This is a genomic window from Paenalcaligenes suwonensis (genome assembly GCF_011290505.1).
In the GTDB taxonomy this organism is placed as follows: Bacteria; Pseudomonadota; Gammaproteobacteria; order Burkholderiales; family Burkholderiaceae_B; genus Paenalcaligenes; species Paenalcaligenes suwonensis.
The window spans coordinates 115344-230686 of the sequence record NZ_JAANPV010000006.1; the positions used below are offsets into that span (position 1 = coordinate 115344).

Below are 115343 nucleotides of genomic sequence, written 5' to 3' on the forward strand. Positions count from 1 at the left end.
GTGTGGATAACGCTCTGCACTATTAGCCGGTAAGCCTGTCTGATCCAACAGCATAGTAATGCGCCTCTGACGTTGTGCTTTACTGGTATGCGGATGCAATGCACGTATGCCTTCATCAAGAATATCACCCACCAACATACGTGGGTTTAGCGAGGCAAAAGGGTCTTGGAACACAATTTGTATTTGGCTGCGCAACGCCTTTAACTGCTGGCGTTGTGCGGTGAGCAAGTTCTGCCCTCCTAACAAGGCTTCGCCGTGCACATCGGCTTGCCCATCCAGTAATCGCAACAGCGCTTTCGCCAACGTGGTTTTGCCGCAGCCCGACGCCCCCAGCAACGCCAACGTTTCCCCCTGATGCAAGCATAGATCCACATCCATCACCACAGGGATACTACGGCGCTTACGCAACCACCCACTGCCAGCCCTATAGGCAACGTTCACCTTTTTCAGCTCTAACACCGGCGTGCGATCAGCCACATCGGGCACGGATGATGCACTTGCTGGCTGTGGTGCCCCCTGCCCTAAAAATTGCCCTCGTTTCTCGTAGGTAGGAATGGCCGCCAGAAGCTCTTGCGCATAAGGATGATCTGGGTGAGCAAAAAACTGCTCTGCCGGTGAAATTTCTACAATACTGCCTGCTTTCATTAAGGCTACCGTGTGTGCAATACGTTTCACCACCGCCAGATCATGGGTAATCAACAAAATACCTAACCCCATTTCTTGCTGTATTTCTGCCAACAGATCCAAAATTTGTGCTTGTACGGTGACATCTAACGCCGTAGTAGGCTCGTCAGCAATTAACAGTTTAGGCTCTGCTGCCAACGCCATCGCAATCATAATGCGTTGACGTTGCCCACCCGAGAACTGGAAGGGGTACTCATGTAAGCGTTCGCGCGCCTGAGGAATACCTACACGCTCCAACCACCAAATGACTTTTTCCCACACAGCATCACCACGCAACGTACTGTGCAACCGTATGGTTTCGGCGATTTGCTCACCAATGCTCATGATGGGGTTTAAGCAGGTAGAGGGCTCTTGGAAAATCATCCCTGCCCTACCACCGCGCAGTTGCTGCATGCGCTGCTCAGGCACATCAAAAACGGCCTCGCCACCCAAACCCACTTCGCCGGAACTAATCCATGCTGCGTCAGGTAGCAGGCGCACGATAGCTTGAGCCGTTAAGCTTTTACCAGAGCCAGACTCCCCCACCAACGCAAAGGTGCGACCTTGTTGCACCACAAACTCAACCTCGCGCACCACTTCCTTGGCTTGCTCGTCGCTGACCACACTCACGCTTAATTGCGACACATCCAGCAAAACAGGATCATGTTGAACAGTTTGGCTCATTGTGCGGACTCCTTCACAGCACTGGCTTTGCGTCTAAAGCGTTGCAAACTTTGTAGTCGTGGTACGTGCAAGCGTCTGGTTCTAGGATCAAACGCACGTTGCACCGCATCGGAGAAAATATTGGCCGACAACACTAATGCCAACAAGAACACAAAGGCGGCGAGCAAATTCCACCAAATCATGGGGTCCCTAGACATTTCCACCCTAGAGGCATCAATCATGGTGCCAAACGACGGCATGCTAGGGTCTACGCCTATGCCTAAGTACGACAGTACAGCCTCGTACAACACCAAGCCCGAGAACTCTAACACCATGGTGATAAGCACAATATGCATAAGGTTAGGCAAAATGTGCTTCACCATAATGCGCACATGGCTAACACCAAAGGCTCTGGCTGCCTGCACATACTCCATCTCGCGCAGTTTTAAGGTTTCTGCGCGCAATAATCGGCATAAGCCAGCCCAGCCCGTAAAGCCCAAGATCAGGCACAGTAAGAACAACCGCAAATCAGCCCGTGCGGCAATGGTGTCGAACAATTCTGGATGCGACTCTATATACACCTGCATCATCAGCACACACGCCGCAATAAGCAGCACCCCAGGCACGGAGGTCAGGGTGGTGTAGAGATACTGAATCAGGTCATCCACCCAGCCTTTAAAGTACCCTGCTGCAATGCCAAAAAACAAAGCTGGGGGCAACATAGCACACGTAGTCAGCGTACCTATCACCAAGGCCGTACGCACGCTTTTTAACGCTAACGCAATCACGTCATTGCCTGACCTATCGGTGCCCAGTACATAATAATTACCCGCGAGCATGATCAGAGCCAACACCATGATCACCAAGATAGACAAGGCTATCCATGCAGCACGCCATGCCACGCGCTCACTACGGTTACGCCACCACATGCTACGTGCTGCCCACCACCCCGCTGCCTGCTGGCGGCGACGCTGAATATTCCACGCCAATGTATTCACCACGCTCCACGACAGCACCAACCATAGCAACGCATACCCACCCGCCATTTTTAAGCGCTGACGTACATCTTCATTACGCTCTTCCAACGTGCCAATACCCACGGCGGCTTGCTCTAAAGCGGGATAGTCACGTACCGCTAGCCCATCTACGATTTGCGACTCTTTAAAAAACAACGTGAGCGAAAAAGGAGCTGAATAGGTGCGTTCTACTTTGCTCAAGCCCGTAGCATCCAACACATCATCTAAGACAGACCTAGCTATAGGCGCATAGCGTTGCGGTGTATCCGGAGCACTATTTAACGCGGGCAAGGCTTGTCGATAATGAATGGAATCCAACATGCCAATGGTCACAAAGCTTAGCAACACCACAGCCGCCGCCGCGGCCGATGGTGTACGCCATACACTCGCCCAAGCCGCACGCAACGCTGTAGTACGACGCACATGCCACGTATACCCTAGCGCTGCCAGCAACGCTAACCAAAGAAAAATATCTGTCCAGAGCAAAGCAAGTTTAGGCATGATCGTGACCCAGTGCAGTATGGCTGCTCAACATTTATTCAAACCGGACACGAGGGTCCACCACGGTGTAAGAGATATCCGCCAAAATCAGCCCGACAATGTACAAAGCCGAACCTAAGAACACCATAGCTCGCACAATAGAGAGATCTTGCGCGTTAATTGCATCAATGGTGTAGCTACCTAAACCGGGAATGCCGAAGAAAGACTCAGCAATTAGACTACCCATAAACAAGAGCGGTATAGCCGATACCGTACCCGTCAAAATAGGTAGCATGGCATTGCGCAGTAGGTGCTTAAACAATACCGCTTGCTCGGACAAACCTTTAGCTCGTGCGGTACGTATGTAATCTTTATAGGCTTCTTCTAAGAACAGACTGCGATAAAAACGCGATTCTGCGCCTAACCTAGAAATGATGCCCACCAACACGGGAAGTATCAAAAACTTGATGTTTTGCATGCCATCTAACCAACCAGAATACGGCACCCAACGCAGCACCTTCGCAAACATCCACTGCCCTGCGATGATGTAAAACAGCCCCGAAATAGACAACAACACTACACACACCACTACCCCAGTAAAGTCCACTGCTGTTGCTCTAAAAAACACCAACAACAAGGCAAACATAATAGATGCCCACAACCCAAGGATAAAGGTAGGTATAGCCAACGCTAAGCTCGGCCCCATGCGCTGTTTGATTTCACGCGTGATGTCTGCACCGTTGTCGGAGAAACCAAAATCAAACCGCAGCAACGGTACCGAGCGTTCGTAAAAGATCGTTTTAGTCAGCGCTTCGCTACCCGTGGCCTGATCGTTATAAAACAAAGGTTTGTCGTACCCATGCACTTGCTTCCACTGTTCTACCGCTTCGGCACTCACACGCTGCCCACCAATGGCTAAGCGCGCCATATCATCTGGTGTATTCACGGCAAAAAACAGCACAAAGGTAAGTAGATTCACCCCAAATAAGATCAACACGCCATATAACAAGCGTCGTAGTACATAGCGAATCATGGCTGATCCCCCTTGGAGTGATGCGGCACAGCGCGCACCGTTTGTTGTTCACGCTTTTTCACCTGACGCCACAAATAGGCCGCTACGCCCCCTGCCAACAACAGGGCTAACCATAACGGCCACCAGTAAGGCTGATTCCAACGCTGCTGAAACACGACACGTCGCTCGGGATCAAGGCGCAAATACTGCAAGGTGTTGCGCACCATTTGCGAGGGTTTAAGGTTATGCACCCACGCATGGGCTGCGCCACCCGACTTCGGAAAATAGCCAAACATCCATACTGCGTCTTCTTGCAAAATGGCCACCATCTTGCGGATCACCGCCTCTTTTTCTGGGCCATCATCCAAATAACGCATGGTTTTAAAGAGCTTGTCGTACTCTGGGTTTTCGTAATTCGCTGCATTTTCCCCGCCATGAGCCACTTTGGCTTGCGGTCCATATAACTGGAACAGGAAGTTTTCAGCGTCAGGGTAATCGGCAATCCACCCCCACAAGAATAACTGTGCCGAACCCTTGCTCATTTTTTCTTGGAATCGGTTGTAGTCGCTGGCGCGTACCTCAAACTGCACACCTATGGCTTGTAGCTGCCTGCGCATCCAATCTAATGAAGCACTCGCCCCCATGCCCGTCATAGAGTCGTAATACAGGATTAGCGGTGCGCCCGTTTCGCTATTACGACCATCGGGGTACCCGGCTTTGGCGAGCAAAGCCCGCGCCTCGTCCAGCGAACGGCGGCGTATTTGGCCTTGCTCTTTTTGGTACACCGTAGGGTTCATGCCTTCAGGTAAGGGCTCGTAGCCCACCACTCCAGGAGGCAATGGGCTATGAGCCACTTCGGCTTGGTCATTTTGAAAAATGCTAACGAACTCTTCCCAATCAAAAGCAATACTGATGGCTTGTCGTAGATAGCGATTACGCTCAGCTTGCTCTGGTGTGTCGCCTTTACCCACAATAGGGTCTAACCAGTTAAACCCCATATAAAACAAACTGGCCTCGGTATCACTACTTAACTGCAACGCCCGCTCCTGATACAGCAAGGCTTTATCGGGTGAGTCTTCGGCTGCCACCAACATAGCTACCCCGTATTCCCCTCGTTCTAGTTGGGGAATATCGTAATAGCCTTGTAAGAATTTACCCATCAGCGGCACGCTTTCTTTTTCGATACTGAAGATCGCTTTATCGATAAACGGCATAGGCTTGCCACAATCGGCCAACAAGCCAGCAGCTTTATCTGCCGCACTGCCTTCGCATGGGTAAGGCTCGCCACGGAAATTAGGGTTACGGCTAAGCTCGTGACGTCGGTTAGGAATGTATTCCGTCAACATATAGGGGCCAGTACCCACTGGCCAACGCGCAAAAGACAAACCATGTTCGGCCATGCCCGGCTGGTGATAAAACCTATCTGCCTCCCACGCAACCGGCGCCACAAAGGTCATGCCCAACCAGTATTTGAACTGTGGGTACTTGCCTAACACCCGTATGCGCAAGGTATGTTCATCTAAGGCCTGTACACCCGGTAAATCATAATCACGCAAATCCAGCCATTGGTCAGCAGGCAGATTTTGATTCACCGTTTTGAGTTGCTCACCATAGTCACGCATCCCTTCTACGTGTGCAGCCATGGTAGAAAAAATCGGTGACACCACACGTGGGCTCGCCAATCGCTTAAACGCATACACCACATCGTCGGCCACCAAGGGGCGCGTACCACTTTGCGAGAAATCAGGAATAGCGTACTTGCCTTCTAGCTCGGCTTGCGTAATAGGCCAATACCGATAACCACCAGATTCTGTCCGCGCAAAAGCGGGGTGTGGCTGATACAAAATATCGGATCGCAAGGTGATGTCATACACACTAATAGCGACCTGCTCACCGTCGGCATCCGCCGGTAAACGCTCCCCTTGCGCATCCAGATAATAGGGTTCCACTACCTCTACCGCTGCCCTAGGGATGAGCTTATAAGGGCGCTCAAGATAGTGATAGCCGTATAACGGCTCGTACACCGAATAGGTGATAGGCGTTTCGTCACCAGAATAACTGGTAGCAGAATCTAAAGTACGAGGCGAACGCTGTGTAAACGCGGTATAAAACACGTTTTCGGCCACTTGCTCTGACGGGTAGGGGTTATTCACCACCTCGTCGCCGCAGCCCACTAGCCCTCCCACCAGCCCTACTACGACACCCAGCCAGAGTTTTCGCATTAGTCACACTTCCTCTGTTGCCAGCACTGATAGCGCCATACCCAAGGTTCTACGGGTGCGGACGCTTGCCATATGCCTAGTTTATTTTGTCGTGCTTGCTCTTCTAAGACCGGCATCTGCTGATCACGCAAGAAGCGGCCCCGTTTTTCTTGATTCGCCCACGCAAAACCTGCTGCCACCAACTGACGGTTTAGACTCGTGGCTTGCCCCGGTAAATTGACATCGCAAATTTTCCGGCCATAGTTATCTTCTTCATAACAGCTTAACTGCACGTTTTTGCCCCCTACCCGCTGATAGAGAAAATCTCTGGATGCTTGGGCATAGGGTTGACCCGGTTGTTCATTATTTTTATGGGTCTCGGGCGCATCAATACTCGCCAGCCTAATACGATACTGTTCTTTCCCTACTTGCACCGTTAAGGTATCGCCATCCGCCACCCGCACCACTCGCCCTTCTAGGCTTTGCGTTTGGCCTGTGGGGACGGCGGTGGGCGTAGGCTCAGGCCCTACCGATGAGTCAGGTAGCCACTGCTCCCACAACCATGACAGCACAATAAGCGCTACAACCAGTGCTGCACTTAACCCCGTTTTTTTAGCTTTAGTTCTTCGCTGTTTCATCTGACCCATCACGTTGATTTCAGTTCCGGTAGTGCTTGATGATTATAAGTTCAACCACCCCTAAGTCCAGCCCTGTTCCCTGCTTTTTTCACCTGACAGAAAAGCCGTAATACCTGTTAAAGTAAGGCCTCATGTTGGCTTTCAATAGATGACCCCCTATGCAATCTAGAACTCTTTGCGGCGCAGGCGCCCTTTTACTGACTATTGGTGTAGCCGCTGGCGCATTTGGCGCACACGCGCTGAAATCCATACACGTAGACCTGCTTGCCGTGTGGCATACCGCTGTACTCTATCAACTGATTCACGGTTTAGGCTTAATCGCATTGGCCGCTGCCCAGCCCTTCCTGCAACCCCGCACTGCTGCCTTGGCAGGCCCTATCTTACTGGCTGGCTCGGTACTATTTAGCTTTAGTCTATATGCATTGGTGATGTTCCAAATTCCCTTTTTGGCCTATTTAACCCCTATAGGTGGTCTGCTGATGGTCGCAGGCTGGGCACTAGTGGTAGTCGCTGCCTGGACTCGCCCTCGTTCCTAATCTGTCTTACAGGAGATTTTTTATGTTTCAACCAGCTACGGCCCTGCAAACTTTTTTACGCGGTTTGCCCAAAGCAGAGTTACACCTACATATTGAAGGCACTCTGGAGCCCGAACTGATTTTCGAACTGGCTGAACGTAACCAAATCCCGCTGGACTACCCCTCGGTTGAAGCGCTACGCGCCGCCTACCAATTCCAAAACCTACAATCGTTTTTGGATTTGTATTATGCCGGCGCTAGCGTACTGATTCATGAGGCCGATTTTTACGCCATGACCATGGCGTATTTTGAGCGTATCCATGCCAACGGTGTGACCCACACCGAGATCATGTTTGACCCCCAAACGCACACTGCCCGTGGCATTGCCATAGAAACGGTGTTTGCAGGCATTGCTTCCGCCTGTAGAGACGCACAGGAAAAATACGGCATCAGCAGCTATTTGATCCTCAGTTTCTTGCGCCATCTTAGCGAAGATGATGCCTTCAAAACACTGGATGCTGCTCTGCCTTTGCGCGAGCAATACAGCGACCTGTGGATAGCCATTGGTTTGGACTCAGCCGAGCAAGGCAACCCACCCGAAAAATTTGCAAAGGTATACCAGCGCTGCAAAGAACTGGGCTTTAGACTCGTCGCCCATGCTGGTGAAGAAGGCCCAGCCGATTACATTGTGACAGCGCTAGATCTACTTAAGGTAGAACGTATAGACCATGGTGTACGCAGCGAGGACGATCCCGCACTGATGCAGCGCCTGATCAACGAGCAAATTGCGTTAACGGTTTGCCCCTTGTCTAACCTAAAGCTACAAGTGTTTGATGCCATGCATGAACACAACCTAGCCTCGCTGCTGCGCCAAGGCGTAAAAATCACCATTAACTCAGACGACCCGTCGTATTTTGGTGGCTACTTACTAGACAACTACCTGGCCTGTGCACACGCACTAGACCTGCATCGCGACGAGCTCGTCGCCATTGCCATCAATGGCTTTACCGCCTCGTTCCTACCTGAAGAGAAAAAACGTGAATGGGTAGCCCACATTCAACGTTATGCTGCAGAACATTAAGCATGCCTATTCGCCAGTCAGCCCTACCACGCGACTTTTACCTACAAGACACCATCAGCGTGGCCCAGCAACTGCTTGGTCACTACTTGGTATTTGAGCACGAAGGACAAACGCGTTATGGACGCATTGTAGAAACCGAAGCCTACTTAGGTGCTCATGATTTGGCCGCACATAGCTGCCGTGGCGTAACGCCTAGAACCCAGATCATGTTTGGCCCCGGCGGTTTTGCCTATGTGTACCTTATTTATGGCATGCACCATTGCTTTAATATAGTCACGGGCCCTGAAGGCCAAGGCAGTGCCGTACTACTGCGTGCCTTAGAACCTTTAGGCGACTTAGGCACCAATACCGCCGGCCCTGGTAGACTCTGCAAAGCCATGGGTATCACGCGTGAACACAACGGCTACGATATGTGTGATTCGGCTCTGTATGTATGCCATCCTGACGGCCCCTTACTACGTCCCGACGAACGTATGGTTTCCGCACCCCGTATAGGAGTGGACTATGCCGGAGAATGGGCACTAAAACCGTTGCGATTTTTGCTAGATGGTAATCGCTATATCTCTAAACCCGCCCCTAAAACTGTTTGACCTGCACTGACTACCGCCTATGACCTCCACATCCCCCATAGACCCTTTGTTGCAGATTGCCCTAGCCCCTTGGGTACAACTAGAACAGCTGCAACAACTAGAGCGCTCACCCCAACACATACACTTAGCGTTAAGCCTTGCCCCTTTGCTGCTGCAACACCCCGAACACTATGCTCATAGCCTTCACGCTTTAGCGGGCAGTGCCATGAGCTGTTTAGTAGAAGGTGCGCTGCAACCAGGCTTTACCCAACGCAATGTGGCTCTACATGCGAGTTTGATTCACCCCGAGCCCAGTCAACGTGTAGTGCTACACGCTCGCTTATCCCGACAAGGACGTAGCGTGTCGTTTGCCGAGGCTAGCCTTTATAACGAAGACAATATAGTGATTGCACACTATCAAGGCACTTACGCGTTACTGAACGCTGCACAGGCCTAAATAACCTCTTACCATACAAAAGTTAGCGATAAATACAGTCGTTATCCAGAATCAGTAGTGAGGGTAAAAAGCCCACCGATCAATCACTGTCTGCTGTAGCCTAAGGCTGCGAAAGTATTTTTTTATTTGAGACACCAAATAAAAAAATACTTCCATCCGCCTTTCCTTCATTGCATGCATAGGATTTAAGGCAGGTGATTTTTGTAGGTATGCACACTTCTGTATAGAAAGGGCTGTAAACCCAGCAATAGCGAAATACTCCGGGGAAGCGGAGGAAAACTTTTTTGATTTGGTGTCTCAAATCACAAAAAGTTGTTCCGCAGTCCCCCAGCGCATGCAATGAATCTGAACCTTAACGATCAAATCGCGAAGGGTCTAACAAGATACGTCGGTCCACATCCTGTATATCGCGCACCCCACATAACCCCATAGAAACACTTAGCTCATTCGCTAAAATCTCTAAGGCTCGCGTAACACCGGCTTGGCCTGCTGCCCCCAACGCATAGAGAAACGCTCTACCAATCATGGTGGCATTAGCACCCAGTGCCACAGAGCGTAAGACATCCTGCCCTGAACGTACCCCGCTATCCAACCAAATCTCGGTTTGATTACCCACAGCATCCACAATAGATGGCAAACATGCGATGGTAGACGGTGCGCCATCCAATTGGCGGCCGCCGTGGTTAGACACCACAATGGCATCTGCCCCTGCATCAACCGCATGACGTGCATCTTCGGCTTCCATAATGCCTTTAAGCACTAACTTGCCACCCCAGCACTTTTTAATCCACTCTACGTCATCCCAACACAAGGTGGGATCGAACTGCTGCTGTGTCCACGACGCCAACGTGCCCAAGTCATCCACACCAGCCGCATGACCAATAATATTGCCAAAGGTGCGACGCTTGGTTTTTAGCATGCCTTGGCACCAACGCAAGCGCGTTGCCAAATTCAGCATGTTCATCAAGGTAGGACGTGGCGGAACAGATAAACCGTTACGGATGTCTTTATGACGTTGGCCCAATACCTGTAAATCTAAGGTCAGTACCAAGGCAGAGCAATTAGCCGCTTTGGCACGGTTAATTAATGCTTCGATAAATTGTCTATCGCGCATCACATACAGTTGGAACCAAAATGGTGCTTGCGTATGCTCGGCTACATCCTCTAATGAGCAAATACTCATTGTGGATAAGGTAAAAGGCACACCAAAATCACGCGCCGCACGAGCCGCTAAGATTTCACCGTCTGCATGCTGCATGCCTGTCAGGCCGGTAGGAGCCAGCGCCACAGGTATACTCACAGGCTGCCCCAACATAGTGGTCGCTAAACTGCGCCCTTCTATATTGACCGCCACGCGCTGCTTGAACTTCAACTGCTGCATGTCGGACTCGTTATCCCTGTAGGTGGACTCTGTCCATGAACCCGAATCTACATAGTCATAAAACATTTTGGGCACGCGGCGACGCGCCAACTGCTGAAAATCAGAAATACACGTAATCTTGGACAGATTATCCACTTCGGCTCTCCAAAGGGCTCATAAATAAAGCAATACTACACACCAACCACCACGCCAGTGTGCGAAAACATCAAGCGTAACGCTTGTACGCGCTACTAGGCCAGTGCAATCACTAGAATTTTGCCTAGCGGCACTCAAAATGCCGCACTTTTCGCCCTTCAAACAGCTCAAGAACTGACCAAAACAGAAAATTTCTCTATAAATTGGCTTTGCATATCAAAAAACGTTGACACATTAAGAAATACAGTGCTATAGTTTCTTTCTCACAGCGGCTGTAGCTCAGTTGGATAGAGTACTTGGCTACGAACCAAGGGGTCGTGAGTTCGAATCTTGCCAGCCGCGCCATATTTAGTAAAAAAGCCATTTCTTCGGAAATGGCTTTTTTATTTTCTGCTTGTATAGAGATCACCTGCTAGGGTGACTCTATACAGCAGCTATCGCTCAGATAGTTCTACACCACAACCATCCCCAAAACCATCGTGCACCCATACCATCACAGGTACGGGGTAACTCCATCCTCCTGCCTTCCACCAGCATTCTGCAAACCACGCTTTAGTCGTGTTGGCAGCAATACTTAGACCATCAAAATCTTCGTCTACGAAGTAATCTTCATGAAACGCGTCCATCTTATCTAAGCCCATAGAAAGCTCCATCGCTCTGCCTGGGAAAATCGTAGGATCGCTGTTATCTACTTTGTTATTTTCACCGCTGTAGTAAATCCACGCTGACGGGATTTCTAGGCCATCTTCGCCAAAGAAAATTTGCACTTCAGCGCTACGAACAGTATCAGGCACGGGTTGCGTAAACAGCTCGCGAAACTTGTTAATCACGTGCGTAGAGGCTTTGTCTAGGCAACGTCTATAACGCGCTTGAAACTGTGCGGCACTTAACCCAAATGGAACCATGCGTAGAAACTCCCTGTGCAAAAACGGCATGTAGCCTAATGACTAAGCCGCATCATAACACTCCACTTTGACACAACTACCAAGACGATTACATGGTTATATTCCCCAACTAGCAAATAATGCTTGCGTCTGTATTATTGTTAATGCTATAGTTTACTTCTCACAGCGGCTGTAGCTCAGTTGGATAGAGTACTTGGCTACGAACCAAGGGGTCGTGAGTTCGAATCTTGCCAGCCGCGCCATATTTAGTAAAAAAGCCATTTCTTCGGAAATGGCTTTTTTTATTTGTCTTTCTCTACGCTACATCGCTTGACTCGTTATTCATAGCGACGTTGAGTAGATACCAACCTACCCGTCTTTACTGAAAAGAAACCGGCAACAATCCTTGTGCCTGTAAATTCGGCTTTTCATACACTGAATCTTCCGCCGGATAGCGCAAGCCCTCTACCCCCTTTGCTTTAGCAGCAGCCCAAATGCTACTTTCCCCCGCGGGTAAGGTATTCGCTTGCTGCTCGTACGACGGGTCATCAAACGCCAGCAATGGCGAAACAAAACGCCAACCGCGCTGCTCAAAAGCCTGAATAACCTCGGCAATAGTATCCGCATTGATTTGATTGGTATGCAGTAACAGCACATGAGCAGGGCTTTGCTCTAACACTTGTGAAGCCAAGTCTTCATAGTACTGAGATCCTTAGCACTAAAGTGTCCCCCGTCCTCTATACGTATCTCAGCAGCATCTGCACCGTTACCTAGAGATCCTACCACCCTTACCTGATCTGTAACCCGTATCGATGAGTTTGCTCCCGATACTCACACCGTAGAACCTGCACCGGATTCATTGATATACATTCTATTTGCGGTAAGAGAACCGCCATTGGTGACCTCTACCAACCCTTTACCCTTAGGTGAGCTGGTATCTGGCGCCGTACCTATAGATAGAAGATCCTCTGTAATAAAGCTGGACCCAGCCCCATCTACTAACAACTCCCCCGTACTCGACACGCCCACATCGACAGTATCGGTAGCCTTAACGGTTGCTCCACCTTTGACCTCTAAACGGCCATGTGTCGAACTACCTATGGTCAAAGGATTAGACAGATTCCATGTATCCGAGCCAGCTGTTACTTGAGCTTTTTTCACTACGAGCAGCAATTGTTAGGCTACGTTAAGTTTTCTGCTTACATAGCGACTAGTAGCCCGACTCGTCATTGACAGCGCATTGCGCACCTCCGTCACTTCCACATAAAAACATAGCGTTAACGCTATTAACATTATCGCGATATTCTCAATATTCAGTTTCAAAAGATACAGTCACCTCTCAATCTATTCACTTCTCTGTTGCATAACCTTGCTAATAACGCCACACTTTTTTAGTGCAGTAAGTGGCGACATTAGCTGTCAAAACAGCTACAAACTCTCGCTAAACAGGGGGGTAATGAGGGCTCAGTTTTGTAACTGATCCAACACACCATCTACCGCAAAATGCGTGGCTTGTATGTCTGCCCACGAACCCAGCACATCGGTAGGATTAACAAGCCTAAGTGCGGGAAAAACCCCTGCCTGCTTCGCCACCACATCAGGGTCCCGTACCCGGTAGTTGAGCTCGCTCAACACAACTTGAATATCTGGTGTATATAAAAACCGTAAAAAGGCCGTCGCCAGATCTCGGCTACCACGTTCGTCTGCTACGTTATCAACCACCGCCACAGGGAATTCAGCTAACACACTGCTAGGCGGCACAACAATTTCAAAACCTTGATCTCTAAACTCTGGGCTGTTGATGATGTTGCGCTCTTCGAACTCAAAAGTTAGCAATACATCGGCTTGGCCATTTTGAGCAAAAGCGACAGTGGCCCCTCTGCTACCAGTAGGAAAATTCTCTACATTAGCCAGCAACTTACCTACGAAATCTCGTATTTGTGTCTCATCCCCGTTAAAGGCATGATGCGCATATAACCAGGCGCCCAAATAACTGTACCGTGCATTGCCTGAGGTCTTGGGGTTTGAAAAAACGAGGCTCACATCCTCGCGTACGAGATCATCCCAGTCTTGAATTTTTTTAGGATTACCTTTACGCACCAAAAATGTGATGGTGCTGTAGTAAGGCGAACTGTTATACGGCAGGCGTTCTGCCCAGTCTTCAGCCACAATGCCCCGCTCTACCAGAGCAGCGATATCAGTGACCTGATTTAAGGTCACCACATCGACTTTTTTACCTTGAATAATGTCTTGGGCTTGACGCGAGCTACCCGCGAAAGACTGATCTATCTTGATGCTTTGCCCAGTTTTTTGCTGCCAATGCTCTACAAATTTGGGATTTACTGCCGCAAAGGTTTCACGCGCCACGTCAAACGATGCATTTAATAAGCTACTGGCCTGCGCCATAACACTAGAACTACTGATCACAGCAAACAGCGCCAATACCCCTGTCATTATTTTCATCGTCATCTGCTACTCCACATAAGACTGGCCTTGCAGCCAAACTATTTATCCATGCAAAGCATTATGAGTAGCAATTATAAAAACACGAACAACATTATCCTTATTCTCTTATAACCACCATTTTATTTTAATAAATTCAACTTATTTTTTATTTAAATTAACACAAACAAATCAAACAAAAAAATAAAATATCATTATTTAAAAAACACCCATACCAATAAAAACCATTCAAAAATAATTCAATAAATACACAACCACATATTACTTAACAAACAAAAATAAATAAAAATTTGAATCCATATATTAATTCGGTTAGCATTAAAAAATCCTCAACAACTCTCAATGCCATACGTTGAGGTTTTATCACTACCCAAAACACCCTCGTTGTGCGGTAATAGTAAACACGCAGTACCACGAACCTCGACCAAGAGCTGCCATGCCTACTCAAACTTTCGCAGGCCTAAAGCCTACCCCCCGCCGCTCGTCACACACTAGGCGCTCTACGTCCACAACCTCTCCTGCTCATCGCTACCGCGTGGTTGCTACCTGCATACTGGGCTGCAGTCTGCTCGCTGCTACCGCACCACCCGCCTTGGCCGCTAGCAGCAAAGATGAGTCCGCACTATACAAGTTGTACGATGTACTGGCCGAACGGCTGTTAAGCGATAGACCACTAGAAGAAACCTTGGTGAATGCTTTCCCCATCAAACGTCCCATCAGTTACTTCGAGCAGCAATTTGACGAAGAACAAGACAGCAAACAACTCTCTACCCCAGACCCAAGCATTAGCCCTGACGAGTGGGAAGCCATACAAAATTCTGATATTGATGCTTACTCTGAGTCCGGCAATATCTCGTATGCCTTAATGGATTTAGATAATGATGGGCAGCGCGACCTAATTATTGAAAGCTATATAGGCGGTACGGGGCTTTTTAGTTATACCGGCGTACTTAAGCGCTCAGGTGCACAGTTTGTGCCTCACACCGTTGCCGCACTCGAGGATGACTCTCTCATGCCAGGAGAGCTGTTTACCGAAAATGGTAGGGGCGCGAATCAGTGGAGCACATGGGTAGACATCAACGGGCAAATTTATGCCGTGTTTTTCAATGGTACCTTTGGGCAAGAAAAATTTTACTTATTGCGTCCGTTTCATCATGAAGCCGAAGTGCCCGTCATTACCGTCACCTATAAAACTGAGTTCACAGGGCTAACACCGCCTGACAAGAGCGCACGCAATAACCTTGCCACCTACATTGATCAGAAAAAACTCTTTCACGACTTGAACACCATGCAAGATACCCAGGTGGTGAACAACGACGGCCCTACCGCCGTATGCCCCGTGCCTGCAGATACCCCTCCCGAAGAAATTGACGCTTACTCCATGGGCAGCGCACTGCATTACAGCGTAGATGGCATAGGCAACGTACCTGTGTGGGCAGACACTTCGTGCTATGTGGGTTCTGTCTATAGTTACTTTGGTTTGGCTCCTGGTGCCAGACGCGCCGAAGCACAAATACTGCTACGCGACCCCTATACCCCCGACAGCGAAGAACTATCTGAAATCACTGTATGGGGTGCCAGAAAACTGCATACTATCTCCGTAGGCTGGGAAAAATTCTAAGCTGTTTTCCTAACGCTGCGCATGTTGGGTCAGTAACTCGCCCAATAACGCCTTCTGTGGCTCTACTGCTTGTTTATGTACTTTACGCAATGCGGCCTCTGAGCCCCAGATGAAATACACCAGAGTTTGAACAGCGTAACGATCCAACTTACGGCTTTGCTCTAGCAATAACTGCAGCGCCTGCTCACCCTCAAAAACGCTGGCGACTTTCGCTTTAAAGTCACCATTCACGCGGCCTATTCCATCCACTACGATAGCGCTATTAGCGGTGGTCATACCCTGTGTTTCTAGCAAGGTTTTCAAAAACTGCTGGTGCACCATTTGGTGTTCGTCATCAACCTGTTGTAAGTAGCGCTGTAGCAAGGGTAAATAACGCTCATTGGCTAAGGCCAAAATAAACACGGCATAGCTGCCTGGCATGGCACAGTATTCATTTTCTTGATCGGAATACCATTCATACTCTTGCATCGCTACCTCTGCATAGCGTTCTAGCTCGGCATGTAGCTCAGCATACTGTGCCGCATTCGCAAAAAATTGTAGCGTTTTTCCCTTGCCCAGCTTCGGCACTGGAAACACCGCCTTGGCTTTACTGCTTAAGCGAATTTGATAGCTGTGGGGAAAGCCTTGCTCCAAGACATTACTTAAAAAACGTAGTGCCGCCGCATAAGCGCTTGCTGTTTCTTGACGTATTTTGATGTGCACCTGAGCTTGCACATCATTGGCAAGGCACTCTACCTCATCGGTAGTTAAGCGGGTATACGCTGGGTCTATTAACCCGCTGCCCGTTTTCAATAAATCGTAAGCACGCTGATACCCTAGCTCCCCCGCCTGATTTAAGTAGGCAATGCCCGTATCGCGGCTGTAGCTAGGCTCAAACTGCAATATCAACACGGCAATAAAGGCGAGTAGCTCTACGCTTGCCTGATCTTCCTGCACAAACGCCGTACGGTTTCGTACTCCTATATCGTGGTCTGGCACGATAGAGAAAAACATCGCCGACCCATATAAGGGCTCAACCGTTTCAAAATACCGTGGCAAAAACACCTTATTCGCCCACCTTTTCAAGGTGTGGAGCATGCTGTTTCGTACCTGCACCAAGCGCTTGGGGGAAACCTTGCTGAGTTCAAGAATAGCTTTACAGGCTCGCTCTATCTGAGCCGCATCAATGTGCGTATACAACTGCGGGCACACGAGATGCTGCAAGAGGAACATCACATCTAAATCTTTAGGAGGATGCTTACCCTGCCACAAAGCGCTGTCCATATAATTTGCTATGCGTTGGCGCAAGGCAGCTGCTCGGGCTTCGTCACGGTACACCAGCAAAATGCCATGCGGCTCTAACTTTGGGCCAAACTGTGCGGGATACAGTAACTGCACCACCACAGTATGCGCCCAAAAGGCATCCCCTTTTTGGGTATCTAGCCACGCCGTGATCTGTTCACGTAAGGCAGGAATGAAGTGCTGTTGTAGTTGTTCTGACGTCCAGCGCTCTGCGAGCGATACCACCACACTGTGTTCTTGTGTGGATAACTGTGCGGTGATACGCATCTTCTGCGCATCCACGGTGTTTTCCACGCTAATGCCCAGCTCATCAAACATGCCGTCTTGCAATGCGCTACGCGCCACAATGCTTTCGGCAGTGCCATTTAAGCTCGCACGCTTATGCTCTACGAGTTGCTTCAGTGCATCCAGAACACTGCTAACAAATACCGTGGACTCATTCATGTGTATACCTACTTATTTTCTAAGCCACGATTTTGCCACAGTACATCCCAGCCCACGTACTAACTAGTGCTGGTAGCACATCCTTAGCCCTCAGCACCATCCACCCTAATGGTTAACAACGGCTTGCTGTAGTGGTACAAGAAAATCACATAAGCCACCACCCACAAAGTGACGCTCGTGTCATACACCGGTAGGGCAATGGTAGGAAACACCGCCACCACAGGGCCTCGCACTACCGCGGCAATGAGCATAAAAGCCAGTGCCCAACCTATACCGGGTAAGGTTTTAATGGGTCGCCCCGTGTGCCCTAAACTGACCCGTGCCATCATGGCCAAAATCATGGTGGACATGGCACCTATGGTCAACGTATGAATCGCAATTTCAGTACGCATCCAACCCAGTAATGCCCCAGCCCACAATAACAAGGCAATACCAATAACGTAATAGCTAGTGTGCAGCCCCCACAACAACGGCTCATGCCAACAGCGTAACCCTTCCCAACGTAACGCACGAACTAGGTTGCATACCCCTGCTACCACACACACCACTGCCATCAGCGCAGACGAGAACACTACGCCAAACATAGCGAAAATCTGCCAAACCACTAAACACAGCACCAGCAAAATAGAGCCTAGCTCTAGCCCTTTTATGGGTTTAACGGCATCACGGTTAAGTTTTCTGGACGTAAAAAATGGAATAACACGTCCACCTAAAATCACCATTAACAACGTGATTAATAAGATGCCCATATATACCGAATGCTGTATTAATAAGAAGTCGGCGCGCCACGCCCCCACATGCATGCCCACATTTGCCAAGGCCAGTAACAGCAAAATAGGCACAAACATCAGGTTGCGCCATAATTTGGCGCGCCCTACGAGATACGCCATGATCAACGCTACCGCTGGCAAAAATGCCATGTCTACTATCCCAGCCACGACCACGAGACCTGACGGTGGAAACGCCATCAGCACACGCCCCAGCAACCACAACAACACCAGCAGCAGCAACGGTACGCCAGTCAGGCTAGGCAGCCCAGTCCAATTGCGTACAGCCGTCAATAAAACCCAGCCACTACCGCCGAGACAAACGCAAACAGCATTTCGTGCTGGTGCCACCACAGCATCGAGCCATAGGGTTGCAATAACACTTTGCCATGCCAGAACAATAACCACACCACTAAAAACACTATGCTACTTAAGGCTGCTAAGAAGAAAAAAGGTCTAAATGCCAACGCCTTGATAGGCATCCAACCTGTGGTCATGCTGCTATCGTGTGCCATGTTTTACTCCGATACTAAACCGTGTTCTACGGCGTACACCGCAATTTGTACCCGACTGGTTAAATCCAACTTCTTCAAAATATTCTGTACATGAATTTTGACCGTGCTTTCTGCCACATCTAAGGTGCGAGCTATGGCTTTATTGCTATCGCCCCTCGCCAAGCACTGCATAATTTCTCGTTCGCGCTGCGTTAAACGAGTTTGCTGCTCATTACGCTCTTTACTGACTACATTCGTGCCATGTTGGCGAAATTGCTCAACCAACTTTACGGTCATTTGGTTGTCGATAACCGGCTCGCCCGCTGCTGCTTTACGTATAGCCAAGGTTAGCGCCTCTACGTCCATATTCTTCAGTAAGTACCCTCTAGCGCCATAGCTCAGCGCTTGAGCTAACTCTTCTGCCTCTTCAGATACGGTCAAGATAATCACTGCGCAATCGGGTAGCTCTTGCACTAACAGTTGTAAAGTATCCAGCCCAGATAACCCTGGCATATTCAAATCCAACAAGATCACATCAGGCGTTAAAGCGGTAGCGCGTTTCAAACCCTCGGCCCCATCTGCTGCCTCGCCTACCACTTCAAAATCATCTTGACGCATCAACAGCAACTTCACACCAGAACGAAACAGGCTGTGATCATCAATAAGTAGAATTCGTATAGTCATAGTGTTCGCTAGTGTTATGTCACACACCTTCTTGCATGGCGGTGTGCGCTGAGTCATCGGGTCTGTTACGTGAAACGAGTACGGGCAACCACAACGAGACTTTAGCCCCTTTGCCCACGGTAGAAACTTGTTCTAACGTCGCTCCTATGCGCGCTGCACGTTCTTTCATAATGCGTCGGCCTAGTTGTTCTCTGCCCTCGTGGCCTAAGGCTTCTTCCTCGTAACCCACACCGTCGTCAATCACCTGCAAGGTGAAATCCATCCCTTCACGTATCAGAATTTCTACTTTTTTAGCCTGTGCATGTTTACGTACATTCGACAGGGCTTCTTGCAAAATAAACAGCACTTGCAGTTGCTGCTCTTGGGTCAGCGCCGTGCCCTCATCCAACCCTTCTGTTTCAAGTTCTACCAAGACATCCACTTGTCGTTGAAAGCGCTCTACGGTTTCACACACTGCATCTAACAACTCTCCCTCACCTAAACGGCTACGGAAGTTGCTAAGTAGTTCGCGCACATCTTGGTAGCTTTCATCTACACCGGCCCGCAACAAAGGCAGAATCTCTTTGGCTTCATCTACCTTATTGTTTCGTAGCGACTGGTCCAGCATTTGCAACTGTAGGTTTAAAAAATTCAGCCCTTGCGCAATGCTGTCGTGTAACCCCTGCGCAAATAGATTGCGTTCTTGCTCCATCGCTAACTGACGAGTTTCGCCCAATAACCGTCGGTTCTGTAAGGCCACGCCTAAATGCTTACCCAAGGTTTCCAGTAAGTGACGTTCGCTAGCCGTTAGTTTGCGACTGGCTTTGAAATGCAAGGAAAACGAGCCCAACACCTCGTCTTGTGCCATGATCTGAAACACATTCAGGCTTTGAAAGCCGTCATTCAAACAGTGAAACGATTCTGGGGCACGTATACGTCCTACATCTTGAATAGACACTGTGCCACTACGAGTAGCCTGCCCACAAAAGCATGCCCCTACTTTGATGCACGATTCATGCTGTTCGTGAGAAGCCGATAACCCTTGCGAGAGTACTAATCGCAGGTTGTCGTGACGTGGGTCTAACGTACGTATAGACCCTCCGTCTGCTTTAAACTGGCGCATGACGCGGTCTAGGAAACCGCGGCACATCTCTTCTATCTCTAGTGGCTGACTTAAAAAAGCAGCCATCTCGTATAGAGCCGATAACGAGGCATTACGTAGCGCCAACTGCTGGGTTTTTTCTTCTACTCTACGACCCAGATCCAAATATAGGCTGTTGAGTTCTTTAGCCATTAGGTTAAATCCGTCAGACAGCTCTCCAAATTCATCACGTCGCTGTATGGGTAATGACACCGAGAAATCTCGCTCTGCCATTCTATTCACGCCATTCCGTAACACCGTGATAGGGAAAAGAATCCATCTATAGACTAGGTAGATCAGCGCTCCCGCGCCAACTACCGCAATCACCAATAAAACAACTTGCAGCAAGCGCAACAAAAAGGTTTTTTGTGCATTATCCACTTCTATCAAATGCACCAGATGATCGGCTTTTTCTAAGAATCCTGGCAAAGCAATCTGATACTGTTGCGCTGCCTCTTGCGTAGACGCCAGCCTTACACTGCCTACCATCTGCGAGTACCAATACTGGGTGACTTGCTCTAACTGCTCATGCACTGCCGAATCACGCGGCAACATCAAGGGTCTAGAAGGGTCTCCCTGGCGTAGCTGCTGCAGCACAAAGGCTTGTTTGTGCAGTTGCCGGTCTAAGCGGGCAGGAATTTTTCCCTCGTTATCATGGGAAAGTGCCTCTAGCGATAACGCCACCTGATTAGCGCGCATACGCAACGTTCCAGCATCGTTAATCGCCGCCGCCGCACCTTCCATTTGCCATGACAACCATAAGGTCCAACCTATCATGGTTAAAAAAATTGCGAGAGCCACCACCACACTCGCGGTTAAGCGCGTGGATAATCGCTCCCACAATTTCAGTTGGCCAAGCATTGCAGGCTGGCTATTGCCCATAGAGATACCTCATCGTAAGTGGATGATATCTATAGCTTACACCTATGGCTGCTCTACCACTTTGCTTCGCGTTCATTTCCCTACTGCATCAATGGACTATCTGCACCCGTAAAGTGTTCCAGGCCTTCTATACGAGCCTGCCCTACCAAGCGTTGCAAAAACTGTCGCCACGCAATGGCTTCGTTAGCCGCACTCAAGGCATCCCGTATGCTGTCGCTGACTTTTTCGTAAGGTAACAATTTACCCTCTGCTCGCCGTAACACTCTTACCACATGCAAGCCATGGCGCGTTTCTAACAAGCGGGGTAGCACCTGTCCTGCCGGCATCGCAAACACCACACGCTCAAACTCAGGTACCGTTTGTCCGCGCGATAGCTGCCCTAAACTGCCGCCTACTGCCGCCGAACTGCAATTGGAAAACTGCTTAGCCAAGGCGGGCAATTGTTCAGGTGCTTGTTGCACTTGCTCTAGCACCACCTGAGCACGTTCGCGTAATGCTTGCAGGTCTACGTCTGGTGTGACTTGGAACAAAATATGCTCGGCCTCTAAGCACTCACCTACGGTGAAATGTTCTGGGTGCTGAACATAGTGACGCTTACAGATTTCCTCGTCTGGCTGCGGCAAGGCCACCTCTTTTGCCAATAAATTATCGATGACGGCGTCATCGGTATCACCTTGCACCCCTAGCCGGTTCGCTTCGTCTAGCAGCAAACGTCGCACCACCAAGGTATTTAACGCCATTTCCAATGGGTTTTCAGACTCTTGATGGTAGCTAAGCTCTTGCTCTACCTCTGCATCGGTAAGCTCAATGCCATTTACTTTGACTCCCATGTGCGTCTCCCTAGCGACGTGGACGTACGAGCTGCCACGCACGACCCAAATAAAACACCGAGGCAAACCCGCTCCACACGTGTACTAAACGGGTAAAGGGGAAAATTACAAACAGCGTCATACCCATGAACAAGTGTGCTTTAAACACCCACGATGCACTAGCGATATACGCTGCAGCACCGGATCTGAAGGTGACAATATGCTGTGCCCACGACATCAACAACACCATTTCTTCACCATCCAAATGCTGCATGGACACAAAAATAGTGCTTAAACCCAGCAATAACGTCAGCAGTAACCACACAAGCAGCAACTTATCGCCAAACCGTGTTTGTGCTGCGATACGTGGATTGGTTAAGCGTCGATACAGCAGTATTAACAAGCCCGCCAAACACATCAGCCCCATCACACCACCGGCCGCCATCGCAAACACTTGTTTAGTGCTGTGCGAAATACCAAGGAAATCCCACACGGCCACAGGGGTCAGCAGCCCTACTAAGTGACCAAAGAACAAACCGATAATCCCAATATGGAACAGGATATTCCCCAGTCGTAACGAGCCGTGATACAGCAACTGAGAGCTATCGCTTTTCCACGTGTATTGCTCACGCTCAAAACGCACCAAACTACCCAAAAAGAAAATCGTTAACGCTATATAGGGATAGACGCCAAAAAAGAACTGGTTCAGGCTATTCATGCTGATTCTCCTGTGGATCTCTGAGCCGTTCTGGGGTGAAAACGCACCACTTGCTCGCCACCAAAGTTGCCGTGTAACAAAGGCTCGGCACCGTCATTGCCTACCCCAAACATTTCTAATGCCTCATCCATATCTCGCACGGGTGGTAACTCTTGCTCTTCAGGCTGCACGTCGGTGCGTGTGCGCAATACGGCAAAAATCGTGGCATACGGGCTTTGGTTCGCTGCCAATCTATTACCTATAGCGGCTAACACATGAATAGCCTGATCCAACAACTCTTGCGATTGCTCGGGTTGCTGCAAACTTAAAAACTCTAGAAACAAGGGGATGTAGTCGGGCAACTCGGCGGACACCAAGTCAAAACCATGCTGCTGATATTCGTTCAGCAAATCCACCATAGCCTGTCCACGATCGCGGCTTTCACCGTGTACGTGCTCAAACAAATGCAAGGAATGGGCAGGATTACGATCAAAGGTGGCGACATAGTTTTCCTGCACTGCAATCACCGACTTAGCAGACAGAAAATCCAGCAATGGGCGTAATTGTTGCAAAGCCTCTGGGTAATCGTTTAAGGCCTCATTCACTTCTGGCAATGCATCCAGAAGTTCTTGATCGGGATAATCCAACAATGTAGAAAGTACTTTATACAGCAGCATGTTTATCCTCCCCAGCGTTGTTCGGTGCTGCAGGTGTGCGACGTACTTCCCTAGCAATCACGGTAGGAGCACGTTCGCCGGTAGCAGGGCCTTTGGGCTGATCTGCACGATGACGTGGTCGCCCAAATAAGGTGGTTTCCGTTACCCCACCACTGCAACCATTACCAAAGGTGAAACCACAGCTACCTTGATCGGTAAAGCTGTCTTCGGCCATTTCTTTGTGAGACGATGGAATTACAAAGCGGTCTTCGTAGTTGGCAATTGCCATGATCTGGTACATGTCTTCTACGGTGGCAGCATCTAGCCCAACCGTTGAAATCACTTCGTGATCAGGCTGCTTGTGCACTACTTCGGATCGCTTGTACGCACGCATGGCCAGCATGCGTTTCAACGCTAAGGTGATAGGCGCTTCTTTGCCTGCTGTCAGCAAGTTGGCCAAGTAACGTACCGGAATTCGCAAGCTGTCTACGTCTGGAATCATGCTGGCAGCACCAATGGTGGCGTGCGGCATTTGGCCAGACTCAGCTGCCGACTGTATGGGGGAGAGCGGGGGTATGTACCACACCATTGGCAAAGTACGGTACTCAGGGTGCAAGGGGAAAGCCACCTTCCATTCGCAAGCCATTTTGTACACCGGCGATTGTTTAGCAGCTTGCAGCCAACCTTCTGGAATACCTTGTTCGCGTGCTTTAGCGATCACTTCTGGATCGTTAGGGTCCAAGAACAAATCCAGCTGGGATTCGTACAAATCTTGCTCATCTGCAGTAGAAGCAGCTTCAGCAATTTTGTCGGCGTCGTACAGCATCACACCTAAATAACGTATACGCCCCACACAGGTTTCGGAACATACGGTAGGTTGGCCTGCTTCTATACGTGGGTAGCAAAAAGTACATTTTTCGGCTTTACCGCTTTGCCAGTTGTAATACACCTTTTTGTACGGGCAACCCGAGATACACATGCGCCAGCCGCGACATTTATCTTGGTCTACCAACACAATACCGTCGTCTTCACGTTTGTAGATAGAACCCGATGGGCAACTTGCTACACAGGTGGGGTTTAAGCAGTGCTCACACAAGCGTGGCAAATACATCATGAAGGTGTTCTCAAACGTGGCGTACATATCTTTTTGCACGTTCTCGAACAACTGGTCACGACTACGGGCAGCAAACTCACCGCCTAAATCATCTTCCCAGTTAGGACCCCAGGTGATTTTTTCCATCTTTTGTCCCGTCAATACGGACACAGGGCGTGCCGTAGGCGGAGTACGACTTAAGGGTGCATTTTGTAGATGCTGATAGTCGTAGGTAAATGGTTCGTAGTAATCATCAATTTGTGGCAAGTTGGGGTTTGCGAAAATATTAGCAAGTATGCGTAGCTTGCTACCTTGTCTGGGTTTAAGACGCCCTTTGGCATCACGCACCCAGCCACCTTTCCATTTTTTCTGGTTTTCCCATTCTTTAGGGTAGCCCACGCCGGGCTTGGTTTCTACGTTATTGAACCAGGCATATTCCACACCGTCTCTACTGGTCCAGACATTCTTACAGGTCACCGAGCAAGTGTGACAACCAATACACTTGTCCAGATTCAATACCATGCCTATCTGTGCACGAATCTTCATTGATGAACTCCTTTACGAATACTTTCCAGACTGAGTGGCTCTTCCATCCAATCCACTTTATCCAGCTTGCGTAGCACCACAAATTCGTCACGATTACTACCCACCGTACCGTAGTAGTTAAAACCGTAGGCTTGCTGGGCATAACCACCAATCATGTGCGTTGGTTTCAGTACGGTACGTGTGACCGAGTTATGGATACCACCGCGTTTTCCGCTCAGTTGAGAGCCCGGTACGTTCACTATTTTTTCTTGGGCGTGATACATGAAACACACACCCGCAGGAATACGCTGACTGACAACCAGACGTGCTGTCACCACACCGTTCACGTTAAAGACTTCTACCCAGTCGTTATCCACCAAGCCTGCACGTTTAGCTTCACTTTCGGCAATCCACACGTGTGGGCCACCACGGCTAAGCGTCAACATGCGCAAGTTATCCGAGTAAGTACTGTGAATACCCCATTTCTGGTGTGGAGTAACCCAGTTCAGAACCAAGTCGTTTTTGCCTTTACCGTGGATTTTCTGCATAGGCTCCACCGTTTTGGTGTCGACTGCCGGACGGTACACACAGAAGCCTTCACCAAAGTCCAACATCCAACGGTGATCTTGATACAACTGTTGTCTGCCCGTTAATGTGCGCCAAGGAATCAGCTCATGCACGTTGGTGTAACCGGCGTTGTAGCTCACTTCTTCGCTTTCTAAACCAGACCATGTAGGCGCTGAAATAATCTTGCGCGGCTGTGCCTGTATATCGCGGAAGCGAATTTTTTCGTGAGAACGCCCTTGAGCCAAATGCTTGTGCTCACGACCCGTAATTCGCTCTAATGCTTCCCATGCTTTCACCGACACGTGGCCGTTGGTTTCTGGTGCTAAGGTTAGAATCATTTCCGCCGCATCAATGGCCGTATCCAACTGAGGACGACCTTGGCTTACGCCTGGTTCTTGCACCTGCTGATTCAACACCCCTAGTTCGGAGATTTCGTGTTCAGTATTCCAGTTAATCCCTTTACCGCCATTACCCAACTTGTCTAGCAACGGCCCTATGGAGGTGAACTTGCGGTAGATATCTCGGTAATCACGTTCCACCACGGTCATGGAAGGCGCTGTTTTACCGGGGATCAAATCACACTCACCGTATTTCCAGTCTTTAGGATCAAAGGCCTGCCCCAACTCTCCGGGGGTGTCGTGCATCAATGGGGTCAACACCAAGTCTTCTTGTTCGCCCAAGTAATCGCCACCAATTTCACTGAAACGTTTGGCAAGTAACTTATAGATTTCCCAGTCAGTTTTACTTTCCCACAAAGGCTGTACAGCTTCGCTAAGTGGGTGAATGAAGGGGTGCATGTCAGACGTGTTCAAATCGTCTTTTTCGTACCAAGTAGCCGTAGGCAACACAATATCGCCATACAGACAGGTAGTACTCATGCGGAAATCCAGCACGGTTAACAAGTCCAGTTTGCCTTCGTGCTCCTCGTCGCGATAGGCTACTTCTAACGGACGTATGCCGTCTTTTTCTTCACTAAATACGGCGTTTTGCGTACCCAGTAAATACTTCAACATGTACTCGTGCCCCTTACCGCTAGAACCCAGCAAGTTAGAGCGCCAGATAAACATGTTACGAGGGAAGTTTTCAGGTAAATCTGGATCTTCGCAGCTCATGCGCAGGGTGCCTTTTTTCAGGCTTTGTGCTGCATAGGTAACAGGATCTTCCCCTTTGGCGCGCGCTTGAGCCACTACATCCAATGGGTTAGTTTGCAACTGCGGTGCAGATGGCAACCATCCCATACGCTCAGACTTGGCATTCATATCAATCATGCTCATGCCTGAGTAGCGTGAGGTCTGTGCCGTAGGCGACAACACCTCATCTACTGCCAATTTTTCATGACGCCATTGGCCTGTGTGTGCGTAGAAGAAAGAGGTGCCATTCATTTGGCGCGGTGGACGAGACCAATCCAAGCCAAAGGCTAGTGGTGCCCAACCAAATTGTGGTCGCAGTTTTTCTTGACCCACATAATGTGCCCAACCACCACCACTTTGGCCCACGCAACCACACATCACCAACATATTGATGATCGCGCGGTAGGTCATGTCCATGTGATACCAGTGGTTCAAACCCGCACCCACAATCACCATAGAACGCCCTTCCGTGTCGTGAGCGTTTTGTGCAAACTCTCGAGCAACTTGTATGACTTGCTGACGCGGCACTGTGGTGTGCTTTTCTTGCCATGCTGGGGTGTACGGCACATCGTCGTCGTAACTGCTGGCCACATTCGGGCCACCCAATCCACCATCCACACCGTAGTTAGCCATCTGCAAGTCATAGACCGTTGCCACCAACACGTACTGGCCATCTGCACCCAACAAGCGTTTTACAGGCACCCGGCGCTGCAATACGTCGTCGTGCTCACCGCCAAAGTACGGGAAAGCAACCTCTACTACTTCGTCGTGCTCTTTAATCAGACTTAGCTGTGGCAGCACTTCACGACCTGAGCCTGCATCACGCATTTCTAGGTTCCAGCGCCCTACATGCCCGCCTTCGTGCTCGCCCTCGCCCCACCGCAAACCAATAGAACCGTTAGGCACTACCAGTTCGCCTGTGTTTTCATCGATTAACAGGGTTTTCCATTCTGGGTTATTGACTTGACCCAGTGCGTTATCCAAATGAGAAGCACGCAAGAAGTGACCGGGGTGCAGCATACCGTCACGCGACTCCAACATGACCAACATAGGCATATCGGTGTACTGCTGAATGTAGCGGCGGAAATAAGCCGACTTATCTGGGCGATGGAATTCAGACAAAATCACGTGGCCCATTGCTAAGGCCAAGGCAGCGTCTGTACCTTGTCGTGGTGCTAGCCAAATATCGCCGAACTTCACCATTTCACCGTAGTCGCTGGAAACAGCAACGGTTTTAGTGCCTTTATAGCGAACCTCGGTATAGAAGTGCGCATCAGGCGTACGGGTTTGAGGGACGTTAGAGCCCCACACAATTAAGTAGTTAGCGTTATACCAGTCGGCCGATTCGGCCACGTCGGTTTGTTCACCCCACACCTGTGGACTGGCTGGCGGCAAATCACAGTACCAGTCGTAAAAGCTCAAACAGGTACCGCCCAATAAGCTGAGGTAACGCGCACCAGCGGCGTAGCTCACCATGCTCATTGCGGGAATAGGCGAGAAACCAATCAGCCTGTCTGGACCAAACTTTTTAATGGTGTAGGCATTGGCGGCGGCAATGATTTCGGTAGCGGTATCCCAATCGGCACGCACAAAACCACCCAAGCCACGTACCGCTTTATAACGGCGTGCTTTTTCTGGGTCTTGGCTAATGGATTCCCACGCGGCGATAGGATCTAAGGTTTGGCGCGCCTCGCGCCACATTTCCATGAGGCTGCCACGCATTAACGGGTATTTCACCCGCTGAGCCGAATACACATACCAACTGTACGAGGCACCACGCGGACAGCCCCTAGGTTCGTGGTTAGGCAAGTCTGCTCGGGTACGTGGGTAATCGGTTTGTTGTGTTTCCCAGGTGATCAGGCCATTTTTGACATACACCTTCCACGAACAGGAACCGGTACAGTTCACACCGTGCGTGGAACGCACTATTTTGTCATGCTGCCAACGAGCCCGGTACGTGTTTTCCCACTGCCGGTCTTCATTAACCACCTCGCCGTGCCCATCTGCATACGTAGACTTCACACGAGAAACGAATTTCAGCCTATCGAGAAAATGACTCATACTGTTGTCCTCATTGCTCAGCCCACCCTGCTACTTTGGACTGACGTAAAAGAATTGTGATTACGTATTACTGTAGAAAAATTCCGCATGGCGAACCATTCGCCACGCGTATAGTTTTCATGATCAAAAGGCGTAGTCCCTGATAAAAAGAACTACTCCTTTTGAACTAGCGACCTAACATGGCATAGGTGCATTGCGTCTGGCGTAGAACCACCACGTCAGCAGCACACAACTCAAATAAAAGCCTACAAAGCACCACAGCGCAGCACTTACTCCACCGGTCATACTGATGGACGTGCCGAAACTACGTGGAATGAAAAAACCACCGTATGCCCCAATGGCACCGGTAAAACCCAACACCGCCGCGGACTCTTTACCCGCATCAATCAAGGCACGGCTACGCGCTTCTTCGCCTTTACCTTCGGCATCACGCAAGCGCTCTGTCATGAAAATGATAGGAATCATGCGAAAGGTGGAACCGTTACCTACACCAGATAAGGCAAACAGCACGATAAACACGCTGAGAAACACATAGAAATTGCCAGTCTGTCCTTCAGCAGGAATCACAAACAGCAATGCCACCACCGACAGCGTCATCAAAACAAAGGTGTACAGCGTGACCTTGGCCCCACCCACTTTGTCGGAAACCCAACCACCGGCTGAACGCGTGAGCGACCCCACCAGTGGGCCTAGGAAGGCATACGCCACTGGATCGTTTTCGGGGAACAGCAGTTTGGCCAACATGGCAAAACCTGCCGAAAAACCAATAAATGAACCAAAGGTTCCTACGTACAACCAGCACATTAACCAGTTGTGTTTACGCTTAAACACTACCGCCTGCTCTTTAAATGAGGCCTTAGCATCGGCAATATCGTTCATGCCAAACCAAGCTGCCAACGACGATAGCGCAATAAAAGGTACCCAAATAAAACCCGCGTTTTGTAGCCATACAGGCTGAGCTACGGTGGCATCCACCACCATTTGTGGTGGCCCAGCCAACGCACCGAACATGCCCACGCTAATCACTATAGGCACGATGAATTGCGCTAACGACACACCCAAGTTACCTATACCGGCGTTTAAACCCGTTGCCATCCCTTTATGCGACTTAGGGAAAAAGAAACTGATGTTCGCCATGCTGGAGCTGAAGTTACCGCCACCAAAACCACAGAGCAGCGCCAGTATCATCAAGGTGTTGTAAGAGGTGTCGGGGTTTTGTAAGGCAAAGCCCATCCCCAAAGCAGGAATCAGCAGCAACGCAGTTGAAATGGCGGTCCATCGTCTACCACCAAAGATGGGCACCATAAACGAATAGAAAATACGCAAAGTAGCGCCAGATAACGCTGGCAACGACGTTAACCAAAACAGCTCATTGGCAGAAAAATCAAAGCCTGCCCTATTAAGGTTCACCGCCACAATGCTCCATAACATCCAAATACTGAAGGAGAACATTAAAGCGGGAATAGAAATCCACAGGTTGCGACGCGCAATACGATGACCTGTGGTTTTCCAGAACTGCTCATCTTCTGGCGTCCAACGTTTTAAAACATAACTGCCCATGACTCGTTCCTTATGTGATGATTCAGTCTATGGCCTACTTAGCTCACGCTTTCTCGCCAGACATATTGGGTTTAGGTTCCCTAAAGCTGAAATGCATCCAGATTAGAGACACGCAAACCGTGCCATACAGCAGCATGAAACTGCTGGAACGTACGCCGGTAAGGTCCAATAAAATGCCGAAAAGTATAGGTAAGATAAAACCGCCCAAACCGCCTGCTAGCCCTACTAAGCCCGACACTGCACCGATGTTTTGGTCAAATTCATCAGAAATGAACTTAAATACCGAGGCTTTGCCAATAGCCATGGCAATACCTACTACAAACATTAAAACGGTGAACGCTACAGGGCCCAGAGCGATGTGGAAGGTTTGTGGACCATTGACAGTACGTATAGTGAAGTCGGTATCGGGATAACTTAATAAGAAAAACGCTACCCAGCACACCCACATTACCCACCAAGTAGTGCGATATGCTCCAAACTTGTCAGAAACCCACCCGCCTACCGCGCGCAATACGCCCCCAGGTAAGGAAAAACAGGCCGCCAAAAACGCAGCCGTTTTCAGGCTAAAGCCGTATTCACCGATGTAGTACTGTGTCATCCACAGTGATAAGGCCACGTAACCACCAAACACTACCGAGTAATACTGACAGTAGCGCCACACGCGTGGGTCTTTCAGCATGGCCAATTGCGCTGAGAAACTGGTAGTTTGACTGGACTGTTTATGACTAGGGTCTGTGGTAGTCAACAGCCAGAATATGCCTGCTGTTATTAATAAAGCAATGGAGTACACCTGTGGAATGATGGTCCAAGTACCACCCGCAGCCACCATCAACATAGGTGCTACAAATTTGGTAAGCGCGGCACCCGAGTTACCTGCGCCAAACACCCCCATGGCAAAACCTTGACGGTTCTTAGGAAACCAACGAGCCACATAGGGGGTGCCTACCGAAAACACACCACCCACCAAGCCTACAAATAACGCTAGTAGTAAAAACTGCCAGTATTGCGTGGCATAGGACAGCAGCCAGATAGGCACTACAGCCACAAGCATAGTCAGGAAGAAAACAATACGACCACCGTATCTGTCTGTCCAAATACCTAGTGGCACCCTAACTAATGAGCCTGTAAGCACAGGCATAGCCGCTAATAAACCAAACTGCGTTTCAGACAATCCTAATTGTTCGCGTATAGGAATGCCTAACACGGCAAACATCATCCATACCGCAAAACAGATGGTGAATGAAAAGGTACTACCTACTAAAACCGAAACCGCTTTACTAGAGTGTGTGCTCATACGATTGCCCTCCAAGAGCAACAATTCACATCATCTCAAGCGTAGCTAACGGTCTTGTAATGCACCATTCCTCTGGCGAGCAGGCAGAACAGCGCAGAAGAACTAGTTATTTAGAACTAGAGCCTCTACCTCTGCCTTCAAAGAAAACTACAACAACACGAGGAGTCGCCTACGGTGCACATCAACACCTAGCCTTACTCATGAAATCTACGTACTTCTTTGCTGCATTTTTTTATGGTGAGCCTTGTTATGTCTGCGATTATGGCCGGTTCTAGTGTTTCTTTTAAAAAATTTACAAACCGTTGCCATCACTTAGAAGGCGAACAACAGTGACTTTCAGCCCTTAAAACCACTTTTCACCGACGTTAAGGACTATTTACACACCACTAAAGAAACTTCTTGGTTTCACAGCAAAGCGTAGGACTACACAACCACTCGTGGCCATAGCCCAGCCCTCCATTTTCCCGTTGCGCATAGCCTATATTTTTCTTGCATATAGAAAATTATTAATTTTTTCTTTAATTTCAATGGCTTGAAGAAAAATTACAGATATAAAACATACTTACCAAGAGCAGTGGTTGAACCTGATCAGTCAAATCCATGTTGCCAAAACACATCATTCTGTAATTCAACACATCCTAAACAATTATTAACACTTGCTCTGTTACACATTCCCTCCTGTAGCGGTGGTTGAAAGTAATACAAAAGTTCCCCTGAAATTACCTTCCGATACAACCTTAAACCTTTAGAACATAAAAATCATCGCCCCCTCGTACACAATACTCACAAATCGAACGAAAGAAGAAAAGTGATCAACGCGTTATCTGTAAAAGTCTTAATACAGCCCAGTAAAAAATCACTAAAAAGAAAAACCACCTAAACAGATCAGAGCAACAGACAAGGATGACCATGAACACTTACTACTGGCAGCAACAAGAAAAACATAAATCTATATGTAAGCACATGAGCTCTAAAAGTATGATTTCCTATCAAGATTGGATTATGGATTCCCATCACTTTCAAAGGGAGACATCCGAAACAATACAAGAAGGTTATTGCTTATGGGCAAAACCTGTTTTAGCTCTGATTAAAAGAAGCAAAACTTTTGAAAAAATTGCTTCAAAACCAGCTCAATGGATGATTGAAGATCTTAAATTTAAAAAAGGTATGAAAAACAAACCTCATATAAGAGGATTTCTGTTTAGACATACAATTTTTAACCCTATTTCCTGGTGTCTAGGAAATTTAAAATTGCTTGTAATTAGTCAAAAAAACAAGCAAGTCGTAGCAGCAAACAAACGTTGAAAAACGTTTTCTCTTATCTTATTAAGGAAACTCATGATGAAAAAACATGCACTAACTATCGCTTTGGCTTCTGCTCTGATTCTGCCTTCCGCATTCGCTACTGCCGCAACTGGCAACATCAAATTTGAAGGCGTGATTCACGAAGAAACATGCTCTTTGGCAGCATCTTCCACTGACATCACTGTGCCAATGGGCTCATGGTCAACCAACTACTTCAGTGCAGTTGGCGATAAAACTCTGCCTACAGAGTTCCGTATCGAACTGATTGGTTGTGACACTGATACCGGCGCAATCACTGCAGCTAACTTCAAGTTTGCTGGCTCTAACGATACAGGCCCTGACTTCCTGCGCCTGAACAACAAAGGTGCAGCTGGTGCAGCTGGCGGTGTTGCTGTTGGCCTGAGCACAACTTCTGACCTGAGCAACGCTGCTGGTCGTGTGAAATTCGACAACACTACAACTGTTGCTCTGGACATCCAAGATGGTGACAACAGCTTGATTCTGCACGCTTTCTATGAGCAGTTGGATGCTACTGTTACTCCAGGTGAAGCTAACGCTAACGCCACTTTCGTAGTTTCTTACAGCTAATTTTTAGTACAGCGCTACTGCACTAGGCTGAATGGCAGTGCAGTAGCCTGCGGATGCCAATATGACAAACAAATTATCAACATATGCTGCTGTACTTACTGCCTTCATGTTGAGCACATCAGCATATGCTGATACTACAGTAATCAATATTTATGGAAGTGTACGCGCCCCTACCTGCAGTGCAGTGACTGCTAATAATGGCCATCCTGTAGATTTTGGTGAAGTGGATGCAAGATTATTAAGAATGTACGGTTATAGCACACCTCTTCAATTCGATATCATTTTGGAAAACTGCAATACAGAAACTTACAGTAATGCCGTTTTTAAATTCTCAGCAAATACAGTTCCAAATTCTAATGATTATCACATTCAACTAACACAAAGTGTAGATCATGCTAAAGGTGTTGGTATAGCCTTAAAAGATAACCAAGGTAGAGACATAGCATTTAACAATCAGACATCATTTTTATACCCACTAACTGATGGTGATAACAATTTAACATTTGATGCTTTCCTCGTTTCCACAGGAAACAATTGGGATACTTTAGTACCAGGTTTAATCGCAGCACAAGCTACGTTCACAGTCAGCTACTCGTAAGAGTTAGATAGGAAATAAAATGTTGAGAAAAAAAAATATCATTAATCTTTTCGCTTTAGCTGCTACATCTTTTTTTAGCATTCAAGCAATGGCTGCTATTCAACTTGGTGGTACACGAGTAATCATTGATGGTTCGAAAAATACTGGATCCATAGTAGCCAAAAATATTTCCAATGATCCTTTCGTTATACAAAACTGGGCTGAAGGTCCAAATGGTGAAATGGAAACGCCTATTTTTGTTACTCCCCCATTAAATAGATTGGAAGGTAATACAGAGTTCTCTTTAAGTATTAGAAAATTAGATGGCGAACTTCCAGAAGACAGAGAGTCCTTGTTTTGGCTAAATGTGATGGAAATTCCTAAGGCAGAAAAAAAAGACGAAAACACATTAACCTTGGCCATCAGAACAAGAATAAAAATCTTCTATAGACCTAAAGGTTTGGGTTCACCAAAAGATGTAGATCAATCGTTGAACTGGGCTCTGATTCGTAACGGAAACTCATGCCAAATCCATGTAGGTAACAGCTCAGCTTTTAATGTTAATTTTGCTTCCATTTCAATAGATAAAAAAGAGACTGATTTCGGAAAGGGGTATATCTCAGCGCCATTTAGTGAACAAACAGTTGATCTATCCTCCTGCCCAAATAACGGCCAGCTAGAAGCCAACATTGTGAATGATTTCGGTGCATTAATTACGCTGCCTGCAGTACAACTCTAATAAGAAAACGCCATGAAAAAAACTATCGCGATTCATCTTACTTGCGCTGGCTTATTGTTTACTAGCTCTTTCGCTGTACAAGCCGATGACGGGGAGTTTTTTGACAGCGGTTTTTTGTTCCGGCCAGCTAACCAAGAAATCCCTACTGACCTATCTATTTTTAGTCACTCCAATAGAGTCTTACCTGGGCCGCAACAAGTCAAAATAATTGTCAATCGTCGCAACTTTGGTGAGCACACCGTTAACTTTATCCCCAATGAGCAGGAGGGTAAAGATGCTGTACCTTGCTTAACTATGCCGCTATTAAATGAAGTAGGTGTTAAAACTATTACTTTTCCTGAATATGAAACTCAGGATAATGAAGCATGTGTAGATTTAAGTGTGTTGCCTTCTGCTACTTACAGTTTTGATGCAAACAAAGCAACACTTACGTTATCTGTTCCCCAAATTGCGTTAGATAATAACGTACGTGGTGTAGTGCCTATCTCTATGTGGGACCAAGGCGAAACCAGTGCATGGGCCACTTATCAACTGTCCCACTACAACGGTAGTTTCCGAGACAGTAATGCGAATAGATACAGCAGTAACTCTACTTTTTTTGGTCTACAAGCAGGTTTTAACGTAGGTGCTTGGCGCTTCCGTTCTAATGGTAGCCTATACCGCTCTAACGGTGAGCAGCATTGGAACTTCAACGAAAACTACATAGAACGAGACATTCCTACTTGGCGTAGCCGTATACGCATGGGTGATAACACTACCAACTCTAGTACCTTTACTGCATCACGTATACGCGGTATTAAGCTCGAATCCGATGACACCATGCTGTCAAGTAGTGAGCAAGGCTATGCTCCAACGGTTGAGGGCTTTGCTAATGCAAGCGCTAAAGTCACTATTCGTCAAAATGGTAATGTTATCTATTCTACTTTTGTAGCCCCCGGCCCCTTCATGATTAATGACATGTATGCTATTCCTGGCGGGGGGGACTTAGAAGTAGAAATTGAAGAAACCAACGGGCAAGTCATTCGTTATATCCAACCATACTCAGTATTACCATCCATGCTTCGTGAAGGCAGGTGGCAATATAGTGCCTCCTTTGGTAAATATCGAGCGTACAGCAGCAATTTTGAAGAGCCAATGGTTGGTCAGCTTACTTTTGCACATGGTTTGCCAGCCGGCGTCACTGTCTATGGTGGAGCCATGGGCTCTAAAAACTACTTTGCAGGTTCATTAGGCCTAGCATTAAACATGAGCGACTTTGGCGGTCTTTCGGCTGACATTGTCCGTTCACATGCTAAAGATCAAAGTGGAAACCGCTTAAGCGGCCATGCTATCCGCGTGCAATATGCTAAAAATCTACAGTTAACTGGCACAAATTTTCGCCTATTTGGGTATCGCTATAGCTCTGATGGCTATAGAGACTTAGCACAAGTGCTGTCTACCAGCAGGGTGGTGAATTTGAATAACCCAAATAATCAGAATGAGTTCTATAACAGCACTCTCTGGAATAAGTCACATGAATACCAAGCATCCATTTCTCAAAACTTAGGGGATTACGGGTCGCTTTCTCTGTCTTATGCCAAAATACAATTCCGTAATAATGTGCGTGCGTCGAACTCATTTAATATAGGCTATAGCAACAACATTGGCCGTGTAAACTATTTCATTTCGTTCAATAGTATTGACTCCCAATGGCAGCGCCGTACAAACAGTATTATGTTAAACGTGAGCATTCCGCTGGGTGGTGGCGCGAACTATGCTGGCTATAGTTTCTCTCGTCAGACCGGTGGTAACTATTCACATGACTTGACACTGTCAGGCTCTGCATTAGATAACAACGCCTTAACATATAGTGTGCGCGCAGGTAGATCTAAGGACGACACCTCCACTGGCAACAATTACTACGCCAGCACCAGCTATAAAAACTCTATAGGTCAGTTGTCAGCAAGTATTGCTCGAAATCACAAAAACTCACAAAGTCAGATTTCTGCTAGCGGTTCTATCGTTGTAGATAAAGGTGGAATATTACTGGGTCAATACATGACAGGCACAGCAATCATTGTAGAGGCTCCTGGTGCCGCTGATGTACAGCTATCCAGCCATCCAACAATTCATACCAATAGCTCCGGCAGAGCTCTGATTCCTTACGCAACACCGTATAGAGAAAACCAAGTATCTTTGTCTGCCGACTATTACAACGACAACGTGACTCTGCAAGAAAACCACCGTACAGCTGTACCAACAAAAGGGGCTATTGTGCTGGTGTCTTTTGAGACTGAGCAAGGTCGTTCGGAGTTATTTACTCTAAAACATAACGATAAAATCGTTCCCTTTGGTAGCGCTATTTACGATGCTGAAGGAGACCAAAAAGCTATTGTTGGTCCTATTGGTAGGCTGTGGATGTCTGGTCTGACTGAAATTCAAACATTTACCGCAAGATGGGGAACTAACGGCGACAGTGGAGAGTGCTCATTTACTATTAACCCAGAAATGCTGGCTGACTCTACTGCAACAACAGACAAGGAAATTGTATGCGAATAACCCCTGCCTCTTTTGGAGTATTGGCCTTAGGCAGCAGTCTATTATTTTCTGCAACAGCTTTCGCAGCGCCTTCTGGATGTATTGATAACATCGGCACTTCGGAATACATGGCTTATCAACCTGCTCTATTGAACGTTACTTTTCAAACAGGCGCGGTAAGTCAGGTTGTTGTTCCCGCTGATGCAACAGTTGGAACAGTACTGCATACGGTTGAAAATTTTAGTTTTCCTGATCTTAATAGCATGGATTATTACAGCGCTGCTAGGTATGTTGCTTATGCCAACTGTTTACCAGGGAGAATTGAAAATTTTAGAGTTATGGGACAAGAATCGCCTCTTGCCGGCGTCTACCGCTTACAAGGTACAGATAATATTGGCTATCGTGTGAACTACCCTGGTCTGCCCTCTTCTAGACTTGCACCTATCTCTTTCATAGCAGGCCTTGGCAATGAAGGTACAACGGCGTACCCAGGTCAGGGCGGTGTAAATGAGTTTTTTCTTTATCCACCAGTAGGCACTATGCGTGTTGAGTACGTTTTAATTAGTACCACCTGGCCAGCATCAAGACAAGTGACTATCAGTGGGCAATTAGCCAGAGTTGATGTTGATGGTGTGGGCGCAGGCTCTCTACTGCGCTACAACCCGAATCAAGTACGCTTTATACCTGAGCCATGCTCCTTTACTTCAAACAAAGTAATCAATCTGACACTGCCGCCCGTAGATTCTTATCAATTTACAGGCTCTGGCACAAAGCTCGAAACCACTGATGTGCCTTTGTTACAAATGCGCTGCAGCAATGTATCTGGCACACCAGAAATAAGAATAACAGGAACCGCTGACCCAAGTAACATAACCGGTGTACTGAAAAACATTGCGCCTTCTGATGCAGCAACAGGTGTGGGTATTCTATTGGAGCATAAACCTGACGCAGGCCAGCCTTTTCCTGCTGATATAACAGGAGGCCCTGAGAACTCAGCCTTAGCATTAGTAGACGCAGGCTCATGTGGCAGTAACTGTAGGAACTGGAATCTACCTTTACGAGCCAGTTATTACAGCACCAGTGATACAGTAAACTCTGGTTTAGTACATGCGCAAGCCACCGTACTGGTTCAGTACCCTTAACTCCCTATACTCTTTGTAACCATTCAGATCGCCGCACCTGCGGCGATCTTGCTATGCTTGTTACAAAATTATCGATTCAACAAGGAATAGGCATGATTACACTTCCTGAGCGCCCTGAACTGCGGGCAGCTTTAGCGAAAATTATTGCTGAAGTTTGCCGTTGTGACGAAGAAGCCTTACTCAAAGACACTCCTTTTAGTGACATCATTGAGCATTATGATTCACTAGCCATGTTGGAAATTTTGCTCGGTATCGAGGCTCGCTTTGATATCTCTACCGACGATATGCTGCCACCTGAGTACCGTACACAAGAAGAAGTTGCTGAGCTTTTCCCCAAAACGTTGGATGAGTTGGCTGACCATACTTATAGTGTTGCAGCGCGCTTAAACAAAGAAGAACAAGAAAAAGCTGCGGCAATTGAAACGGCGGCATCCACTACAGAAAGTGCTGAACTTACGCCGCAAGCCCCTGCTACTGAACAGCCCGAAAAAGCTAAAGTTTCACCTGATCCAACAGCGTTGAAAACCGCTAAAAAAGCAGCAAAAAAGGCCCCTAGCAAAACGGCCAAGAAAGCAGCCAAAGCAGCAACGACGGATTCCGTACAAACAGATAGTGACACGCCTGCCAAGCCCAAGCGAGCAACTAAAGCAGCTAAAAAGTCTACTGCAGGCCCCCCCCCTGCACGTAAAGCAGCTAAAAAAAGTACGCCTTCCTCTAACTCCTAACTGCTGAGTATTGCTACATGAAACGTCGTGTTGTTATCACTTCTATGGGGTTAACCTCGCCCATAGGTCACTCACCCGAAGCTTTTTTTACGGCGCTACTTGAAGGTTATTGCGGTGTTCGCCCCCATACTGGCATGCAACTGAGTCATTCAGTAGGTTGGGTGGATGCCGATCTAGATGAAGATCTGCCTGGTAATCAAAGCATCATGCTAGATAGGGTTAGTAAACTGGCTCTGTTTGCAGCGAAACAAGCCTTAGCACAGCAGCCACTTTCCGCTGAAACTTTGCAACAAACGGGCGTGTATCTTGGTACTGGAATAGGTGGTATTAAAGCTATTTGTGATGCTTTTGCGGGCTACCACAAGATAGGACCAAAAATTGTGCAGCTATTGATTCCTGCTGCCATGCCTAATGCCCCAACAGCACATATTGCACAACTGATGTCGTGCACGCAAGAAGCTCAAACCTACGCCACAGCCTGCACAGCTGGCTCCGTTGCTATTGGTGAGGCCTACCGTCGTATCCGAGATGGCTATGTAGACAGCGCCTTAGCTGGTGGTACAGAGGCTATGATTCAGCCCGAACTACTGAGAGCGTGGGAGCAGTTGCACGTATTATGTTTGGATAAAGACTCCAACCCTGAAGGCGGCTGCCGCCCTTTTAGCATCAAACGTAGTGGCTTTGCTTTAGGTGAAGGCGCCGCCATGATTGTGCTGGAAACACTAGAGCACGCCTTGGCGCGTGGCGCTACGCCCTTGGCAGAGATAATAGGTTATGGCGTCAGTAACGATGGTACCCATCCTCTGCGACCCAACCCCCATGGGCAAGCATTAGCGATTTCACGTGCACTAAAAGATGCAGACCTCAAGCCTGAGCAAGTTGAATACATCAATGCACACGCAACTGGTACCATGACGGGCGACCGTATTGAAACTGAAGCAATCAAAACAGTGTTTGGAGACCATGCTCACCGCTTGGCTGTCAGCAGTATCAAGGGCCATATGGGTCATTTAATTGGTGCATGTGGTGCTCTAGAAGCCATCAGTACAGTCAAATCGCTGCAAACCAAAACTCTGCCCCCTACATTGCACTTCGCCCCTGGCGATGAACTCTGCGATCTAGACTATGTGCCTAATCAAGCACGACAACTGGATAAGTTGGATATCGCCATTAGTAACTCCTTTGGCATGGGCGGCAATAACTCCGTATTGGTTTTCAAAGCCTATAACGAGTAAGACGCTACGACTGAGCACAAATAGGCTGCGCTACTTTTATAGTGCAGCCTGTTTTTTAGCCGCTTACTTTTCACCCCACGTTATCCACACACCAGACAGTTATTCACTACTGCTGTGAATAAGCTTGGGGACAGTGTGCTAACAAATAGCGCATCCCTAATCTACATGCAGCTTTGCCACAGCTTGGATAGAGAATGCCCACCTTTGCAACAATGGCATGCCTTGCTTGTACGTCTAGGCAATGCCATTATAAGTGTCTACGGTTTACGCCTGTTTCTTACAACAGAACCGCGGATGCCACGCATTCGCGATGCAAAGGAAGCACCATGAACGCCATACAGTTATCCTACCCCGGTGGTTTTGACAGTCTAACCTCTGTTGACCTCCCCCAACCTTCCGCACCACAAGCCCATGAAATTCAAGTGCAACTGCATGCCAGTTCATTGAATTACCATGACCTACTCGTCGCAAAATACACAACCGAAGCGCAAAATGGACGCATTCCTCTGTCTGACGGTGCAGGTATAGTGACAGCTGTGGGCGCAGGCGTATCCGAGTTCAAGGTAGGCGACCAAGTAGTATCCTGCTTCTTCCCTACGTGGCAAACTGGCCCTGGCCTATTGGCTGACTTCAGCACCGTACCTGGTGATGGTATAGACGGCTACGCCCGCCAATACGTCAACGCATCGGTGAACGCTTTTACACTCGCCCCTACCGGCTACAACCATACTGAATCTGCCACCCTTACCACCGCCGGTTTAACCGCATGGGTAGCGTTGGTAGAGGATGGAAAAATCAAAGCAGGCGATTCCGTTTTGCTACTGGGCACCGGTGGTGTATCCATTATTGCGCTGCAATTAGCAAAGTCTATGGGTGCACAAGTCATTATTACGACCTCTTCCCATGACAAAGCTATACGACTAAAAGAGCTGGGTGCTGATCACGTTATTCACTACCCTTCCACCCCTGAATGGGGGAACCGCGTGCTAGAACTTACGCAGGGTCGTGGTGCAGACATCGTTGTAGAAGTTGGTGGCCCTGGCACCTTGGCGCAGTCTATACGTGCAGCCCGAATTGGTGGGCATATCGCCCTTATTGGTGTATTGACTGGTTTTTCTGGCGACATTCCTACCCGTGAGTTGATGGCTAAACGCGTATCCCTACAAGGGGTGCTTGTAGGTAGTCGATCACAACAACAAGATATGGTGCGTGCATTAAATCAGCAATCTTGGCGCCCTATTCTAGATAAGACCTTTGCGCTGACAGAACTCAGCAAAGCCTTTGCGTACCAAGAATCAGGGCAACATTTCGGCAAAATTGCCATCTCGATTTAACTCCATGTGTGTGGTCAGGCTATAGTGCTTGATCACACTCTTTCCCTTACCGAACACGCTACACATGTCATCCCCTTACCTGCCCTTAGCCATCGCCATCGTTGCTGAAGTCATTGCTACTACTGCATTGAAGTCGTCGGAGAGCTTCACCCGCGTACTGCCCAGCATCATCACAGTGGTAGGTTACGCCATTGCCTTTTATTGCTTGTCATTAACGTTACGCAGCATCCCCACCGGTATTGCGTATGCTATTTGGTCTGGCGTAGGTATTGTGCTGATTTCTTTAGCAGGTTGGTTTATTCACAAACAAAGCCTAGATTTGCCAGCGCTAATAGGCTTGGCGCTCATTATTGCTGGCGTAATTATTGTGAATGTATTTTCTAAAAGTGCAGTGCATTAATACACAGCGATACGATCAGACAAGCTACGCTGCCAGCTGACCATAAGCCGCTTCAATAACGGCTACCAACTCTTGTACTGTTTTATGTTTGGCCTTGTTTTTGGCCACATACATGGAATACAAATGGCGTAACACTGGCTCTGCCTTACCTTGAAACGGGCTCACTAATAAGCCCGTTTCTATTTCGTGCTGCACGATACGCTCGCACTCTACATAAAACCCCATGCCCTCTTTAGCGCTTTGTATGGCTTGTATTCCACTGTTGAAATGAATGGCATTACGGAAATTAAAGTCGTCTACGCCATTGGCTCTAAACCAGTCAGCCCAGTCTACCTCTTGGTTATCGTTAAAAATTAACGGGTACTTCAGTACATCGCGTGGAGAGCGGATCTTATTGGCTAACAGCGGTGCGCAATACGGCATCAAGCGGTTAATACCTAAACGTTCTACCCCTTTTTTCTCCATAAACGACTCGCCATATAGCACGGCAATATCGAACTCTCTAAAGCGCTCTGTATTAGGAATGTACTCACTGATGACCGCGAAGCTTACGGACTCTTCCGTCGCTTTCATGTAGTTTTGCAATACTGGGTTGATAATCTTGCTGCAAAACGTAGGTGAACTATAAATACGCACCAAACGTTCGTCGGCAGCCGTCACACCCCGTATGCTATCCCGTATTTCACGTAACCCTTTCTCTACACCGTTTAACAATAGACGGCCGTCAGCCGTCAGGGCTAAAGCTCTACCCTGACGGCTAAATAGCTCTACATTTAGATCCTCCTCAAGCTTGCGTATCGCTTGACTGACCGCACTAGGAGACAGGAACAGTTCCTCCGCTGCCAGCTTGAATGATTCCATTCGCGCTGCAACCTCAAAAATCTCTAACCCGCTTAAGTAGCTTGAAATACGCATTGTCGCCATGCTGACACCACCTCCAATGCCAAAATGGCTAATGCTAGTGGTACAGCCTGTTGCTACACAGATGCCAATATCACCTATATAACCCCTTCCTCTCGTGTGTTAGCCACTCTTGCAGCACTAATTCCACCGTAATACATACTGGTGCCTCAGCCCGTACAAAACGCCCTGAATACACAACTCCCTGGTTATCTGCCACCATGCCAAACAAATTAGCTGTAGGCTGCTGACCATTGTGTTTAACCTCGCCACGTAGTGTTAGCAGCTCTACGGCGTAGCCAGTAATATCAATGGATGAGTCAGGCTCATCAGCCGATTCGTTCACCAACAACTGCGCCCTAAACAAACTGCCCAATCCCCCTTTTACAAACACGTGATCCATACCGTAATGGGCACAGATATCTTCTATGCCCAACACCAGATCATCATTACACTGCAAACGTGCTTTCACGATGCGACCAGGCTGACCTTGTAATAGTTGTGCTGTCATAGCCTAGCCTCTGCCGATACGATAGAGGGATGAAACACATGCATTTGTGAGGTGCTATCTTTCTTGGCAACAAAGCCTATGTCGGCAGTTACTAAAACTTGTACCGAAAGCCCTTGTTTACCCACAATGCAACGCGATAAGTCCAGGTGCCCACCAAAGCTAATTTGGGTAGATTGCTCTACTAAGCAACCATGACAATGCACTAATGGCGCACCGTACTGGTCCTCACCCAACACGGCATCACCCGCCAACAGCAAGCACGGCCCAAACTCGTGGCCCGCTCCGTATTTCACAATAAACTTACCCGCACTATCGGGCGGAGCGGTATGGCACACTCCGCTTTCTAAATAACCTGGCTGGAACGACAGCAGCGCGAACCGTATGTGCTCTGCATCCCGCAATTGTGTTTGTATGGCCTGACTAATAGTCTGCCCTGCAGGTATATGAAGAAGAAACTCTTTTTCCCCATACGCAGCGGCTGCCAACGCGCGGCTTTGTAACATGGCAACTCCTCCTCCGGTGATGAGGTGATCACCCCGGCATAAACAAGTACGTGTCATACTTTATAAAGCGGGGCTACCTTGTGAGTGGCCCAGCATTACCTGCCTACCTCGTCTTAGTAGGACAGCATTTTCCGTATTTCTTTTTTTACGATCTTGCCATACCCAGATTTGGGCATGTGTTCCCAGAAAAAGTAGTGAGTAGGCTGTTTGTATCGTGCTACCCGCCCCTGAATAAAGCTTTGCATCTCTTCGGTATTCAAAATAGTGCCTGCCTTAGGCACAATCACCGCTACACCTACCTCCCCCCACTTTTCGTCAGGGATGCCCAGCACAGCAATTTCGGACACCTGATCATGTGTTAAGAAAATTTCTTCTATTTCGCGTGGGTACACATTAGAGCCGCCCGAAATGTACATATCGGAATGACGGCCTGTGATGTATAAAAATTGCTGTGCATCCATATGGCCTATATCGCCCGTATGAAACCACCCAAAACGGAAGGCCTCGGCATTGGCTTTGTCATTGTTGTCATAGCCTTTAAACACCGCAGGCCCACGCACACAAATTTCGCCTGTTTCAAACGGCGCTAGCCTGCGCCCTTCTTCATCCAAAATAGCCACTTCCATACCTGTACGGGCATAACCGCATGTGCCAACACGCGCGTCAGGGGAATCATCAGCATCGTGCAATGCGGCAGGCAATACGGTGATATTGCCGGTAACTTCGCCTAAACCGTAATATTGCACCAGCACTTTGCCTAATTTTTGTAGTGCATGCTTCTGATCGCTACGGTACATAGGTGCGCCAGCGTAAATCACATACTTTAAGGAGCTGTGATCGTAGCGATCCACTGAGTCATGTTCGACCAAAATTTTCACAATAGTAGGCACGGTGAACATATTGTCCACACCGTACTTTTCTACTAATGCCCAAACCTCTTCAGGTTCTAAACGGCTACCCGCAGGCACGATACTGGCCGCACCACGCGCCACATTCACTAACGCATGAATACCTGCACCATGCGATAACGGTGCTACCACCAGCGAGCGCGACTGATGCGTTAACCCCGGCATCAAATCAGCCAAATGGTTAGTAATCACAAAGGCCATTTGCCCATGCGTCAAAATGCCTGCCTTGGGCATACCCGTGGTACCCGAGGTATAGAAAAACCACAGAGGATCGTCGTACTGCACATCCACCGCTTGGAACTCACCTTTTGGCCTATGGCTAGCAATTAACTTTTCATAGCCATGTTCGTATTCGTTAGGCTCACCTATAGCAATCACATGCTTAATGCTGGTAGAGGCTTCGTGGCACGCTAGCACATGTGACTCATAGCCTTCATCGTAAATGATGACACTAGCCCCACTGTGCTGCGCTAAATAACTGATTTCATGCTCGGTAATACGTACATTTGTGGGTACCCATACTGCCCCCAACTTAAATGCCACCCAGCAACTTTCAAACAGCTGGATACGGTTTTTAGAATGCACCAGAATTTTGTCGCCATGCCCCACACCTAACTGCTGTAGAGCATGCGCCATCGCATCAACCCTAGCGTTGAGCTCTTGCCAGGTGTAGCGCTGTGTGCCTTGCACATACGCCAATTCATGGGGAAGCCGATGGCTCACATCGGTGAGTAAAGAACCAAGATTTTTTACAGTAGACAGCATCTTGACCTCGTTTAGTTACACCCTAGTAGGCTGACGTAATTTGCCACCGCAGCCCCACCCATATTGAAAACACCCGCCATGTCTGCGTGTGGCAACTGCATATCAGCAGCTTGCCCAGTTAGCTGCATTGCCGCCATCACATGCATAGACACACCCGTTGCACCAATAGGATGCCCTTTAGATTTCAGCCCACCCGATGGGTTAATAGGTAGTGTGCCGTCTTTTCTGCTTACCCCGTCTAAAATCACACGAGCCCCTTGGCCTGGTTCTGCCAACCCCATGACCTCGTATTCGATAAGCTCGGCAATAGTGAAGCAATCGTGGGTTTCCACAAACGACAGATCGCCTATGCGTAACCCAGCGGCTGACAAAGCCTGCTGCCACGCAAGCCTCGCTCCTTCAAAGGCAATAGGATCACGTTTGCTTAACGGTAAATAATCGTTCACATGAGCCACGCTTAAGAAGTCCACCCGATTGGCATGATTAGGCGTGTAATGCCTATTACTAATCACCAGCGCTGCCACACCATCCGACACCATGGAACAATCGGTGCGTTTTAACTTGCCAGCTACGTATGGGTTTTTCTCGGACTCTTGTCGACAAAACTCAAAGCCCAAGTCTTTTTGCAAATGCGCGTAAGGGTTATGCGCACCATTCGCATGGTTCTTAGCCGCAATGGCGGCCAACGCATCTAACTGATCGCCATAGCGTTCAAAATAGGTTTTCGCGATAATGTGCCCAAACACACCGGCGAAACCACCCTCTACATTTGCCTCTTCTTCGGCATACGAACACTTCAATAGCACCTTACCTACCTCGGCAGTAGGCAAGGTATTCATTTTTTCGTAGCCTATTACCAGTGCATGTTTGCTTTTACCCGAACGTACGGCATCTAAACCCGAGTGCACCGCAGCCGAACCCGTAGCACATGCATTTTCCACACGTACAGCAGGACGAAAACGTAGTTCGGGGATGTGGTTAAAAATCAGTGAAGACGGGAAGTCCTGATACAAAAACCCGCCATTGAAGTGCCCTATATGTACGGAATCTATGTCTTCCCAATCTAGCCCTGCATGTTCTACCGCTTGCGCAGCCATTTCAGCAATACTGCGCTCTACGTCCAAATTGTCCAACTTGCCAAACTTGCTATGAGCCCAGCCTGAGATAGAAGCATTAATCATTACACCATCACCTACACATTAAGGTTGCAACACACCTGAAGCCAGAAAACCACCGTCTACTGGCAATACATGACCATTGATATACGACGCCCCCTCAGAGGCTAGAAACAATACCGCTGCCGCAATTTCATTGCTGCTACCGTAACGCCCCATAGGCACACGGTCGGTATAGGCTTTGCGTGCCTCATCGCTATGCAGTACTTGCGTAAGCGGTGTTTCAATAGGCCCTGGCGAAATACCGTTAGCAGTAATGCCATATTCAGACAGCTCAATGGCCATTTGGCGGGTTAGCCCGTATACCGCTGCCTTAGATGTGCCATATGCGGCACGCCCAAAGCTCGCAATTTCGCCACTGATAGAGGCCAAATTAATAATGCGCCCCCAGCCATTTTTCTTCATCAACCTGCCAGCATACTGAGACAGTAAAAAAGGCCCTGTCACATTGACACGCATAACCAAGTCCCAATGCTCTTTGGGGTATTCCAAATACGGGATGGTTTTAGCAATGCCAGCGTTATTCACCAACACATCACAACGCCCGTATTGGCGATCCAAGTATTCAAACAACCCAGCAATTTGCTCCTCTGAGCCCACATCTAGCTTGTGGAAATCCACCGTACCGCCTTGCGCTCGCAAGCGCTCTTGCAGCAGCAGTGAACCTTCCTCGTTGATGTCGGCAATAACAGTGGTGTACCCATCGTGCACAAAGGCTTCGACAATAGAGCTGCCTATGCCGTTACCACCACCCGTAATTACGGCTACTTTTTGATTCGTCATGCTATTCATCCATTACAAAAAAGCTATGGAAATCCAAGGCACCAAAGCAATGAAGATGGTGGTCACCAGCAGCACTGCGAGGTATGTCCAACTTTTTGGCATCACGTGATCAGCATTCACTTTGCTGATAGCGCTTGCCGCATAAAAACCAATGCCCAGTGGGGGGGCAAACAACCCTATGCCCATGGAAAGAATGATGACCATGGCGTAATGCACATCGTGGATACCTAATGACTGGGCAGCAGGAAACACCAAAGGCCCAAACAACACGATGGCGGGTATACCTTCCAACATGCTGCCCAACAAAATAAACACCAAGATACTGACTAGCAAGAAGCCCACTGCGCCACCCGGCATGCTGGTTAGGTGCTCTACCAAATATGAGGAAAAACCAGACTGCGTCAGTGCCCATGCCATCGCAGTGGCAGCACCGATAATGAGCAAAATGGCACCCGATAACGAGCAGGCTTCTACCAACAACTTATAGGTATTGGAAAAATCCAAAGAGCGGGTCAGTTGCTGCATGATTAAGGCATAAGCAATCACATACACGATGCCGATGGCGGCCACTTCCGTTGCTGTAGCAATACCGTTCACCACGCAAAAACGAATCAAAACAGGCAGAAAAATTACCGGCAGGGCATACAGCAAAGTACGCATGACTTGTCTCATAGGAGCTTTACTCACCCCTTTAAGACTGACCTTGCGAGCCTTGTAGGCACACACGGAGGCTATCGCCACCGTGCATACAAATGCGGGTAGCAAACCACCAATAAACAAGGCACTAATGGATACCCCACATACCGCCCCTACCGTAATCAACACCAAACTGGGTGGAATGGTTTCCGTCATGGCGCCTGTAGCCGACAGTAAGGCTGCGAGCTCGTGTTCGTCTGCACCACGTTTTTTCATTTCTGGAAATAACGCTGGTGCTACCGCAGCCATGTCGGCCACTTTAGAGCCTGAAATACCCGACACCAAAAACATGGCACCTAACAACACGTAGTTCAGCCCACCACGCACATGCCCCAGCAGTGATGACATGAAATCAATCAGCACTTTAGCCATCCCGCTTAGCTGCAATAAGGCCCCTAAGAAGATGAACAACGGCACCGACAGTAGCACCATGTGCGACACGCCTTCGTCTATGCGGCTCACGATGATCATGCTAGGTACTTCAGCCACGTGTACTACATAGGCTAAGGTGGAAATTCCAAAGGCAAATGCGATGGGAATTCCGCAAATCACAGCAGCCCCCAGCATCACCACAAAGAACAACACCAGATTCCAATTACCCAAGTCGTATAAGTCGTAGGCAAAGTAGTCAATGACATACCAGATCGCCCCAATTACCACGGCTGACACAAACACACTACGCAGCGTAGAGCGCTCTATTAATTGAGCCAGCGCCACAAAAATGACTAGCCCAAACCCCACTGGTATAGCCGATGCTCTAAAGCCGTCGGGTACGTTTAAGGCAGGTGATGTCACCGCCATTTGTTCCGATGCATGTGTTAGTCCAGGTTCTAAAAGCAAACAGGCAAACACCAACACCACCATCAACCCAAAGGTTTCTAACCACTCACGATGAAAAGGTGACAAGCGGCTAACCACCGCCGTCAACCGCATGTGTTCAGAACGGTTTAGCGCCACAACCGCCCCCAACATGCACAACCAGATAAACAAAGACTGCGCCAGTTCGTCTGACCACACCAGCGGGCTATGCAAAAAATAGCGAAACACCACACTCACAAAAAGTATGAGCGACTCTATAAGCAGCAATGCCACTGCTAGGGCTTCTACGGTGTTCATCACCGCTTTTTTAAACGCTAAGAAACTATGTTTGAATGAGTAAGTGGTGGGCGCTAACATGACCTCTGCCCCCGAACTCATGACAAGCTCCCAACAGCGCTCTCCAGCGTGCTCCACAACTCATTGCCAAAGGTTTTATGCCATTCTTCGTAGAAACCCGCTTGTCTAAGCTTGTCGCGGAACGGTGTGGAATCCACATCGTTAAAGACCATACCTTGCCCTTCAAGGGTGGCTTTAATATTCAGCGATAGTTGCACCAAATCGGCCCGCTCATTCATGGCCGCTTGGTTAGCGTGTTTTTGAATCAATGCCTGTACATCGTCAGGTAGCTGTTTGAACTTGTTTTTATTCGCCAAAAACCAAAAACCATCCCACATATGGTTAGTAACGGATAAGTACTTTTGCACTTCGTACAACTTGGCACTTTCAACCAATGTGATCGGATTTTCCTGACCGTCGGCAATTTTGGTTTGTAAGGCTGAATAGGTTTCAGCAAAGTTAATGGTAGTAGGTGCAGCATCAAAACCCCGGAACATGGATGTCCACAATGGGCTAGGTGGTACGCGCAGTTTTAAGCCTACTAAGTCTGCTGGGGTATAAATAGCTTTATTGCTGGTGGTGATAATTCGGAAACCGTTATCCCAGATTTTTTCAAAAGCCATCAAGGACGAGTTGTCTTCTATAGTTTGTCGAACAGCAGCCCCCAAATCGCCGTCCATTGCCCCCCATACCTGATCGTAGTTTTGGAAAGCAAAACCTACGCCTGAAATTTGGGTATTCGTAATCAATGAACCCAAAATAATGGGGGACAGCATAAAGAAATCTACTGCACCGGACCGTATTTGCGCCAAGGTATCGGTATCGTTACCTAATTGACTGCTGGGATAAATACGAATTTCGATTTCACCATCGGATTCCGCCGCAATGGCTTCCACCATTTCTTTGGCCCGAATATTCATCGGATGGCTAATCGGCAAGTTGTTCGCGTATTTCAGCCTAAATTTAGGGCGTTTTGCTGCCCAAGCCGAATGCGAATAGCCCGCACCTAATGCGGTTGCTGCTGTTAACAAAGAACCCGCTTTAATGAAATTTCTACGAGTAACGTTACTCATGTTGTCTCCTCCGGAAAGGTGGGAAACAGACTTCAATAAATAATGTTTTAAGCTTGTGAAGTCTGCGTTTTTATAATTTATTAACGAGACTATATTGCCCGCGAAACATAGGGCTCACAAACGATAAATTTTGCTTTATAAGTAAGCTTAGCTAACCTATTAGCGTCCGCTATACAGCCATCAACTTCTACAGAAAACCGCCCTTTATACAAAAAAATTCGCCACTGTTTTGCAGAGCTAATTTATTTCTGAGCATTTTTTAACCACACCTTGCAGACGGGCCTAATTGCGGGCTTTGTGACAGATGTCATCAGGCTATCCCCAAGTTTATGCACAGCAGCTGTGCACAACCTACAAATAGACACACCGCTATCATTTAGATCCAAAAAAATTGCTCTAAATCAATAGTTTATGCTTTAGTTAACCAAACCACAGTGATGTTGAGCCAAGTCAAATAGCACTGGCAAATCACGGTTTACTCTGTTCCCAATTACAAGATTTTGCTGCTACAAATGCCTGTGATTTAACGTTCATAGAGGCACACCTGTGCCACACCTTGGGGGGTAAAGATGAAAAAAACCAAAAATTTGCGCTCAGCCAATAAAACCATGGGAGTATTCCCATCGGTAGACAGTGCTGAACAAGCAGTCAAAGAGCTTTCTCATATCTTGTCTGACGATGCTTCCCGCATTATTTTGGTAGAGCCTAATGACCCTGCCCTAGAAGCCAAACTTAAAAATGAATACACCCACATGGGTCAGGCTGCTATTTCTGCCCATATTTGGTCAGCGGTGATAGGCGTTTTGGTTGGGGTAGTGTTCTGGGCCATGCTTTACTACTCCAAGATACCTATGTTTGTGCATGAAGCACCTACTGCACTATTGGGATCTATCTGTGTGTTTTTGCTGATTGGCGTATTAGTGGGCTGTTTGGTGGCCTACATGCCCAGCGGGAACAATATTATTCGCCCCACCAAAGAAGCCGCTGCAAACGGCAAATGGGTTGTAATGGCCTATCCAATATCTAGTCGTGAGAAAAAAGCAGCTGTCGCCTACTTCGGCCAACAGAACCACGCTAGAGCATAATAACTTTCTCTCTTATACGCCCTGCCATCTGTAGATGTTCAGGGCGTTTTTTACCTGTGTGTTATCCACGTTAACTGTGTATAAGTTTGAGGAAAGCCATCGTATAGTTTCCTCAACACAAACAAACATGAGCCTCTACGCAACGTGATCAAAAACTGCTCATGCCACATTACTCACAAAATTTAACAACTGCATCGTGTTATATACGCTGCAAAATTCGGGTTTACCCCCCCTTCTATATAACGCACCGCCGTATACTTCTTCTTTTTCCCTGCTTATTGAGAATTCTATGTTGAAAATCGTTTCCCAAGCTGTGACCGCTGGTGCTCTGAGCCTAGCTATGTTGAGTCCTGCTGCTGCACAAGATGCACAAACCATGATTGGTTTGGCTGAGTTGGGCGGTGTGATGCACGCTGCTGCCGAAACATGTGGCACATACTCCAGCTCTGAATTGGCCGAAATGAAAAGCCAACAAATGGCTGCTCTGAAAGAAATGGGTGTATCTGAAGCCGATTTCAACACAGCATTTGACTCTGGCTTCACCCAAGGCAAAGAGCAAATCGGTGGTGCTACTGCTGATCAGAAAAAAGAAATGTGTGACGAATTGGCGAAAATGAAGTAATTCGCTATGAGTTCAGAAAGCATCAACCATTATGTGATGCTTCCTGAACTTGCCACAGCTCGTGCCAATCACGGGCGTACTGAACACGCGTTTCATCTGCACTAACTTTTTTAAAGCCTAGCGCACGCCAAAACTGGTTCGCCGGTTCTTTATGTACATCTGTCTCTAGGTGTACCGCCTGTACGGCTTTCTCGCCCGTCCAGCGTAAAATATGCCCCCACAGCAAACGCCCATAGCCTTGTCGTTGTGACAAAGGCCGTATGTAGAACTCCGCTACGTGCGCAATATCCGTATTTTGTGTATCTATCCATACATTGGCAAAGCCCACAGGTACACGTTCGTCACACAGCAATAAGAACGCCCTAGGCCCTTCTGCATAACGCTGTACAAGTAGGTTGGCATCACACTGCTCGCCAGCCCAATCCTGATCCAGATACTCTTGGTATAGCGCTAAAAACGTTGTCCAATGAGAGGTGTTTGGCACAACCAGGATACTGTTCAACATAGACATTCCTTCTTGATAAGGGAGGTTCTGCTTGCTGTGCTGCTCTAGGCTGGCTATTACTGCAATTGATAATGGCTACTTAAAACAATACTCCAAAATTTCATCGCCTGCGTCATCAAATTCACCCGTTGATTCCCACCCTAAGTATCGATAAAACCCATAGGATCTAACCTGGGAATCAGCTGCACAACTTAAAAACAAACGCTCTAAACCCGCTACCTGCATATCGTTCATCACCAACGTTAGCAGTTTTTTACCTATACCTTGGTCTTCGTACTCTGGCAGCAAGGCTAACACCAGTATTTCCCCCTGCTCTGCTTCACCAAAGCAGTAACCAACAATCTGATGATTGTACGTGGCAACGTAACCAAAGCTCTCGCCTTGCTCAATACCTGCAGCCCAGGTTTCAGGAGTAATACCCAATTCAGCTAAGTCTTCTCTGGAGAACGCATTTTCACGTGTTAGGCCACGAATCTCTATACATTGGCCTACATCACCAGCCACAGCTGCTCTATAATTAATCATTAAAAACCTAATAAAAATTTTGTTTTACTATGCCAAAAACCATACAAGCGGCCTGCGGCGCCGTTATTATAAACAATAATAAAATATTATTATTAAAAAGAAAGAAAACACCAGAATCTAATCACTGGGGAATTCCTGGCGGAAAAATAGATTGGATGGAGAAAATAGAAGATGCTGTATGTCGTGAAACTTTAGAGGAAACCAGCCTACATATTTCCAGTCTGCGACTACTCGTTAACGTTAACCACTTCGATGTAGAGCAGGATGCCCATTGGTTAGCCGGTGTATACCTTGCTACGTCTTTCAAAGGCGAAGCCCAACTGGTAGAACCTGATAAACATGCTGAACTGGGTTGGTTTAGTCTTGATAACTTACCCACACCCTTAACACAAGCCACTGAACAAGCTATTTCTGCGTTACGTGAGCAGCTGCCTTCCAAGGTGGTATCTTAAAAAACAGGGGCCATGTGCCCCTGTTTTTTAAGCTTATTCCGCTGCCTGAACGCTAACACTGTTCTCGCTGCTTACCCTAGGATTAGATCTAAACACTCGGTCATAAGCCAAGTTAAAGAGGAAAGCAAAAAACAAATAGTAAGCGACGATCCAGATATCCATGATCAATGCATCCAACAGTGTTATTTTCAAATACCAGGATATAAATGGTATTAACAAGAATAACAAACCAAACTCAAATAACAGAGCATGTAAAATTCGATCTTTTAATGTTTTATCTAATTTACCGCGCAATCTATATACAACCTTGTCATAAACAATGTTGTATATAAAATTCCATAGTGTTGCCACAATAGATGATACGATTCCTACTACTCCCATAGAGGTAATAGAAAACCCTAGAAAATAGGTAAAAATGGGGATAAATAGCGTTAACGCTATGACCTCAAACATCAAGGCGTGCCGTATCCTATCGGCTAAACTTCTGGCTTGCATCATTACATCCACGATCAACAACAAAGCTTAGGTTATACCGCTATCGTGGCGTTCACTCCAAGTTGCCAACCATCGCTTTAATAGATATATGAATCTTTCTATTGACCAGCTTCAAGCTCTGGTACTTGCCGTACAAGCCGGCTCGTTCTCGCAAGCGGCCAAACAGGCGGGCCGTTCGCAATCTGTGATCAGCACCCACATCGCCAACCTAGAAGCCGATCTAGGCATACAGATTTTTGACCGTAGCACACGGATCCCTACCCTTACTGTTGAGGGTGAAAAAATCTATAAAGAAGCCGAATTCATCCTGCAACGCCGCCAAAACTTAATGCAAATGGCGCACAGCTTTGAAAAGCAGCATGAAAGCCGTGTGGTCATGGCCATTGATGAGATATTCCCCGAATCGATGGTTGCCATCTTATTGCGGGAATTCTCACTGCAATTCCCACATACTGAAGTAGAGATTTACTTTCCTCTGATGGACGATGTGGAAGACTTGGTAGAACAAGGCACCGTAGATTTGGGAATATCGTGGCGACAATCCCCCAGCCGCAATAGCCTACATTTCACGCCCATAGGCAGCGTGCCCTTAGTGCTGGTTTGTGGGTTAGAACACCCTCTACAAAAAGCGACAAAAATCACCGTAGATGAGCTACGTAAACACCGGCAAATATTGATCTCAGGCCGTAATCACAGCCTAAGCAAAAAGACCCTCAAAATTTCGCTAGATGCTTGGTATGTAGAAAGCCATTGGGTATCGATGCAAATGGTGATGAATCACATTGGTTGGGCCTTTGTGTCTAAGTATGCCTATGACAACTTCTTGCACAAAGACCGCTTGGTGGTGCTGGAAGGGCTAGGCACCCAGTTACGCGATATAGACCAAACAGTGCGTATTGATGTGATCACCAGTAAAAGCAAACACATAGGCCCAGCCTTACACTGGCTGATTCAGCACTTCCAACACAGCATGCTGCCTTAGGCTACTTTCGTGGCCTTAATGGCGGCTTGATTCGCTTGCCAATACGCATGCAGGCCTGCCGCATCAGCCGTGCACAGCAAAGGCATACATGCTTGCAGATGTTCTAACGACCAATCCCACCATGCCAACTCTAGCAATTGCTCTATGTGCTCGTCGGTAAACCGTTTTTTGATGACTCTGGCCGGATTGCCCCCTACCACGCTGTAGGGCTCCACATTTTTGGTGACCACTGCTCTGCTTGCTATCACTGCACCGTGCCCGATTTCTACGCCTGGCATAATCAATGCTTCAGCGCCTATCCACACATCGTTCCCAACAATGGTATCGCCAGCAGGCACATAGGCATAAACTGCGGTCGAAAACGCTGGTTCTTCAGACATAAAAAAGAAGGGAAAGGAAGATATCCAATCGTGCCTATGCCCTTGATTACCGGCCATCATGAAGGCAGCACCACTACCAATAGAACAAAAACTGCCTATGCGTAATTTATCTACATCATCACGATCGGGCATTAAATAGCGCGCGCAATCATCGAAGGAATGGCCATGGTAATAGCCTGAATAATAACTATAGCGGCCTACCTGAATATTAGGGTTGGTCACCTGCTCGGATAGCAATTTCCCTTTAAAAGGACTTTCAAAAAAGTTTGTCATAATATCGCTGTTACTTTGTTATCTATGCCTATCCTTTGTGAGGATATGGCTTTGATACGTAGGATGCCCACGTAGACTACAATAGTCTTTTGGGTCCTAGCACCTACTGTATTCCTATTTTTTACTCTGCACACCTACTACGCTATGTTCACAGGTATCGTTCAAGGCAAAGCACGTATTGCCACGCTTAAAGATCACAATGGTTTACGCACCCTAGAGCTAGTGTTTCCAGCCGGTTTCTGTGAAGGGCTAGAAATTGGTGCTAGCGTCTCGGTAGATGGCGTTTGCCTGACAGTTACTGAATTGCTGTCCGACACAGCCGCTTCATTCGATGTAATGCTGCAAAGCCTAAACATCACTACTTTGTCGCAGTACCAAGTGGGCACACTGGTTAATGTAGAACGCGCTGCCAAAGATGGCGCAGAAATTGGTGGCCACCCTTTGTCTGGTCATGTGGATTTTGTAGGCATCATTAGTGCCATTCAACTTCACGATGACAACAAACAAGTGCGCTTTACTGTGCCGCACGAGTTCTGCCGTTATATCTTCGCTAAAGGCTATATTGCGATCAACGGTGCCAGCCTAACCGTGTCTGAAGTGAACAAACAAGAAAACTGGTTCGAGGTTTGGCTTATTCCTGAAACGCGTCGTGTGACGACGTTGGAAGACAAACTGCTTAACGACCCCGTCAATATTGAAATTGAGCGCGGTACCCAAGTGATTGTGGATACTATTCGCGACAGTATTCAAGAAAGCCTAGGCAGTTTGCAGCCTTTACTAGAAAAGCTGCTGCAAAGCCAAGGCATCTCGCTGGAAGAACAATTGTTCAGCCAGCAATTACAACGCCTAAATCAATCTACCAAGACTTCCTAACCTACTTACACAAGTAGGGGTAAAACACGTCCTGCTGCCGCTATGGCGCAGGACATTGTCGTTCAGCTCGTAGCACTAAAACCCATACTATCAACAAAGCCACCAACATAATGCCTACTGCTGACCACGACACAGTAGTGAAAGCTTGATCAAACGCCTCTAAAGCAGGTTGTAATAAATGTTGGCCTGATTCTGCTGGTAACGTGCTGACCAAATACCTGACTTCGTCCAAACTGTCAGCAGCGCTAGGCAGATTCATAGCATTTGCAGTCGCCAGCATCTGGGCACTATAGATGGCCGGCAACACACTGCCCATTATCGCCACACCCATTGCCCCACCAAGCTCGTAGGAAATTTCCTCTAACGAACCCACCATACCCACTTGGTTAACAGGCGCTTGTTCTAGCACCGAATACGATGCTGTGGTCATGGCTGCGCTTAGGCCACAACCCAACAAGATCAAACTGCCAGCACGCGGCCAGGCTCCTAAATCATGCAACAAGGCAAAACACAGCATACCTACCAGTGACAGCAATAGGGCCAGCACTAACAAGCGTTGGTACGGCAGGTAGCGCATCATATAGCCACTCAGCGGGCCAGCCAGTAATGCCGCTACAGGCAATGGCAACAGCACCAACGCAGCATCAATTGGCGAATGCTCTAGCACCAACTGCAGTTGCTGAGTAAAGGCGAACTCTACACCCGATAAGGTCACAGTGCTTAAAAAGGCAGTAATCACCCCAGCACTGAACAAAGGTTTTTTAAAAATAGCAAAGTTCAACATAGGGTACGGACCATGCAGTTGTCTATGCGTGAACCAACCTAAAAATAGCACTGCCAACCCTAAGCTGCCCCAGAAATACGTCCACGACGTATTAGGCGACGCCGCTTCTTTTAGCGCACTTACTGCTGCAATTAACCCTACCATCACCAACAATGAGCTATAGCCATCCCATTTTTTAGTAGGGGTTGGGGTGCTTTTTGGCACTACCCACAGGCTGGCAATTAAGGTCAGCACCACAATGGGGACGTTAATTAAAAACACCGAATCCCACCAAAAGTACTCCAGCAAAATCCCACCTACTACTGGCCCCATTGCGGCACCGCCTACAGCAATGGATGCCCACACCCCAATGGCTAAGGATCGTTCTTTATCGTCGGTAAACACCTCGCGAATAATCGCTAAGGTGGCTGGCATCATCATGGCAGCACCTAAACCCAATGCTGCTCTAGTAATAATTAACACCAACGACGACGGTGAAAATGCCGCCCATAATGACGCCAAGCCAAACACGACCAAACCGCTCATAAACATGCGACGGTAGCCCACGTGATCACCTAACGAGCCCATGCCCAGCAACAAACCCGCTACGACTAGGGAATAGGCATTCACAATCTACAGTTTCTCGCTGGTGGTAGTGTGTAAGGCCGCACTTAGTGAAGGTAAGGCGGTATACAGTACGGTGATATCCACCACAATCAACAAGAGCGCACTGGCTACCGTCAACAATGTGAGCCAACGATAGCGATACGGAACTGCACTGTTTTCTGACAGCATACTTTCCTACTACAACTAGTGATTAATAAATTGCTGATCGGCTAAGCGCCTGTCCTCGTCGGTCACCGACGTCAGCGTGGACAAATGTTTACCCAGCCAATGGCGCAAATCATCCATGTAGCTGTACACCACAGGAATAAACACCAGACTTAAGAGTGTGGAAGTCAGCAAACCACCGATAACAGCGGCAGCCATGGGGGCCCTAAAACCGGCATCGGCTCCTGTGCTTAATAAGATGGGGATCATACCCGCCACCATAGCAATAGTGGTCATCACAATGGGGCGTGCGCGTTCTTTACCCGATTGCAGCAACGCCTCGGCTCTGTTCATGCCCGCTCGGCATTTCTCAGAGGCAAAATCCACCAATAAAATAGAGTTTTTGGTCACAATGCCCATCAACATCAAAATACCAATCACGGCTGATAAGTCTAAGGTAGCCCCTTTTAAGATCAGCCCTGCAAACGCCCCACCTATGGACAAGGGCAATGCCACCAGAATCGTCAGCGGCTGCAAGAAGTCTTTAAACAGCAATACCAAAACGGCATAGACCATCAAAATACCAAAACCCATTGCGAGTGCAAACTTCTCGAACATCTCGACCAAAAACTCAGCATCGCCATACTGCATCAGCGATACGCCTGTGGGTAAGTCTTGCATTTCAGGTAAGGCATACACCGTTTCCAACACCGTGCCTAACGACTGCCCGGGTTGTAGATCGGCTTCTATCGCAATGCGGCGCATACGATCAAAACGCTCAATTTGTGCAGGCCCTATACCAAAGCTCACATCCGCCACGCTATGCAACGGCACAGTCCCACCATTCTGAGATGGCACCCGTAACTGACGCAGCGTTTCCAAATCATTGCGGTCGTGTTCACTTAACAAAACACGAATAGGCACTTGCCTATCGGAGGCATTAAACCGTGCCGAGCTTGCATCTATTTCACCTACGGTCGCAATACGCAACGCCGTCCCTACACTTTGCGTGGTAACACCTGCACGCGCTGCTTCATCGGTACGTAACGCAATTTGCAGCTCAGGACGACCTAACGGTTCTTTGACCTGCACATTCGCAATGGTGCTTAAGCCTTCCATCTGTTTACGTAAACGGTGTGCCGATTGTGACAAGGCCTGCCCATCTGCACTGACTAGAATCACCGATACATCGCGGTTTTCTCCCGCCGTAAACGAAAACTGCACATCCTCAAATTGCGCCAACTCACTGCGCAAACGTTGCTCTATTTGCTTCTGACTGGCATCACGCTTGGCTAACGGCACTAGGCGTATCAACATAGAGCCATTGGCAACCGCCTTATCATCGCCCCCGCCTACATTCGCCAGCACGGCTTCTACTTCCTGATGCTTGCGTACCTGCTCTGACATGGCAATCATCTTGGCATCAGTTTGTGCCAAGGTAGAACCAGGCGGTAGTTTTACTTGTATGGAGATGAGGCTTTGATCGCCCTCGGGCATGAAGCCCACCGGGATCAACGGCAATAACAACCCAGACGCCACCAAAAACAACGCACCTATGCCCAAGGTACGACGGCGGTGGTTTAAGGCCCATTCCAACACAAATAAATAGCGTTTTAACACCCCTTTAACCGGCGCATGTGCCTCCTGCAATTTTTTGGCCGATAGCGGACGCAAAATATAGGCTGCCAACAGTGGAGTCGCTAACCGTGCTACCAGCAAGGATGCCAGTACGGCCACAGACACTGTTACCCCAAACTGCTCGAAGTATTGGCCTATGTCCCCACCTATAAAACTTACGGGTAAAAAGACAGCCACAATAGTAGCGGTAATCGCCACTACCGCAAAACCAATGGCATCCGCCGCATCAATAGACGCTTGAAATGGACGCTTGCCTTTGTATAAGTGCTGCTCGATATTTTCCACTTCAACAATAGCGTCATCCACCAAAATACCGATCACCAAGGTCAGCGCCAGTAACGTGATGCTATTTAAGGTGTAGTCCAATAGCTGCATCACCACAAAGGTAGGAAAAATGGACAGCGGCAACGCAATCGCTGCCACTACCGTCGCACGCCAACTACGCAAGAATACAAATACCACCAGCACGGTTAGCAAAGCGCCTTCCAGCAAGGTTTTCATGGACTCTTTATAGCTGTCTTCGGTGTACTTCACCAATGACAAAATCGGCAAAATACGTATATCGCTATTGTCTTTTTGCAAGGTAGCAATGCCGGCCTCTACACGCTTGGCCACCTCGGTATCGCTAGCACCCTTGCTGCGAAAAACCGAAAACTCCACTACCTCGCGCTCGGCCAAACGTGCCTTACTGCGGGCCTCGGCACTGCCGCCGCTGACCACCGCAATGTCCGACAAGATCGCCCAGCGCCCGTCTGACAACGTAATGGGTAATTCGGCCAATTTGGCTACATCCTTAGCGCCACCCAAAATACGTATGGCTAATTCGCACCCGCTTAATACTGCTCTACCACCGGGTTCGTCTGTATTGCTACGCACTAACTGCGCGTTTACTTCTTCCGCAGTGATACCTAAAGCTTCTAACCTGTCAGGGCGCAGCTCTACGCGTATCTCGCGTTTGACACCGCCACCACGCTGCACACGCTGTACGCCAGGTTCAGCCAACAGCACACGGCTTACCCTATCGTCCACAAACCACGACAACTCTTCTGCTGTACGCTCAGAAGAACTAACCGCGTAGTACAGAATCGCCCCGCCTTCTACATCCACGCAGGAAACCTGCGGCTCTTGAATGCTTTGGGGCAGCTCTGACCTAATAGTCGTAATGGCATCGCGTACATCATTCGTAGCACGATCAGGGTCTACGCCTAATTGAAATTCCACCGTGGTTAAGGATGTACCTTCGTTCAACGTAGAGGTGATATGCCGTACACCGGCCATCCTTGCAACGCTTTCTTCCACCTTACGGGTAATCGCGTTTTCAAGCTCGCTAGGCGCTGCGCCGGGCTGAGTCACCAGCACCGTCACGATGGGAAACTCCACCCTTGGGTTAGAGTTGATAGGTAACTGCAAGAAGGCAAACCAACCTGCAACCGTTAGCATAAAAAACAGCACTAACGTAGGAATGGGCCTGCGTATTGCCCACGATGACAGCTGTGAACTCATGGCTGAGTGCGCTCCAACTCATGCACTTCAACATGATCATCATCTTTAACAAACGCAAAGGCGGTGGCCACTACACTGTCGCCCTTTTTCAATCCATCAACCACTTCTACCCACTGTGCGTCTTGCCAGCCTATACTTACCGGCTGATACGACACTAGGCCACCCTCTGTCACTTTCATCACAGCGGCCTGCCCTAGGCTATCTACCGATACGGCACTAGCAGGCACTGCCGTTGCTAAGGTTTGCGTGGGTAATACCAACTCTGCTCGGCCAAACATGCCGGCTAACACTACCGATGGTGTGCTGTGTAATGCCACACGCACCGTACCCAAACGCGAGGCTTTATCTACCTGTGCCGACACCAAGCGTATAGTGCCCGCGGAAGATTCCGTTTGCCCTGCCCACCGTACAGAGGCTTGCATACCTGTGTGCATTTGCGCGATTAATCGCTCGCTAACATCGGCTTCTAGCTCAATCAACCCAGATTTCGCCACACTGAACAAAGCATCGTTACCGGTTTGCGCCCCCCGCTTGGGCATGACGTTGCAAAATCAGCCCGTCAACCGTTGCCACAATATGGGTTTTATCCAGTTGCTCTTGGCTTTCAGCCAGTTCAGCCTGCGCCCTAACTACCGCGGCTTGCGCGGCTTGCCAGTTCGCTTTTGCGGCATCAGCTTGTGCTCGTCGCTCGTCTAGGGTTTGTGCACTGACGGTGCCTTGGCTTAACCCCATTACGCGTTTCAGGTTTTTCTGTGCTGCATTGTGCAATGCCTGCTTTTCTTGCAGCTCAGCCGTAGCACTGTCTACTACCGCTTGTGCGTGCTGCACCTGAGCTTGCAGCACTGTTCTGTCTAACTCGGCCAATAACTGCCCTTGCTGCACGCTATCGCCCTGTTCTACCAACACACGTTCTATGCGTAAGCCAGTGAGTGCTGTACCTAGTTCTATGGTGTCTCGTGCTACCAACGAGCCGCTGATACGAGCACGTGGGCGCAGTAACACCTCATCTACCTTGATAGTGCTAACGCGCAACATAGGTTCAGTTGGCACTTGCTCTTTGCCCGACAGTTGCAACCATATGCCCGCCACGACTAGCAAGCACATCGCCGTAACCCCCCACTTGTTACGTAGGAAACCCGGCACATACATTCGATTTTCTGTAGAACGACTCATAGTGTTGCAGCAAACTGTACAAAAATTTATTAGACTGATTAGTCGATCTATTATTTAGAAGATAGTTTGCGCAGTCAACTTTTGCTTGTAACCATGCACACATATTGCCCACTTACATTGTGCCGTACCTTTGCCGTGCTTAGCTTGAGCGTGGTTCTATCAGCTTGTACCAGCCCCCCCCCTCCTTGCCAGATCAAGGGGTAACGCTTCCTGACTCATGGGCACAACAGCATGCTTTGCTTGCACAAGCCCCCGAGATTGATCCAGCCTCATGGTGGAACAGTTTCAACGATCCCATACTGAATGCTTTGGTGGCTAAAACACAGGCTGAAAACTTGTCTGTCGCGCAAGCTGCGTATCGTTTGCATAGCGCCCGTGCACTCGTGCAACAAACCGTAGCGGCAGGCTTACCCGAGATCAGTGTGAAAGCGGAAACCCAGCATCAGCGAAAACTGTCGTCCTCGAATAATGCCTCGCCCTTGATGAGCCCTACTATTGATGGTGACCTCGCCCCTGACTCTGAACGCACGACGGGCTACTACCAAGCAGGCTTTGATGCCGCGTGGGAGCTAGACCTGTTTGGCCGGGTATCGTCACAGCGTGATTCAGCTCAAAGTGCGGTGGGCGTGGCATACAGCGACTTACGTCATGCACACGTGAGTGTGGTGGCAGAAGTGGTACGCAACTACATAGAACTGCGCGCCCAACAACAACGCTTAGCTCTTGTCGAACAAAACCTAGCCGATCAAAACACGCTATTTTCACGTACCCAAGAACAACACCAAACGGGCTTAATTGCCGATTACGAACAAGACCAAATACACACTAATCTCATCAGCCTGCAACAGCAACAATTACAATTGCAGCAAGCGATACAACAAAACTTGCTACGGTTAGCTGTGCTAACAGGGCAAAGCAGCATTGACGAAAGCCTGGCACACATTGCGGTGCTACCCAACCCTAAGCACTTGGGTTTTAGCCTGTTACCTGCAGAGCTTTTACGCGTGCGTCCTGCTATTCAGCAAGCCGAATTTAAGGTAGCACAAGCCGGTGCCGAACTAGGTGTTGCGCAAGCTGAGCTCTACCCACGTTTGCGATTGTTAGGTAGCTTAAGCATCAGTGATAACCTTAGCGGCACGCCTTTACTGGGCCGTACAGAAATCGCAGGTGGCTCGTTCTCACTCAACCTGCCATTGCTGGATTGGGGCGCACGACGTGCGGTGGTCAATGCACGTGAGGCGCAGTTGGCAGAGGCGATTTTGGCTTACAAAGAAGCCGTGCTTGAAGGGGTAGAAGAAACTGAAAATGCGTTACTCAGTATCTACACTCATACCCACGCTATAGAACAAGCTCAACAAAAACTACAGTTTGCTGAACGCGCTCTATACCGCGCGCAAGAGCTCTATCAACAAGGCATGATTCCCATGCACGAACTCTTAGATGCCTCGCTTAAAAAGCGTAATAGCCAAATTGATGTGGTGAATGCGCAAGCTGAACAAGCTGCTGCCATCATTGCCTTACACAAAGCAGTGGGTGGAGCCCAGTTACCTGTAGATCTACTGGACATGCAATCTAGGCTACACCCTCACTTGTAGAATTTAAGACTGGGGCGGAACTGCCTCAAGCAGCCACGTTTTCATATCATTAATCACCGTGCCCATATGATTTTCACCCTGAGCATCTTCAAACACATGATCTAGATCAGGGTAGGTCTTATAGTGAACATTGGTGCGCCCGGCTGCTCTTACTTCATTCACCATCTGCTGAACGGCTATTGGGCTCACGGACGTATCTTGTTCTGCTTGTATCACTAATAGTGGTGTATCTACTTTCATTACTGCAGCCTGCTGATCATGTGCCAGCTTTTCTTTCCACCATTTCATGCCATGCACACCTACGATTGCATGCGGTGGTGAATTACCCGCTAGAAAATCCAACTGCTCATGTATACCCTTAACGTAGTCAGGGTTAAGGTCTGCTGGTAACTGCGATACCTCACTGTACACAACATCATCCCTAAACCAGCGCCCACCACCATTAAAAGCAATACTCGCTTCCACTATATCTGACTCTGCCGCCAACATGACAGCCGTTATCGCGCCTTCTTCCCCCCCCATAACCACCACATGGGCGTAGCCGTGCTGTTTCTGTAAGGCTTTTAACACAGCACTGTAATCTTGTACACGTTGAGACAACGAGTCATACAACATCGTAGGAATAGGGCAATCTGTACGATAATCTTCTGGATTCCACGCTAAAGAGGCATCCACCCCATACTTTTCCACGGTGAGCACATCCGCATTTGGCAGCATAGGAACAAACATTTCTTGTATGCGCGGATTGTTGCGCACACTATTGCAGTCTGAGCCTTGCATAATCACCAATAACTGCTTTGCAGGTTGTGATGCTGCTTGTTTTACATAATAGGTAATTTCTGAGCCATCCGCGCGAGGCAAACTTACAGGGGATTGCGCCATAGCCGTCGAACCAGCAAACACTAACATGCTACCCACAATCCATCGCGGCCAACTACCTGAACTTACACTGCTCTGCCTATACACGCTCTGTGCTCCTAAAATGTTATACATTACCGTTTGACCACTCTTCTGTGTGTAAAACATAGTACACGCGCGCCCACCTCTACCGAAGGGAAAAAGTGTGTCATCACACTACAGAAAGGCTCCCAACCTCACCGCAATCCATAGGCAGTAAACAAGACCTGATAAATTGCTTGCACCACTTCATGTTTACTGCGGTTGTAGTCCTGCGCATTATTTGTGGCCTCTGCTGCACTGAGCTTGGATGCTGCATAACGCAATCTATCCGCCTCGTGATTGCACAGCCAGTCCCTGAACAACAGATGGCGTATATGCTCTGCACAACCGGCAGCAAACACATGTAAGTTCACACGTGGTGTCTCGTGACGCAACATACGATGTTGATACCATGATGGCTCTCGTACAGTCAGCGTGTAGCCCAGCTTTTCTAACGCAGGTACATAGCTGGCCTCGTCAGTAGGGTCTGCCACAATAAGGTCTATATCAATCACCGGTTTAGCCTGTAAATCAGGCACAGCGTTAGAACCTACGTGCACAATGCTTAATGCTGTTGCTCCTAGTGCGTGTTGAATACGCTCGTGTTCATACTGATAACGTACCGCCCATAGCGAGTCATACGGCACCACATCCATCTGCTCAATACGAGGCTTGCCTGCTACCCACGGATTCTCGGTAGGATCTCCCTCAGCAAAGGTTGTAATGGCTTGTTTTTCATCTTGTGTCCACGAATGGCGTGTCATTGCATCTGCATTCACGGTTTTCCCCAGCATTTGTATAATCAATTAATTCGTTGAGTTTTATGTACTGCTTATGACTTCTGTTTGCCAACCTTTGGTCAACCCCTCGTTATGCGAGTTGGCCGATATTGCCCGCACACTGGCAAACGAACACCGTCTTGCCTTACTTGTGCTGCTGCAAAACGGTGAGTATTCGGTAGAACAGCTGGCTGAGCACAGTGGTTTATCTATCGCAAATACATCTCAGCATCTACAAAGCCTAAAACGTGCCGATATGGTGCAAACCCGGCGCGGCGGTAAGTACATTTACTACCGCATTGGCACGGGCCCAGTACACACAATTTTGAGCAGCCTGCAACAGTATCTGGCTTTTCAACATGGACAAATTCAGGAACTACTCGTAGACAACCAACACCAACGCGAACGACTGGATGGCTTGTCTATAGAGGAACTGCTGGTACAAATACACAATGACAGCGTGGTGCTGCTCGATGTACGCCCTGAAGATGAATACTGTGCGGGCCACATACCCGGTGCTCTGCACATTCCTATTGCTGCACTGCAAACTAGGCTGCACGAACTACCCACACAGAAAACCATTGTTGCCTACTGCAAAGGCCCGTACTGCTTGCTATCCGAAGAGGCCGTCAATATGTTGCACGTGAATGGCTTACTGGCCACACGGTTGCCTGCCGGCTATACCGCCTGGCAAGCAGCAGGGCTACGTACGTCACACAGCCCCACTACCTAACATTTAGGCGCACTCAGGCCGCAAGGCTTTACGTATCATTTTTTCTAGAATATCCAGCTGCGCTTCCCATTTGAAGCCAGGCTGCATAATACTGCGCCCCAACACCCCATCACCTAGCATCAGCAACCATGTTGCCGTGGCTTCAGGTTCAAGCTCTACATCGATTTCCCCATTTTTCATGCCCTGCTCTATTAGCTGGGTGAGCTTTTGTTTGTTGAAGTCTTCGTTTTCTAAAAAGATGGACATGACCTCAGGATTACGCGCGGCCTCTGCTCCTACCTCTAGGCTTAAACGCGCCGAAATGGGGTCGTGATTCATCACATCAATAATAGTGCGGATAATCTGCACAATGGAGTCCACTACTGTTTTCTCAGTGGAACAACGCTCAAAAATATCGTTAAGCAGTTCTCTATCTTCTTTGGCGATCTCTTGGATGATCTCGTCCTTGGTGGCGAAGTAATGAAACACGTTACCAGGACTCATCCCCACTTCCTTACAGATCTCAGCAGTGGACGTGGCGTGAAACCCTTTTTGGGAAAAACACACCATCGCGGCCTCAACGATTTCCTTACGTTTGGCACGCTGTTTATCGGTTAACGGTTTGCTGCTCATACTTCATTCACCTCCTTACTTTAAAAATAGACTAACTGGTCTACTTATTAAATCACTTTTTCATTCTTGCGCAAAGCACGGTTTCAATATGGTATAAATATACTGTTTATTTATACAGCTAAAATCCCATGCCAACGCCACGTCCACTACAAGCCACACCCGTGTTACTCGGTGCACTGGACACTTCCATACAATGTGGTTTCCCCAGCCCCGCACAAGCCCAACAGCACAAGCGCCTAGACCTAAACGATCTGCTCATTCACCAACCTGAAGCCAGCTATGTAGTACGCGTACGCGGCCCCTCTATGCGTGATGCAGGTATAGAAGAAGGCGACCACGTGGTGGTAGATAGGTCACTCTCCCCTAAGCATGGACGTATTGTGTTGGCAGTAGTAGATGGGGATTACACCATCAAACGGTTATATCAACAGGCGGGGGAAATCAAACTGCAAGCGGCCAATCCGCAATTTGCTGATTTGGTGTTCAAAGAAGGACAAGAGTTAGTCGTGTGGGGAGTAGTCACATGGGTGCTGAAAAACCTGCTACCCGTATAGCCCTTATAGACGGTAATAGTTTTTATTGTTCGTGCGAACGGGCCATGAACCCCGCCTACGAAAACAAACCCGTCGTGGTGCTATCTAATAATGATGGTTGTGCGATTGCGCGCACCCAAGAGGCCAAAGCGCTGGGTATACGTATGGGTGCCCCTTGGTACCAAATACAGCATCTTGCCCACCAACAAGGCTTAGTGGCCCTATCAGCAAACTTCCCACTGTATGGCGATTTAAGTGATCGTATGATGAGTGTGATTGGTCAATTCTCGCCACACCAAGAAATTTACTCTATAGATGAAAGCTTTTTAGACCTCACCGGACTACCCGACAGTGGTAGAAGCATCGCGCAAGCACTACGCCAACGTGTGCGTCAGTGGGTGGGCATTCCTACTTGTGTAGGCATAGGCAGTAGCAAAACCTTAGCAAAGTTAGCCAATCACTTTGCCAAACGCCTACCTAAGCTTGAGGGCGTATGTGATTTAAGTGGGCTTAGCTACCCTGCCTTATTACGCGCCATTCGTCATGTGCCCGTAGCTGACGTGTGGGGTGTGGGCCGCCGCTTGGCACCACAACTACAGGCGTTACGCATTCATACCGCTGCCGATTTAGCGCAGGCTGATCTCGCCATGATCCAACGACGGTTTTCTATTGTGTTGGCTAAAACAGTACAAGAGCTACGCGGTATTTCGTGCCTAGAACTAGGCCAACTCCCCGAACCTCGTCAGCAGTTATTGGTATCGCGCAGTTTTGGAGAAGCCGTGACACAGTTACATGAACTATGGCCAGCCATCGCCAGTTTTACCAGTGAAGCCGCTGAAAAACTGCGAACACAACAATCGCTGGCAGGGGTACTGCATGTGTTTGCCCGCACCAGCCCATTTAAAAGCACTGCACAACATGCTGGGGTTGCCACCCTTAGCTTGCCGCGCCCTACACAAAGTACATCGGCTCTACTTACCCATGCTGAACTAGGGGTAAAACAATTCTTCAAACCTGGAATGGCCTATAGCAAAGCGGGAGTATGCCTTATGGATATTCACCCCAGTCAGCAATCACCACAGCAAGGTTCATTATTTGATGATGTGTTTGACACGGCCCCTACTGCTGATCCGGTGATGCAAACCATAGACCTGTTAAACGCAAAGTTTGGCCACCATACTGTGCAACTAGGCAGCACCTTACACGACCCCACGGCCAAATGGCATTCCCTACAACGCAGACTATCGCCACACCGCACTACCGACTGGGATCAACTGATTGAGGTATGGCACTAAAACGCCACTTATGATGATGCTTATTAACACCCTCATAAAAACAAAACATAATTAACAAATACAATAAAAATCGTGGTATGGTATTTTTAAATTCATTAATAATAAAAATCAAAATATACCAAAGGATATTTATCCTATACCAAATACAAAGCCTAGCATCTGTATTATAAAAAAAAGCCGTCTTATACTTATGAAGTCGATACAGACCAGACCTCGTTAGGTAAGGCTCCTGTACGGAGAAAGGCTACTGCCCAGAAACGTCCAAAGACGCCAATGGGTTTGAACAGAAACCATCGACTTAAGGTGGTTTATAACGTAGCTAGGGTTTAGTCCCTTATGCCGTGCAGTGCTAAAGCTCAATGATTTGGGGTGCATTGGCAGCCTGCTTTTGTGTGCTGCCAATCTGGTGCATGAACAACGGTGACTCGCCTACTCAGGCCACACCTTGCGAACGCACGGCCCCATTCTGGAGAGGCGTGTTTTCATTGCCTGTTAGTTCTCAAACTAATGGACACCGTTACGGTGTCATCCTCTGGATGAGCCGATAAACCCCATGCACAGCAAGGTGTTTTACATGTTAAAGCTCTATCAAGCCCCTACAGCACATGCTGCTGATCAGGCCGTTGGCCGTGTCAGCTGGGACCACCACGTCAATCCAGGGCAAGACGTGGTGCGCTCACTGGCCAGCACGTTTTCTCTGGATATTAAGACCCTGCAAAAACAGTTGAGTTCATCGTGCCGCCCACTGGCTATGGAGTACCAGGGCACCACGGTTATTACGCTTGCCGCTACCAAGAAAAACTCACCCGATGCCAAGCGCCTGTTTGACATGGAGTACCTAACTATTCTGGTACGTGACCAGCAGATTGCCACCCTAGGACAAGACTCTAATCAGTCTTTGCACCACCTTCTAAATACCTTTAATAGCACAGGCAACCACACTAGTGTGCACGCCGTACTGTTTAGTATTTTGAAGGTCTGTGCTCGCAAATTTGTAGAAGCACTTTCTGAAATTAATAACAAAGTAGAAGAAATAGAAAATGGATTAAAAACATCCATTCAAAACAAACAAATATTCCATCTAATTGAAAATAACAAAAACCTTAACCTACTATCTAGCACGCTTAAATCTAATTTAAATATTTTGAAAAAAATACAAATTAGAAAGAAATTTTATTCTGATGAATCCAGTCATGCCTTATTAACGGATGCCATTATTGAAACCGAACAGGCACAAAGCATGGCCGAGATTCACAACATCAACCTCAGTAACTTGATGGATGCGTATTCCGCTGCTGTGGAAAACAACCTGAGCTTGGTGGTTCAGTATTTATCTGTATATGTCATTGTCGCAGCCGTCCCTATGGGGCTAGCCAGCATCTATGGCATGAACATCCCTTTACCTTTCCAGGATGAACCGTACGCCTTGGCAACACTCGCTGGTATTGCCCTGATTATCGCCACGTTGTTGGTGGTCACCCTCAAGGTCCGTCGGATCCTCTAAGTTTCTGGAGAAACCCATGCTGCACATTTACAAAAGCGATGCCCAAGGCTCCCTCATTACGGTTAACGAGATCACCCACAACAGCTTGGTGTACTTGGAAAACCCCACAGCCGCAGAAATTCAAAGCACGGCTAAAACACTGAATATTCCTCTGGATTTCTTCGAAGACTCACTGGACAAGAACGAGCTACCACGCATAGAAAAATCCAGCAGTGCCTCGCTAATCGTAGTGAATGCCCCTGTGCGTGTATCAGAAGAAAGCGCCAAAGACGGTGTGCCCTACAAAACTGCGCCTATTGGCGTGATCCACACACAAGATAATCTGGTGATTGTCGCTCGTGAAAAACTGCCTTTTATTGCTGACCTTATCAAAGGAAAATACGGCGACTACCAGTCTTTCATGAAAACCCGCATCAGCTTGCTGCTGTTCAAAGCTGTGTCTCTAGCCTTTGATCACAGTCTGCACCAGATCAATCATCAGGTCAGTGCACTACAGAAAAAGATCAAATCCTCGTACCACAACAACGAGCTGTTTGGCCTGATCAACCTGAACAAAAGCTTGGTGTACTTCTCTACCTCGTTAAGCGCCATGTCTATTTTGTACAAGCGCTTGATGGAAGGTATGGATATCAAAATTCACGACGAAGAAAAAACCCGTCTGAACGATATCTTGATCGACATCCAGCAATCGGCTGAGATTACCGAAATGCGTCGTGAAAGCCTGAGCAACCTGATGGATGCTTACGCTGCCATTATTCACAACAACCTGAACTCCGTGCTGAAAATGCTTACCACGCTGACCATTGTGATGATTATTCCCACAATGATAGGCAGCATTTTCTCGATGAACGTGGCTTTGCCGTATGAAGAAGAGTGGATATCCACAGTCGTGGTCAGTAGCGCCATGGTGCTAATTAGCGCCTTCTTAGTGGTGCTGTTCTACAAGAAAAAGTACCTGCGCCTCTAATAGCGCCCTGCCCTTGGAACCCATTTCGCACGAGAAACCATCATGAAAACTATCTACTGCAGCCGTAACAACGAGCTCACCAAAGTTGAAAAAATTCGCCAAAACAGCTGGGTGCAACTGATCAACCCAACCTTAGACGAAATTCACGACGTAGCCGCCACCTTGAACTTGCCCATCGAGTTCTTAAACGATGCGCTGGATTCAGATGAACGCCCACGCATCGAACACCGCGGCCCCGCCACCTTGCTGATGCTGCACATTCCCTACAGCGACCCTAACGTCAAAAACCTGTACGACGATGTGAAATACAAAACCATTCCATTTGGCATCATCCTAACCGGTGGGCACATGGTAACGGTGTGCAAAGAAAATGGCTTTATCAACAAAGACTTCTTTGTGCAGCAAGGTTTAATTTTGGATGAGCACAACCAGAGCTACAACCTGTTTGCCATTTTGAATCAGGTAGCTCACGTGTTTGCTGATGCCAGTAAAACGCTGGATGACGCCATTAGCAAAGCGGAAGACGAACTGTCAAAGTCGTACCGCAACCAAGAGCTATACACCTTGCTGTACCTGAACGAAAGTTTGATCTACCTAACCACCGCTCTGAAAAACCTCATGCACGTGATGAACCGTATGCAGCAAGACAATCCGCTGCCTATGGACTCACGTGCCAAGCTGCTGTTTGAAGAGGCGTTGGTAGAGGTTGAGCAGGTGTACTCCATTACCAAGATCAGCCAGATCAACCTGAATAACGTGATGGATGCGTACGGCAACATTATTCAAAATAACGTTAGCCACATTGTGAAGTTGCTAACTGCTGTGACGATTGTGCTGTCCATTCCTACGCTGATCGCCAGCATTTACGGGATGAACGTGCCACTGCCTTATCAAGATGAGCCGGGTGCCTTTACGGCCATTATCATCAGCATGGTGGTGATTAGCGGAGTTGTGGCGTTGTTCTTCCAGAAGAAACGTTACTTCTAAGCGAATGAGAAAAAGCCCAGCACATGCTGGGCTTTTTTATTGCTGCTTTCTCCCTCGTTACTCACCCCAGCAACAGCACAATCACCATCCCCCACAGCGTCAAAAACGTATTGCTAATCGCGTAAGGCACGGTATACCCCAGCATAGGCACGTTACTTTTAGCCGCCTCTGCCACCATCGCTACTGATGCCGTACTGGTACGTGCGCCCCCGCAGCACCCTAGGTTAATGGCTGGGTCAAAGCGGAAGATGTATTTGCCGATTAACGGCGCAAGCAACATGGGTAAGCTGGTCGCAAATAAGCCCCAGAAAAACAGCTCTATCCCTACTTCTTTTACCCCTTGGATAAAGGTAGGCCCAGCGGTAATGCCTACAACGGCAATAAATACGTTTAACCCTACCGAGTTCATAAACCATAGGGTGGCGCTAGGTACACTGCCCAGTTTGGGCTTAAAGCTGCGTAACCAGCCAAAGATCAAACCGGCTATCAACGCACCACCCGAGGTAGATAGGGTAATGGGTACCCCACCTATAGGCACAACGATTGCCCCTACCAAGCCCCCCAGCACAATACCGGAACCCACAAACACCATGTCAGTCACGCTGGTGGGTCTGTCGGCAAAACCGAATTCTTCAATGACAGACTCCACATGTTTGCGACTACCGCTCACGCTCACAATGTCACCACGGTGCAATTTGGTTTGTGCCTGTACGGGGATTTCTACCCCTACGGAACCACGACGTATACGAGTGACATAGACCCCACGTGCGCACGGGCTTTTAGATAGCTCTAGCAATGTTTTGCCGTTCGCATTTTTGCTGGTAACCACGACATCGATGGATTCAATAGGGATCTGCAACAGCTCTTGATCGGCTACCTCTTCGGCGCGATTAGACCAGTCCACTAAGGTCTCGTGCCTACCCGACACTGCCACCACATCCCCCACTTGCAATACCGTATTGCCATCAAACTCGATGATCTTGCCATTGCGGCGCAGGTTTTCTAGGAACAGGCGCTCACCGCCCGTCATGCCCGCCTCAGCTTCGGCCACTGTTTTACCCGCAATAAAGTCTGGCTTGGTTAGTTTGAACGCACGCACAATGTACTGGTACCACGCCGACTGAATGCCGCCGTCTGGCTCGCCTTCAGACATTTCTTTTTCGTAACGGGCACATTCATCCTGCAAGTTGATGCGCAAGATTTTGGGTCCTAGGTACGCAATAATCCAACCCGTACCCACCGTACCAAACAAGTACGTTACAGCATAGGCCACTGGAATTGCATCTAGCTGTGCCTGAATTTGATCGGCACTCATATCCAGCCTGTTAATGGCATCGGTTGCCAAGCCAATAGAGGCTGAAATGGTTTGTGTACCGGCCAATAAGCCCGCCGCCAAACCGGGGCCATAGCCCGACAACACCGCGGCCAAATACACCGAAAACAAGCACAGGCACGACACCACAATGGCAAACACCGCTTGCGGTAACCCGTCGTTCGCCACCCCACGTACAAACTGCGGCCCCACACCAAAGCCCACCGCAAACAGGAACATGATGAAAAACACCGACTTAATGTGCGGTGAAATATCTATGCCTATCTGACCAATAATCACCCCAGCCAGCAGCGTACCCGTCACAGAACCTAAGCTAAAGCTGCCAAATTTCTTTCCACCTATCCAATAGCCAGCCGCTAAGGCTAGAAAAATTGCCAGTTCAGGATAGCTACGTAAGGTTTGCTCTATCCAATGCCAAATTGCCATATTTCCCCCTACTACGCCAATAACGGCCAGAACTACTGCTAGTCTGGCCGTTATGCGTGATTAACCCATAGGTGCGTTAACGAATTTTCAGTAACTGTAGACCACGGCTAGCTTCATAGCCATGCACTTCTTTCACGTCCAACTTACGCATGAATTCGATAGTGTCACGGCTAATCACTTGCCCCGGTACCAAGATAGGAAAACCAGGTGGGTATGGAATCACCATTTTGGCCGACACCATAGGTGGACCATCTTTTAAGCGCTTATCGCATTCCTCGCTGTTTAAGGCTACGTATTCGCAGTTCTCTTCTTTCCAACTCATGAAGAAGGCCTCACGAATATCGCCCTCTACCGCGACAGCACCATTGCTGTCATGACGGAACTTCTCGTGAAAGTGGCTAAAGTTGGGCAAATCAGGAACATCGTGCATCAAGCTGTTTACACGCTCTTCAAAACGCAGTCGCCCTTGTTCACCTGTTTTCGTCAGTTTTTCTTCCACATCACTAGAAATTTCCAGCAAGACACGGATTAAGTGCGCCACGTCACTGCGTGTGTTGTTGATGTTGGACTGTAGCAAGACCGAGTTACGCGACGTCTTGTTCAGCTGAATATCAAACTTGTCCGCCAACAGCTGTTTAAACTGTGTACCGTCAAAACCTGCCGTACCACACACCAAGGTAATGCGTGTTGGGTCTAGGAAGAACTCGTCATCCCTAATGCTGCACACAGCATCATCCCAGTTCGTGCCTTCTACCAAGAAATCTTGGAAACCACTTTGGCGGAATTCAGCAGGAATCATCTTGTCTGCGCCCAGCACTTGGAAATAACGCGAAATCAGCGGATGTTTGTTAATTTGGCTGCGTATATCAAAAGCAATTTGGATGGCGTTATTCACCAAGCCATAGCCTTCTAGTTCCATTTGTCTACGCGCCACGTCCAGCGAAGCAATAAGCTGCTGATTCGGGCTGGTGGTTGCATGGGTAAAGATGGCCTCATGCAACTGAGGTTCAATGCTATAAAAATCTACGTCTTTCACCAGCACCATAGACCCCTGTCTAATGGCCGACATGGATTTATGCGTGGAGTTAGTCTGGTACACGCGCAAACGTACTAGGCGCGGATCAGGCAACAAGTAAGTGTTCAGCAACTGTTCTTCGCTTGGGTTGCTGCCTAACTCCTGTTGCTGGCGCTCATATTCTTCTACCGAGGCAGGATCAGTTAGCCATTTCTCTATGTACGCTGCAGCACCCATCGCGGTGCGTGGTCGTAAAAATGGCGACCAATGCGCAAAACCAAACCATGCCTCATCCCACAAGAACACCAAGTCAGGCTTGATCGCCAAGCATTCCAGCATCACGCGTCTGGTGTTATAGACATGCCCGTCAAAGGTGCAATTGGTCAGGTCTACCGCACGCACCTGATCCAACTTGCCTTCTTTTTTCAGGTTCAACAACGCACGTTTAATGTTTTGCAGTGGCACCGCACCATACATGGAGTATTCCTTCATGGGGAAGGCTTCCACGTAATACGGCTGCAAACCACCTAACACCATGCCATAGTGGTGTGACTTATGGCAGTTCCTATCCACAATGATGATGTCGCCGGGCTGCGCAATGGCCATCAGCACCATTTTGTTCGATGTACTAGTACCGTTAGTTACAAAAAAGCAGTGCTCTGCCCCAAAGGCTTTTGCCGCACGCTCTTGGGCTTTTTTGATGTTACCTGTAGGTTCTAACAAGCTGTCTAAGCCGCCGGTAGTCGCAGACGACTCAGCCAAGAACAGGTTCAAGCCATAGAACTCGCCCATGTCGCGAATCCAATCTGACTTAAATACCGATTTCCCACGAGCAATAGGCAGCGCGTGAAAGGTGCTAATGGGTTTGCTGGCGTAGCGTTTTAAGTTATCAAAAAACGGCGTTTGGTAACGTGCCCGCACCCCTTCCAAGATAGACAGGTGCAACTCCATAGGCTCTTCTACCGCGTACAGCACACGGCGTACACTCTTCGCACGTTCGTCGCTGGCAATATCTTCTGGACGTAGATCTGAAAGCAGGTAGATATCTAGCTCAGGGCGATAATTCGCTAAGGTTACCGCCAACTGCAAGGCCAAATGGCTTTCATCCACATGTACATCCAGCTCTTGAATTGCTTGATCTAACAGCGGTACGGACTGTTTACTTTTGAAATCAAAGCCTTCAAAGATAGCCACCGCGCAAATATTGCTATTCACTGAAATCGCACAAAACGCATCTTGGAAGTTATCCACCACTACTGGCTCGTACACAAAGTCATCTTCTTTGCGGCGCTGTGCTCGCAATAGCTGCACGTTACGCTCTACACGAGGACTGTTTCCAGGGGCTACGACCAATACCTCGAAATAGGGGCGGCCACCACCCAGGCTCTCGCCCTCATGGCGTACCTCACCATAATGGTCTACATCGTTACTGGCTTCCCATTCGCGCGAATCGTCTTTGTAATAGCGCGCCAAAATGGCAAAAGAAATGCGGCTAGCTAGCTCCACAAAGGCTGTACTGCGCCCTGCCTGTAAGTGTGCTGCCAACGTCGCCATCAAATGACGGCCTGGATAAGCATGCAGAATTTCTAGATCACGTAGGTGTTGGAATTTTTCTTGAACTACCTGATCTTGCCCCTCGTTGCGGGCCCATTTCTGGGCGGCCACTAAAAGTTCGCGCCAGAGGTCCGATCGCACGGCCCCCAGTGAAAATATCTGATCAAGGGATGACGTACCTACTCGCGAGCTCATACTTTAACTCCTATACAGACCAGCTAGCCTCAGATGAGGCTGACTCAAAAAAGGGGGTTCTGTGAACCATACCGTAGTTCTATGCAACCAAATGTTTCTATTCAGCACAGAAAATAACAGCTATGGTTCACCGCACTTTTACTGAGTGTGTAGTCTATATAGCAGGGATGACACGCGATTTACACCAACAAACGAGAACGCAGTTGCTCTAGATCAGCCGCATCAATTTTCAAGCCTTCTGTCACGTAATTCAGCACTGAACCGTACTGAGTATCTAGCTCATCAAAGCTTTGTTCTAAATACTGTGCGCTGACGCCCCACAAAATACGCATGACATCTTCACTCATGCCATATTCCGCTTTAAAGGAACGGTGATAATACTGTTCGGTCAGCATGTAGTCCGCCAAGATATCATCACGATGCACTCCTAGCATGCTGAGCAGCAAAGCCGATGCAAAGCCGGTGCGGTCTTTACCAGCCGTACAATGCACCACCAAAGGCTCATCGGCAGCACATATCGTACGTAAACACTGCGAAAAGTGGGCTTGGTTATTTTGATGGAAGTCGTGATACATGCTTTGCATGTACTGGCTAGCTTGTTCTGGGGTCACATGCCCATGTTGCTGCACCATAGCATCTACCAAGCGGGCTACTTCAGGTTCGATGCCACACACAGTGTGCTGCAAGAACTGGTAGTTATACGGTTTTTTCTTACGCTCAAACTGCCCACGCAAATCTATACTTTGATTCACTTGCAAAGCTTGCAGCTGCACCTGGTCAGACGGTGTTAAATCGGCTAAGTGTGCAGATCTATACAACGTCTGCCAACGCACATGCCCGCCATCAACACTTTGGTATCCACCCAAATCACGAAAATTCGTTACGCCTTCAAAAGCAACAGCACGTTGCCCTTGTACATTTTGCTCTGTATCCATTAAACCTTCCTGTGACGAGTTCAAATTGGCAGGCTTCGCTACGCTGCTTATTTCAGCCTATGGTCTGAATCCTGATCGTGCCGCTTCTGGCGGCTTTCCTCTATAACCTGCTTAAAACCTTTAACTACCAGGTACACCACGGCTATGGCACCAAAAATAAATAAGGCTATTCTCATGGCCTTTACCCCTATTTGCGCTGATTTGTAGCCATTATAAAGGCTTAAGTAGACAAGTCTCGTACAAACCCACTTTCTACAGGCAACAAAAAACCCGCTTAAGCGGGTTTGCTGACTGGCATCTACATGCCTACATTAGAACTACTACGCGCAGAAATGAAAAAAGCCCTTGATCAACAAGGGCTTCGTTCAAATTTCGCTGGCGGGAATGGAGGGATTCGAACCCTCGATGCGGGTATAAGCCGCATGCTCCCTTAGCAGGGGAGTACCTTCAACCTCTCGGCCACATTCCCAGCAAAAAAGCTATTCTAGCACGAGTAAAACTAATTTTGCTAGCCCTAGAACGTTTTTTTCCTCTGTACGCGAAAAATACCGCGTACTACCTATTTACTGGGCCTTTTCTTGGTCCAGTTCAAAGGCTTTGTGCAGCGCACGTACCGCCAATTCCATGTACTTCTCGTCGATCACTACGGAAGTTTTGATTTCGCTGGTGCTAATCATCTGGATATTGATGCCTTCTTCGGACAAGGCACGGAACATGGCGCTGGCCACACCGGCATGGCTACGCATACCAATACCTACGATGGATACTTTAGCCACTTTGCTATCGAAAACAATTTCGCCTGCACCCACTGCTGGCCCAATTTGGGTTTCCAACAATTCGTTAGTGCGGTCCGCATCAATACGATTAACAGTGAAAGAGAAGTCAGTAGTGCCCTGTGCAGACAAGTTCTGCAGGATCATGTCTACATCGATGTTAGCTGCGGCGATTGGGCCCAAGATGGAATAGGCTACCCCTGGGGTGTCAGGTACGGCACGCAGGGTAAATTTGGCTTCATCACGGCTAAAAGCGATACCCGATACAACGGCAGCTTCCATTTTTTGATCTTCCTCGAATGTAATCAATGTACCCGAGTTCTTTTCTTCCTCGAGCGCAATTTCTGGGTCGGTAAGCGATGATAATACGCGTACCGGCACACGATATTTACCCGCAAATTCTACAGAACGGATTTGCAGTACTTTAGAGCCTAGCGATGCCAGCTCAAACATTTCCTCAAAAGACACCACGCTCATGCGACGCGCTTCTGGCACCACGCGAGGGTCAGTTGTGTAGACACCATCCACGTCAGTAAAGATCAGGCACTCTTCTGCACCCATAGCCGCAGCAATCGCTACCGCCGAGGTGTCGGAACCACCACGACCCAAGGTCGTAATGTTGCCGTTGTCATCAATACCTTGGAAACCCGTCACAATCACGACGCGCCCAGCATCCAGGTCGCCCTTAACGCGGTCGCTATCAATAGATTTAATTCGGGCCTTGGTGTAGGCGGAGTCGGTATGCACGGCTACCTGCCAACCAGCGTAACTACGTGCAGGCACACCCATTGCGATCAACGCCATAGCCAGCAAAGAGCTGCTGGCCTGTTCGCCAGTTGCCGCAAGCATGTCCTGTTCGCGTGCATCGGGGCGTGGGCTAATTTCTTTAGCCAACCCTAACAAACGGTTAGTTTCTCCTGACATAGCAGAAGGTACGACTACGACCTGGTGACCGGCCGCATGCCATTTGGCCACGCGTTTTGCGACATTTCTGATGCGCTCCACAGAGCCCATAGAAGTGCCGCCATATTTTTGAACGATCAAGGACATCTTATTACTCGAAAATCAATAGAAGTGGTGTCTGTACCTAAAAATGCCCCACTGCCTAGCCGGCTGCGCAAGGTGCGTATCCCCAAGGGGCTCGCTTTTGCCTTGGGACGGCCCGGTGGCGAAAAAGGGCCATTCTATTCTAACGATATTTCCCGTCGTCGAATGGGGCATTTATCAGACTTTTCATGCATATTGTTGCAAAATTACACGCCCTTGGCGACAAATCACGTAAAACTCGCCATGTTTTACTTGCATGTGCCGGTCAAAGCCCAACGCGTGCAAGGTACGCATTTGACGCATCATGTCATCCAAACGTGCTTCGGTAGGCATTTTCAGCCCTGCTAACGCTAACCAATGACGCATCACCTGTGCTTGGCGTGCGGCGCTAAGTTCGCGCCACGCTTTCAAATCAAAACTATGATCACGCTTGCGATAATCCAAGCGCAGCAAATCTTCAGCCGCTACTTCTTCCAATAACTGGGCAGTATCACGGCTTAACTTCGCGTGACGTGTCAGTATTTTTTGCCACCCCGGCCAGCGTTCATTCAAGTGCGGTTTTAAGCGTTCACGGACAGCACCACGCGTGTAATCATCATTGACGTTGGTGCCATCTTGTACGGGCGTCCAGCTCAAGTGCTGCGTCAGTTGCTCGCCTACGGCCAACAATAGGCTACGAGGCATATCTAACCATGGGCGAAGCACCGTAAAGCCCTCTCGCTGGCTGACAGGCGCCATAGCGCCTAAACCTGTAGGCCCTGAACCCCGTAATAAGCGCAGCAATACCGTTTCAGCTTGGTCATCTTGATGGTGCGCCACAAATAGATGATGCACACCTACGCGCTGACACAGCGCCTGAAACGCAAGATAACGTGCATCGCGTGCAGCGGCTTCAATCCCCGTGCCCGACAGCAAGTCTACGTGTACCCGTTCTATATGAATACTTGCACCTAGATGGTGGGCAAGCGTTTGTACATGCTGCGACCACTGGTCAGCTACGTCTTGTAGCCCGTGATGCACATGAAAACAATGTAGTGGCAGGTTTAGGGCATTTGCCCAAACCGCCATATGCAGCGCCAAGGCTGCAGAGTCCACCCCACCACTTAATGCAACCGCAACCTGCTGCACCGTAGCTGGTGGCAGGTTGCTATACAGGGTGTGGATGGACTGCAATAACCGCTTATCGCACAGTTCAGCCAGCGGATGGGCCTGAATCTGTGCGAGCGGAAATTTAGGAACGAACTTCCTGGAAACGGCCATAAGACAGCAAACGCTCCAAGCGACGCTCACGCAGTTGCTCAGGGTTTAAGCCAGACAACTGGCGTAAGGATTCGGCTAATGCACGACCTAACTGACGAGCCATAGTGGCTGGGTCACGGTGTGCGCCGCCTACAGGCTCGTTTACAACGCGATCAATCAATTCCAGCTCTTTAAGACGTGGGGCTGTAATTGCCAAGGCCTCAGCCGCTACCGATGCTTTATCAGCACTACGCCACAAAATAGACGCACACCCTTCTGGGGAAATTACCGCATAGGTTGCGTATTGCAGCATCAACACCGTATCGGCCACAGCAATCGCCAATGCACCACCCGAACCACCTTCACCAATAATGGTGGTGATAATAGGCACATTGAGCTCAGCCATAGCGTACAGGTTATGACCAATAGCTTCAGACTGACCACGCTCTTCCGCACCAATACCTGGGTAAGCACCGGGGGTGTCTACGAAGGTAAAGACGGGGATATTGAATTTTTCAGCCAAGCGCATCAAACGCAACGCTTTACGATAGCCTTCTGGACGTGGCATACCGAAGTTACGACGTGCACGCTCTTTGGTATCACGGCCTTTTTGGTGACCAATCACCATGCAAGGCAAACCGTTAAAGCGTGCTAAGCCACCAACAATCGCTTGGTCATCGGCATACATACGATCGCCATGCAGCTCATGGTAGTCTGTGAAAATTTCATTCACATAATCCATGGTGTAAGGACGTTGTGGGTGGCGTGCCACCAACGCTGTTTGCCAAGGCGTTAATTTTTCGTAGATGCTACGTGCCAGCGTTTGGCTTTTTTGTTGTAGCCTGCTGAGTTCTTCCGAAATATCAACAGCAGAATCCGTTTGAACAAAACGTAACTCTTCGATCTTGTTTTCGAGTTCGGCAATAGGCTGCTCAAACTCTAGAAATGTATTTCGCATTGTTGTGTCTTCGGGTTAATCGCTAATTCATTCGCTTTCGACAACAGGTTCTAGGCTACGCCACAAATACCAAGTTGCCACCGTACACCAGGGAGTCCAGGCCTGAGCCACTTCACGTGCCTCAAAGCGGGATACTGGCTCACCACTGTAATAATGTTGGGAGATAGCCCGAATCAATCCGGCATCGTCCAACGGTAATACATCTGCACGATGCAGGTTAAATATCAGGAACATTTCCGCTGTCCAGCGACCAATGCCACGAATGGCACAGAGCTCTCTGATAATGGCCTCATCGTCCATATCTTGCCAACTTTCTGGGTTTACCTTGCGCTCTTTAAAATGCAGCGCCAGATCCAGAATATATTCGGCTTTACGTTTGGGCATGCCCATCTGTTGCAAGGCTGCGACTTCCAACGCTAACACATCGGCTGGCGTTGCAGGCGCCTCAAAAGCATTATTAAACCGCTCCCAAATCGCCTCCGCATTGCGGCGACTCACTTGCTGGCCAATCACGGCTCGTACCAACGTGGCAAAAGCTTCTGAAGGCGGTTTCAGGTGTTCTTCAGCAAACGTGGGGATGATTTTACGCAGAATCCTATCGCGTTTCATCAAATGTGTTTTGGCTTCATCCCAATAATGCGGTTTATGCACTATCTTTGCTCCTAGGCTCGACGCCACTGCGTGACACCACCAGCCTTGTCTTCTAGCTCTATACCCGCTTCTTGCAATTGCTTGCGCACAGCATCGGCCTTGGCGAAATCGCGGTCTGCTTTGGCTTGTGTACGTTCAGCAACCAACGCATCAATCGCGTCATCGCTAAGTTGGTTTTCGGTAGCACCTTGACGTGCATCACGCACATAGCGCGATGCAGAACGTAAATACTGGGCAGGGTCTTTCTGCAACAAGCCCAATACGCCACCCAATGCTTTCATCAAGCCAGCGCTTTGTTGGCATTTGTCACGGTTGGCCGCCGCTGAAAGCTCAAACAATACCGCTACGGCACCCGCCGTATTGAAATCATCGTTCATAGCCGCCGCAAAACGTTGCGCCGCTGGCAAAGACCAATCAATTTCTTGCTCAGCCGCAGGCACGTTTGCCAAGGTTTGGTACAAACGGTCTACAGCGTGTTGCGCATCAAATAGGTTATCTGCCGCATAGTTTTGCGTACTGCGGTAGTGATTGCGCACAATAAAGAAACGCAACATTTCAGCTTCACGTGGGTTAGCCACATAGGTAGACTGATCTGCTGCATCGCCATCGACGGCAATGGTTTGACGGATATTGCGGAAATTGCCCAACGATTTGGACATTTTCTCGGCATCTACCATCAAGGGGCCACAGTGCATCCAGTAGTTGGCCATGGTGCCGCCAAACGCGCCTTCAGACTGTGCAATTTCGTTTTCATGGTGCGGGAATTTCAAGTCAGGCCCACCACCGTGTATATCTAGCGGCATACCCAATAGGGAATGGCTCATGGCCGAACACTCAATGTGCCAGCCCGGACGGCCCAAGCCGTAGGGGGACTCCCACTTGGACTCTGCCGGCTCTTCAGCTTTGGCAGATTTCCACAAGACAAAGTCCAGCGGGTCGCGTTTGCCATCAGCCACCGCTACGCGTTCACCTGCTCGTAGATCATCTAGCGTTTTGCCCGACAATTTGCCGTAGCCATCGAACTTGCGTACAGCAAAGTTCACATCGCCGTCACTACCTTGGTAGGCCAAACCGTTTTCTTCCAGTTTGCCAATAATACCCAGCATATCGCCCACATACTGCGTCGCACGGGGTTCGGAATCGGGAGACTCCACACCCAAGGCTTTTTCATCCGCATGCATAGCCGCAATATAAAATTCGGTCACTTCGCCCAGCGTGCGATTTGTTTCTACCGCGCGACGAATAATCTTATCGTCGATGTCTGTAATATTGCGGACGTAGTTCACCTGATAACCTGACTGACGCAGCCATCGCTGAATCACGTCAAAACTTACCAACATGCGTGCATGCCCAAGGTGACAAAAATCGTACACAGTCATACCACACACATACATGCGCACAACGCCAGCCTGGCTAGGCTTAAATTCTTCTTTGCTACGCGACAATGTATTATAAATGTGCAACATGTACAGTAATCACTTAAAAATCAATACGATAGAATAAAAAATCACGCCAACGCAAGCGTGAATCACCACCGATCCACCAGACACGCTAAAATGACGGATCGTAAAGTATACCAATAAAGGCATCTGACTTCGTGAACCAGACTCTTAATCGCCTGCAAGCGTGTGTATTCGCCTCGCTTTTCATTATAGGGGGTATTTCCAGCATTGCTCATGCTCAAACACCGCCCACCAAGCTCTCTGTTCAAGATCAAGAGATTTTTCCCAACGAAGTACGGGAAGAACGAGGCTGGAAAGGTTTAGCCCGCATTCTGGACTCTGTTAGCCCCGGCGCTGACACCTCACGCCCACTGACTGCCAGCGAAATTACCCAACGCATACAACGTATGTTAGATGCAGGGCAAGCCGCTGAAGCCTTGGATTCCATCGAAAAACGCTTGGAACAACGCGCAGCACGCAACGAAATAGGCTCTGACGTACAACTGTTGTTTTTACAGGGACGCGCCTTATCTGCCCTGAATCGCCATGACGATGCGATTGCCGCCTACCAACAACTCACTATTGATGCCCCTGAGTTGCCCGAGCCATGGAATAATCTGGCCGCAGAATATATGCGCCAAGGTAAATTAATGATGGCTAAAGAAGCTCTAGAAATGGCATTGGCGGCAGACCCTAACTATAGAGTTGCACGCGCCAATCTGGGTGAAGTACAGCTGATGCTTGCGAATGAATCGTTCAAAGCATCTGGACAACTAGGCCAAGCTCGTACACAACAAACTCAGCAAATTCTGCAACAATAGTTTTTTATCTATTTTTAACGAGCATCGCCTATTATGCAAAACTTATCCCTATTCAAGTCTACGCATGCCTTGGCTATGCGCTTTTTTACTCTTGCCGCTCTGCTTTGCTTTGCAGGTCTGGTATTTTCACCAGCACATGCGGCCTCATCAACTACAACACAAGGTAGCGCCATGAGCACAAACCAAAAAGTTAAACTGCAAACTAACAAAGGCGACATCATCATTGAATTGAACGCCGAAGCAGCACCTAAAACAGTAGAAAACTTCATCGGCTACGTGCAAGACGGTTTTTACGACGGTACTGTTTTCCACCGCGTGATCAACAACTTCATGATCCAAGGCGGCGGTTTTGAAGCTGGCATGAAACAAAAAGCCACTAAATCTCCCGTAGAGAACGAAGCCAACAACGGTCTGAAAAACGACGAGTACACCTTGGCTATGGCTCGTACTTCCGACCCACACTCTGCTACAGCACAGTTCTTCATCAACGTTACCAACAACGACTTCTTGAACTTCACTTCCCCTACACCTAATGGTTGGGGCTACGCCGTATTCGGTAAAGTCGTAGAAGGCCAAGACGTTGTAGACAGCATGAAAACCGTGAAAACCGGCAACAAAGGTTTCCACCAAGACGTGCCTGTGGAAGACTTGGTTATTGAAAGCGCCACTATCGTTGAATAAACGGGCGTTACGCGGCACCGTTTGGCTTGCCGCGGATATACACCTGGGGCCGCAAGGCCCCCACACCGCAGCGGCCTTCTACCAGTTTCTGGAGCAGGCCGCTGACGCATGTGAGCACCTAATTCTTGTGGGGGATATTTTCAACGCATGGATTGGTGACGAACAAATACGCGCACCCGAACCTTGGCTGCACACTGCCTTGCAACATTTGCAGCAGTTTAGCCAACGTAAAAAACTCTACCTAGTACGAGGCAATCGCGATTTCTTGATTGGTAAAGAGCTGGCCACCTTTTTACAGGCCGAACTGTTACCCGATCAACTTATTCTGCACACGGACGCCTTTGAGTTTTTGCTCATGCACGGCGATGAGCTATGTACAGACGATCACAGCTACCAGCGATTTAGACGCATTGTGCGCCACAAGCTCACCCAAGCGCTGTTCTACAGTTTGAGCCTGAAAAGCCGCCAACGTATTGCTAACTTTTTTAGAAAACGCAGCAAAGCAGCCGGCCAACACAAAACCTATCAGATTACCGACGTCAATGCAGGCGCCTGCCTAGACATCATGCTGCTGAATAACCAGCCCACGCTGATACACGGGCATACTCACCGCCCCGCCTTGCACCATCTGGATGCGCAACACCCCGACTACCGTCGTATTGTGTTGCCCGACTGGGAGTTCGATCACAGCCAGCCCCCGCGTGCAGGATGGCTATCCATTACCAGCGAGCACATCACCTTGCACCGCCAAGGCCATGACGACTTACTGTGTGGTGTAGTCTCTGCGCCCCCACAACAGCAACAGGCCAACGTCTAAACGCTGGCCTGTGTGTTTACTGCTATTGCTGGCAAACCTTAGTCGATGACGTCAGGAATGATAGTGCGCTGAATAGAACTATCTAAAGACTCGTAGCCAAAGTAATTAATTAACTCGTACAACTCGGCACGTGTTTGCATGTGCGGTACGCTGCTTGCCGCCGAACCTGTTTTCTTCAGGCTGTTATAGAAAAGCTCCATTGCTTTGGCCGCAATACGTAAGCTGGACACTGGCCAAATCGCCATGTCGTAGCCCAATTTTTCAAACTCTTCCGCAGAAGTTTGTGGCGTACGGCCAAACTCCGTCATGTTTGCCAACAAGGGCACATCGATTTCCTTAGAGAAAATCTCGAACTCTTCTTGTGTAGTCAGTGCCTCGGGGAAAATAGCATCTGCGCCCGCCTGCACATACATCTTGGCACGGGCAATAGCGGCTTCTAACCCTTCACTGCCTGCAGCATCGGTACGCGCAATAATACGTAGATCACGTCGTGCTTTAGAAGCCGCCGCAATTTTGGCCGCCATATCTTCTGGGCTGACCAACTGCTTACCATTCAAGTGACCACATTTCTTAGGCAGGATTTGGTCTTCTAGCTGCACAGCAGCCACACCCACGTCTTCAAGCTCACGCACCAAACGCATCACGTTTAGCGCTTCACCAAAACCGGTGTCACCATCCACCACCAAAGGCAAACGCGTTACACGCACTATAGCTTGCGCACGCGTCACCAACTCTTCCATCGTAATCAAGCCCAAATCGGGCAAGCCCAACGATGCTGTTAACGCGCCACCAGACAGATACAGAGCCTCAAAACCGGCATCGCGCGCCAACAAACCACCAATGGGATCATAGGCACCCACAATGGAAATGAATTTCTTCTGTTCCCAGTAGCTTGCTAGTTGAGCACCCAGACCACGCGGTTGCGGCTGCTCTAACCACACAGCTTTTGCATCGGTATTAGTCATTTTTCCATCCATTCATATAACGAAATTTATAGCGTAGGCACGCACACAGCACCTTCCATCAGGCGACGCTGCGTACGCACAATACTTGCCGAAAGAATTTTCGGTGTAGGCACACCTTCTTGCTGCACCAAGTCCACACCCACCTGCACTACCCCGCTAGGTGACCCCAAACGTATAGCGCGTAAATCCACGCCATCTCCTAAACACTGCTGCACCACACTGCCAGCAATAGCGGCCGCTGTTGCCGTAGCCAACGACACCGTAATAGGCGCCGCACGGTGCGGCTGCCCTGCAGAAATCATGCGTACCATCACGTCCACATCACGCGCTGCGATTTCTTGGCCATTAAGCGCCGTATAGGTTTGTGCCTTACCTACCATGCATAATTTAGGGATAGCAATAATGCGGGCGGCTTCCTCTAGTGACCCCGCAATTCCCATACGCACTGACGCTGCCTGACGTAAATGCTCTAGTTCAGCCAGTAAGCTGTGATGCGCATCCACAGCATCCGGCATAATGGCGGCACTTACCCCCACCGCCTCGGCTTGCACAAACACCGCAGGAATAGCCGAATCCACCAACGTAGCCGGCACTGATGCTCCTGTTAAGGTAGGCAAATCTACCTGCGCAGCCTCTGCCGGCAGCACACCCACCCCCCGTGTATTGGCAGGGTCTTCAAAACTTAAGGTAACCGGTGCCCCAGCAGACGCAAGCCCAGTGATACGGGTGTCACCATGCACACATGCCTCACCCTCTTCAACCAAAAAGCGCGACACAATAATCTTGCCGGAATTGGTGTTATGAATACGCACCACGCACTCCCCATTCCTAGGGCCAGCCACCATTTTTTCGTCGTACGCAAAAGGCCCAACCGCCGAGCTCATATTGCCGCAGTTACCGCTGTAATCCACCTCTGTGCCAGTAACCGAAATCTGCGCAAAGGTGTAATCCACATCAGCACCCTCTATTGAACTAGGGCCGATAATGCACACCTTACTCAACGAGGACTGCCCACCTCCCATACCATCCAACTGTCTGGCATACGGATCAGGACTTCCCAATGCCGCTAAAAAGATAGCAGGCCACTGCTGTTGATCCGCAGGTAAATCGGCACGTTTCAGCATCAGTGCCTTAGAGGTTCCCCCGCGCATAAATACAGCGGGTATACGGTGTTGATGGGCCATGCCTGTTGTCTACTCCACGTTAGTTTCTACTTGGCTGGAGAATGCTTTCCAGCTTGCTGTTAAATGACGGCGCATCAATAACGCGGCTAATTCACTGTCGCGATCCATGATGGCTTCAACAATACGTTGGTGCTCCTTCAGCGCCACTTGCCCCCTGCCCCGCACATTTTTATGTTGCGAACGCAATAAGACCAGTTGCGGATACAGCTCTTCACTTAGCGCACGCCTAATCAGCTCGTTACCGCTTAGCTGCGCGATCAAGTTGTGAAAATCCCTGTCGCTACTACGGTGCAAGTAAGCCCCCGAAGGATGACTGGCCACCGAGTGCGCATCCATTTCCAACAATGGCTGCAACGCTGCCTTAGCAGAATCATCCACATTTAACGCCGCTAATCGTGCCGCTTCCGTTTCTAATGCCGCACGCACTTCATAAAGCGCCTTCGCATCTGCCGCTGTCATGACACGTACGCTTGCACCAATATTGGGCGTAAAGGTCACTAACCCCAAACCCGCTAAGCTGCGCAACGCTTCACGCACCGGACCGCGGCTGATATCGAAACGTTCCGCTAACACTACCTCCCCCAACCTATCACCAGGCTGCAGTTTTCCAGCCATGATGTCATTGGCCAGTTCTTGAGCAATTTTCATGCTTGCCGAACCATGACCTTGGGTATCAATACCTGACATTGTAAACAATATTAGTCTCGCAATAAAAATAGCTAGGGTGTGTTTTTATGGAAATATAGCATTAACCCCTTAATAAAACACACATTCTAGTAGAAACCCTAATTGATGATAGAAACCTATGGAAGTCCAATAGCTCTACATATACACACATTGTAAACATTTTCAGTTTGGCGCTCTGCCTTCATCAGGAATAAACAATGAATTTCAAACGCATCAAAACATGGGCAGCCACATTGCTGGTAGGTAGCTCTCTGACACTGACTGCTGCTGCACCCGCTGTAGCGCAAAAAGCAGATAACTGGCCTAACCAACAAATTACCTTTGTGATTGCGTTAGGGCCTGGTGGCTCTGCTGACCGCACCGCACGTTTGGTTGCCCAACAAATGCAAGAAAAACTCGGTGTACCTATTCGCGCCATCAACCAAGAAGGCGGCGGTGGCCATGTAGGCCAAGTGTATTTCCGCAATATGCCTAAAGACGGTACCTTCTTTCTGGTCACCTCTATTCATCCTTACATCAGCAGCGCCATTCTAAATCTGGATGCTGACTACAGCTTGGATGATTTTGCTTTTGTGAACGGCCAATGGACCGACATGGACTTGTTTGCACTGAATGCCAAACTGCCCTACCAAACCTTGGACGAATTCATTGCCGCTATCAAAGAGCAACCCGGTAAATTTCGCATCAGCGTAGTTCCTGGCTCTACTGGTCACATCAACACCATTCAAATGCTGCAGGCCTATGGTTTAGAGCCTGATGCCGTCAATATTGTGACCTACCAATCTGGTAACGCTGCACGTACAGCCGTAGCTGGTGGGCAAGTAGAAATGGCCGTATTGGCTGCAGATGGCACCCTGCCTATTGCCGAATTCATTCGCCCCTTGGCCGTCGCATCAGACGAGCGTTTAGCGGACTGGGATGCCCCCACCTTAAACGAAGCTCTGCAACAAGCCGGCCACGAACCTGTACAAACCTTGGTGGGTTCCATGCGCGGTATTGCAGCGCACGCTGAATTCAAAGCACAGTACCCCGAGCGCTTTGAGAAATTTGCCGAAGCCTACCGCGAAGTGCTCTCTAACCCTGAGTTCAAAGAAACCCTGAAAAACCAAGGCATTGGTTCAGACTGGCTGGGTCCTGATCGCACCACCGAGATCATCTACAAAAACTTTGAAGTACTAGAGCAGTACAAAGATCAACTCTAATAGCCTTGGGTCTGGCGGGCTTTTTGACTGCTACGCCAGTCGCCAGACCCACCGCTTTGGACTATCCCTACATGGCTACACGAATTTCTCTTACACATCTGGTGTTTTTGCTAGCGGTTTGCGCTGCCGCTCTTTTCCTCAACTGGAGCGCCTTTACGGCCTCAGACAAACTCTACAACCTTATCGTCGTAGTACCCAGCGGCATAGCCTGCTTGCTACTGGTGGTCTGCATTGCGATTAGCAGTTTACGCAAACCCGCCACTCAAGCCTCTGTATCGCCCAGCGAAGCACAGGCCGCCAAAAAATCTACCCTAGGTGACTTATTACTACTAGGCGCTTTTGCGGTGTTCTGCCTTAGCCTGACCACAGTAGGTTTTGATGTCGCCACTTTCGTGTTTGTCTGGGTAGGCATCTTGATGGGCGGCGAGAAAAACAAAATTGCACCACCAATTTTTGCGTTTCTGTTCACCTTTGCACTGATCAAAGGGTTTGGCTCGCTCTTCCCCTTCCCTATGCCACTTCTGGTGTTCTGAGATGATTGATACTTTTGCTTTTTCTCAGTCTTTGGGCTTGCTGTTCACCAGTTTTGACCCTTGGCTATTTGTCATTCCCGGCCTAATTATTGGTCTGGTTTTTGGCGCCGTGCCCGGCTTGCAAATCTCTATGGCGATGGCCGTATTTTTGCCAGTAACTTGGGCGATGGACTTCCTGCAAGCCATGCTGTTCCTAACTGCCATTTTTACGGGCGGCGCTTACGGTGGTGGTGTTACCGCCGTACTCATGAACATACCGGGATCGTCCTCCAGTGTGGCCACCGCCTTCGACGGTTACCCTATGGCACGCCAAGGTAAACACAACGAAGCACTGGGCATCGGGCTAGGCGCTTCTGTCGTGGGCACTTTCATTGGTTACGCCCTGCTAATGCTATTGATCCAACCCTTAGCAGGTATGGTGTTGCGCCTAGGCCCACTAGAAATGGTGATGATTGTGCTGTGGGGCTTGGCCTTAATTGCCACGCTAAACGATAGCACCGTACTAAAAGGCTTATTAGCCGGTGCTTTTGGCTTACTACTTAGCCAAGTAGGCATGTCCTCTACAGGTACCATGCGCGCCACCTTGGGCACACCGTATCTGATTGATGGCATTGCTGTAGTACCCGCCATGATTGGTTTGTTTGCCGCTTCCGAATTACTGCGCTTGCGTTCCAGCACCTACTTAGTAGAAGACAAAGCCGCTCGCAGCATTTCTTTGCGAAAAATTTTGGTGGGCTTCAAAGAAGTCTTCAAATACCCAAAAATTCTGCTCAAAGGCAGCTTTATTGGTGCCCTAATTGGCGCAGTACCCGGTGTAGGTTCCTCCGTCGCGAACTTAGTGGCATACGGTGAAATCCGCCGTTCCTCTAAAGAACCTGAGAAATTTGGTACCGGCTGCACCGAAGGTCTGATTGCCGCCGAGTCCTCTAACTCGAGTTCAGAGGGTGGTTCCATGACAGCCCTACTGGCCTTAGGTATCCCTGGCGGAGCTGCCACAGCCGTATTGCTGGCAGCCTTCTCGTTCCACAATCTGGTTGGTGGCCCCTCTTTTATTCGTGACCAGCGCGACGTGGTCTACGCCATTATTATGGGTAACTTTGGTCAGGTAATTTTGCTGGCTATTGTGGCGCTGATGATTCTGCCTATTTTAGGTTTGGTCGTGCGCATTCCCCTGAACTACTTGGTGCCTTCTGTATTGGCCTTATGTGCATGGGGTGGTTTTGGCATTACCGGCACTATCGCTGGCCCACTGACTGTTATGGTATTTGCTGGTTTGGGCTGGTTAATGCGCCGACACGACTACCCCGTCGCCGCCACAGTAATTGGCTTGCTGCTAGGCCAAATGACGGAAAGCGAACTGGTGCGTACCCTGCAAATTTCCGGTGGCAACCCACTGAGCTACATTACAGAACGCCCCATCGCCATTGGCCTGCTGATTCTGTTCGTTGTATCGGTCATTATCATGCCTATGTTACGACGCCAGAAAATGAAAAAAATGGCGCAAGCACACTAAGATGATGAATAGTGTCTCTCGCTATATGCAATCTCGCGCCAAGGGTTTAATCGCCCTTGGCGTGGGCTTATTAGGTGGCCTAAGCTTCATACAAATAGGCTTATCACTACCGTGGGTGTTGGGTAGTTTAGTGGCCTGCTCGCTTGCCGCACTGTTCGGCTTAAAGTTAGCGATTCCCTCGGCATGGCGTGGCTATGCCTTGGCGATGCTAGGCACCATTCTAGGCAGCAGCTTTGCCCCTGAAACCCTGCACACCCTTAGCCAATGGCTGCCCACCCTAAGCGTCATGCTGATTCTAACGGTGGTGTATTTTCTTATTAGCTTCAAGGTGCTGGCACGCTGGTCTGGCATGAACCGCATTAACGCCATTTTTTCCGCCATCCCCGGTGGGCTATCTATAGTCAGTGCCTTAGCCGATAGCTACAAAGCCGATAGCCGCCGCATCGCACTTAGCCATTCTGCTCGCTTAGTTGCTCTGCTCGCCTTAACCCCTGTTGTTTTGCATTACGTAGGGAATTATGAGCTACCAGCCAGCACCATCCCCCTAGGCCAACACGCCATACAAGAAGGCTTTTCGTGGATGTCGCAACTGGTCTTACTGGCCTGCGCTGTTAGCGGGTGGTTACTGGCCAAACGACTACGTTTTGCCACCGGCATGCTGCTATTCCCTTTGCTGTTTTCGGCCATTTTGCATGCATCGGGTTACACCCAAGCCGTAGCTCACCCAGCCGCTGCCGCCCTATCCCAACTGGTTATAGGAACCAGCATAGGAGTGCGCTTTGTAGGCTACAGCTGGAAAGTCTTAATTAAAGACGGATGGTTATCCATACTAGTGGGCATAGGCTTGGCCTTACTCGCCGTAGTGTGTGCTTTAGCATTACACACCCTAACCGGTGCACCGTTTGGTGCCGTATTCCTAGTACTGCTTCCCGGCGGCGCACCAGAAATTGGAGTGATGGCATTAGCCTTAAACATAGACCCAGCCATTGTGACCACGCACCACCTGATACGAGTGCTATTTTTGGTCAGCTTCCTAGGTTGGGTAACCAGTCGACTACCAAACAGCACAACATAAACTAACGCGACGACTACCCCTTGCCACAAAAAAGCCGTGACATAAGTCACGGCTTTTTACTGTGTAATGTACAGCGGTTAGGCATATAACCACAGCAACACTACGGCACCTAATGCAATGCGATACCAGGCGAATGGACGGTAAGTGTGGCGCGATACGAAGCGCAGTACTATTTTCACCAAGAACAATGCACTAAAGAATGCCAGCACGAATCCTACCGCAATGCCCCAGCCCTGCTCTACGTTTAAGCTTGCGCCGTTACGGTACAAATCGTAAACGGTTGCTGCCAACATGGTAGGCATCGCCAAGAAGAACGAGAACTCCGTTGCGGTTTTACGGTGAATGCCAGCCAACATCCCCCCTACAATGGTGGCACCAGAGCGTGATGTACCAGGCACCATCGCAATACACTGCGCAAAGCCTACCACCAACGCTTGCTTCCACGTAATTTCTTCTAGCGAATAAGCCGTGGCTTTTTCTGATGTGGCCGTCACACCGTCCTCAACTTTGTAATTAGGGTGCTGTTTGGCATAAGCAGGTTTACGCTCTACCCACAGCATAATAAGACCACCAATCACCAAGGTGAATACAAATACCAAGGGGTTATGAAATAGCGCTTTAATATATTTAATAGTTAGCGCACCAATTACCGCCGCAGGTAAAAAGGCAATGATTAGATTTCGGGTAAACATCATTTCGGTGCGATCACCGCTAAATGTACCTTTTACCAATTGCCAAATACGAGCTCTAAACAACCAAATTACGGCCAGAATAGAACCAAACTGAATCACCACTTCAAAGACTTTATTACTGTCTGAAGGAAATGATATCCATTCGCCCAACAGCAACAAATGCGCCGTACTGGAAACCGGAATAAATTCAGTAAACCCTTCAATCAGGCCCAAAATCGCAGCTTTGATTAAGTACAGCGTGTAGTCAGTCATGAAAACCCGAAAATAACAAAAATCAATTAAGAGTGAGCTGTGTATAACACTAGCCCCTGTACAGAACACAGGTAGCGACCTGCCTTACTGTGTATGGTCGAAAACAGGAGTATTTGAACACGACCCAAGAGCAAATCACAATGGGCTGTTTACGCCTGCTTACCTATCACCACATCACACCGTACGCACCAATAAAAACACCCCAAAACCACGATAGCGCTTTGGGGTGTGTGTTACTTCTTTGCTGCTTACTCAGCCAAATGCACCAGCATTTGCGTGAAGATTTTTGGTGTAGCAGCAATGATATTGCCTGACTCGTACCAAGTTTGTTCGCCAGCAAAGTCGCCTACCAAACCACCGGCTTCCAAGACCAGTAAGGCACCTGCTGCCATGTCCCAGGTTTTCAGCTTAGTTGCTACAAAGCCGTCTAGACGACCACATGCTACGTAAGCCAAGTCCAGCACCGTTGCGCCTACGCGGCGCACGGCTGCGCAATCGCTAAGCATGGCGGAAAATGGGGAAGTGCTTTTTACTACGCCACCGGAATCGGCCACATGCGCGCCCAACAAGGCGTCATGGTATTTGCGCAAACTGGACACACGAATACGACGATCGTCCAGAAATGCGCCACCGCCACGGGTTGCGTGGAAGATTTCGTTTTTAGCGGGATCAAAAATCACAGCATGCGTAGGCACGCCTTTGTGCAGCATCGCAATGGAAATTGCGTAGTGAGGGAAGCCGTGAATGAAGTTTGTGGTGCCATCTAAAGGATCAATCACCCACACGTTTTCAGGGTTGTCATTGCCCTCTGGCATGATTTCGCCTGTTTCTTCACCAATAAACCCATGGTCAGGGTACGCAGTGCGCAGTACATCAATAATTGCTTCTTCGGCTGCCGCATCAGTTTCGGTCACGTAGTCGCCGGGGCCTTTGCGGCCAACTTTGATTTTTTCTAGATCCACGCTAGCACGGTTAATGATGGTGCCTGCTCGGCGTGCCGCCTTGATGGCGGTATTCAGCATGGGATGCATAGATAATCCGTTCGGTAAAAATTTCCTGCTCTTGTACTGCCCGAATGCAATAATAGGGCTACAAAAGCTTTCTGTATCAACGTATTTATGACACAAACATCGGCACACACCAACCACCCTGCCTTCGAGCAGGTTCGCTTCATTATGGTACGGCCCAGCCATCCCGGTAACGTGGGGGCTGCAGCACGCGCAATCAAAACTATGGGCTTTAAAGAACTGTGTTTGGTGGCACCAAAACATGAGCACATTACCGAGCACGCCGAAGCGATTGCTCTGGCCAGTGGTGCAACCGATGTTTTAAGCCAAGCCTCTATCGTACCAAGTTTAGAGCAAGCATTGGCGCCTGTTTCACTTTCTTTTGCGCTAACAGCCAGACCACGTTATCTGGGACCACCCCCTTTAGACATACGCCAAAGCGCCACGCTGGGTGCAACACACTTGGCCGAAAAGGCAGGAAAAATCGCGATTGTATTGGGTACAGAGCGCACTGGGCTCAGTAATCAAGAGCTAGAAAGCTGCCAACACTTGTGCCATATTCCGGCGAATTCTGAGTACAGTTCGTTAAATGTTGCTCAAGCACTGCAACTGGCCGCGTGGGAGCTGCGTTATGCATTATTGCAACAGTACGAGCTAGAAACCATGCCTATAGCCTTAGGTAAAGCCGACCCTGGTAAGGCCTTAGCCACCATGGGGCAGTTGGATGCGTTTATGACGCACTTTGAAGAAGCGCTAGTAGGCGTAGATTTTTTAGACCCCGAAAACCCCAAAAAACTGCCTACCCGCATGCGTCAAATTTTTAGTCGTAACCGCTTAACCATAGACGAGGTCGCTATGCTGCGCGGTATGTGTACGGCCATGCTTAAAACAGCAAAACAAGCCAAGTAAAACCTTTACTTTGGCGATGCTGGTGTGGGCTCTAGCACCTGCAACAAGGTAGACAAATGCTGATCCAATGCAGCCAATTGCTCTACTGCCATAGGTGCTAGCATTTGGTGTTCATTATCCACATGCACCGCCACCACCTTATTGGTCAGTGCTAGCCCCACATCGGTTAACTGCACCAACATGCTGCGCGCGTCTTGCTCGTTAGGCAGGCGCACTATCCAGCCTTTGCTTTCCAAACGCTTTAAGCGGTGCGTCATAGTGCCTGAGGTCACCATCAAGGTGGAAAACAACGCCGTAGGGCTTAGGCAATATGGCGCGCCGCTGCGTCGTAGCGCGGCCAATACATCAAACTCCCACAAGCACAGGCCAAACTCGGCAAAACAAGCGTCTAATCGCTGTTCCAACAACATGGCACAGCGATTAATACGCCCTATGGGTCCCATGATTTCCACATCTAAATCAGGGCGCTCTCGCCGCCACTGACTCAAGATTAGCTCTACTGCATCGTTTTTTTGTGCCATGACTAGCCTTTGTATTTATCTTGACTTCAAGATAAAAAATTCTCAGAATAAAATTATCTTAAATTCAAGATTAATCCAAAATGACTGCTCCTGTCTCTACTTTTCCGTGGCGCGATAGCCTATTAACTGCACTGGCTCCGGCTATTTGGGGGTCCACCTATATTGTGACCTCTGAAATTCTGCCACCAGACAGACCTTTTACCGCTGCGCTGATACGTGCATTACCTGCTGGCATATTGCTGGTGTTACTTACTAGAAAACTGCCCTTGCGGCAAGACTGGTTACGCCTGATTATCTTGGCCGCCTTAAACATCGGCATTTTCCAAGCCCTGCTGTTCGTAGCGGCTTACCGTCTACCCGGTGGCTTAGCAGCCGTGCTAGGTGCTATACAGCCGTTATTGGTGATGGTGCTAGTCTGGGCCGTGGATGGCAAATCGCCCGCACAAACCACCTTATGGTCGGCTGTGGCGGGGGTAATAGGTATGGCCATCTTATTATGGTCACCACAAACTCAGTTTGAACCCATAGGCGTGATCGCCGCCCTATTGGGTGCTGCCAGTATGGCAGCAGGTATTTGGTTGACACGGCGTTGGCAAGTCAAACTCCCTATACTGGCACTGACGGGCTGGCAATTGCTGCTGGGCGGCGCCATGCTGGCACCCGTTGCCTACTTAGTCGATGCGCCTTTACCTCAGTTAACCGCCACCCAGTATCTGGCTTATGCCTACTTGTGCTTAGCCGGTGCACTGTTAGCGTATGTGCTGTGGTTTAGGGGAATTGTGCGCTTACCCACGGTAGCTGTGTCTTCGCTAGGTTTACTTAGCCCTTTAACCGCTGTGATATTAGGATGGGCGCTGCTGTCTCAAGCCATGAGTGGCTCTGCGTTACTTGGGCTGGTCATTGTGCTTATCAGTGTGTTTGCCGTGCAATGGACGTCCACCCAGCGCTAAGCAAGAAAAAGGCCATTGTGCAATACCATCGCACTATCAGCTCACTCTGACGGCGATATCACTGATCATCCTCAATATTCAATACGAACTTAGAGCCCCTAAGGAAGTCGTCTGTATCCATGTGAGGGGCTCCCTGTTTACAACAATGCCATACACCCAGAATGCACCAACTTCCGTTACTTCAAGGCATAAAAAACCCGCCCTTTTATAGGGCGGGTTAGATGCTGTAGCCTTTATTTTCTATACTTAAGCGCTGGCTTTTTCTGTGTCCGTCGGAGCACTGATTTCACGCACTGGTACTGGAATGCGCAAACCTTCATCTTTCAGCAAGATTGGTGCTTGACGCAACAGTTCGAAGCGTAAGTTCCAGAAGTTCTCGGACAAACTCCACACACGCACTGTCACCACAACAGCACTGTCTTTGTACTGCGTGACCATAACCTGTGGTGCAGGGTCTTTAAGCACATGCTCATTACCCTCTGCCATTTTTTTCAAAATACGAATGGCTTTATCCAGATCATCGCCATAACGCACCGCTACTTCCACATCCATACGGCGGGTTTTATTGCGGCTGTAGTTGATGATGGCGCTGCCCCAAATAGAGCTATTAGGCAATGTAAACTCAATGCCATCGACCTGTATAAAGCGGGTTAGAAACAAACCCACTTCATCCACCGTACCATCCCCCTGGCCTACGACTGATACAAACTCACCCGCACTGATGGGGCGTAGTATTAGCAACATAATGCCCGATGCCACGTTTTGCAGCGTACCTTGCAAAGCCAAACCTACCGCCAAACCCATTGCACCCAGCATGGCTACGATACTGGTAGTTTGCACACCAAAGCGTGCCAAGACGGCGATCAACACGATGATACGTATGAACCATTGCAGCACGATGGTGAGCATGGGGATCACTGTGCGATCCATGTGTGGCATACGTGTCAGGAATTTGCGCAAAAACCGGGCTGCAACTGACGATAGCCACCATCCAACAATAAGGATAACAGCAGCCAAAAGCAGATTGACACCAAACGTCTGTAATAACGATAACGTTGAGTTTTCGATCAGCTGTGTTTCAGTCATTCACCTTTCTCCCTAAATAAACATCACATGCAACAATCATAACGGGTTTTAACTGCCCTATGATATGAGTATCGTTGTCTGTTACAAGGACTCACTAACATGTCTACTCGTGCCACTTTTTCTGCGCTGGATTTAGCCCCTATCACGCAAGGAGGCTCCGCTAGGGATGCATTTTTGCGTGCCGCTGAACTTGCCCAACACTGCGAAAACCTTGGTTTTACTCGCTACTGGTTAGCTGAGCATCACGGCATGCCGGGCATTGCCAGTGCTGCCACCGCTATTTTGATCAGCCATGTGGCCTCACAAACGCAACGCATACGCGTAGGGGCTGGTGGCATTATGCTGCCCAACCATTCACCACTGGTAATTGCCGAGCAATTTGGCACCTTGGAAAGCTTATACCCTGGCCGTATAGACTTGGGCTTAGGCCGCGCTCCGGGTTCAGACCAAATCACCTCTAGAGCGTTACGCCGCGACTTAAACTCTGACCCAGAACAGTTCCCCCGCGATGTATTAGAACTGATGGACTACATGTCAGATGAGCCCGAGCAGCCGGTAGTTGCCGTACCAGGTCGCGGCAGTAAAGTACCTGTTTGGATTTTGGGTAGTAGCTTGTATGGTGCTCAGTTGGCTGCTGCATTGGGCCTACCCTACGCCTTTGCCTCGCACTTTGCACCAGCGCAACTGGCCCATGCCTGTGAAGTCTATAGGCAGCACTTCCGCCCGTCTAAATACTTAGACAAGCCGTACTTGATGCTGGGCTTTAATATTTTTGCCGCTGATACCACTGCAGAAGCCGAAGACTTAGCCACATCGTGGCAGCAATCTTTTGTGAGCCTGCGCTCGGGCAAACCTATTACCCTACCGCCACCCGCACCCGGCTATATGGATAATGCCAGTCCTCAAGCACAAGAACTCATTAAACACATGATGCACTGCACCGCTATTGGTGATGTGGACACGGTGCGCCAGAAGATTCACTCAACACTCGTGAATACTCAAGCTAATGAGCTGATTGTGACCAGCAATATTTACGATCAGAAAGCACGTTTGCATTCGTATACGTTGGCAGCAGAGGCGTTTAAGTCGCTGTAGCTAAGGCAGTATCGGTAGCTTACGCTGGGGGCTGCAGAAATACTTTTTGTGATTTGAGACACCAAATCAAAAAAGTTTTCTCTCCGCCCACCGAGTGTTCTGATTACTGAACGATTTACCACCCTTTCTAAAGCAATAACAGCAGGGGCTATGAACACCAAAAAGGCTTGGAAATATCCAAGCCTTTTTATATCGCTTACCGCTTATTTCTTTTTGCTGCTGCGCTTTTGCAAAGATTGCGTCAGTCTATCTAGCAACATGGCCAGAATCACTACGGCAATACCTGCCACAAAGCCATCGCCAGAACGCAGTCGCTGAATGGCGCGCCATACTTCGCTACCTAAACCATCGGCACCAATCATAGCGGCAATCACTACCATGGACAAGGCCAACATAATGGTCTGGTTCACACCCGCCATAATGGTAGGCAACGCTAACGGTAACTGCACTTTAAACAGTTTTTGTCGACGTGTCGCACCATAAGCATCAGCGGCCTCGATCAAATCAGAAGGCACTTGGCGTATGCCCAAAATAGTCAGGCGTATCGCCGGTGGCATAGAGAAAATCACCGTAGCAAAAATGGCCGATACCGCACCAATACCAAAAAACGGAATGGCGGGGATTAGGTACACAAAGGCCGGCATGGTCTGCATGAAATCCAGCATTGGCATCACCACTTTATATAAGCGGTTAGACAGTGCAGCCACAATACCTATAGGCAAGGCGATCACAATAGCAACCAAGGTGGCAATGACGACCAACGTCAGCGTTTGAATCATAGGTACCCATAAGCCTAGGTTCCAGATCAAGCCCAAACCGGCCACAGCACCTATAGCTAAACGCCAGCCCGAAGCACGCCAACACAACAGCGCAAAGGCTGCTATCAGCAACCATTCAGGCAATGCCAGCAAACCATCGTTCAGTAGATCAATGCCGTCTTGAGTAAAGCGTGACACACTGCGCGTTACGCCAGAATAGCTAGAAGTCAGCGAGTTAAGCCCCTGCTCGATCCAACGGCTTAACGGTAAGGTTGGAATACTACTCATCATGAGGTTTCTCCTGCTTTAGCCAGCTCATCTAACACGGCACCTTTCACCACCACGCCTAATAACTGTTCTTTGTCATTCACAACGGCAACAGGAATACTGCGATCGAATAACCCGAATAGTTGATTCAATGGCTCGTCTGGCCCTACTTTAGGTATATCGGTATCTATATAGCTTTGTATGCTTTGTGCCTGATCTTGAATGGCTTTGCGCAACACAGCCGCTTCAATCAAGCCAATTAAGCGTCTGTCTCGCGTTGTCACATACACCGAGTCGATACTGTTTTCACTCATCTTGCGCAACGCTGTACGTGGCCCATCATCAGGACGCACCGTCACGCGCGAAGAGCGCATAGCACTGCTTGCGGTCAATACTCGGGCTTTATCCACACCTTCAATAAAGCGCGCCACATAGTCATCGGCGGGTTTGCTGAGAATTTCTTCTGGCGTACCTTCTTGCACGATCTCACCGTCTTTCAGCAAGATGATGCGGTCACCAATGTTTAACGCCTCATCCAAGTCGTGCGTGATGAAAATGGTGGTTTTACGCGTGCGGTACTGCAATTCTTGCAGCTCTTGCTGCATATCTTTGCGGATTAATGGGTCTAGCGCCGAAAAGGCTTCGTCCATCAACAACACGCTGCCGTCGTTTGCCAGCGCTCGCGCAATACCCACGCGCTGTTGCATACCACCAGACAGTTGTGAGGGATAGGAATCTTCCCAGCCTTTAAGGCCCACTTGCTCTAATGCATCGACAGCAATACGACCACGTTCTTCTTTTTCCATGTGGCGTATTTCTAGCCCGAACTCTACGTTTTGCTGCACAGTTCGGTGTGGAAATAAGGCGAAATTCTGAAACACCATCGAGAAATGCTCACGTCGCACTGCCAGCAATTCTTTTTCAGATAACTTAGTGATGTCTTGACCCGCTATTTCCACCTGCCCTTCGGTAGGATCTATTAAGCGATTCAAGCAACGGATCAAGGTAGATTTACCGGATCCCGACAAGCCCATAATAACGAGCAGCTCGCCTTCATACACATCAAAGTTGATGTCATAAAGCCCAAGGGTATGGCCAGTTTGTTCAAAAATCTCAGGGCGTTTTTTACCCTGCTTACGTAAAGCCAGTGCACGATCTGGATTAGCACCAAAAACTTTACTTAACTGACGGACTTTGATTTTTACATTTCTAGTATTCGTCATCCGTTCCTCTTTTTGCTGTAATTGAAAAGTACAAGGCCGGGTCGCAATGCGCCCGGCCTTGTGCCTATAGCGACATTACTGGTTCACCACAATGTGGCTTACTCAGTAGTGGGCATCCAGGCTTGTACTTTTTCTGGGTTAGCTTCTACCCATTTTTTGGCATTTTCATACGGATCACTACCGGCTTCTTCGTTCATCAACATGATTTCGCCCATGTCGTCGGTAGTCCAATTAAAGGCATCCAAGATGGCATACGCCTCTGGTTTTTCGTCTTTCAGACCTTTACGAGCAATGGTATGAATTTGCTCTGCACCACCGTAAATACCTTTAGGGTCTTCTAGGTATTTAAGATCCCAACGCGCAAACATCCAATGCGGTGTCCACGCGGTAATGACAACGTCTTCGTTATTCTGAATGGCATTCGCCAATGCCGCTGTCATGGTGGCATCGGTACCATCACGCAAACGCAGCTTCAGATTGTATTGGTCTACCACATCACCGGTTAAACGCTGCAAACCTGCACCGGGATCAATACCAATAATTTCGTTATTGAATTTCTTGGCGTTGTCGTTCAGCTCTTCAATAGAGTTGATCTCTGTGTAAGCGGGTACAACCAAACCCAGCTTAGTGCCATCTAAGTTCGGACCCAAGTCTTCAACTTTGTCACCCAACTGCGCGAAGTAATCTTCGTGGGTAGTAGGCAACCACGCAGCCAGCATGGCGTCAGCATCACCGTTAGCAACGGCTTGCCACATCGCCGCACCAGTCAGCGAGCTCATTTTTACATCGTAGCCAGCTTGCTCCAGCAATACGCGCATGACGTTAGTGGAAGCTACCTCAGACGACCACTCAACATAGGCCAAATGCACAGTACCTTTGTCTTGGGCATAGGCACTGCCAGTTCCCAATAACCCTAGGCCAAAAACAGCGGTACCCATTGCAACACTTAGACGTTTCAGGATTTTATTTATTAACATAATCATTTGACTCCGAATCATTCTAGAGCTAATCATTATATCAACAAATCAATTTCAGTCTAGCGCAGCATAACGAAAACGGCATAATCAGGCGCATAAAAATGCTGATGCACCGCCCCGTAGTAGAAGGCAGTGCATCAGCACAGAGACAGCAATCAATGAAGTTGCTACAGGTATTGCGCCAGCCTTACTGCCATTGCATCTCACCTTTAGCCACGCTCGCGCTTAGCACCAAGGAGCCGTCGCCCTGCAATTCTGGATAACGTAACTTCATCGCCACGACCAACTCTGGCGAATTACTAGCCTTGGCAGCCTCTTCGTTAAAGGCCTGTATGTAATCCGCCGTGAAAGTGACTGCCTCTACTCCCTTAGGTAACGCGCCCATGTAGTGACCTGGAATGACTACATCAGGTGATAAAGCCTTGATACGCGCTAAGGTTGCCAACCAATCAGCGTGCGACTGCGGTGTTTGCGTATCGGCCATCCATACATGCTCGCCAGACATCACGGGAATCCCGCCCACAACCGTTTTACTAGCAGGTATCCACACAAACGTACGATCTGGCGTAGGGCCATCTAACCCCACCACCTTGAGTTCCTGCCCTTCTAGCAACAAGGTATCGCCCTCTAACGCTTGAGGAACAACAATCCTACTGGGAGCGCTATCGCCCATTTTCGGCCCCCAAAAAGCAAACTTGGCATCCTTAGTCGCTTCTATGTGCGCAATGGTGGCGGGTGTAGCCAGAATGTTGGCGTCCGGAAAAGCCTCCTGTAACGTCGCCAAACCAAAGTAATAGTCGGGATCACCATGACTAATATAGATAGTGCTTAACCGCTTCCCTGTTGCTTTAATTTTCTCTACAAGCTGGCTGGCTTCAGTTGTAGAAAACTGTGCGTCAATTAAGATGGCTTCATCTTTGCCTTGTACCAATACCGACGACACCGCAAAAATCGCCTCGCCACCCCAATTAAACGGCTCTATGGTTAATGCCGCTTGTTGCGCTTGGTGTGTAGCTGGGGTCGCAACCACAGCCGTTTCTGCTGCCAACACCTGCGCAGATGCTCCTGTTAATGTCGCAGCCACTGCCACCACAACCGTAGAAAACACATAGCGCCCCGTTGCGCCTAATCCTGCAATATGTGCCATAGTCAGCTCCAAAAATCTTTAATTAATACTAGGTCACTAAAATAGACCTATGCTGCTACGAATGCTACACTCACCCAACATTGAGCACAAGAAGTCACACGAACGTGCCTCAGTCACCTCAACGTGACCATCCTGCTAGCAAGAGAAACACCCATGTCTGAAAAAAGCACACAGCCCATAGAGTTTGACCAACCCTGCCCCATCCGCGATGTGTTGGATCGCATTGGTGATCAGTGGAGTTTGTTGATTTTGGAATCGCTCAAAGACCGCATACTGCGCTTTAACGAACTACACCGTGAGATAGGTGATATTTCCAGACAGGTACTATCGCGTACGCTGAAACGCTTAGAGAACGATGGCTACATCAGCCGCACGCTCTATCCCGAGGTTCCACCACGGGTTGACTATGCGTTAACAGAGTTAGGGAGATCGTTTCTGGTGCCTATGCAGCAGTTAGTGCAGTGGGCAGATAGTAATCATGAGGCGATTTATTTGGCGCGAAAACAGGCTGCAGGGGTGTAAGTGGTGGGTTAAAAGCCTGCTTACTCACGACTGGACTGCATTCGCCTAAGGCTGCGAAAGTATTTTTTTATTTGAGACACCAAATAAAAAAACACTTCCATCCGCCTTTTGCTCGTCGCTTGCAGAGGTTTTGAGGCAGATGATTTCTGTAGGTGTACCTACTTCTGCACAAACACATTGTGTCGCGCTGTATTTCTTATTCAATGCTGTCGTTAGTTGCTTGATGTGCCTCAGAAACACTTAAGAAAAGCACCCAATTCAGCACAGAGCAGTAGCCAGCCGCTACGCTAATACAAAACAGCCTCTTATATGTGCTAACCAGCGCTACGCATAGAGGTCTACATTTATCCTTAGCAGAGTATTTCGAGGCTAGCGTACTGACTGCCCCACAAGAAAGGGCTGTAAACCTACCAGTAGCAGCATGCTCAGGGGGGGCGGAGAGAAAATTTTTTTGATTTGGTTTCTCAAATCACAAAAAATTCTTCTGCAGCTCCCCAGCATGTGCGATGGATACAGCCGTCATCCTGAACCAGTATTACGAGTAGAAACCCACTAGTCACGAATAAAACCGTACCAGTGCTTAAGAAGGGGCAGTAAACCTATTCATTGAAATACCTCAGGGGAGGCGGAGGAAAACTTTTTTGATTTGGTGTCTCAAATCACAAAAAGTTGTTCCGCAGTCCCCCAGCGTATGCGATGAATACAGCCGTTATCCTGAGCCAGAATCAAGCGTAGAAAAACTCACCAACCATCACCGCGCATCTTTCAAAATCAGATCCGCCCCTTTCTCAGCCACCATCATCACCGCCGCTTGCGTATTCCCGCTGACCATTGCTGGCATCACCGACGCATCCACAATACGCAAACCTTGCAAGCCACGTACTTTCAAGCTTGGGTCTACCACAGCGTTGTCATCAGTACCCATCCTACACGTACCAATGGGGTGATAAATAGTCTGACCATTCTCACGTGCAAAACGTAACCAATCCGCATGACTTTGCACCGCACTACCTGGCGCCATCTCTTGCTCTACATAGCGACTCATGGCGGGTTGCGCCATGATATTACGCGCTACCTGCATGCCACCAATCAAACTATCTTGGTCTTCCTGAACCGCTAAGAAGTTAGGTTTGATGGCCGGTTGCATGTAGGGGTCGGACGATTGGGCATGAATGCTACCTTGTGACTTAGGACGCAACTGCGCCACACCCAAGGTCATACCCGGCAGCTTGTCTAACTTACGTTCGGCAGCATTGGCGTAACTGGCATGCATAAAGAAATACTGCACATCGGGCGCGGTAAGTTCAGGACGACTTTTGACGAAACCAAAGGCCAACCCTGTACCCAGCGTAAGAATCCCTGTACGTCGGGTAAAGTACTGACCCACCGCCGATACCAACGACAAGCCACGCGTGAGTTCATTCAGAGAATCAGTACCTTTCACACGCCAATTCATACGCGTGCAGAAGTGGTCGATGTAGTTCTCACCAACCCCTTCTAACGCGTGACGTACAGGCACCCCAATATTCTGCAGTACCTCAGGCTTACCAATACCCGACAGCTCAAGAATTTGCGGGGTTTGCACAGCCCCCGCAGCCAGAATGACTTCGGCCTTGGCATTCACCGTTACCGTCTGCCCGTTATGCACATAGCGCACACCGGTACAACGTTTTTGCTCGTCTAGTTCTAGATTTAGCACATGCGCATCGGTACGCACGGTTAAACCGGAACGCTGCTGAGCAGGAGCTAAATAACCATCTACCACACTCCATCTGCGGCCTTTATGTTGCGCCACTTGGTAATAGCCAAAGCCTTCTTGGTCACCACTGTTGTAGTCAGCATTTAAGGGGTGCCCGGCTTGTTGCGCTGCATCCAGCAAGGCTGTGGATAAGGTATGGCGCTCTGACACTTCACAGATATGCATAGGGCCATCCGTACCACGACCTTCCCCACCTTGTGCGTAGTTTTCTAACTTGCGAAAGTACGGCTCAACGGACTGGAAATCCCAACCCGATGCCCCCAGCTCTGCCCAATGATCGTAATCTTGCGCTTGGCCACGCACATAGATCATGCCGTTAATTAGCGTTGAGCCACCCAAGCCCTTACCACGCGGCACAGCAATCACTCTGTTTAACGTGCTTTCTTCGGGGGCTGTGGAAAAACGCCAATTGAATTTAGGGTTAGTCAGCAGCTTGCTAAACCCAGCAGGTATAGGAATCCAAAACCCTTTACCTTGCCCGCCAGCTTCTAGCAGCAACACGCTATAGCGTCCATTGGCAGTCAGGCGATTCGCTAGGATACTCCCAGCGGTACCACCCCCTACCACTACATAATCGAAGCTTTGGTTGGTATTAGACATGATCGGCGGTATCCAGCATGAACTCTGCCATCAATCGCACTTGCTCATCCAACATATGACGACCAAAGTGCACGGGACACCCTTTCTGCTGTGCAGCCTCTAACAATGGAGTAAGAGCTGGTTTCATGATGATTTCTGCCACCAATGTACTGGATGCAATGGTCGCGACATCCAGTGGCAAGGCATCGTCTGGCTTCATACCCAACGACGTCGCGTTCACCACAATGTCGTAGCCTTGCGCATTGGCATCACCGGCTCGCACTGGAGCATCAGCCACGATCTGTTTAATACGAGTGGCAATGTCTTCGGCTTTGCTCAAGGTACGATTGCTAATCACTAACTCGCTTACGCCCGCTTGCACTAACGCAAACGCTATCGCACCTGATGCACCACCTGCCCCCACTAGCAATACACGTTTACCTTTGGGGTCATTACCTTGACTGATTAAGCCACTAACAAAGCCTGCACCATCAAACATGTCGCCATACAAACGACCATCAGGCAAACGGCGTACGGTATTGACCGCACCCGTTGCTTTGGCAGTAGGCCCCAGCACATCGCACAGCTCGGCCACCGCATTTTTATGAGGCACCGTGATAATGCAACCGCCCATATTTTTCATGCCACGTATGGCATCTAACGTGGTGGACAAGGTTTCAGATGGCACATGCATAGGCACCAATACGCCATCTACCTTGTGCTGATCAAAATAAGCATTTAGCACTTCTGGGGTACGCACTTGAGCGATAGGGTCAGCCAGAATAGCGAATAAACGGGTATTTCCTGTAATCAACATAATCAGGGTCTCCTTAGGTCAACATCCAGCCGCCAGCCACATCCAGCACTTGTCCGGTAATAAACGCAGCGCTAGGTGAGGTTAAAAATAAGCAAGCGTCTGCTACTTCCACAGGCTCGCCCAATCTACGTAATGGGGTTTCTTTCACCACATCGTCGTTGGCACTGCTGACTACGGTTTTCAGTAAAGGCGTATTAATACGACCAGGAGCCAACGCATTCACGGTAATGCCGTGTGGGCCCAGCTCACCAGCTAGGTGACGAGTAAAACCAATTAGGGCGGCTTTGGTAGTGCTGTAATGCGCCGCCACAATATCCACAATATTGGCTTTACCTGCTACGGACGACATAGACACAATACGGCCAAACTTACGCTCTACCATGCCGGGTGTCAGGATGCGCGACCAGTTAAAGGAGCTGTTTAGGTTCACGTTCATCACGCGATTCCACTCGGCTGGGTCCATCTGGTGAAATGCCATAGGGTGACCATCGTGCTTAGGTGAAATGCCTGCATTATTCACCAAGGTATCAATAGGCCCTAAGAGGCTTTGCAACTGATCAGCGGCACGCTCGCAGGCGTGGTAATCGGCTACATCTGCCGCAGCGAAGGCCACGTTATGGCCCGCATCTTTCCATTCAGCGCACAAGGCTTCACCGCGCTCGGCATCCATATCCACGATGGCAACGCTTGCGCCGTCTTGCACATAGCGTTCTGCAATGGCTCTGCCTATGCCGCCTAGACCACCTGTTACTACCACTACTCTATTTTGATGCTGCATGGCCTACTTCCCTACTTTCAACATAATTTTGCCAATGTGTTGGCTGCTTTCCATTAAACGGTGTGCGGCTTGTACCTCATCAAGCGCGTACTCGGCGTGTATCACTGGCAAGCACTTTCCAGCTTCTAGCAAAGGCCACACAGCCTTTACCAAGTTATTGACCAAGGCCGCTTTTTGTTCACTGCTACGTGCACGCAAGGTTGAACCTGTTACGGTCAGACGTTTCAACATGATGGGCATTAAGTCCATATCAACGCGACTACCTTGTAAGAAGGCAATCTGCACCAAACGGCCTTCTAGCGCTAACGATGCGACGTTGCGGGCAATGTAATCGCCTCCCACCATGTCAAGAATCAGCTCTACCCCTTTCCCATCGGTTTGCTGCTGTACGACGTCGCTGAAATCTTCGTCGCGGTAATTAATGGCGACATCGGCACCTTGTGCTCGGCATACTTCGGCTTTGTCGGCATTACCTACGGTGGTTAATACACGTGCACCAAAGGCTTTAGCCAATTGAATAGCCGTTAGACCAATACCGCTGGAACCACCGTGCACCAAGAAAGTTTCACCGGCTTGCAAGGCCCCACGCTCAAACACGTTGGTCCACACCGTTAAGTAGGTTTCGGGCAATGCAGCCGCTTGCAACATGCTTAACCCAGCCGGTACAGGCATGCAGTGACGCGCATCGGTGACACAGTATTCGGCATAGCCTGCACCCGGCACCAGCGCACATACTTTGTCGCCCACTTTCCATTGACTAACACCCGCACCCAAAGCCACCACTTCACCCGACACCTCCAAGCCTAAGTAAGGCGATGCGTCTTTAGGTGGTGGATACAAGCCTTTGCGCTGCAATACATCTGGGCGATTCACACCGGCGTACGCGACTTTAATTAGTACTTCACCAGCTCCTGCGACGGGGATTTCCGCATCCACCAGATGCAGTACCTCTACATCGCCACCGGCACCGTGTTCTACGCGTTTCATGTTTTTGTCCACTGCTGTCTCCTCTTACTTGAAGCGCTTCATATTTTTGGTAAAACTAAAGATCAGAACTCGAAAAATGAAGCGCTTCAAAAAAACAAAACTTTATCATACGCTGATCTTCTTTTATCGTACATAGTACAAACCCATGCAACACGGACGCTGCCTCGTTGCATGGATACGGGCTTAAATATAGCTGTAAGCAGACCAACCACCGTCAGCCACCGCAACGTGACCATTCATGAATGCAGCTTGCTTTGAAGCCATGAAAATCGCCAAGGCGGCAATGTCTTCTGGTGTGCCTAAGCGACGTGACGGGGTACGTTTGGTCAAAGCGTCTAAATCCATTCTGCCACGTGCTACCAAGTCGTCTACCAACGCTGTGCGTACGTAGCCTGGCGCAATCGCATTTACTCGCAAACCGTGCTCGCCCCACTCGTTCGCCAAAACTTTGGTCAACATCGCCACGGCCGCTTTACTTGCACAATAGGCTGCACGTTGAGGGGCTGCCACCACACCGTACATGGACGACATGTTCAAAATCACGCCCTGCTTTTGTTCCACCATGCAGCGTGCTGCTTCTTGAGCACAATAAAACACACCATTCACGTTGATATCCATCGCACGACGCCAATCGTCACCCGACAACTCCAACGTAGGGGTATTCATAGAAATACCCGCGTTATTCAGCAATACATCCACACGACCCCAGCTTTGCTGAATTTCTGCAAACACGGCTTGTACGCCTGCTTGGTCGTTCACAGCGCAGGTATAGACGGCTACAGCCAGATGTGGATAGTCACTTAGCAATGTATCGCGTGCGCTTGCTAAGGCTTGCGCATCAATATCCAACAATGCCAATTTGGCACCGTTGTAAGCAAAGGCTTGGGCAATAGCAAACCCAATACCACTTGCCCCACCCGTAATTACGACTACCTTGTCTCTAAGGTCGGCATAGCAAGCCCACTGATCTGACTCTGCCTGCGCGACTGTATTTTGATTGCTCATTTTCTCATCCACATTGATTCAAACCAACCTACCTGATAGGATACAAAACCTGTCAGACAGGATAAAGCATTCTATGCTTGGCTAAAAACTCTTGTCAATCGCTTACGGTTTTTCTGGTTCTGTACTCAGTGTCACCACAGTAAAACCACGCTGACTTGTACAATAACTGTGCTTTACTCACCCTTTACTGCCCGACTATGGACACCATTACTCCTGACTCCAGCGCCTCACTGAGCGCCCCTTTGGTCACCTGGTTTGCCGAGCACATCAACAGCCATACCCTATCGCCAGGCGATAAACTGCCCAGCGAAAGAGAGTTATGCGAACAGTTTGGTGTGAGCCGTGCCGTAGTACGCGAAGCTTTGTCGCAATTAAAGTCAGAAGGGCTGGTGATCTCACACAAGGGTAAAGGCGTGTTTGTGAGTGAGCGCGGTAGCAGACAAAGCTTTAGACTGCCCTACACCGAGCTGCACGATGCAGAAAGTTTGGCCCATACCTTAGAACTGATACAGGTATTTGAACGATCTGCCGCACGCTACGCTGCCATGCGCCGCACCGAGCACGATCTTAAAAACATACGGCGTGCGTTAATTGCGATGGAGTATGCCATCTTGAGCGATCAACCCGGCGATGAGGAGGACTATGCTTTTCATCAAGCCATCGTAGACGCCACGCATAATCCACACTTTATGCAGCTCAACGAGTACCTAGAGCAGCATGCTAGACGCTTCATCAGACAAGCGAGGCAGCACACGGCCACCTACCACCACAACCTGATTCAAACCGTGCAGCAAGAGCACCATGCCATTTTGCAAGCGATTGAAGAACAAAACCCCGATGCAGCCGCCAGCGCAGCAGAAACGCATTTGCAAAATGCGGCCCAACGCCTGCATGTGTATTTAAAAAAGGGCTAAGGCAACGAGTTGCTTTAGCCCTTTTTGGCACCTTAAGCCTCAGGTGTCATCACCATACGACCTAAAATCTTGCCTTGCTCTAGGTCTTGCAACGCCTGACCCAGTGCATCCAGCGAACATGTCGTGACCGGAATCAGCGACAGGTTTTCTTTGGCAACTAGTTCCACTAATTCTTGCAGTTCACCTAACGACCCTACGTAACTGCCCTGAATAGTAATAGCGCGCATAGCAATCAACGGTAAGGGCCACGGAGCTGCTCCACCAAACAAGCCCACCAGCACCATGTGACCACCCTTAGTCACTACGTTAAAGCCTAGCTCGGTAGTTTGCGGGTTAGACACAAAGTCCAGTACGTCGTATACCGCACCGCCTACGGCTTTTTGAATCTGCTGTGCTGCATCGTCTGCATTAGGGTCTACAACTGCTACGGCGCCAGCATCCAATGCGGCTTGGCGTCTGGCCGCATCAGGCTCAACCACTACAGCGCCTTTAGCACCCATCGCTTTCAGCAAAGCCAACGCCATCAAACCCAGACCACCAGCACCAATAATCACCATGTGATTACGCTGCAAACGAGCCTGATTGAACTTGCGCAATGCGGAATAGCAGGTCAAACCCGAACATGCCAGAGGCGCTGCTTTAATTGCACTCACCCCTTTCAGGTCTACCAAGTAACGCTCATCCGGCACCACCAGATGGTCAGAATAACCACCGGGACGATTAATCCCTACGGTACATGGTGTCAGACAATAGTTTTCCTGACCTGCCAAACACACTTCGCAGTGACCACAACCGTTCCATGGGTAGACTAAGCGCACATCGCCTACTTTCACGTTACGTACTTCGTCGCCCACAGCCAGCACCATACCCACGTTTTCGTGGCCCATGGTCAAGGGCAGCTTCACCCCACGCTCCGCCATAGACAAACGTTTGCCATGCCCCAAGTCATAGCCACCATGCCAAAGGTGCAAGTCAGTGTGACACACACCGGCTGCTTTCACGCGCAACAAGATTTCTTTGCCTGTGGGTACGGGTACAGCGCTTTCAGTTTGCACTAGCGGCTGCCCGAACTCCAACACTTGCATACTTCTCATCAACTGCTCCTGCTTTATCAATGCCCCAAATAGGCGCGACGCACATGGGGGTTGCCCAACAACTCTTCCCCTGTACCTGACAACACAATGCTGCCGTTTTCCAGCACGTAGCCGTAATCCGCCAAACGTAAGGTGTGAAAAACGTTTTGCTCTACCAGCAGCACCGTGATGCCTTGTTCGGTGACTCGACGCACCACATCGAACATCTGCTCAACCAGCAAAGGCGACAAGCCCAACGACGGCTCATCAAACAGCAACAATTTAGGGCACGCCATCATGCCGCGCGCAATCGCCACCATTTGCTGTTCACCGCCGGACAGCGAACCTGCAAACTGGTCTAAACGCTCACGCACACGAGGGAATAGCTCCAGCACTTCTTCTAAGCGCTCAGCCACCACAGGGCGTGCTTTTTTGCGGTACGCCCCCATCAGCAAGTTGTCTTTCACGGACAAAAATGGAAACAGTTGGCGGCCTTCAGGAATCATGGTGATGCCTAAATCCACAATCTCGTGAGGGGCTAAACCATTGGTTTCCTGCCCTTGAAACGAGATACTGCCGCGACATTTCAACTGACCGCACAACGCTTTAAGCGTGGTAGTTTTCCCTGCACCGTTAGCACCAATCAGCGTAACAATTTTGCCTTCTGGTACCTCTAACGATACGCCTTGCAAGACTTCACTCTTGCCATAGCCTGCATATAAATCACGAATTTTGAGCACGTAGATACTCCTTGCCTAGATACGCTTCAATGACTCGCGTGTCGTTAACCACTTCTTCTGGTGCACCACCGGTCAGCACTTGCCCTACGTTGATCACCACTACGCGATCGGACAATGCCATCGTTGCTTGCATCAAGTGCTCAATAAACAGAACCGATACCCCTGAATCACGAATACGACGCACCATATTGATGGCTCGTTCCACGTCAGTAGGGTTCAAACCTGCCATAACTTCGTCTAGTAGCAAAATACGTGGGCGTGTTGCCAATGCGCGTGCTACTTCAAGACGTTTCAAACCACCAATAGTCAGACTACGAGCTTCGGAATCCAAGCTAGCCGTCAGTTCCGTTAGCTCGGCCACTTGTCTAGCAATGGCTTCTGCTTCTCGTTTGTCTGTGGTGTGCATGAACGCACCCAACATGATGTTTTCTAGAACGCTTAAACCAGAGAAAGGCTGAGCAATCTGGAAGGTACGGCCTACACCCGCTTTAGCAAAATCTTGCGGTGTGCGAGGTTGTACCCAACTGCCATCTTCCAAACGCACACTCACGGTACCGTTATCAGGAATAATGAAGCCTGAGAGCTGGTTAAACACCGTAGTTTTACCCGCACCGTTAGGCCCAATCACACCCAGAATTTCGCCTTCATGCAATGTCAGCGATACATCATTGGTGGCATGCAAGCCGCCAAAGTGTTTATTCAGGTGCTCGGCCTTCAAGATAGGCTCGCCTTGATGCGCTGCACTGCTCTTTGGCATAGCCGCTGCTGGAACAGCTTTAGTACGTGGCCCAGGCAAACGGTCGATGAACTTTAATGCCCACCCACCAAACTGCCCCACAATACCGCGCGGCATGGTCAATACCACCAGTACCAGCACTACACCGTAGATAAAGCCGTGCATACCACTACCAAAGCTACCCAACCAGCCACGGGCCAGCTCAGCAATTGGCACTACTAAAATCGTACCGGCCAAAGGCCCCACTACACTGCCCAAACCACCAATCAAGGCAAACATCGCGATCTGAATGGAAAGTTCCAACGAGAACGCGGCAGATGGCTCAATAAAGGTCAGGTACATCGCGTGGAACGAACCCACAATACTGGTAAGCATGGCGGAAATCACCGCTGCTTTCAGTTTGACGTTAACAGTATTAATACCTACAGCTGGAGCCGCGAACTCACGCTCACGCACGGCCACCAAATAGAAGCCCAAACGGGAATGGCGGATCCACCATGTCACCCAAATGGCCACTACCAGCATGCCAAAGGCCACTAATAGGTAGGCCCATTTCTGACGGAAAATCATCCATTCCAAACCAATGTTTAGTGGCACGCTTAAGCCTGCCGCACCACCTGTCCAATCGGACTGGTGTACGGTCAA

General features: G+C 49.0%; 106 protein-coding genes, 3 tRNA genes, 1 pseudogene and 1 riboswitch (2 of these 111 cut by a window edge). Of the genes and pseudogenes, 41 read left to right on the top strand and 69 right to left on the bottom strand.

The window, feature by feature from the left end; genetic code table 11:
* The 5 genes in view from GY634_RS10610 to GY634_RS10630 are tightly spaced (at most 34 nt apart) and all read right to left on the bottom strand, a layout consistent with a single transcriptional unit that may run on beyond the window.
* Positions 1–1347, bottom strand: the 5' portion of a protein-coding gene (locus GY634_RS10610; protein WP_166408511.1) for an ABC transporter ATP-binding protein. The gene continues 327 nt to the left of window position 1, outside the view; only the first 1347 of its 1674 coding nucleotides appear in the window; it begins with the start codon at positions 1345–1347; its stop codon lies beyond the left edge, outside the window.
* The gene (locus tag GY634_RS10615; RefSeq protein WP_166408512.1) at positions 1344–2843 is read right to left on the bottom strand and encodes an ABC transporter permease; all 1500 of its coding nucleotides are present in this window, start codon (positions 2841–2843) and stop codon (positions 1344–1346) included. The genes GY634_RS10610 and GY634_RS10615 overlap by 4 nt, the downstream gene beginning before the upstream one ends.
* Positions 2844–2877: 34 nt before the next feature.
* Positions 2878–3855: an ABC transporter permease gene (locus GY634_RS10620; RefSeq protein ID WP_166408513.1), complete on the bottom strand. Its 978-nt coding sequence runs from the start codon at positions 3853–3855 to the stop codon at positions 2878–2880.
* A complete protein-coding gene (locus GY634_RS10625) occupies positions 3852–6056 on the bottom strand; it encodes an ABC transporter substrate-binding protein (RefSeq protein ID WP_166408514.1) in 2205 nt (734 codons plus the stop codon). The genes GY634_RS10620 and GY634_RS10625 overlap by 4 nt, the downstream gene beginning before the upstream one ends.
* Complete coding sequence (locus tag GY634_RS10630; protein ID WP_166408515.1) at positions 6056–6673, bottom strand: thermonuclease family protein; 618 nt, start codon at positions 6671–6673, stop codon at positions 6056–6058. The genes GY634_RS10625 and GY634_RS10630 overlap by 1 nt, the downstream gene beginning before the upstream one ends.
* A 158-nt stretch (positions 6674–6831) precedes the next feature.
* Here GY634_RS10630 and GY634_RS10635 point away from each other — a divergent pair, with 158 nt between their 5' ends.
* From GY634_RS10635 to GY634_RS10650, 4 genes are read left to right on the top strand one after another with little or no spacing between them, the layout of a single operon-like run.
* Entirely contained in the window at positions 6832–7209 is a 378-nt protein-coding gene (locus GY634_RS10635; protein WP_166408516.1) for a DUF423 domain-containing protein, read from the top strand.
* Positions 7210–7231: 22 nt separating this feature from the next.
* Entirely contained in the window at positions 7232–8269 is a 1038-nt protein-coding gene (locus tag GY634_RS10640) for an adenosine deaminase (protein WP_166408517.1), read from the top strand.
* Between the two features lie 2 nt (positions 8270–8271).
* On the top strand, positions 8272–8859 hold the full coding sequence (locus GY634_RS10645; protein WP_166408518.1) for a DNA-3-methyladenine glycosylase: 588 nt from the start codon (positions 8272–8274) through the stop codon (positions 8857–8859).
* A gap of 19 nt (positions 8860–8878) precedes the next feature.
* Complete coding sequence (locus GY634_RS10650; RefSeq protein WP_166408519.1) at positions 8879–9295, top strand: PaaI family thioesterase; 417 nt, start codon at positions 8879–8881, stop codon at positions 9293–9295.
* 352 nt (positions 9296–9647) lie between these two features.
* On the opposite strand, the gene GY634_RS10655 is transcribed toward GY634_RS10650, so the two are convergent.
* On the bottom strand, positions 9648–10811 hold the full coding sequence (locus GY634_RS10655; RefSeq protein WP_166408520.1) for an alpha-hydroxy acid oxidase: 1164 nt from the start codon (positions 10809–10811) through the stop codon (positions 9648–9650).
* 268 nt (positions 10812–11079) lie between these two features.
* On the opposite strand from GY634_RS10655, the gene GY634_RS10660 reads away from it, so the two are divergent.
* A tRNA-Arg gene (locus GY634_RS10660) sits at positions 11080–11156 on the top strand.
* An 89-nt stretch (positions 11157–11245) separates the two neighbouring features.
* Here GY634_RS10660 and GY634_RS10665 read toward each other — a convergent pair.
* The gene (locus GY634_RS10665) at positions 11246–11716 is read right to left on the bottom strand and encodes a hypothetical protein (protein WP_166408521.1); all 471 of its coding nucleotides are present in this window, start codon (positions 11714–11716) and stop codon (positions 11246–11248) included.
* A 165-nt stretch (positions 11717–11881) separates the two neighbouring features.
* Between GY634_RS10665 and GY634_RS10670 the strand changes: the two genes are divergently transcribed.
* Positions 11882–11958: transfer RNA gene (locus tag GY634_RS10670), tRNA-Arg, on the top strand.
* 116 nt (positions 11959–12074) lie between these two features.
* Here the strand turns inward: GY634_RS10670 and GY634_RS10675 are convergent.
* The 3 genes from GY634_RS10675 to GY634_RS10685 form a co-directional block, all read right to left on the bottom strand.
* Positions 12075–12374 (bottom strand): polysaccharide deacetylase family protein, encoded by a 300-nt coding sequence (locus tag GY634_RS10675; RefSeq protein WP_166408522.1) that lies wholly within the window; start codon positions 12372–12374, stop codon positions 12075–12077.
* 152 nt (positions 12375–12526) lie between these two features.
* Positions 12527–12856, bottom strand: coding sequence for a hypothetical protein (locus tag GY634_RS10680; protein ID WP_166408523.1), 330 nt, complete (start codon positions 12854–12856; stop codon positions 12527–12529).
* 303 nt (positions 12857–13159) lie between these two features.
* A complete protein-coding gene (locus GY634_RS10685; RefSeq protein ID WP_166408524.1) occupies positions 13160–14164 on the bottom strand; it encodes a sulfate ABC transporter substrate-binding protein in 1005 nt (334 codons plus the stop codon).
* Between the two features lie 430 nt (positions 14165–14594).
* Here GY634_RS10685 and GY634_RS10690 point away from each other — a divergent pair, with 430 nt between their 5' ends.
* The gene (locus GY634_RS10690) at positions 14595–15779 is read left to right on the top strand and encodes a hypothetical protein (protein ID WP_166408525.1); all 1185 of its coding nucleotides are present in this window, start codon (positions 14595–14597) and stop codon (positions 15777–15779) included.
* 9 nt (positions 15780–15788) lie between these two features.
* Here the strand turns inward: GY634_RS10690 and GY634_RS10695 are convergent, their stop codons facing one another.
* From GY634_RS10695 to GY634_RS10745, 11 genes and pseudogenes are all read right to left on the bottom strand, one after another.
* Positions 15789–17504 (bottom strand): DUF6138 family protein, encoded by a 1716-nt coding sequence (locus GY634_RS10695; protein WP_166408526.1) that lies wholly within the window; start codon positions 17502–17504, stop codon positions 15789–15791.
* A gap of 83 nt (positions 17505–17587) precedes the next feature.
* Positions 17588–18786, bottom strand: a pseudogene (locus tag GY634_RS10700) (NnrS family protein).
* 3 nt (positions 18787–18789) lie between these two features.
* Complete coding sequence (locus GY634_RS10705) at positions 18790–19449, bottom strand: response regulator (RefSeq protein ID WP_166408527.1); 660 nt, start codon at positions 19447–19449, stop codon at positions 18790–18792.
* A 19-nt stretch (positions 19450–19468) separates the two neighbouring features.
* Complete coding sequence (locus GY634_RS10710; protein WP_166408528.1) at positions 19469–21451, bottom strand: type IV pili methyl-accepting chemotaxis transducer N-terminal domain-containing protein; 1983 nt, start codon at positions 21449–21451, stop codon at positions 19469–19471.
* 80 nt (positions 21452–21531) lie between these two features.
* A complete protein-coding gene (locus GY634_RS10715; RefSeq protein WP_166408529.1) occupies positions 21532–22281 on the bottom strand; it encodes a peptidylprolyl isomerase in 750 nt (249 codons plus the stop codon).
* A 10-nt stretch (positions 22282–22291) separates the two neighbouring features.
* Positions 22292–22978: a respiratory nitrate reductase subunit gamma gene (narI, locus tag GY634_RS10720; RefSeq protein WP_166408530.1), complete on the bottom strand. Its 687-nt coding sequence runs from the start codon at positions 22976–22978 to the stop codon at positions 22292–22294.
* Positions 22975–23634: a nitrate reductase molybdenum cofactor assembly chaperone gene (gene narJ / locus GY634_RS10725; RefSeq protein ID WP_166408531.1), complete on the bottom strand. Its 660-nt coding sequence runs from the start codon at positions 23632–23634 to the stop codon at positions 22975–22977. Before narJ ends, narI begins: the two co-directional genes overlap by 4 nt.
* Entirely contained in the window at positions 23621–25252 is a 1632-nt protein-coding gene (gene narH / locus GY634_RS10730; protein ID WP_166408532.1) for a nitrate reductase subunit beta, read from the bottom strand. Before narH ends, narJ begins: the two co-directional genes overlap by 14 nt.
* Positions 25249–28989 carry a nitrate reductase subunit alpha gene (locus tag GY634_RS10735; RefSeq protein WP_166408533.1) on the bottom strand — a complete coding sequence of 1247 codons (3741 nt, stop codon included), beginning with the start codon at positions 28987–28989 and terminating at the stop codon, positions 25249–25251. The genes narH and GY634_RS10735 overlap by 4 nt, the downstream gene beginning before the upstream one ends.
* 174 nt (positions 28990–29163) lie before the next feature.
* Positions 29164–30549, bottom strand: a complete 1386-nt coding sequence (locus GY634_RS10740; RefSeq protein WP_166408534.1) for a NarK family nitrate/nitrite MFS transporter — start codon at positions 30547–30549, stop codon at positions 29164–29166.
* 43 nt (positions 30550–30592) lie between these two features.
* The gene (locus GY634_RS10745; RefSeq protein WP_166408535.1) at positions 30593–31843 is read right to left on the bottom strand and encodes an MFS transporter; all 1251 of its coding nucleotides are present in this window, start codon (positions 31841–31843) and stop codon (positions 30593–30595) included.
* Positions 31844–32752: 909 nt separating this feature from the next.
* Between GY634_RS10745 and GY634_RS10750 the strand changes: the two genes are divergently transcribed.
* The 10 genes from GY634_RS10750 to GY634_RS10795 all read left to right on the top strand — a co-directional run bounded on the left by GY634_RS10750 (position 32753) and on the right by GY634_RS10795 (position 42405).
* Positions 32753–33148, top strand: a complete 396-nt coding sequence (locus GY634_RS10750) for a hypothetical protein (protein ID WP_166408536.1) — start codon at positions 32753–32755, stop codon at positions 33146–33148.
* A 33-nt stretch (positions 33149–33181) separates the two neighbouring features.
* On the top strand, positions 33182–33736 hold the full coding sequence (locus GY634_RS10755) for a fimbrial protein (RefSeq protein ID WP_166408537.1): 555 nt from the start codon (positions 33182–33184) through the stop codon (positions 33734–33736).
* Between the two features lie 61 nt (positions 33737–33797).
* Positions 33798–34334 (top strand): fimbrial protein, encoded by a 537-nt coding sequence (locus GY634_RS10760; protein WP_166408538.1) that lies wholly within the window; start codon positions 33798–33800, stop codon positions 34332–34334.
* A 19-nt stretch (positions 34335–34353) separates the two neighbouring features.
* On the top strand, positions 34354–35052 hold the full coding sequence (locus GY634_RS10765; RefSeq protein ID WP_166408539.1) for a fimbrial biogenesis chaperone: 699 nt from the start codon (positions 34354–34356) through the stop codon (positions 35050–35052).
* 12 nt (positions 35053–35064) lie between these two features.
* Positions 35065–37590 carry a fimbria/pilus outer membrane usher protein gene (locus GY634_RS10770; protein WP_166408540.1) on the top strand — a complete coding sequence of 842 codons (2526 nt, stop codon included), beginning with the start codon at positions 35065–35067 and terminating at the stop codon, positions 37588–37590.
* A complete protein-coding gene (locus GY634_RS10775) occupies positions 37581–38711 on the top strand; it encodes a fimbrial protein (RefSeq protein ID WP_166408541.1) in 1131 nt (376 codons plus the stop codon). Before GY634_RS10770 ends, GY634_RS10775 begins: the two co-directional genes overlap by 10 nt.
* A gap of 92 nt (positions 38712–38803) precedes the next feature.
* On the top strand, positions 38804–39436 hold the full coding sequence (locus GY634_RS10780; protein ID WP_166408542.1) for an acyl carrier protein: 633 nt from the start codon (positions 38804–38806) through the stop codon (positions 39434–39436).
* A 17-nt stretch (positions 39437–39453) separates the two neighbouring features.
* A complete protein-coding gene (locus GY634_RS10785; protein WP_166408543.1) occupies positions 39454–40671 on the top strand; it encodes a beta-ketoacyl-[acyl-carrier-protein] synthase family protein in 1218 nt (405 codons plus the stop codon).
* Between the two features lie 326 nt (positions 40672–40997).
* Positions 40998–42005, top strand: coding sequence for a zinc-dependent alcohol dehydrogenase family protein (locus GY634_RS10790; protein ID WP_166408544.1), 1008 nt, complete (start codon positions 40998–41000; stop codon positions 42003–42005).
* Between the two features lie 64 nt (positions 42006–42069).
* Entirely contained in the window at positions 42070–42405 is a 336-nt protein-coding gene (locus tag GY634_RS10795; RefSeq protein ID WP_166408545.1) for an SMR family transporter, read from the top strand.
* 24 nt (positions 42406–42429) lie between these two features.
* Here the strand turns inward: GY634_RS10795 and GY634_RS10800 are convergent, their stop codons facing one another.
* From GY634_RS10800 to GY634_RS10835, 8 genes are all read right to left on the bottom strand, one after another.
* Positions 42430–43329 (bottom strand): LysR family transcriptional regulator, encoded by a 900-nt coding sequence (locus GY634_RS10800; RefSeq protein ID WP_166408546.1) that lies wholly within the window; start codon positions 43327–43329, stop codon positions 42430–42432.
* Positions 43330–43399: 70 nt separating this feature from the next.
* On the bottom strand, positions 43400–43816 hold the full coding sequence (locus GY634_RS10805; protein WP_166408547.1) for a PPC domain-containing DNA-binding protein: 417 nt from the start codon (positions 43814–43816) through the stop codon (positions 43400–43402).
* Positions 43813–44319, bottom strand: coding sequence for a PPC domain-containing DNA-binding protein (locus tag GY634_RS10810; protein WP_166408548.1), 507 nt, complete (start codon positions 44317–44319; stop codon positions 43813–43815). The genes GY634_RS10805 and GY634_RS10810 overlap by 4 nt, the downstream gene beginning before the upstream one ends.
* Positions 44320–44432: 113 nt before the next feature.
* Positions 44433–45992 carry an acyl-CoA synthetase gene (locus tag GY634_RS10815; protein ID WP_166408549.1) on the bottom strand — a complete coding sequence of 520 codons (1560 nt, stop codon included), beginning with the start codon at positions 45990–45992 and terminating at the stop codon, positions 44433–44435.
* A gap of 11 nt (positions 45993–46003) precedes the next feature.
* On the bottom strand, positions 46004–47173 hold the full coding sequence (locus GY634_RS10820) for an acetyl-CoA acetyltransferase (RefSeq protein ID WP_166408550.1): 1170 nt from the start codon (positions 47171–47173) through the stop codon (positions 46004–46006).
* An 18-nt stretch (positions 47174–47191) separates the two neighbouring features.
* A complete protein-coding gene (locus tag GY634_RS10825) occupies positions 47192–47950 on the bottom strand; it encodes an SDR family NAD(P)-dependent oxidoreductase (RefSeq protein WP_341352824.1) in 759 nt (252 codons plus the stop codon).
* A 12-nt stretch (positions 47951–47962) separates the two neighbouring features.
* Complete coding sequence (locus GY634_RS10830; protein WP_166408552.1) at positions 47963–49843, bottom strand: TRAP transporter large permease; 1881 nt, start codon at positions 49841–49843, stop codon at positions 47963–47965.
* A complete protein-coding gene (locus GY634_RS10835) occupies positions 49840–50874 on the bottom strand; it encodes a TRAP transporter substrate-binding protein (protein ID WP_166408553.1) in 1035 nt (344 codons plus the stop codon). The genes GY634_RS10830 and GY634_RS10835 overlap by 4 nt, the downstream gene beginning before the upstream one ends.
* A gap of 569 nt (positions 50875–51443) precedes the next feature.
* Here GY634_RS10835 and GY634_RS10840 point away from each other — a divergent pair.
* Both GY634_RS10840 and GY634_RS10845 read left to right on the top strand, forming a co-directional pair.
* Positions 51444–51959, top strand: a complete 516-nt coding sequence (locus tag GY634_RS10840) for a hypothetical protein (RefSeq protein ID WP_166408554.1) — start codon at positions 51444–51446, stop codon at positions 51957–51959.
* Positions 51960–52248: 289 nt separating this feature from the next.
* On the top strand, positions 52249–52581 hold the full coding sequence (locus GY634_RS10845; protein WP_166408555.1) for a hypothetical protein: 333 nt from the start codon (positions 52249–52251) through the stop codon (positions 52579–52581).
* A gap of 22 nt (positions 52582–52603) precedes the next feature.
* Here the strand turns inward: GY634_RS10845 and GY634_RS10850 are convergent, their stop codons facing one another.
* Positions 52604–53086, bottom strand: coding sequence for a GNAT family N-acetyltransferase (locus tag GY634_RS10850; protein ID WP_166408556.1), 483 nt, complete (start codon positions 53084–53086; stop codon positions 52604–52606).
* A gap of 75 nt (positions 53087–53161) precedes the next feature.
* Positions 53162–53611 (bottom strand): GNAT family N-acetyltransferase, encoded by a 450-nt coding sequence (locus tag GY634_RS10855; RefSeq protein ID WP_166408557.1) that lies wholly within the window; start codon positions 53609–53611, stop codon positions 53162–53164.
* Between the two features lie 29 nt (positions 53612–53640).
* Here GY634_RS10855 and GY634_RS10860 point away from each other — a divergent pair, with 29 nt between their 5' ends.
* Complete coding sequence (locus GY634_RS10860; RefSeq protein WP_166408558.1) at positions 53641–54063, top strand: NUDIX hydrolase; 423 nt, start codon at positions 53641–53643, stop codon at positions 54061–54063.
* Positions 54064–54096: 33 nt separating this feature from the next.
* Here the strand turns inward: GY634_RS10860 and GY634_RS10865 are convergent, their stop codons facing one another.
* Complete coding sequence (locus tag GY634_RS10865) at positions 54097–54561, bottom strand: PACE efflux transporter (protein WP_242683684.1); 465 nt, start codon at positions 54559–54561, stop codon at positions 54097–54099.
* An 85-nt stretch (positions 54562–54646) separates the two neighbouring features.
* On the opposite strand from GY634_RS10865, the gene GY634_RS10870 reads away from it, so the two are divergent.
* Positions 54647–55540 carry a LysR family transcriptional regulator gene (locus GY634_RS10870; protein ID WP_166408559.1) on the top strand — a complete coding sequence of 298 codons (894 nt, stop codon included), beginning with the start codon at positions 54647–54649 and terminating at the stop codon, positions 55538–55540.
* On the opposite strand, the gene catB is transcribed toward GY634_RS10870, so the two are convergent.
* Positions 55537–56193, bottom strand: coding sequence for a type B chloramphenicol O-acetyltransferase (gene catB, locus GY634_RS10875; protein ID WP_166408560.1), 657 nt, complete (start codon positions 56191–56193; stop codon positions 55537–55539). The genes GY634_RS10870 and catB overlap by 4 nt on opposite strands.
* Before the next feature lie 144 nt (positions 56194–56337).
* On the opposite strand from catB, the gene GY634_RS10880 reads away from it, so the two are divergent.
* Positions 56338–57066 carry a riboflavin synthase subunit alpha gene (locus tag GY634_RS10880; RefSeq protein WP_166408561.1) on the top strand — a complete coding sequence of 243 codons (729 nt, stop codon included), beginning with the start codon at positions 56338–56340 and terminating at the stop codon, positions 57064–57066.
* A gap of 40 nt (positions 57067–57106) precedes the next feature.
* Here the strand turns inward: GY634_RS10880 and GY634_RS10885 are convergent, their stop codons facing one another.
* Genes GY634_RS10885 through GY634_RS10900 form a run of 5 tightly spaced genes read right to left on the bottom strand, consistent with a single transcriptional unit; the run spans position 57107 to position 62914 of the window.
* Positions 57107–58459, bottom strand: coding sequence for an MFS transporter (locus tag GY634_RS10885; RefSeq protein WP_242683685.1), 1353 nt, complete (start codon positions 58457–58459; stop codon positions 57107–57109).
* A gap of 3 nt (positions 58460–58462) precedes the next feature.
* Positions 58463–58624, bottom strand: coding sequence for a hypothetical protein (locus GY634_RS17260; RefSeq protein ID WP_242683686.1), 162 nt, complete (start codon positions 58622–58624; stop codon positions 58463–58465).
* A gap of 15 nt (positions 58625–58639) precedes the next feature.
* Entirely contained in the window at positions 58640–61741 is a 3102-nt protein-coding gene (locus GY634_RS10890) for an efflux RND transporter permease subunit (protein ID WP_166408562.1), read from the bottom strand.
* Positions 61738–62280, bottom strand: a complete 543-nt coding sequence (locus GY634_RS10895) for an efflux RND transporter periplasmic adaptor subunit (RefSeq protein ID WP_166408563.1) — start codon at positions 62278–62280, stop codon at positions 61738–61740. The genes GY634_RS10890 and GY634_RS10895 overlap by 4 nt, the downstream gene beginning before the upstream one ends.
* Positions 62252–62914: an efflux RND transporter periplasmic adaptor subunit gene (locus tag GY634_RS10900; RefSeq protein WP_166408564.1), complete on the bottom strand. Its 663-nt coding sequence runs from the start codon at positions 62912–62914 to the stop codon at positions 62252–62254. Before GY634_RS10900 ends, GY634_RS10895 begins: the two co-directional genes overlap by 29 nt.
* Positions 62915–63078: 164 nt before the next feature.
* Between GY634_RS10900 and GY634_RS10905 the strand changes: the two genes are divergently transcribed.
* A complete protein-coding gene (locus GY634_RS10905) occupies positions 63079–64509 on the top strand; it encodes an efflux transporter outer membrane subunit (protein WP_166408565.1) in 1431 nt (476 codons plus the stop codon).
* 3 nt (positions 64510–64512) lie between these two features.
* Here the strand turns inward: GY634_RS10905 and GY634_RS10910 are convergent, their stop codons facing one another.
* Both GY634_RS10910 and GY634_RS10915 read right to left on the bottom strand, forming a co-directional pair.
* Complete coding sequence (locus GY634_RS10910; protein ID WP_166408566.1) at positions 64513–65418, bottom strand: alpha/beta hydrolase family protein; 906 nt, start codon at positions 65416–65418, stop codon at positions 64513–64515.
* Positions 65419–65603: 185 nt separating this feature from the next.
* A complete protein-coding gene (locus GY634_RS10915; RefSeq protein WP_166408567.1) occupies positions 65604–66212 on the bottom strand; it encodes a GrpB family protein in 609 nt (202 codons plus the stop codon).
* Positions 66213–66282: 70 nt separating this feature from the next.
* Between GY634_RS10915 and GY634_RS10920 the strand changes: the two genes are divergently transcribed.
* Positions 66283–66960 (top strand): ArsR/SmtB family transcription factor, encoded by a 678-nt coding sequence (locus GY634_RS10920; protein WP_166408568.1) that lies wholly within the window; start codon positions 66283–66285, stop codon positions 66958–66960.
* Between the two features lie 3 nt (positions 66961–66963).
* Here the strand turns inward: GY634_RS10920 and GY634_RS10925 are convergent, their stop codons facing one another.
* On the bottom strand, positions 66964–67572 hold the full coding sequence (locus tag GY634_RS10925) for a TetR/AcrR family transcriptional regulator (protein WP_166408569.1): 609 nt from the start codon (positions 67570–67572) through the stop codon (positions 66964–66966).
* Positions 67573–67700: 128 nt separating this feature from the next.
* On the opposite strand from GY634_RS10925, the gene GY634_RS10930 reads away from it, so the two are divergent.
* The 5 genes from GY634_RS10930 to GY634_RS10950 all read left to right on the top strand — a co-directional run bounded on the left by GY634_RS10930 (position 67701) and on the right by GY634_RS10950 (position 72858).
* Positions 67701–68126 (top strand): LexA family protein, encoded by a 426-nt coding sequence (locus tag GY634_RS10930; RefSeq protein WP_166408570.1) that lies wholly within the window; start codon positions 67701–67703, stop codon positions 68124–68126.
* On the top strand, positions 68096–69400 hold the full coding sequence (locus tag GY634_RS10935; protein WP_166408571.1) for a Y-family DNA polymerase: 1305 nt from the start codon (positions 68096–68098) through the stop codon (positions 69398–69400). The genes GY634_RS10930 and GY634_RS10935 overlap by 31 nt, the downstream gene beginning before the upstream one ends.
* Before the next feature lie 205 nt (positions 69401–69605).
* Positions 69606–69776: riboswitch (M-box (ykoK) riboswitch) on the top strand.
* 198 nt (positions 69777–69974) lie between these two features.
* On the top strand, positions 69975–70904 hold the full coding sequence (locus GY634_RS10940; RefSeq protein ID WP_166408572.1) for a magnesium transporter CorA family protein: 930 nt from the start codon (positions 69975–69977) through the stop codon (positions 70902–70904).
* A 16-nt stretch (positions 70905–70920) separates the two neighbouring features.
* Positions 70921–71871 carry a magnesium transporter CorA family protein gene (locus GY634_RS10945; RefSeq protein WP_166408573.1) on the top strand — a complete coding sequence of 317 codons (951 nt, stop codon included), beginning with the start codon at positions 70921–70923 and terminating at the stop codon, positions 71869–71871.
* A gap of 42 nt (positions 71872–71913) precedes the next feature.
* Positions 71914–72858, top strand: coding sequence for a magnesium transporter CorA family protein (locus tag GY634_RS10950; RefSeq protein WP_166408574.1), 945 nt, complete (start codon positions 71914–71916; stop codon positions 72856–72858).
* A 61-nt stretch (positions 72859–72919) separates the two neighbouring features.
* Here GY634_RS10950 and aspT read toward each other — a convergent pair whose 3' ends face one another.
* From aspT to cysS, 9 genes are all read right to left on the bottom strand, one after another.
* Positions 72920–74617 (bottom strand): aspartate-alanine antiporter, encoded by a 1698-nt coding sequence (gene aspT / locus GY634_RS10955; RefSeq protein ID WP_166408575.1) that lies wholly within the window; start codon positions 74615–74617, stop codon positions 72920–72922.
* Between the two features lie 76 nt (positions 74618–74693).
* Complete coding sequence (locus GY634_RS10960; RefSeq protein ID WP_166408576.1) at positions 74694–77381, bottom strand: beta-eliminating lyase-related protein; 2688 nt, start codon at positions 77379–77381, stop codon at positions 74694–74696.
* A 179-nt stretch (positions 77382–77560) separates the two neighbouring features.
* Positions 77561–78316, bottom strand: a complete 756-nt coding sequence (locus tag GY634_RS10965) for a tyrosine-protein phosphatase (RefSeq protein WP_166408577.1) — start codon at positions 78314–78316, stop codon at positions 77561–77563.
* 376 nt (positions 78317–78692) lie between these two features.
* A tRNA-Ser gene (locus GY634_RS10970) sits at positions 78693–78785 on the bottom strand.
* 94 nt (positions 78786–78879) lie between these two features.
* Entirely contained in the window at positions 78880–80139 is a 1260-nt protein-coding gene (locus GY634_RS10975; protein ID WP_166408578.1) for an aspartate kinase, read from the bottom strand.
* A 183-nt stretch (positions 80140–80322) separates the two neighbouring features.
* Positions 80323–81396 carry a tRNA lysidine(34) synthetase TilS gene (gene tilS, locus GY634_RS10980; protein WP_166408579.1) on the bottom strand — a complete coding sequence of 358 codons (1074 nt, stop codon included), beginning with the start codon at positions 81394–81396 and terminating at the stop codon, positions 80323–80325.
* Positions 81368–82333: an acetyl-CoA carboxylase carboxyltransferase subunit alpha gene (locus tag GY634_RS10985; RefSeq protein WP_166408580.1), complete on the bottom strand. Its 966-nt coding sequence runs from the start codon at positions 82331–82333 to the stop codon at positions 81368–81370. The genes tilS and GY634_RS10985 overlap by 29 nt, the downstream gene beginning before the upstream one ends.
* 27 nt (positions 82334–82360) lie before the next feature.
* The gene (locus GY634_RS10990; protein WP_166408680.1) at positions 82361–82942 is read right to left on the bottom strand and encodes a DNA-3-methyladenine glycosylase family protein; all 582 of its coding nucleotides are present in this window, start codon (positions 82940–82942) and stop codon (positions 82361–82363) included.
* 53 nt (positions 82943–82995) lie between these two features.
* On the bottom strand, positions 82996–84450 hold the full coding sequence (gene cysS / locus GY634_RS10995; protein ID WP_166408581.1) for a cysteine--tRNA ligase: 1455 nt from the start codon (positions 84448–84450) through the stop codon (positions 82996–82998).
* Positions 84451–84581: 131 nt separating this feature from the next.
* Here cysS and GY634_RS11000 point away from each other — a divergent pair, with 131 nt between their 5' ends.
* The 3 genes from GY634_RS11000 (at position 84582) to GY634_RS11010 (ending at position 86745) form a co-directional block, all read left to right on the top strand.
* Positions 84582–85247 carry a tetratricopeptide repeat protein gene (locus tag GY634_RS11000; protein ID WP_242683687.1) on the top strand — a complete coding sequence of 222 codons (666 nt, stop codon included), beginning with the start codon at positions 84582–84584 and terminating at the stop codon, positions 85245–85247.
* A gap of 171 nt (positions 85248–85418) precedes the next feature.
* Entirely contained in the window at positions 85419–85928 is a 510-nt protein-coding gene (locus GY634_RS11005) for a peptidylprolyl isomerase (RefSeq protein ID WP_207625577.1), read from the top strand.
* Positions 85903–86745 (top strand): UDP-2,3-diacylglucosamine diphosphatase, encoded by an 843-nt coding sequence (locus tag GY634_RS11010; RefSeq protein ID WP_423227298.1) that lies wholly within the window; start codon positions 85903–85905, stop codon positions 86743–86745. The genes GY634_RS11005 and GY634_RS11010 overlap by 26 nt, the downstream gene beginning before the upstream one ends.
* Before the next feature lie 38 nt (positions 86746–86783).
* Here GY634_RS11010 and prpB read toward each other — a convergent pair whose 3' ends face one another.
* Genes prpB through GY634_RS11025 form a run of 3 tightly spaced genes read right to left on the bottom strand, consistent with a single transcriptional unit; the run spans position 86784 to position 89581 of the window.
* Positions 86784–87710 (bottom strand): methylisocitrate lyase, encoded by a 927-nt coding sequence (prpB, locus tag GY634_RS11015; protein ID WP_166408582.1) that lies wholly within the window; start codon positions 87708–87710, stop codon positions 86784–86786.
* A gap of 26 nt (positions 87711–87736) precedes the next feature.
* Entirely contained in the window at positions 87737–88894 is a 1158-nt protein-coding gene (locus GY634_RS11020) for a PrpF domain-containing protein (RefSeq protein ID WP_166408583.1), read from the bottom strand.
* Positions 88895–88903: 9 nt separating this feature from the next.
* Positions 88904–89581 carry a GntR family transcriptional regulator gene (locus tag GY634_RS11025; RefSeq protein WP_166408584.1) on the bottom strand — a complete coding sequence of 226 codons (678 nt, stop codon included), beginning with the start codon at positions 89579–89581 and terminating at the stop codon, positions 88904–88906.
* Between the two features lie 197 nt (positions 89582–89778).
* Between GY634_RS11025 and GY634_RS11030 the strand changes: the two genes are divergently transcribed.
* The 4 genes from GY634_RS11030 (at position 89779) to GY634_RS11045 (ending at position 93904) form a co-directional block, all read left to right on the top strand.
* Positions 89779–90783: a tripartite tricarboxylate transporter substrate binding protein gene (locus tag GY634_RS11030; RefSeq protein ID WP_166408585.1), complete on the top strand. Its 1005-nt coding sequence runs from the start codon at positions 89779–89781 to the stop codon at positions 90781–90783.
* 71 nt (positions 90784–90854) lie between these two features.
* Positions 90855–91316: a tripartite tricarboxylate transporter TctB family protein gene (locus tag GY634_RS11035; RefSeq protein ID WP_166408586.1), complete on the top strand. Its 462-nt coding sequence runs from the start codon at positions 90855–90857 to the stop codon at positions 91314–91316.
* A 1-nt stretch (position 91317) separates the two neighbouring features.
* A complete protein-coding gene (locus tag GY634_RS11040) occupies positions 91318–92829 on the top strand; it encodes a tripartite tricarboxylate transporter permease (protein ID WP_166408587.1) in 1512 nt (503 codons plus the stop codon).
* A 1-nt stretch (position 92830) separates the two neighbouring features.
* Entirely contained in the window at positions 92831–93904 is a 1074-nt protein-coding gene (locus GY634_RS11045; RefSeq protein ID WP_166408588.1) for an AbrB family transcriptional regulator, read from the top strand.
* Positions 93905–93981: 77 nt separating this feature from the next.
* Here GY634_RS11045 and GY634_RS11050 read toward each other — a convergent pair whose 3' ends face one another.
* Together GY634_RS11050 and GY634_RS11055 are read right to left on the bottom strand one after the other, a co-directional pair.
* Positions 93982–94848, bottom strand: a complete 867-nt coding sequence (locus GY634_RS11050; RefSeq protein ID WP_166408589.1) for an undecaprenyl-diphosphate phosphatase — start codon at positions 94846–94848, stop codon at positions 93982–93984.
* 248 nt (positions 94849–95096) lie between these two features.
* A complete protein-coding gene (locus GY634_RS11055; protein ID WP_166408590.1) occupies positions 95097–95879 on the bottom strand; it encodes an inositol monophosphatase family protein in 783 nt (260 codons plus the stop codon).
* Positions 95880–95966: 87 nt separating this feature from the next.
* Between GY634_RS11055 and GY634_RS11060 the strand changes: the two genes are divergently transcribed.
* Complete coding sequence (locus tag GY634_RS11060; protein WP_166408591.1) at positions 95967–96764, top strand: RNA methyltransferase; 798 nt, start codon at positions 95967–95969, stop codon at positions 96762–96764.
* Between the two features lie 5 nt (positions 96765–96769).
* On the opposite strand, the gene GY634_RS11065 is transcribed toward GY634_RS11060, so the two are convergent.
* Entirely contained in the window at positions 96770–97285 is a 516-nt protein-coding gene (locus GY634_RS11065; protein WP_166408592.1) for a MarR family winged helix-turn-helix transcriptional regulator, read from the bottom strand.
* Between the two features lie 80 nt (positions 97286–97365).
* Here GY634_RS11065 and GY634_RS11070 point away from each other — a divergent pair, with 80 nt between their 5' ends.
* Positions 97366–98235, top strand: coding sequence for an EamA family transporter (locus tag GY634_RS11070; protein ID WP_166408593.1), 870 nt, complete (start codon positions 97366–97368; stop codon positions 98233–98235).
* A 246-nt stretch (positions 98236–98481) separates the two neighbouring features.
* Here the strand turns inward: GY634_RS11070 and GY634_RS11075 are convergent, their stop codons facing one another.
* Positions 98482–99321, bottom strand: coding sequence for a mechanosensitive ion channel family protein (locus tag GY634_RS11075; RefSeq protein ID WP_166408594.1), 840 nt, complete (start codon positions 99319–99321; stop codon positions 98482–98484).
* Positions 99322–99420: 99 nt separating this feature from the next.
* Between GY634_RS11075 and GY634_RS11080 the strand changes: the two genes are divergently transcribed.
* Positions 99421–100416 (top strand): LLM class flavin-dependent oxidoreductase, encoded by a 996-nt coding sequence (locus GY634_RS11080; protein WP_166408595.1) that lies wholly within the window; start codon positions 99421–99423, stop codon positions 100414–100416.
* A 203-nt stretch (positions 100417–100619) separates the two neighbouring features.
* Here GY634_RS11080 and GY634_RS11085 read toward each other — a convergent pair whose 3' ends face one another.
* The 4 genes from GY634_RS11085 to GY634_RS11100 all read right to left on the bottom strand — a co-directional run bounded on the left by GY634_RS11085 (position 100620) and on the right by GY634_RS11100 (position 104788).
* Positions 100620–101465, bottom strand: a complete 846-nt coding sequence (locus GY634_RS11085) for an ABC transporter permease (RefSeq protein ID WP_166408596.1) — start codon at positions 101463–101465, stop codon at positions 100620–100622.
* On the bottom strand, positions 101462–102664 hold the full coding sequence (locus GY634_RS11090; RefSeq protein WP_166408597.1) for a quaternary amine ABC transporter ATP-binding protein: 1203 nt from the start codon (positions 102662–102664) through the stop codon (positions 101462–101464). The genes GY634_RS11085 and GY634_RS11090 overlap by 4 nt, the downstream gene beginning before the upstream one ends.
* Positions 102665–102762: 98 nt before the next feature.
* Positions 102763–103641, bottom strand: a complete 879-nt coding sequence (locus tag GY634_RS11095; protein ID WP_166408598.1) for a glycine betaine ABC transporter substrate-binding protein — start codon at positions 103639–103641, stop codon at positions 102763–102765.
* Between the two features lie 187 nt (positions 103642–103828).
* Positions 103829–104788, bottom strand: a complete 960-nt coding sequence (locus GY634_RS11100) for an MBL fold metallo-hydrolase (RefSeq protein WP_166408599.1) — start codon at positions 104786–104788, stop codon at positions 103829–103831.
* A gap of 153 nt (positions 104789–104941) precedes the next feature.
* Between GY634_RS11100 and GY634_RS11105 the strand changes: the two genes are divergently transcribed.
* Entirely contained in the window at positions 104942–105310 is a 369-nt protein-coding gene (locus tag GY634_RS11105; RefSeq protein WP_166408600.1) for a winged helix-turn-helix transcriptional regulator, read from the top strand.
* Positions 105311–106061: 751 nt separating this feature from the next.
* Here GY634_RS11105 and GY634_RS11110 read toward each other — a convergent pair.
* From GY634_RS11110 to GY634_RS11130, 5 genes are all read right to left on the bottom strand, one after another.
* Positions 106062–107669: a GMC family oxidoreductase gene (locus tag GY634_RS11110; protein ID WP_166408601.1), complete on the bottom strand. Its 1608-nt coding sequence runs from the start codon at positions 107667–107669 to the stop codon at positions 106062–106064.
* On the bottom strand, positions 107662–108465 hold the full coding sequence (locus GY634_RS11115; RefSeq protein WP_341352826.1) for a shikimate dehydrogenase family protein: 804 nt from the start codon (positions 108463–108465) through the stop codon (positions 107662–107664). Before GY634_RS11115 ends, GY634_RS11110 begins: the two co-directional genes overlap by 8 nt.
* A 13-nt stretch (positions 108466–108478) precedes the next feature.
* Complete coding sequence (locus GY634_RS11120; protein WP_166408602.1) at positions 108479–109243, bottom strand: SDR family oxidoreductase; 765 nt, start codon at positions 109241–109243, stop codon at positions 108479–108481.
* A 3-nt stretch (positions 109244–109246) separates the two neighbouring features.
* Positions 109247–110230 (bottom strand): NAD(P)H-quinone oxidoreductase, encoded by a 984-nt coding sequence (locus GY634_RS11125; RefSeq protein ID WP_166408603.1) that lies wholly within the window; start codon positions 110228–110230, stop codon positions 109247–109249.
* Between the two features lie 183 nt (positions 110231–110413).
* A complete protein-coding gene (locus tag GY634_RS11130) occupies positions 110414–111235 on the bottom strand; it encodes an SDR family NAD(P)-dependent oxidoreductase (RefSeq protein ID WP_166408604.1) in 822 nt (273 codons plus the stop codon).
* 197 nt (positions 111236–111432) lie between these two features.
* Between GY634_RS11130 and GY634_RS11135 the strand changes: the two genes are divergently transcribed.
* The gene (locus GY634_RS11135; RefSeq protein WP_166408605.1) at positions 111433–112149 is read left to right on the top strand and encodes a FadR/GntR family transcriptional regulator; all 717 of its coding nucleotides are present in this window, start codon (positions 111433–111435) and stop codon (positions 112147–112149) included.
* Between the two features lie 32 nt (positions 112150–112181).
* Here the strand turns inward: GY634_RS11135 and GY634_RS11140 are convergent, their stop codons facing one another.
* The 3 genes in view from GY634_RS11140 to GY634_RS11150 are tightly spaced (at most 17 nt apart) and all read right to left on the bottom strand, a layout consistent with a single transcriptional unit that may run on beyond the window.
* Positions 112182–113243, bottom strand: coding sequence for an alcohol dehydrogenase (locus tag GY634_RS11140; protein WP_166408606.1), 1062 nt, complete (start codon positions 113241–113243; stop codon positions 112182–112184).
* 17 nt (positions 113244–113260) lie between these two features.
* Positions 113261–113962: an ABC transporter ATP-binding protein gene (locus tag GY634_RS11145; protein WP_166408607.1), complete on the bottom strand. Its 702-nt coding sequence runs from the start codon at positions 113960–113962 to the stop codon at positions 113261–113263.
* Positions 113946–115343, bottom strand: partial view of a branched-chain amino acid ABC transporter ATP-binding protein/permease gene (locus GY634_RS11150; protein WP_166408608.1) — the 3' portion only. 384 nt of this gene lie beyond the right edge of the window; 1398 of the gene's 1782 nt are visible here — the last part of the coding sequence; the start codon falls outside the window, past its right edge; it ends in the stop codon at positions 113946–113948. The genes GY634_RS11145 and GY634_RS11150 overlap by 17 nt, the downstream gene beginning before the upstream one ends.

What these genes read in the sequence shown, in the direction of transcription:
- GY634_RS10615 (WP_166408512.1), bottom strand. Translation starts at nt 2,843, where the DNA reads ATGCCTAAACTTGCTTTGCTCTGGACAGATATTTTTCTTTGGTTAGCG.
- GY634_RS10620 (WP_166408513.1), bottom strand. Translation starts at nt 3,855, where the DNA reads ATGATTCGCTATGTACTACGACGCTTGTTATATGGCGTGTTGATCTTA.
- GY634_RS10625 (WP_166408514.1), bottom strand. Translation starts at nt 6,056, where the DNA reads ATGCGAAAACTCTGGCTGGGTGTCGTAGTAGGGCTGGTGGGAGGGCTA.
- GY634_RS10630 (WP_166408515.1), bottom strand. Translation starts at nt 6,673, where the DNA reads ATGAAACAGCGAAGAACTAAAGCTAAAAAAACGGGGTTAAGTGCAGCA.
- GY634_RS10635 (WP_166408516.1), top strand. Translation starts at nt 6,832, where the DNA reads ATGCAATCTAGAACTCTTTGCGGCGCAGGCGCCCTTTTACTGACTATT.
- GY634_RS10640 (WP_166408517.1), top strand. Translation starts at nt 7,232, where the DNA reads ATGTTTCAACCAGCTACGGCCCTGCAAACTTTTTTACGCGGTTTGCCC.
- GY634_RS10645 (WP_166408518.1), top strand. Translation starts at nt 8,272, where the DNA reads ATGCCTATTCGCCAGTCAGCCCTACCACGCGACTTTTACCTACAAGAC.
- GY634_RS10650 (WP_166408519.1), top strand. Translation starts at nt 8,879, where the DNA reads ATGACCTCCACATCCCCCATAGACCCTTTGTTGCAGATTGCCCTAGCC.
- GY634_RS10665 (WP_166408521.1), bottom strand. Translation starts at nt 11,716, where the DNA reads ATGGTTCCATTTGGGTTAAGTGCCGCACAGTTTCAAGCGCGTTATAGA.
- GY634_RS10685 (WP_166408524.1), bottom strand. Translation starts at nt 14,164, where the DNA reads ATGACGATGAAAATAATGACAGGGGTATTGGCGCTGTTTGCTGTGATC.
- GY634_RS10690 (WP_166408525.1), top strand. Translation starts at nt 14,595, where the DNA reads ATGCCTACTCAAACTTTCGCAGGCCTAAAGCCTACCCCCCGCCGCTCG.
- GY634_RS10695 (WP_166408526.1), bottom strand. Translation starts at nt 17,504, where the DNA reads ATGAATGAGTCCACGGTATTTGTTAGCAGTGTTCTGGATGCACTGAAG.
- GY634_RS10705 (WP_166408527.1), bottom strand. Translation starts at nt 19,449, where the DNA reads ATGACTATACGAATTCTACTTATTGATGATCACAGCCTGTTTCGTTCT.
- GY634_RS10710 (WP_166408528.1), bottom strand. Translation starts at nt 21,451, where the DNA reads ATGGGCAATAGCCAGCCTGCAATGCTTGGCCAACTGAAATTGTGGGAG.
- GY634_RS10715 (WP_166408529.1), bottom strand. Translation starts at nt 22,281, where the DNA reads ATGGGAGTCAAAGTAAATGGCATTGAGCTTACCGATGCAGAGGTAGAG.
- narI (WP_166408530.1), bottom strand. Translation starts at nt 22,978, where the DNA reads ATGAATAGCCTGAACCAGTTCTTTTTTGGCGTCTATCCCTATATAGCG.
- narJ (WP_166408531.1), bottom strand. Translation starts at nt 23,634, where the DNA reads ATGCTGCTGTATAAAGTACTTTCTACATTGTTGGATTATCCCGATCAA.
- narH (WP_166408532.1), bottom strand. Translation starts at nt 25,252, where the DNA reads ATGAAGATTCGTGCACAGATAGGCATGGTATTGAATCTGGACAAGTGT.
- GY634_RS10735 (WP_166408533.1), bottom strand. Translation starts at nt 28,989, where the DNA reads ATGAGTCATTTTCTCGATAGGCTGAAATTCGTTTCTCGTGTGAAGTCT.
- GY634_RS10740 (WP_166408534.1), bottom strand. Translation starts at nt 30,549, where the DNA reads ATGGGCAGTTATGTTTTAAAACGTTGGACGCCAGAAGATGAGCAGTTC.
- GY634_RS10745 (WP_166408535.1), bottom strand. Translation starts at nt 31,843, where the DNA reads ATGAGCACACACTCTAGTAAAGCGGTTTCGGTTTTAGTAGGTAGTACC.
- GY634_RS10750 (WP_166408536.1), top strand. Translation starts at nt 32,753, where the DNA reads ATGAACACTTACTACTGGCAGCAACAAGAAAAACATAAATCTATATGT.
- GY634_RS10755 (WP_166408537.1), top strand. Translation starts at nt 33,182, where the DNA reads ATGATGAAAAAACATGCACTAACTATCGCTTTGGCTTCTGCTCTGATT.
- GY634_RS10760 (WP_166408538.1), top strand. Translation starts at nt 33,798, where the DNA reads ATGACAAACAAATTATCAACATATGCTGCTGTACTTACTGCCTTCATG.
- GY634_RS10765 (WP_166408539.1), top strand. Translation starts at nt 34,354, where the DNA reads ATGTTGAGAAAAAAAAATATCATTAATCTTTTCGCTTTAGCTGCTACA.
- GY634_RS10770 (WP_166408540.1), top strand. Translation starts at nt 35,065, where the DNA reads ATGAAAAAAACTATCGCGATTCATCTTACTTGCGCTGGCTTATTGTTT.
- GY634_RS10775 (WP_166408541.1), top strand. Translation starts at nt 37,581, where the DNA reads ATGCGAATAACCCCTGCCTCTTTTGGAGTATTGGCCTTAGGCAGCAGT.
- GY634_RS10780 (WP_166408542.1), top strand. Translation starts at nt 38,804, where the DNA reads ATGATTACACTTCCTGAGCGCCCTGAACTGCGGGCAGCTTTAGCGAAA.
- GY634_RS10785 (WP_166408543.1), top strand. Translation starts at nt 39,454, where the DNA reads ATGAAACGTCGTGTTGTTATCACTTCTATGGGGTTAACCTCGCCCATA.
- GY634_RS10790 (WP_166408544.1), top strand. Translation starts at nt 40,998, where the DNA reads ATGAACGCCATACAGTTATCCTACCCCGGTGGTTTTGACAGTCTAACC.
- GY634_RS10795 (WP_166408545.1), top strand. Translation starts at nt 42,070, where the DNA reads ATGTCATCCCCTTACCTGCCCTTAGCCATCGCCATCGTTGCTGAAGTC.
- GY634_RS10800 (WP_166408546.1), bottom strand. Translation starts at nt 43,329, where the DNA reads ATGGCGACAATGCGTATTTCAAGCTACTTAAGCGGGTTAGAGATTTTT.
- GY634_RS10805 (WP_166408547.1), bottom strand. Translation starts at nt 43,816, where the DNA reads ATGACAGCACAACTATTACAAGGTCAGCCTGGTCGCATCGTGAAAGCA.
- GY634_RS10810 (WP_166408548.1), bottom strand. Translation starts at nt 44,319, where the DNA reads ATGTTACAAAGCCGCGCGTTGGCAGCCGCTGCGTATGGGGAAAAAGAG.
- GY634_RS10815 (WP_166408549.1), bottom strand. Translation starts at nt 45,992, where the DNA reads ATGCTGTCTACTGTAAAAAATCTTGGTTCTTTACTCACCGATGTGAGC.
- GY634_RS10820 (WP_166408550.1), bottom strand. Translation starts at nt 47,173, where the DNA reads ATGATTAATGCTTCTATCTCAGGCTGGGCTCATAGCAAGTTTGGCAAG.
- GY634_RS10825 (WP_341352824.1), bottom strand. Translation starts at nt 47,950, where the DNA reads ATGACGAATCAAAAAGTAGCCGTAATTACGGGTGGTGGTAACGGCATA.
- GY634_RS10830 (WP_166408552.1), bottom strand. Translation starts at nt 49,843, where the DNA reads ATGAGTTCGGGGGCAGAGGTCATGTTAGCGCCCACCACTTACTCATTC.
- GY634_RS10835 (WP_166408553.1), bottom strand. Translation starts at nt 50,874, where the DNA reads ATGAGTAACGTTACTCGTAGAAATTTCATTAAAGCGGGTTCTTTGTTA.
- GY634_RS10840 (WP_166408554.1), top strand. Translation starts at nt 51,444, where the DNA reads ATGAAAAAAACCAAAAATTTGCGCTCAGCCAATAAAACCATGGGAGTA.
- GY634_RS10845 (WP_166408555.1), top strand. Translation starts at nt 52,249, where the DNA reads ATGTTGAAAATCGTTTCCCAAGCTGTGACCGCTGGTGCTCTGAGCCTA.
- GY634_RS10850 (WP_166408556.1), bottom strand. Translation starts at nt 53,086, where the DNA reads ATGTTGAACAGTATCCTGGTTGTGCCAAACACCTCTCATTGGACAACG.
- GY634_RS10855 (WP_166408557.1), bottom strand. Translation starts at nt 53,611, where the DNA reads ATGATTAATTATAGAGCAGCTGTGGCTGGTGATGTAGGCCAATGTATA.
- GY634_RS10860 (WP_166408558.1), top strand. Translation starts at nt 53,641, where the DNA reads ATGCCAAAAACCATACAAGCGGCCTGCGGCGCCGTTATTATAAACAAT.
- GY634_RS10865 (WP_242683684.1), bottom strand. Translation starts at nt 54,561, where the DNA reads ATGATGCAAGCCAGAAGTTTAGCCGATAGGATACGGCACGCCTTGATG.
- GY634_RS10870 (WP_166408559.1), top strand. Translation starts at nt 54,647, where the DNA reads ATGAATCTTTCTATTGACCAGCTTCAAGCTCTGGTACTTGCCGTACAA.
- catB (WP_166408560.1), bottom strand. Translation starts at nt 56,193, where the DNA reads ATGACAAACTTTTTTGAAAGTCCTTTTAAAGGGAAATTGCTATCCGAG.
- GY634_RS10880 (WP_166408561.1), top strand. Translation starts at nt 56,338, where the DNA reads ATGTTCACAGGTATCGTTCAAGGCAAAGCACGTATTGCCACGCTTAAA.
- GY634_RS17260 (WP_242683686.1), bottom strand. Translation starts at nt 58,624, where the DNA reads ATGCTGTCAGAAAACAGTGCAGTTCCGTATCGCTATCGTTGGCTCACA.
- GY634_RS10890 (WP_166408562.1), bottom strand. Translation starts at nt 61,741, where the DNA reads ATGAGTTCACAGCTGTCATCGTGGGCAATACGCAGGCCCATTCCTACG.
- GY634_RS10895 (WP_166408563.1), bottom strand. Translation starts at nt 62,280, where the DNA reads ATGCCCAAGCGGGGGGCGCAAACCGGTAACGATGCTTTGTTCAGTGTG.
- GY634_RS10900 (WP_166408564.1), bottom strand. Translation starts at nt 62,914, where the DNA reads ATGAGTCGTTCTACAGAAAATCGAATGTATGTGCCGGGTTTCCTACGT.
- GY634_RS10910 (WP_166408566.1), bottom strand. Translation starts at nt 65,418, where the DNA reads ATGTTAGTGTTTGCTGGTTCGACGGCTATGGCGCAATCCCCTGTAAGT.
- GY634_RS10915 (WP_166408567.1), bottom strand. Translation starts at nt 66,212, where the DNA reads ATGACACGCCATTCGTGGACACAAGATGAAAAACAAGCCATTACAACC.
- GY634_RS10920 (WP_166408568.1), top strand. Translation starts at nt 66,283, where the DNA reads ATGACTTCTGTTTGCCAACCTTTGGTCAACCCCTCGTTATGCGAGTTG.
- GY634_RS10925 (WP_166408569.1), bottom strand. Translation starts at nt 67,572, where the DNA reads ATGAGCAGCAAACCGTTAACCGATAAACAGCGTGCCAAACGTAAGGAA.
- GY634_RS10930 (WP_166408570.1), top strand. Translation starts at nt 67,701, where the DNA reads ATGCCAACGCCACGTCCACTACAAGCCACACCCGTGTTACTCGGTGCA.
- GY634_RS10935 (WP_166408571.1), top strand. Translation starts at nt 68,096, where the DNA reads ATGGGTGCTGAAAAACCTGCTACCCGTATAGCCCTTATAGACGGTAAT.
- GY634_RS10940 (WP_166408572.1), top strand. Translation starts at nt 69,975, where the DNA reads ATGTTAAAGCTCTATCAAGCCCCTACAGCACATGCTGCTGATCAGGCC.
- GY634_RS10945 (WP_166408573.1), top strand. Translation starts at nt 70,921, where the DNA reads ATGCTGCACATTTACAAAAGCGATGCCCAAGGCTCCCTCATTACGGTT.
- GY634_RS10950 (WP_166408574.1), top strand. Translation starts at nt 71,914, where the DNA reads ATGAAAACTATCTACTGCAGCCGTAACAACGAGCTCACCAAAGTTGAA.
- aspT (WP_166408575.1), bottom strand. Translation starts at nt 74,617, where the DNA reads ATGGCAATTTGGCATTGGATAGAGCAAACCTTACGTAGCTATCCTGAA.
- GY634_RS10960 (WP_166408576.1), bottom strand. Translation starts at nt 77,381, where the DNA reads ATGAGCTCGCGAGTAGGTACGTCATCCCTTGATCAGATATTTTCACTG.
- GY634_RS10965 (WP_166408577.1), bottom strand. Translation starts at nt 78,316, where the DNA reads ATGGATACAGAGCAAAATGTACAAGGGCAACGTGCTGTTGCTTTTGAA.
- GY634_RS10975 (WP_166408578.1), bottom strand. Translation starts at nt 80,139, where the DNA reads ATGTCCTTGATCGTTCAAAAATATGGCGGCACTTCTATGGGCTCTGTG.
- tilS (WP_166408579.1), bottom strand. Translation starts at nt 81,396, where the DNA reads ATGGCCGTTTCCAGGAAGTTCGTTCCTAAATTTCCGCTCGCACAGATT.
- GY634_RS10985 (WP_166408580.1), bottom strand. Translation starts at nt 82,333, where the DNA reads ATGCGAAATACATTTCTAGAGTTTGAGCAGCCTATTGCCGAACTCGAA.
- GY634_RS10990 (WP_166408680.1), bottom strand. Translation starts at nt 82,942, where the DNA reads ATGAAACGCGATAGGATTCTGCGTAAAATCATCCCCACGTTTGCTGAA.
- cysS (WP_166408581.1), bottom strand. Translation starts at nt 84,450, where the DNA reads ATGTTGCACATTTATAATACATTGTCGCGTAGCAAAGAAGAATTTAAG.
- GY634_RS11005 (WP_207625577.1), top strand. Translation starts at nt 85,419, where the DNA reads ATGAGCACAAACCAAAAAGTTAAACTGCAAACTAACAAAGGCGACATC.
- prpB (WP_166408582.1), bottom strand. Translation starts at nt 87,710, where the DNA reads ATGACTAATACCGATGCAAAAGCTGTGTGGTTAGAGCAGCCGCAACCG.
- GY634_RS11020 (WP_166408583.1), bottom strand. Translation starts at nt 88,894, where the DNA reads ATGGCCCATCAACACCGTATACCCGCTGTATTTATGCGCGGGGGAACC.
- GY634_RS11025 (WP_166408584.1), bottom strand. Translation starts at nt 89,581, where the DNA reads ATGTCAGGTATTGATACCCAAGGTCATGGTTCGGCAAGCATGAAAATT.
- GY634_RS11030 (WP_166408585.1), top strand. Translation starts at nt 89,779, where the DNA reads ATGAATTTCAAACGCATCAAAACATGGGCAGCCACATTGCTGGTAGGT.
- GY634_RS11035 (WP_166408586.1), top strand. Translation starts at nt 90,855, where the DNA reads ATGGCTACACGAATTTCTCTTACACATCTGGTGTTTTTGCTAGCGGTT.
- GY634_RS11040 (WP_166408587.1), top strand. Translation starts at nt 91,318, where the DNA reads ATGATTGATACTTTTGCTTTTTCTCAGTCTTTGGGCTTGCTGTTCACC.
- GY634_RS11045 (WP_166408588.1), top strand. Translation starts at nt 92,831, where the DNA reads ATGATGAATAGTGTCTCTCGCTATATGCAATCTCGCGCCAAGGGTTTA.
- GY634_RS11050 (WP_166408589.1), bottom strand. Translation starts at nt 94,848, where the DNA reads ATGACTGACTACACGCTGTACTTAATCAAAGCTGCGATTTTGGGCCTG.
- GY634_RS11055 (WP_166408590.1), bottom strand. Translation starts at nt 95,879, where the DNA reads ATGCATCCCATGCTGAATACCGCCATCAAGGCGGCACGCCGAGCAGGC.
- GY634_RS11060 (WP_166408591.1), top strand. Translation starts at nt 95,967, where the DNA reads ATGACACAAACATCGGCACACACCAACCACCCTGCCTTCGAGCAGGTT.
- GY634_RS11065 (WP_166408592.1), bottom strand. Translation starts at nt 97,285, where the DNA reads ATGGCACAAAAAAACGATGCAGTAGAGCTAATCTTGAGTCAGTGGCGG.
- GY634_RS11070 (WP_166408593.1), top strand. Translation starts at nt 97,366, where the DNA reads ATGACTGCTCCTGTCTCTACTTTTCCGTGGCGCGATAGCCTATTAACT.
- GY634_RS11075 (WP_166408594.1), bottom strand. Translation starts at nt 99,321, where the DNA reads ATGACTGAAACACAGCTGATCGAAAACTCAACGTTATCGTTATTACAG.
- GY634_RS11080 (WP_166408595.1), top strand. Translation starts at nt 99,421, where the DNA reads ATGTCTACTCGTGCCACTTTTTCTGCGCTGGATTTAGCCCCTATCACG.
- GY634_RS11085 (WP_166408596.1), bottom strand. Translation starts at nt 101,465, where the DNA reads ATGATGAGTAGTATTCCAACCTTACCGTTAAGCCGTTGGATCGAGCAG.
- GY634_RS11090 (WP_166408597.1), bottom strand. Translation starts at nt 102,664, where the DNA reads ATGACGAATACTAGAAATGTAAAAATCAAAGTCCGTCAGTTAAGTAAA.
- GY634_RS11095 (WP_166408598.1), bottom strand. Translation starts at nt 103,641, where the DNA reads ATGTTAATAAATAAAATCCTGAAACGTCTAAGTGTTGCAATGGGTACC.
- GY634_RS11100 (WP_166408599.1), bottom strand. Translation starts at nt 104,788, where the DNA reads ATGGCACATATTGCAGGATTAGGCGCAACGGGGCGCTATGTGTTTTCT.
- GY634_RS11105 (WP_166408600.1), top strand. Translation starts at nt 104,942, where the DNA reads ATGTCTGAAAAAAGCACACAGCCCATAGAGTTTGACCAACCCTGCCCC.
- GY634_RS11110 (WP_166408601.1), bottom strand. Translation starts at nt 107,669, where the DNA reads ATGTCTAATACCAACCAAAGCTTCGATTATGTAGTGGTAGGGGGTGGT.
- GY634_RS11115 (WP_341352826.1), bottom strand. Translation starts at nt 108,465, where the DNA reads ATGTTGATTACAGGAAATACCCGTTTATTCGCTATTCTGGCTGACCCT.
- GY634_RS11120 (WP_166408602.1), bottom strand. Translation starts at nt 109,243, where the DNA reads ATGCAGCATCAAAATAGAGTAGTGGTAGTAACAGGTGGTCTAGGCGGC.
- GY634_RS11125 (WP_166408603.1), bottom strand. Translation starts at nt 110,230, where the DNA reads ATGAAACGCGTAGAACACGGTGCCGGTGGCGATGTAGAGGTACTGCAT.
- GY634_RS11130 (WP_166408604.1), bottom strand. Translation starts at nt 111,235, where the DNA reads ATGAGCAATCAAAATACAGTCGCGCAGGCAGAGTCAGATCAGTGGGCT.
- GY634_RS11135 (WP_166408605.1), top strand. Translation starts at nt 111,433, where the DNA reads ATGGACACCATTACTCCTGACTCCAGCGCCTCACTGAGCGCCCCTTTG.
- GY634_RS11140 (WP_166408606.1), bottom strand. Translation starts at nt 113,243, where the DNA reads ATGAGAAGTATGCAAGTGTTGGAGTTCGGGCAGCCGCTAGTGCAAACT.